Raw genomic sequence first — 115,343 nt, forward strand, 5'->3', positions numbered from 1 at the left:
GACGGGGACTCGGGCCTATCCGCTCCACCCCGCGGAGGCCGTCCACGGCGACCTCGGCCGGATCAGGACCGGCGACGTGGTGCTCGCCCTCTCGCAGAGCGGCGAGACGGAGGAAGTCACGCGCCTGATCCCGGCGATCCGTCAGCTCGGGGCCACCCTCATCTCCCTCACCGAGCGGGCCAGCAGCACGCTCGGCCGGGCGAGCGACCTCTGCGTCGCGCTCGGGCCGATCGAGGAGGCCTGCCCGCTGGGCCTGGCCCCGTCGGCGAGCACGACCGCGTTGATGGCCGTCGGCGATGCGCTCGCCCTGCTCGTGAGCCGCAAGCGCGACTTCCGGGCCGAGGACTTCGCCGTCTATCACCCCGGCGGAAGCCTCGGGCGCAAGCTGACCCGCGTCGAGGACGTGATGAGGACGGGCGAGCAGATCCGACGTGCGGGTCCCGATGAGACCATCCGCGAGGTCTTCGTGCGGCTCGCCGGGCCGAGGCGACGCTCGGGGGCGATCCTGGTCGAGGATCAGGAGCAGGCCTTGCTCGGCATCTTCACAGACAGCGACCTCGCCCGCCTCTTCGAGCGGAAGGGGGAGTCGGACCTCGACCGGCCGATCGGCGAGGTGATGAGCCAGGATCCGCGCCGGATCGTCGTGGGGGCCACGATCGCCGAGGCTGTGGAGACGCTCAAGTCGCGGAAGATCAGCGAGTTGCCGGTGGTCGATCGGGGCGGGCGCCTCGTCGGCTTGATCGACCTGACGGACCTGATCGGCCTCGTGCCGGCCGAATTCGAGGAGTGATCCCGAGATGGCCTCAAACCCCGACCTCGCCGCGCGCTGCTCGGCGGTCGAATTACTGTTGGTCGACGTGGACGGCGTCCTCACCGACGGCGTCATCGCGGTCGACGACCGGGGTGTGGAGACCAAGCATTTCCACGTGAGGGACGGGAGTGCATTCGACCTCTGGCACCAGGCGGGCAAAAGGTCGGCGATCCTCTCGGGGCGGAGGGCCTCGGCCGTGAACTACCGGGCCGCGGAGCTGGGAATTTTCCCGGTGATCCAGGGGAGCCCACAGAAGGCCGGCCCGTTCCGTACTCTAATTGCCGATCTCGGGCTCGAAGCTCATCAAGTCTGCTACGTGGGCGATGACCTTGCCGATTTGCCCGTGCTTAACGCCGTCGGGCTGGCCGCCTGCCCGGCCGATGCCGTCCCCGAAGTGCGCGAGGCCGCCCATCTCGTGGCCGGCGCCGTCGGGGGCCGAGGGGTAATCCGAGAGGTCGTCGAGACCTTATTGAAACACCAGGGTGTCTGGGAAAGCCTCATCTCCCGATATCGAACCCCGGCCTAGGTTGTGACGCCTCGGGCCGTGCGGATGGAATATTAAAGAACGGTCTTCTTCCCGAACAACGGATCATGCCCGTGTTCAAGAAAGCGCTTCAGATTGTGACGACTTTCGGCGTGCTGCTGGCGGCCTACGCCGGCTACGTCCAGGTCTTCGCGATCGTGGCCTCCATCCTAACGCCCGCGAAAGCCGCGAAGTCGGATAAGTTCGTCAAGAAGCCCTCTTCGAACGAACAGCAGGCGCTCGAATACGCCATCGACGCGTTCGGGCCTGGGCACTGGGCGGCCGACAACCAGCTCACCTATCGCTATTACAACCACGAGCGCGGCTACTGGATGTATGCGAAGGAATACGAGAAGAGCAAGGACGGCAAGCAGCTCATCTTCACCCCCTTCGCCCTGATCTGGAGCTCCCAGGACGGCCGGGGGATGAAGACCGTCACCAGCAACCGCGCGGTGGTGGACCTGAACCAGCCGATCGGCCTCTCCTCGAGTAAGCAGCAGGCGACGCCGCTCCAGGTCGTCCACGCCAAGATCGAGGGGGACGTCCGGATCCGGGACGACAAGGGGACCCCGGCGACGCTCGAAGACGACCTCGTCATCGGTCCCATGACCTACATCGAGTACGACGAGCCGACGCTCCAGGTGAAGAGCGAGTCGGAGGTCGTCCTCGAGGAGAAGAACATCAAGATCACGGGCTACGGGCTCGAGATCAAGCTCCGGCCCAAGGACGCGTCGGTCCCCGTCGGCGGCACCGCCGGGTTCAACGGCGCCGAGACGGCCATCCTCCACAAGAACCCGCACGTCGTCCTGAAGAACTCGGAATCGGGCGGTCTCCTGCCGACCAAGCCGAACTCGAAGGCCGACGCCACACCGGGCAAGGCCATGATCGACCTCCGGGCGGCCGGGCCGATGCGGGTCGAGCTACCCCAGCCCAGGCCGAAGCGCCCCAACTTCGTCGGGCCGCCGGCCCCGCCGCAGCCCACGATGGTCTACTTCACCAGGGACGTGGTGGTGCTCCAGGTCAAGCCCGGGCAGTCGCCCGACCAGCTGAACTCCGACAACCTCACGCTCACCCTGATGCAGGCGGGCGAAGCCGGCCCCAAGTCGGGCGAGGCCAAGGGGGACGATGGAGCCTCGGAAGAACTCGGCGGCGGCCTGGCGCTCCGCGTCGCCCAGGCGACCGGCCATGCCGTCTGGCTCCAGTCCAAGAGCCAGGGGTTCACGGCGCGCTGCAACGGCCTGATCCACAAGAAGCTCCTGCCGCAGGAGCCCGACAGCACCTACCTCTGGGCCGACCAGAACGGCAAGATCCGGATCGACAAGGTCGACCTCGTGAAGGACGGCCCGGAGAAGGGGAAGACCTCGTCCGTCACCACGATCAGGACGGTCGACGCCACCATCTTCGAGAACGGCACGGGGAGCGACAACGCGACGATCGTCGCCAGGGGCCCCGGCATCCTCGAGACGCGACCCCAGCGCGACAAGCCGGTCGAGCGCACGGCGATCTGGCAGGACTACCTCGTCCAGCAGACCGACGACACCCCCGGCAAGCCCGTCAGGAAGACCATCAAGCTCAAGGGCCAGCCCGAATTCATCGACGTCAAGCAGGCGACGCTCGACGCCAACGACGAGGTCCTCATCGTCCTCAGGCCGAAGCCCAAGCCGCTCGGCCCCGCGGAGCCCAAGGCCCCCGGCGAGCCCGAAGGCGAGGCCTTCCAGATCGAGAAGCTGACCGCGATCGGCGATGTCCATCTCAAGTCGCCGGGCAAGACCATGACGGCCCGCGACCGGCTCGACGCCGAGTTCGAATCCGATGCGCCGAGCAAGGTGACCTCGACCGGCGGCCCGGCCACCAAGGGCGCCCCGGCGAAGGCCAACGCGACGGCGACCGCCAAGGCCGCCGACCCGAACAAGCCCGCCGAGGAGGCCAAGCCGGGCAACGAGCCCGAACCGCCCCCGCAGGAACCCGAGCCCGAGATCGTCGTCCGTGCGAATCGCGTCTGGGCGTTGATCCATCAGAACAGCAAGCCCGGCCCCGGCGCCCCGAACCAGAAGCCGGCGCCCGGCAAGTCGGCGGTCGAGCAAGGATCGGCCGAGGTCAAGATGGTCCGGCTCCGGGGCAACGTCCTCTTCCACCAGGATCCCCCGGCGAATAAGCAGGTCGGCATCGACGTCCAGGGCGAGGCCCTCGACCTGACGAACCTCGGCAACAACAAGTCGAAGGTCAACGTCATCAACCGCGACCCGAACGCCAAGATGGCCGAGGCCGAGATCGCCCTCTTGCCGGCCGCGAGCGTCACCACTGACGAGATGAAGATCACCGGCCCCGTCATCGGGCTCGACCAGTCGACCGACCGGGCCTGGGTCATCGGCCGGGGCACGCTCACCCAGATGGCCGACCGCGGCCTCTTCAGCGAGAAGGGCCTCGACAACCAGCCCGATGCGAACCCGAAGGCCAAGGCCAAGCCCAACGCGAAGCCTGAGACCAGAACCAGCGCCAAGCCCGTGGCCGACGCCAAGGAGAACGGCAAGGCCAAGGCGGGCGAGAAGGACGCGAAGGTCGCCGAGTCCGGGAAGGTCAAGCAGCCGATGACCATCTCATGGGATGACGAGATGCGATTCTTCGGCAAGTCGACCAACTCCAGGGGCGAGCCGGTGGCCAAGGCGCAGTTCTTCAAGAAGGTCCGCGCCACGATGGAGGATGCCTTCCTCTCCTGCGACGACGTGATGGAAACGTACATGGATCGGGTCGTCGAGCTGGCCAGGCCCGCGAAACCGAAGTCGAACGAGCCGCAGGACGAGGCCGAACAGGAGCAGGAGAAGGCGAAGCAAGCCGATTCGAAGCCCCAGATCGCCGAGGTCCGCTGCTTCGAGAAGGTCCTCATCATCACCCGCAAGCTCCACCCCGAAGACCAGCGCTACGTCGTCCAGCAGCAGGTCATCGAGGGGGAGAAGGTCGCTTACGACAAGCTCTCGGGCAACTTCTACGTCAACAGCGCGGGCAAGGTCTACCTCTGGAACCGCGACGGCGAAGGGGACACCTCCGGCGGGATGTTCGGCGGCGGACGGGCGGGCGTCGCCCGCGTGCCGGTCACTCCGACGGCCAATCCCGGGACCGGCCCCGGCGCGGGCCGGCAGGGGGCCCGGCGGCAGACCCCGGTGATCGGTCACGCCACCAACCCGATCACCCCCGACACCGTCGGCGGGCAGGGCAAGCCCAAGGCGCAAGCCAACAAGGGCCTGAACCTCCCGCCGCTCAAGCTGACCCAGGTCTCCTTCAGCAAGGCCATGAAGGGGCGTTACCTGGCCGGCAAGGACACGGACAAGACCGAGATGCGCTGGGCCGACTTCTGGGGCGACGTCCAGGCCCTCAACGCGAAGGTCACAGACACCTCGCAGCCCTTGAAGTTCGACGAACTGCCCGCCGACGGCATGTTCCTGACCGCCCAGACGATGCGCGTGATCAGCGAGCCCTCCTCCAGCGGCGACGGGTCGTCGAGGAACTTCCTCCGCGCCTGGGAGGATGCCCAGGCCAGGACGAAGACCGAGTCGATCCAGGCCGACGTGATCACCTATGACTCGCTCAAGGAACTCTTCTACGCCTACGGGCTGGAGAACCACGAGGTCGTGATCACCCGGCAGGAGACCGTGGGGCAGCCGGTCTCGACGGGCAACGGCGAGGCCGTCGAGTTCAACCGCAAGACGGGCGAGTCGCAGATCATCGGGGCCCGCGAGTTCCAGTTCGTCGACGCCAAATCGGGCGTCCGCCCCGGCCCCGCGCCCGAATCCAGGATCACCCCTCCGAAGCCGGTCCGTGCCCCGCTGGTCCTGCCCGGCAACAGCACGATCGAACGCCGAGGCATGAACGGCCGGTAATCGCCGGGCTCGCCGACGGCCCGTCCCGGTCGTCGGCCTGCCGGTCGGTTCAAAGCAAAAATGGCCTGGGCTGCTCGCAGGAGCAGCCCAGGCCATTCGTGTTAGCTCAGCAGAACACCCGGGCCTTCGTCCGAGCGTCGTTGGGCTTCGATTCTCAGTAGACCTCGCCCGCGCGGAGGGTGTGGCCGCCCGAGCCGCCGGCCGCCTGGGCGTGCGGGGCGTAGCGGTTGTGCCAACCTTCGCTGGCGCGGATGCTGTGCAGATCCTCGCGCGAGAGGCCGTACTTGGCGAACCAGGGGGTGCCCTGGGCCTGGACCACGGCGTCGACATCGGCGACGCGCTTCAGGCCGGTCGTGGCGGCGAACTGGGTCTTGGCTTCCTCGCCTTCCTGGAGGAAGTATTCCTTCCAGAAGGCGCGGCCGCCGAGGACGCCGGAGCAGCCGCACTCCATCGCCATCTTGACCTGCTTCAGGTAGTCGGGATAGTCGACGCCGGCGGAGAGGAGCACCCAGGGGCGGACGCTCGCCTCGCTCAGGGCGTGCAGGTTGTCGACGAGCTGCTCGTCGGAGCCGTGCCCGAGCGTGCCGGGGAACTCGGCCTTGTAGACGTCGCAGTACCGGCTGAGCTGCCGGGCGCTCTCGATGGTCGTCTCGGCCTTGCGGTCGAGGAAGCTGGCGTCGGTCTTCTTCTCGCCGTTGTAGGGGAAGGCGACCGGCTCGAGCAGGAAGAGGATGTCGTTCTTGCGGCAGTCGTTCGCCACTTCCTCGATGAAGGCGAGCTGGTGCTCGGCCGAGATCGGCTCGCCAGGCTCGAACGGCGCGAGGAGCTTGACGGCGTCGGCGCCGAGGAGCTTGATCTTCTCGACGCTCCAGCCCGGCTCGTACTCGCCCATCGGGCCGCCGACCTTGTTCTTCGGGCTGCCCGACTTCTCGACGCGGATCAGCAATCCCTTGTGGGCGGGGACCGCCTCCGAGGCGATGGCCGACCAGGCGCCATAGTAGGCGTCGATCAGGACGCCCGACGAGGCGGGGGCCATCTGCCGCATCATGTCGAGCTTGGCCTCGACGATCTCCTCGTAGGTCGGCTCGCGATCCAGCCCTTTGCCCTTCAAGGCCTTGTTGGCCATCTCGATCATCGAGCTGTTCTGATCGAGCGCCAACATCGTCAGCGTCCCGTTCGCGTTGCTGATGCGTTGCAGCCCGCGGAGTTTGCCCGGGGTCAGCCCCTTGCTCAAGAGCACGGTCGCGCTCAAGTGTCGGCTCGTGGTCGTGGTGGCGGCAGCCATCGGAAGGGATGCTCCTATGCCTATGTCAAAAAGCGAAGAATCGATCCATCAGATCGAGGAATCAAACATACGACGTGCTGGGGGAAGGGCCCGAAGTCTTGTCGTCATTGGCCGATCGGTCGATCAACGGATGCGGAACGACCCGAAACCAAAGAGGCCCATTCTAACGTGCGCACCGGCGTTTGCAAGCGACCGCAGCCCCCTGCGACCCTCGCGACCGGCCTGCCGGCCACCGCCTCGCTTCGAGCCGGAAATCCCCCAGACACCTCATTTTGCCGCCTTAGCCGCGTCCTGATCCGTCTTGCCCTGGCCGCTCGCGTCGAGCCCGGCGTGGAGCAAAGCCTCCACCTCGGGGGACGACCAGTGCAAGGCACCGGTGGACTGGCCCAGTTGGTTCCCGCTCGCGTCGATCAGGATGCAGGAGGGAAGCGACTGCACGTCGTAATTGAGCTTGGCCAGGCCCGTCGGGTCGGTGTAGACCGGCAGCCCCGGCGCGACCTTGCCGGCGACCTCCTTGACAACGGCCGGGTCATCCTCGTCGGCGCAGACGGCGACGACCGAGAGCCCCTGATCCCAGCGTCGGGTCGCGAGCGTCTGGAGCTGGGGGAGCTCCTCCAGGCAAGGGGCGCAGCGGGTCCCCCAGAAGGCGAGGACCACGAACCGGCCCCGCAGCCGTTCGAGGGCCACGGTATCCCCCGCGTCCGCACCCTGGACAGAGAACGCCGGGGCGGCCCGGCCCGTGGGGCTCGGCACGAAACCCGCCTTCGAAAGCCAAGGGGTGAGGTCGACGGCCGGGCCCGCCGGGGCGGGGGTCGACGCCTTCGGGGCCAGCGTCAGGACGTGGTCGACCACCGATTCGATCTCGGCCTTCGAAAGCGATGCGGCGAGCGCGGGCATCATCGAGTTGGGCAGGCCCTCGGCCACCGTATTGCGGATCGACGCGCGCGAAGGGGGAATGCGCCAGGCGACGCCCTGGAGGTCGCGTGGCGGAGGCCGCAAGGTCGCCGAGTCAGGCCCGTCGCCGCGCCCCTCCGGCCCGTGACAGCGGGCGCAATGGACCTGGAAGATGAGCCGGCCGCGACTCAACGTCGGGGCCGGGGAGGGCGACTCGTGCGCATGGGACGACTCGACGGCCGTCTCGACCGGCTCGGCCGCCCCCCCTTGCCGGAGCCCGCGCAGGCCCCAGCCGATCGCCCCGAAGACGAGCAGCGACCCGAGGGCCATCGCCCCGAGCTTGATCGGGCTCGGGGCATCGGGCGTCGGCGTGGTTGCGGGCTTCGTCGGATTCGGTTCGACGTCCATCGGCATCAACGCCCCTTCGCCGGGTCGAGGAGGACCAGGACCACGCGCTTGCCCGAGGAATCCAGCTCATTCCAGGCCACCAGCACCATCCCTTCCTTGTTGATGGCGATGGCCGGGTTCAACTGGAAGCTCCCCTCCCTGGGTGCGACGGGCCAGGCCGAGTTGAAGCTATTCGACCCCTCGGCGAACATGATGGCCCGGCCGCTCCCGGTCCTGGCCGCACCATGCTGATGACCCTCGTGGCCCCCCTTGGCGGTGGGAGTGGAGGAAGCGGCGGGAGCAGCGTCGAGCGACTCGTCCCAGACGGCGTAGACCTTCCCGGGGCCCGCCTGCGCGAGCTTGGGATGACCCTGCGTCCTGCCCGTCTCATGCCCGAGGGGCAGGGGACGGAAGGCGAGGTCGCCGGCCGAGGCCTTCGCCGCGTAGACCTGGTTCTTGCCCGAGTGGGCGCTCATCCAGGCGGCGTAGACCTGGTCGCCGTCGAGGGTCAAAGAAGGGCCGTCGTGCGGGCAGCCGTCGAACGTCCAGCGGTCGGGCGAGAGCGGCGTCGGGGGCGCGAATTCGGAGCCCTTCGCGGCGCGGGCGACCCAGACATCGCGATGGCCGCCGTCGCTGTTGCGGAAGGCGACGAGGTCCGACCCGTCCGGCAGGCGCAGGGTGGCGAGGTCGCAGCAGGGGCAGATCCCCTTGCTCTCGGACCCCGCGAAAACGAGCCGATCGGCCTCGAACCCTTCGGAGGCCGCCGGCTTCGTCGTGAAGTAGGGCTGCTGCCCCTTCTTGGCACGGCCGTCGAGCCAGGCGGCCAGCAGGGTCCCGTCGGGCGCGGCGGAGAGGGTCGTGAAGCCGGGGCGGGAGGCTTCCTTGCCGTGGACCCTCGTCGGCTCGCCGAACGTCCTGCCGCCGTCGCTCGAGCGGGCGAGGAACTCGACCACCTCGGGGCCGCCGTTAATGGCCTCGACCCAGGCGAGATACATCTCATCGCCGACGGCCACGAGCCGGGGCAGGACGTGCGTGGAGAAGGCCATCGCCTTCCCCTTGCCCTGGGAGGTGAACTTGTAGATCGGCACGTCGCGGAGCGGGGTCGGCCCGTCGAACGTCTTGCCCCCGTCGCTCGAGCGGGCGAGCTGGATCGTGCGGGTGTTCTCCCCCTTCTGGATCGCCCAGGCGAGGAGCACCCGCCCCTTCGCATCGACGGCAACCGCGGGGGTCTCGCGATCGTTGGAGACGTCATCGGCCCCGAGCGCGAACTCGGTCCGGGGCGATTCCGGGGGCGTCGGCGGCACGTCACCGTGAACCACCGGCCTCTGCATCTTCTTGATCTGCGGCCCGGTCGGCGTCCCGAGCATCGTCGGCGAGGCGAACCCCAGGAAACCAATCGCCAGGCCCGACAGCCCCGCCACCGCCACGACCAGGATCGTCGTACGCGTCATCGACGTCCCTCCTCGAATGGGAAACGTGTGTATTCGTGCTGGAAAACCAGGAGTGATGACATCAGGGCGCGATCATCCCGCGTTCCTGACTTCGCCGGATCGGAAGGGGCCGCGTCCATCGTTCGTAATCGACGGACGGCACCCTCCGCTCCACGAGCCGAAGGCCACGATCGGGGCGCACGCAGAAGGGGGAGGCGGTAGGGGGGATGACCGAATCATCGCCGAAGGTCCCGGCGCGTTCGATCAGCGAGTCGGCAGGAGTTCGGGCGGGTCGTCGAGCCGAGGGGCGAGGATCCTGGGAGGAAGGACCATCGAGCCGACATGCAGCCGAGCTATCGGGGCGTCGAGCCGCAGCTTTGTCGGCATCGCGAGTAAGGCCGACTTCGCCGCCTGCCAACTCGGGCTCGGACCCGGCAATCCCTCACCGCCGCAAGGGATCGCGCCGATGCAAGGCCCGGATTCAAGGGTCGATGCCTCGTCCGTTGTTGTCGCAAAGCGTGCGGGAGCCGGCTTCGAGCAACAGCAAGCGGGCCCTCGGCAGGCCTCGCCGCACTTGCAATGATGGCTCGCGCCGGTGGCGGGCTTCGCGTCGAGATTCCAGGAAGCGTCGACCTCCGCCGAGGCCCTCGCGACGCCGTCGAGCCCGAGGAACGCGAGCGCGAACGCCAGCCCGACCGCCAGAATCGAGGGGCGGCAGCATCGGCCTCGGAGCTCGAGGGGAAGGCATTTCACGGGGTGGGCCATTCGGTCGGAGAGCCACGATCGGGGTCGTGGTACGGCAACAGCCTCGCGCTCGAAGATGATTGTGCGGGGGCGTCCCCCCCTTGTCAAGGAAGCGGTTCTGGGCAAGAAGGCGTCAGACGTCGGCCAGGCCGAAGAGGTGGCGGACGGCGTTCAGCAGAGGATGGGGGTGCTCGTGGGCGGGCTCGGAGGCCGCGGAGCGGAGGGTGGCGCGGGGTTGGTGGAGGAGTTGGTTCTGGAAACGGAGCATCGTGTGGGCGAAGGCCTCGCGCTGTTCCTGGGTCAGGTCGGGGTTGGCGGCGAAGAGGGCCTCGAGCTCTCGGCGACGCATCGTGTCGGCGTGGTCGCCGAGTTGGCGGAGCACGGCCCCGGCGTAGCGCTGGTGCCTCAGCGCGGCGCTGCACTCGGCGGTCGCGCGCTCGATGATGACCATGGCGGGGTCGATCCCCTTCTGCCGCTGCTTGCGATTCTCGTCGGCCTGGGCCCGGAGGTCGTCGACCGTGTAGAGGAGGACCTGCTCGAGGTCGCCGATCCTGGCGTCGAAGTCTCGCGGGATGGCGATGTCGAGGATCAGGGCGAGGCGGTTGCGCCTCGCCCGCTGGACCCGGACGTACTGGTCGTAGGTGACGATCGGCTCGACGGCGGCCGTCGTGCTTACGACCACATCCGCTTCCTTGAGCGCGAGGTAAAGCTCGTCGAACGGGACGACCTGGCCCCCCCACCTGGCCGCGGCGGTCTCGGCACGGTCGGCGCCTCGGTTGGTCACGAGGATCCGGCCGGGGTTGAGCCCCTTGAGGTGCTGGAGGGTGAGGTCCCCCATCTTCCCCGCGCCGATGACGAGGATCGTCTTGTCGGCGAAGGTGTCGAATACCCCCTTGGCCACGTCGACGGCCACGCTGGCGACCGAGAGCTTCCCCTGGTCCATCCCCGTCTCTTCGCGGACCTTCTTGCCGACGTGGATGGCGTGGTCGAAGACCTTGTGGAGGATCGGGCCGACGGCGTTCTGCTTCTTGGCGAGCCGGAAGGCGTCCTTCACCTGCCCGAGGATCTGCCCCTCGCCCAGGACGAGGCTCTCGAGGCTGGCGGCGACCCGGAAGAGGTGCGAGATCGCCGCGTCGTCGCGGTGGCTCCGGATGTGGCCGGAGAAGGTCTCGACGGCCAGGCCGTGGAAGGCGGAGAGGAACCGCAAGAGGTCGTCGGAGCCGGGCAGGCCGTGGGCGTCGCCCGAGGCGGCGTAGACCTCCACTCGATTGCAAGTCGAGAGGACCACGAACTCTGAGGCGGGGTAGGTCGCCTTGAGCGCCTCGAGGCCGCCGGCCCCTTTCGCGTCGTTGAAGGCGAGGGCCTCGCGCACCGCGGCCGGGGCCGAGCGGTGGTCGACGCCGATGGCGATCAGCTTCACGACGCCCTCCCGGCCGTCCGCGAAATGCCGTGCGCGGTGGGGAGCCGCAGGGCTTCGACCCCCACCCACGTGAAGACCAAGAATGCGAAGGCCACGATCGTCAGCACCATCACCCCCCGGCCTCGCATCGCCGGCCGGAACCTGGCGTGCAACAACACCGCGAAGACCAGCCACATCACCAGAGCGCTGAGGACCTTGGGGTCGGTCCAGTGGAGGGCCGTTCCCGACGGCTCGGGCTTGACCAGGCTGAGGATTATCCCGATGAAGAGACCAAACGTCAGGAGCGGGAAGGCGACCGTGATCGCTCCCCGGTTCAACTTCTCCGAATGTTCGAGGCTCGGCAGTGCGAACCCGAACCGAGGCGGGCGTTTATGCTTCAGGCGGTTGGATTGCGCCAGGTACATGAGCCCGGCGGCGAAGGCCACGCACGACGAGACGGCCCCGGCCAGCAGGAACAGGCCATGGACCATCCCCCAAAAGGTTACCACGTTCCCCCACGAACTCCAATCCGCTTGCCGGGAAGCCGAGCGGCCGGAGATGAGCAGGGCCAGGACCACCGGCAGGACGAACACCCCGATCGCGATCGGCTTGGGGGAGCGGATCATCAGGTAGAGGCCGATCAGGGCGAAGATCCAGGAGAGGACGATCAGCGACTCGAAGCTCGTCGTCACCGGGATCTTGCGCTGGACCCAGGCCAGATTCCCGAGATACACCGTCTGCACGATCCAGGCCAGGGCCGTCAGGGCCACGGTGAGGTACCAGTACCAGCGCGCCTGGCTGCGCACGACGTACCGGGCCAGCTCGCTCGCGAGAGCCAGGCCGTACGTCCCCCCGAAGCAGAGCACAGTCAACCGATCCATGTCGTCGAGGCTCCCAACGCCTCATCCCCCTTCGGTCCGGTCAAGGTCCCATGGCCGACCCTTCGCCCGTAGGCCTCCATTGTATGCCCAGCGCGCCTCGAATCCCAGAGCGACCCCGACTTCCTCCTCCCAGGCCCCAACCCCGCCAACGGGTTCCGGCCGAATCGGGCCGTTTCCTGGGGCATTGGGTCCGCGTTCCGACGCAATATCTCATCGCGGGCGACGAATCAGGAGTCGAGGTGATTCGCCCGCCGTCCCCCCCTGCGAGCCGACGCCTCGAGACCAGGGCTCCTCATTTGGAACAGGAGACGTCGACATGACGTGGGCCTCGAACGCATTCGCCGGGAAGCCATTCGTCGCCAAACTCCTCGCCGCAGGATTCGTCGCCCTGGGCCTGCTGGCCCCGGCGGCCGCGCAGTCGGATCGCCCGGTGGCCACCCAGGCGGATCAGGGGAGCCTGGCCTCGGCGCTCAAGGGGGTGACGACCTCGGTATCGTTCCGGCCCGTCCTGTTGCCGGTGACCCTGATCGTGGATCAGCACGGCAAGGCCACCTACGAGGTCTCCGGCTCGATCAGCACCCCCATCGGGGTCTTCAACCTCTCCGCGAGCCGCCCGGCGGCGATGGAGGCCTCCCCCAAGCCCGATAGCCCCATGCTCTCGCTCAAGCCGGATCCCAACTTCAACGAGCGGATGCGCGACAACTATTTCCGGCGCGAGCTCGGTCGACGCGTCATGGCCCTCGAGGAAGAGAACCGGCTACTGCGATCCCGGTTGAACGTCTACGAGCCGGACGCCGACAAGGTCTCGACGATCTTCTCGAAGCTCCCGGTACCGACGGCCAAATCTGCGACCGTCGCCCCGGCCTCCGATTGGTCCGAGTTGCTCAAAAAGCTGGATCGGGATACGTCACCGCCCAAATGACGGGCCTCAGTGCGGATCGTCGCGAGGGGCTTCCCAGAGCCTGATCGAGCCGTCGTGCCCCCCCGACACCAGGAGCCGGCCGTCGGGAGAGAAGGCCACGGCGTTGACCTGCGAGTCGTGGCCTCGCAGCGTGAGCCGTTCGTGGCCGGTCAGCGGATCCCAGAGCCGGACCGTGCCGTCCTTGCTCCCCGTGGCGAGAGATTGCCCATCGGGCGAGAAGGCCAGGGCGAGGACGAAGTCGTGATGCCCTCGCAAGATAGCGACCGAATGCTTGTCGGCCGGATTCCAGATCGTGGCGGTCCCATCCTCACTCCCCGTCGCCAGCCACTTGCTGTCGGGCGAGAAGGCAATCGAGGTGACCTTGTCGGAGGCCTGCCACGAGCGCAGGACACGTCCGTCGACCGGGCTTCGGATGAGGATATTTCCGTCGGCGCCCGCCGAGGCGAGGAGCTTGCCATCCGGGGAGAACGCCACCCCCTTCATCGTATCCGTGTGTTCCGTCAAAGTGGCGAGGCACTTCTTGGACGCCACGTCCCAGAGGCGCACCGTTTGATCCTTGCCCGCCGAGGCCAGGGTCTTGCCGTCGGGGGAGAAGACGACCGATCGGATGCGATCGCCGTGGCCTACAAAGGTCGCCCGGTAGGTCGCCCACTCCTCTCCTCGCGATACGTCCCAGAGCCTGATCTCATGCCCAAGGTCGGAGGAGACGAACGAACGACCGTCGGGGGAGAACGCCAGAGAACTCACGGTCGCCTTATGGCCCCAGAGTTGTCCGAGCCGCATGCCGGTCGCCAGGTCCCAGACGGCGATGGAGTTGTCATCCGACGCCGAGAGGAGTGTCTTGCCATCGGCAGAGAAGGCGAGGGCCCAGATCTCCCTTTCATGGCCGTCGAGCGAGTCGAGGAACGCGGGGGGTGACAGCTGCCAGGCCCGGACGCGGGGGTACGTCCCCAAGGTGAAGACGGTCTGGCCATCTCGACTGAATGCCGGCGTCTTGACCAGGCCTTCCATGCGAGAAATCGGCTTGCCCGTGGCCACGTCCCAGCGGCGGCAGCACCACTCCTCGCCCGAGAGGATCGAGCGCCCATCGGGCGAGAAAACCAGGTGGTACAGGATCCCGTCCTTCTCCGTCCTCGCGGACCACTTGCGGCGACTCGCCAGGTCGCGGATCGCGAGGAATCGCCGGTCCTCGCCGCTCGCGAGGTATTTCCCGTCCGGCGAGAAGACGAGTTCACCCACGGCACCCTCGTGATCCGCGAAGACCTGCCCCTCGCGATCGGCCTTCAGGTCCCAGACGATCACGCGGCGGTCCTCGAATCCGAGGGCGAGTCGCGTGCCATCATGGGAAAGGGCAAAACCCTGAACATTCTCATACTTGTGGTATAAGGCTTTCAGCTCATTGCCCGTGGCAACCTCCCGGATCGTGATCCTGCCCTCGCCGTCATAGGCGGCGAGGGTCCGGAGATCGCCCGAGCAGGCCACCTTACGGATGCCTTCCAAGGAGCTGGCGAGGGAGGGCCGGCCGAACCCCTTCGACAGATCCCAGAACCGTAGCGCAGACGGCTCCTGGTAGCCCGGGCTCTCCATCGCGAAGAGCGTCCGCCCCGAGTCCGAGAACTGGAGAGTCTCGTACAGGCCGACCGCCGGGAGCGTGACGAGTTCCTTGCCGGATGCAACATCCCAGAGCTTCACAAAGCCGGGCCTGTTCCAATCGTATCCGGCCGAGGCGAGCACGGATCCGTCGGGGCTGAACGCGAGCTGGGCCACCCTCAGCCCATGCTGCCCGCGTACCGGCCGCTCCTGCCCAGTGACGAAGTTTTGCAGGAGGATCTGTCCCTGCGTGTCCCCCGTGGCGATGATCGGAGCGACCGGCGACATCGCCAGGACACTCACGGGGGCGAAGTGGCCCGTGAGTATCTCCATCTCGCGATGGCAGACGCGATGGAGGTAGTACCACTCGAACCCGCGGAGGTCGACCCCGGCTTTCTCCGGCGGCTGATCCTCCAGCAGTTCCTGGGCCAGCTCGACGTGCTTCGAGTCCCAGGCGTTCTGGGCGAGCCGGATCTGCAGGTCGTAGTGCTGGAGCCGGGCGAGATGCTCGTTCCGCTCGTTCCGCTCGGCTCGCTCGAGCGCGGCCTGGAGTGCCTGGCCGTGGCGGCGTAGCCAGGCGTTCGACCAGGCGGTCTCCCCCATGACCCCCAGCACGACAAGGACGCTGAACCCGACGAGCAAGGCCTCGGAAGGCCGGCGCCTCGCCCATTTCAACGCCTGCTCCCAGCGGGGGATCGGCCTGGCGAGGATCGGCTCGCCATCGAGGAAGCGTCGCAGGTCCTCCGCCAGGTCGGCCGCCGACGCGTATCGCTTCTCCGGCGACCGTTCGAGGCACTTCAGGCAGATCGTGTCGAGGTCCCGCGGGACCCCGGCGCGAAGGGATGAGGGGGCTTTTGGGGGCTCGTCGAGCATGCGTCGCATCGCCTCGAGCGGCGACGTCCCCGAGAAGCGGGGCCCGCCCGCCAGCAGCTCGTGGAGGATCGCGCCCAGGGCATAGACGTCGATCGCCGGGCCGATCCGCTCGGAGCCCCCCTCGACGAGTTCGGGGGCCATGTAGCCGGGCGTGCCCAGGATCGTGCCCCTGGAGATCGACGACGTGGTGTTCTCGGTGATGACCTTGGCCAGGCCGAAGTCGGAGATCTTGGGGCTACCGTCCCGGGAGATCAGCACGTTCGCCGGCTTCAGGTCGCGATGGACGATCCCCTTGCGGTGGGCGTGGTGGATCGCCAGGGCCAGGGTCTCGACCAGGCCCGCGGCCCAGGCCGGGTCGGGGCGGTTCTCCCTCTGCCACTCGGCCAGGTTCATGCCCTCGACATATTCCAGGATCAGGCAGGGGAGGCCGTCGCGCTCCCCCACGTCGTGGATCTGGAGGATGTTGGGGTGCTGGAGCCGGGCGATCACTTCGGCCTCGGTCACGAACCGGCGCCTCTGGCTCGGCTCGGCATGGCTCCCGGCCAGGATCATCTTCAAGGCCACGACCCGCCCGAGGGAGACCTGCCTGGCCTTGTACACGACCCCCATCCCGCCCCGGCCAATCTCCTCGATCAGCTCGATCGGCGCCGGAGGAAGGGGCCCCAATCGGCCGGGCACGAAATCGGAGTCGAGTCCCGAGAGCGATTCGGAGTCGGGTGCCGGCCCGGGCTGATCCCGGATCAAGGCGTGGAACTCGAACAGCTTCCGGAGCCGGTCCCGGAGCGCCGGGAACCGGGCGTACCACTCCTCGGGGACGATCCGCTGCTTCAGCTCCTCGCGGGCCACGAGCTCGGAGTAGATGACCTCGACGACCGCGTCCTCATCCCCGGCGATCTCGGGGTGCTGCTCCAGGACCTTCTCGGCGCGGACCGCCTCCCCCTCGCCGATCCGGCGCATCAACTGGGCGCAGGCCTCGCGCAGGCGGCGTTCGTCGAGGGGAGGGGGGAAATCGGGGCTTGGCTCCACGGATGCGTCTCATTGAGGGCTCGGGGTCCGCGCGGCCGACGCGGGGCTGGGAGCGAGTTTACTCCACATAAGCAGTTTGGGAATATCTCAATCCAACGCGTCGGCAAATCTCAACATCCCAATCGGGCGTGAGGGCGGCCTCCCACAAGGCGGCCCTCTCGATCTCGCATCCGCGGCTGGCCGGCACGAAATCACGTCCTCCCGTCTCAACGCGGAGCGACCCGGCCGGCACCACCTCACATCAAATCATGCAAACAGCCAAGATACCACCCTTGCAGCTTCACTCGACATGAAGGAATAGCTTTCTCTGCTCGTATGGATTAACGTAACGTGACGTGGTCGGCATTATCCGAAACATGCCAGGCATGAGACTTTCCCCACTCGTATATCGGTGATTAAAGCGGCAATCCGGCAGGAGCACCTTCTCGACGAGGCCGAGCGATCGCGAACGCATCCGTCCCGCGTCCTTTGAGACGAAACGACCATGAACGACAAGATCCCCTCCGAAGAGTTCACGGATCTCATCGAACGGGCCCGAGACGGGGACGATCAGGCTCTGGCGGAACTTGCGAAACGCTACGAACCCGAGGTGCGCGTCGCGGCCAGGGTGCTGCTCGGGCCGCTCTTGAGGCCGCACGTCGATTCGATGGACCTGGTCCAGTCGATCCATCGCCACATACTGATCGGGCTCCGACGCGACAAGTTCGAGATCTCCACCCCCTCGCAGCTCCTGGCCCTGGTGCTCACCATGGTCAAGCGCAAGGCCGCCCAGCACGCCCGCCGGCTCGGCCGCCGGCAGCGGCTCGCGAACGAGGCCGTCCGGCTCCGCATCCGAGAAGCGACCGAACTCTCCGGGGACGATCCCGCTCGCGACGCCCAGTACAAAGACCTCTTGCGCCAGTACATGGTTCGCCTGGACGCGACCGACCGGCGAGTCGTCGAGCTCCGCCTCCAGGGCCACACCACGGCCGAGGCCGCCCGCGAGATGGGCCTCGATCCCGACGCCCTGCGCGTCCGGCTCAGCCGGCTCCGCAAGAAGCTCGGCGGCGTCGAGGCTTCCCTCGCCAGGTGGATCTGAGGCTCCACGAACGCCGAGAGTTCGAGTGTGCTTCGTCCTCGACACATTTTCGTCCCATAATTTAGGCTCAGCTCTGCCATCGAGGCAGATCCGAATCCGCCATACTCGTTTTTTTTTCGCGATCGCCTGTAACGGATTCGTGCCTTCGCGGTCATTCCTCGGTAGAAGCCGTCGGCAGCAGACGGGACTTCTCGGCGGCGAGCTTGCCCGTCGTCGATCCTCGCTGGCCATGGCGTGCCAGGGAGTCCGGAGTCTCGCCGGGCGGGACGCCCACGCGACCTCGGACCAAGAACCATTAAGGACCACCCCCGACCACACGTCTCTAGCGGAAGACGGACCCGCCCCGCTCTCGACGCCCCGGACTCGAGACCGCCCCCGGCATCGTCGAGCCCACGCGACGACGCCACCCGTATTTCATAATGTAAATAAATAAGCCATTTACCCAAGAAAACTCCGCCCTTAAGTAATGCGGACCTCTCCGGCGCGTGTGCTCCCCCTCGCTCGTGGGGGGCACACACGCTTTCATTCCGTCGCAGCCCCTCATTCCCGGATCTTCCCGCTCGGGAACGGTCGATCCCTCATCGTGCTCGCGCCCGGAAAGCCATTGGCGATGCCCGGTGGGCATGCGATCATCGAAAGCTCGACAGGCCAGGTTGGATGGGCTCCGCAAGGGATTCCGGCGCGAACGTCTGGCTCGTGAAATGGGTCAAACCTTCACGAACCCGAACCGCGTCCCGGGTGCGGGGTGAACACCCGACCCGATCGAGAGGGATGAAGATGCGCGACGACCTGTTGGGACTCTACGCCTACAACCGCTGGGCCGACCGACGCCTCATGGAGAAGGTGCGGCTGCTCTCGGCAGAGCAGTACGCCCAGGAACCGGCCCCCGGTTGGCCGTCCATCCGATCGACGCTCGTCCACCTGGCCGGGGCCACCGACATCTGGGCGAGGCGCCTCGCGGGAGAGGTCGTGACGAGCCGGCCCACCGAGGCCGAGGTGGCGAGCGTCTCCGACGTCGAGCAGCTCTTCGCGAAGGGGCACGACGCGTTCGACCGCCTGCTCGCCACGGTCACGCCCGAGGAACTCAACTCGGTCTGGTCCTATCGCAACTTCGCGGGCCAGGACTGCCGGACGCCCCTCTGGGCCGTCTACCGGCACGTCGCAAACCACGCGACCTACCACCGCGGCCAGGTTGCTTCAAAGCTGGGCCGCCTCGGCATCGAGCCGCCGATCACCGACCTCGTCTTCTGGGCGATGGAGCAGACGCCCCAGTAACGGGTTTGCTTCCGGCATAAATCAGAACGCCAGGGCCCCGCCGAAGAGCAGGATCATGCTGGGGGCGGCCTTGCTGACCCCCTCGTTGTAGCTGCCGTAGACGGCCAATCGCTTGTTGACCGCCCAGACGGCGCCGAAGCCGAGCTCGACGCCGTCGCCGTACCTGGGAAGCGTCGGGCCGTTGAAGTAGCCGTGGAAGAAGACGTCGAGCCCCTCGACGATCTCATGCTGCAAGGCCCAAGCCGCGGTCGCCTCGATCGAGCTGAAGTTGTTGTTGAGCGAGGGGTCGCCGACGAGCCCGACGTTCCACTCGAGGAGGAACCCGTAGGGCAAGGTGTGGTCGAAGAGCAGGGAGAGGGAGGGCTGGGTCCCCTGGTTCAGCCCCTTCGCACCGCTCGGGGTCAGGATGAAGACCTCGAGCCCGGCGGCCGGGATGTAGCGCTTGCGGTTCTCCCGCCAGAGGTTGACCTTGAGGTCCCAGGCCAGCGGGGCCATGCCGTTCGAGGAGCCGCGGCCGGTCTCGTACGTCGGACCGTTGCTGAAGAGTCGTAGCTCCACGCGGTCGGTGAGGCCGTAGCGCAGCAGGAACTCGGCGTTGTACGTCCTCGGGCTCCCTCGACTCGCTCCCGAGAGGAAGACCGGCGAGAATTCGACGTAGAAACGCCCCTGGCGGAGCGTGTAGGGGCTGTTCGGGAAGTTCGCCGTATCCGGCCCCGGCTTGCGGATGTCGGGCTGGGTCGGATCCCGGCGAGCCTCGGGGAAATAGGTGGAATCCTCCGTCTCGCCGTCCTCGTCATCCTCAGCTTCCTCGGCCGAGTCGTTGAGTAACTCGGGGAGCCTGGGCAACCCGAACCGGCCCCGACGCGAGGCGTCATTCGCCCCGGATTCGAGCGGCGAGAAGAGCGGCGACGGGCTCTCCCAGGGGAGCGGTGCCGGGGCGTCCTGCGGGGGAGCCGGCGCCGGGAGTGGCGGCAAGGGCTCCTGGGCCTCGATCGGTTGGAGCCGGGTGAAGACGGCCAAAGCGACCATGGCGAGGCGAGCCGCCATCATCCAGAGGCCGCGACGGGCGCAGACGGAGCGGTCGATCGTCGTCGATCTCATCCTGCGTCTCGAAGGGTCTCCCGGCCGGCGGCAAGAGCCGGCCTGTCTTGCCCGTCACCCCGAAGGCCAATGCGCAAAACATAATGTTTCGCCAGATCCGAGCAACCCACGAATCCATCAAGATCGAGTCGGCGACTCAAGAAGCCGATCGGTCCTCGGTCGGGCTGGGGCTGCCCGCGATGGCCCGATCCCGGGCCGAAGCCCGGAATCGTCGGGGGAGTGGGTCGCGACCCGGCCTCAGGGGCCGGACGGGCCGTTGTCGAGGGGCTCGAGGCTGACGTCGTCGATCCACATCTCGCCGATGTCCCCGCCGCTGATCTTGAATTCGAGGGCCAGGGTCGTGGCCTCCGCCTCGGTCCGGAAGATCTTCTCGACGGCCACCCAGCGGCCGACGGTGGTCAGCGGCTGTTCGCGGGCCCCCTCGGTCAGGACCTTCCAGGCCGTCGGCGTGTCCTTGTACTGGGAGATCCGGGCCCGGCATTCTCCCTCGGTGCCCGAGGCGATCAGGTACCAGTACCGCAGGCGCATCCTGGTGCCGTAGCGGATCGGCCGCTCGGGGTAGCGGTAATACTGGTTCCCCGGGACGTGCGACTCGAGGTGCAGGCTATCCGGTGCCGAGACGAATTGTCGGGTATCGCGCCGGTCATCCGGCGGCGAAGGCCAGGCGAATTTCGGCAGGGCCCGATACTGCTCGACGTCGAGCGGCATCATATCCTTCACCACCGCGTCGCCGAGTGTCAGCTCGACGGCCCGACGCCCCAGGAGCGGGTCGTAGTCGCCATAGAGGAAATGCTGGTGCCAGAAGTGGAGCCGGACCCGCAACGTCCCGCCCGGCGGGAGGTTCAGAGTCGGCAGCTTCTCGACCTCGACCGGGCGGACGACCGCCTTGGCGATGGGGTCGGGCGGGTTCCTGGACTCGTCGCCATTCCAGACCTGGAGCACCACGCGCTCCTTGCAGCGGGCGCACTCGTCGACCGAGGGGATCACCTCGGTCGTGGCCGACAGGCCCGTCGCCCCCGAGACGACGATGGTCGAATACCGGGGCACGGCATGGCTCGCGACGCGCGAGTTGGACACCCAGCCCTCGATCTTGGCCTGGATCTGCTGGGGGCTCACCACCAAGGGATCCTTCCCCTTGTGGCGGAGCCGGTAGTCGACATGCCAACCCCCTTGATCCTGCGAGATCGAGCGGTCGATCAGCGTGAACGGATTCGACGCCGGCGTCGGGGTTGTCGCGATCGACGGGGCCGGGGTCGATGAAGGAGGCAGAACCGAGGCCGGGGCCGGCGACGGCGCCGCGGCCAGAGTCGGCTCTCCTGCATGGACGTCGCCTGGCAGGACGCACCAGGCCGAGGCCAGGGCCGCCGCGATTCGGAACGCACGGATCAAGCCAGGAAAGAATGAGCGATTGGCAGGCATGAAGATCGTCCTTCCTTGGGTCGAGGCATGCCTGCCTCCCGGCGGCCTGAGATGCCACCGGCCGGCGACCCGGGGCCGATCATCGGCCCACGAGCCCGCAGCCGCTTCGCGGCGAGACGATGCCGGGCGGGCATGCAGACACCCCGGCATCCCGTTCGGTTCGATCCACAGCACGGACGACCGATATCAGCCCAGTCGGATTGAGTCGGAATAACCCAAAGGAACGCCTCCCCGGACGGATGATGGGAGTCGGGATCGCCGAGACCACGCGAGGCCCTTCGAACCACCCGCAGGATGGACCGAGGATCGCGTCGGGGTTTCGACAAGGCTCAAGGCGAGAGAGGGGTCTACAGAATCCCATTCCCTGGATCGATTTCCGTCGCCCGACGGTTCCCCCATGCGTTCCATGGCGTGGGGGCGGGGCGGCCGAATTGACAGGCTCGATCACAAAGGCGGGATCACGGACGAGTCGGCTTGCTCAAGGTCGGACTGGGATTTCATCGGCGAGAAACGAGTCATTCGATCAATGAATCAGTCAGTGTCATCGACGTCGAGGTCACTGGCGTTCGATGCGCCTTCGGGGCAGTTCTGCAGGAAACGGGGCATGAAGCGTTCGATGAACACGGAGACGGCGATCTGGGTCGTAGCGTTGTCCATGCCCCAGATGCTCACGCGCGGCTCTTCGAGGTCGGGGTCCATCTGGATGTAGTAGCGTCCGTCGACGGCGAGCGTGACGGGGAGGTCTTCCAGCCAGCGGTGGGCCAGGGCATTCACCCCGGGACCGCCGATCGAGATGGTCGGCACGCTCTGGAGCGGCTCGTCGTGGATCCAGCGAAAGTCGGCGACCACGTGGATCCGGAACGATTCCGCGTTGGACGCGTCGTCTCCTTCGGAGGGGGACGGCTTCTCGATCCGTTGCTTGAGGTAATACGCCAATGGGCGGTCGACGTCTTCGGCCCGGAGTGTGCTCCCCGTGACGATCAAGAGACGCTTGGCCGGTGCTTCATCATCGGCCATGCTCGGGCCTTTCTCGGAATCTTCGTGGGCGGATGCGGACAAGAGAGGGCTTCGCGTGAGTCTACATGCTCTCTTCGCCTCCCATTATAAAGAAAGGGTAAAGTCGCCCACAACCCGGGCGGACGGAGGAGTCGCCCCAGGACGCCCCCACCGCAGGACTTAAGGCTTGGGGTTTTCCGTGGCGCGCCAGAGGGCGACACGCCGAAGGGCCAGCTCGGCGGCCTGCATCTCGTCGTTGCCCTCGGCCTCGAAGTGCTGGGCCACAGCGCGACGCCCGGCCACCGGGATGATGCAATGGAACCGGACCTTGCCCGTCGGCTCGCCATCGAAGCCGTAACGCGAGACACCGAGGTCGGCCATCTTGCGGCGGATCTGGGCCCATCCCTGCGTTGCCGAGGCCGTCGAGACTCCAGCACCTGCCGCCATCGGGGCCTCGGCCTTGTCGGCGACGTCGGACCTTGACGGTGACGCCGGCTTCGCCTTGGGGTCGACCCGCGAGGGAGACGGGGCCGATGCGCCCGTCGGAGGGGTGGTGCTGGGCTCGTCGTCGGTCGGGATCGGCATCGGCTTGAGGGGCGCCGGCTCCTCGGAGGCCGGGGGCTCGTCGGAGGTATCGAGGGGCAGGGGACGGTCGCTCCCCGCGGAGGCCTTGACCAGCCGGACACCGGAGTCACGCAACGACTTCGACTCGACGGGCTCGTCGGAGAAGCCGACGGGCTTGGACTCGTCGGGCGTCGTGCTCGCGGAGAGCGGAGCAGGAGGGGCCTTGGGGTCGGGGGCGGCCGGGGGTGCCTTCGGCTCGGGCGGTTTCGAGGACAGGTCGTCCGGCTTCGAGGCCGACGAGGAGGCGGCCGGCTTCTTGGCGCCATTGTCGGCGAAGAGCGGGGGCACCGGCGCGGCGGGGATCGTCTCGGGGGGCTTGGGCCTGTCTCGCTTGGCCTCATCGTCGACCTCGAGCGTCTCCTCCCCATCCTCTCCGGGGTGGAGGCGACTCAGGATCATCGTCTGGGCCCAGCGCAGGCCGGGGCCGTTCATCACGGCTCCGCCGCCGAAAGACGCCGCCACGAGCACGACTGCGAAGAAGACTTTGCGCAACGGTGCGGCCTCCCTGCCGGCAATCCAGATCGCCTGATTTCGATGGTGTCGCTCCGACGATCCTTCAGTCGGCAGCCGAATCTCGTGAAGGTTCCGCTCTTCGCGGCGAATACCCTCGGGGCAAAACGCAAGCATTTGACTCGAGCCATCCGAAAGACGCAAGGCCAAGTGCTCGACGACGGACGTCGGACCGGCCCCGCCCGCGACCTCGAGGAAGTCGCGCGGCAGGATCGACTCGCGAAGGAACGGGTTCCCTCGCCAACCCCGATTATGATAGGCTGAAATCCATGCTGGAGGCCATGTTCGGAGCCATCTGGACCGTCGTGACGCTGCCGATCCGCCTGGTCGTCTGGGTCGTCGAGACCCTGGGCCGGCTGAGCGGCCTGGTCTTCGGCTTTGTATTGATGGTGGTCGGCGTCGCGCTCTGGGCGGGCCCGCTGTTCATGCTCGGCATCCCGCTGTTCGTCGTCGGCCTGCTGCTGATGCTCCGCTGCCTGGGCTGATCCCGGATCCTCGGCAGTCGGATCCGCCACCACCTCGCGTCGGCGCCGGCGAGCGAGTGCGATGCAACCCTCGATCTACCTCGACCATAACGCGACGACCGCGCTCGACCCCGAAGTGCTCGAGGCGATGCGCCCGCACTGGCTCGCCGCGGGCAACCCCGAGAGCCGCCACGCCGCGGGGCGGGCCTCGAGGCGGGCCTGGGAAGGGGCCAAGGAGTCGGTGGCGAGAATCCTCGGCGCCGACCCCTCCGAGGTCATCTTCACCTCGGGCGGGACCGAGGCGAACAACCTGGCGATCTTCGGGCTGGCCGGCGCCGAGCACGATCCCGGCCACGTCGTCTCCAGCCCGCTCGAGCACCCCGCGATCGCCGAGCCGATCGCCAGGCTCGAGGCGGCCGGCTTCGCCGTCGATCGGCCCGAGGTCGACGCCGAGGGGGTCGCCGACGCCGGCCGCATGGCATCCACCTTCCGCGAGTCGACCCGCCTGGCGACCCTGATGCTCGCCAACAACGAGACCGGGGCCCTCCAGCCGGTCGCGAGGCTGGCCGAGCTCGCCAACGCCCGCGGCCTCCCCGTGCATACCGACGCCGTGCAGGCGGTCGGCCGGATCCCGGTCGACTTCCGCGAGCTCGGCGTGGCCACGCTCGCGGCGAGCGCCCACAAGTTCCACGGCCCCGTCGGCGTGGGACTGCTCCTGGTCCGCAACGGGGTCCGGCTCGGCTCGAGGCTCTTCGGCGGCGGCCAGCAGCAGGGGCGGCGGCCAGGGACCGTCGCGGTCCCCCTCGCCGTCGGCCTGGCGAAGGCCCTCGAACTCTGGCAAGGAGAGGCCGAGTCGCGTCGGACCCGCTGGGTCTCGCTCCGCGACCGCCTCGAATCGGCCCTGATCGCCGCCCTCGGCCCCGAGGGGGTCATCCGCAATGGACCGAAGCATGACGAGGCCCGGCTGCCGCAGACCCTCAACCTCGGCTTTCCGAACCTCGACGGCGACGGCCTCCTGATCCAGTTCGACCTCGCCGGGATCGCCGCCTCGCTCGGCTCGGCCTGCGCCAGCGGGTCGACCCGGCCTTCCCCCACGCTCGTCGCCATGCGCGTCCCCGACGACCGCCTCCGCTCGTCCGTCCGGTTCAGCCTCGGGGCCGCAACCACGGCCGAGGAGATCGAATCGGCGATCCCCCGGATCCTCGCCGTCGTCGAGCGGATCAGGCTCGCGGCCGAGGCCGAGACCGCCATCTGATTCTCCTCACACATCACAACCTCTATCGTCCCATCACATCATAATTCCATTCAAACATCCCATCCCGCGTGGTTTTCCCGGATTTTCGCGCGAATCCGACGTTCTCTCGCGATAGAATCGTGCTGGCGTGAAGACGCGTACGCCCGACCCCGGCTCTCATCCCAAAGGCCGCGGAGGAGGGCGTCCGGAGCCTCATCTCGGCCCGATCGACATCAAGGAACGTGAAACCATGAGTGAACCGACGACCTCCGGCCCCGAGTCCGAGCCGCCCCGTCCCGCGCGTCCCCGGCGCCTGCAACTCAGCATGAAAGACCTGATCGTCCTGGTCGTCTGCTGCGGCGCCCTGGTGTGGGCCTGGCGGTACTTCCGCGACCATCGGCCGGAGAACGTCGAGTTCGTGTCGCTCAAGTCGGGCGACGTCCAGGAGCGTCAGGTCGCCGCCAGGGCCCTGATCTACAAGCCCCAGGCCGAGAACGAGCGGGTCATCAACGCCCTGATCGAGGCCCTCGCCGACGAGGCTCCCGAGGTCCGCACCGAGGCGGCCGTCTCCCTCGGGATCTACGTCCCCCAGGCGATCAAGGCCGGCAAGGCGAGCGGCCAGGCCGCGTCGAGGGCGCTGGCCGACGCCCTCTCCGACAAGTCGCCCGCGACCCGAGAGGCGGCGGTCCGATCCCTCGCGGCGATCGCGGCCGCAGGCCCCCCTTCGTCGGCCCCTTCGGCGATTTATGGGGTGCTCGCCAAGGACGACTCCCCCGAGGTCCGGTCGTCGGCCGCCTGGGCGCTCGCCTCCTTCAAGGAATCTCCCGATGCGACGGCCAAGGCTCTCCTCGAAGCCATGAGACGCGATCAGGCCAGGGTCCGCACTGAGGCCACCAAGTCACTCAACGCTTTGACGCCCACCCCCGAGCTACTCCAGCCGCTGACCGACGCCCTCGGCGACAAGGAACGCGAGGTCCAGTCCAGCGCCGCCATGAACCTCGGGAAGCTCGGGGCCAAGGGGATCCCCGCGGTCCCTGCCCTCATCGCGGTCCTGGACCAACCCCCGCCACCACCGAAGCCGCGCACTATGAGCTTCACGCCGGACTGGGATCCGGCCTGCTACGCCGCCATCGCTCTCGCCCGGATCACGCCCAAAACGCCCGCCGCCGTTGAGGCCATCGAGGCCCTGGCGAAGATGCTGGATTCCGAATCCCCCGCCCGGCGCGACAGCGCCGCCGCGGTCCTGGCCGAGTTCGGCCCGGCCGCGGCGACGGTGATCCCTACCCTTCTCACGCTGGGGCGGAAGGCCCAGGAGCCGGTGCCCGACGCCGAGAAGACCCGCGTCGGCAATGCGATCTGGCTCCTCGGCCAGATCGCGCCCGGTACCCCGGCCGAGGCGGAGGTCATCGCGACCTTGACGCAGGCCCTGCCGAAGCAGGTTGCCGCGGACGACATCGCGTTGAGCCACAGGCTGATCTATGCCCTCGGGCGCTTCGGGCCCGCCGCGAAGGACGCGCTCCCGGCCCTGCGGGCGATCGGCGAGAAGAGCCCGCGAGTGCTCACGGCCAGGGCCGCCGAGTCGATCTACATGATCGAGCACGACGGCAAGGCCTCGCCGAAGCCCCCGAACGACCTCCACCTTGTCAGCGGCCCCGATCCCGTCCCGATGTCCAATGCGGCCCGCGCAGGTCGTCGATGAGGTCTTCAGTCTTCGACATCATTCAGTCTACAGGTTCCCGCGCAGGTCCTCGATAACGTCACCCGCCTTCGGCATCATGTCGAAGAGGTCGTCGGCGACCCGGTTGACCTCGACCTTCTCCACGCGAATATTCTCCACCAGCACCGGCTTGCCCTTGAGATCGGTGGGGGCATCGTCGGCGAATCGTTGATGCGTCACGAGCGTCGGGAGCCAGAGGCCCGCGTCGACCTCGCGCAGCCCCGAGTTCTCCCAGCGTTCCATGACCTGCCCGTCGCGGGCGAGCTCGCGCTTGCGGACCGCGAGGCCGTGGTCGCTGTCGAGCCAGACCCGGTCCGACAGGTCACCCTGGAAGATGGCCGGCTTGAACAGGGTGTTGAGGCTCCCCTTGAGGATGACGCAGGTGGAGCCGTCGATCACCTCGGTGCGCGGCTCCGCCTCGTAGCCGGCATCGCGGACCCGCTTCGCCAGTTGGAAGATCGCCTGCGCCTCGCTCACATTCTTCTCTCCCGGGCCCGGGTCGTACACGTGGAGGCCGACCGCCGAGAGGTAGGGGGAGGCCTGGAACCAGTTCGACCTCGCGGTGATCGGCCAGACCTGATACTCGTCGACCTTGTCCGACCGGGGCCGACGCATCCAGAGGCTCCGGCCGTTGAACGAGCGGGTCACGTCGCGTTCGATCGAGTCCAGGACCTTCGGGTCGCGCTTCGGTGTCCTGATACCTCGGGCTTCCTGCCGCTTCATCTCCCCGATCGCCCGATCATATTCCTTCTTCAAAGACGCCTGCCGCTCCTGAATATAGGCCGGGGCCTTGGGATCGGCCGCCTGCGGGGGGACCAGGCCGAAGCGGTCGGTGGGGGCGATCCACTCGACGACCTCCGGCTGGAGGATCCGCCGATAACGCTTGCGCCCCTTGAAGGCCTCGCGGTCCTCCTCCTTGGGCAGGAGAATCTGGTTGCTGAACGAGGGGATCGAGCGGATTTGCTCGTAGGTCAGGTCGGTCTTCGTCTCGAGGTGCGAGACGACCTCGAGGCTCTGGATCCGCCGCACCTGCTTGTCGAGTTGATCCTTGATCTGGCGCGACTCGTCCGACTCGGCGTGCGAGATCGTGAGCCAGGCCGACAGGCCGATACCCAGGGCACACACGAGGTACCTCCGAGCCCGCCAACTGCCGAGACTTCCGCCCCAACGTCGCATCATCGTTCGGCTCCTTTCGGGTTGGACTGGTCGGGTTCAATAGCACCGGCCTGACCTTCGGAATAGACCTGGCGGCCCAGGTCGGGATCGTTGATCTCGAGCGTGACGTCGCGGGGGGGCCGGAAGGCGAGCAGGGCATCCGGGACCGTCGACGCCTCCGGATAGTCGAGCCTTTCCTCGATCACGAGCCCGCTCCCGAGGTCGCGATGCTCGCGGATCGGCAGGTGCGTCTCCCGGTCGAACCAGACGGTCGTGGTCTGCGCCAGCGAGCTTTCGCCGTCGGGGCCCGGCCAGTGCAGGATCATCCTTCGCGTCGGCCGGCCGTCGACCTCGTCCGGTTCGACCTGGATCTCGGCGTGATGTTTCTCGGCCCAGCTCATGAGGGACGCGCTCTCGAGGACGAGGCCATCCAGGTCGGGATCTGGCGGCCTTTGCGTCAGCGCCAGCGACCAGGCGGCGATGAGCCGGCCGGGTACGTCCCACTGGAACTTCCAGCGCGAGTTCGCCACGGTGACGCCGATCAGGCGATCGTCCACGCGGATCTCCTGCCGATAGCCTCGCCCCCTGACGAACCAGATCTCGACGGTGCGGACCTTGCCGTCGGCCCCAAGGCGACGCTCCGACCGATGCGAGGCCGGCACCCTGGTCCAGGCCGCCCTGGCATCACTCAGCAGTTGAGCGGCATCCACGGGCCGAGGTCGCATCAACAGCCCGAAACCCAGCAGGACGACCGCGGCTGTGGCGAGCATCGCGACCCTTAATGGCCATCGGGAGGATCGCGCCGGGCTTGCTGGCTCCGGCTCGGGGATCGTCGCCAGGCAGCGGGCCAGCAGGTCATCGGGAGCCAGGGCGTCGGCCAGCGATCGGAGGCGGACCTCCAGGCCGGAAGGCTCCCGAGGTTCTTCGTCTCCGGCTTCAATGTCGCGCATGGCGACCCTCCTCGGGTTGGCTTCGCCCCGGATCCCAGTCGGCGAGGGCCTGGTGCAGCCTCCGCCTGGCGGCGAAGTATCGCCAGCGGGCGGCCCCCTCCGAGATCCCTTGAATCGTGCCGATTTCCTCGTAGGAGAACTCGTTCCAGAACCGCAGGGAGAACGCCTCCCGGAGGTCCGCCGACAAACCCCCGACGGCCCGTTCGACCGCCTCGACAAATTCGCGGTCCTGGGCCAGCCGCTCGGGCGAGCATTCGCGAGGCTCGGGGAGTTCCTCCGGCAGGACCTCCGCGACCTTGCGATCGCGGATCTGCTTGCGCCAGAGGTTCCTCCCGACGGCGAAGAGCCATGTCCGGCTCGACACGTTCGCCTGACCCGGACCGCTCGACCGCCAGAAGGCGGCGAAGGTCTCCTGCGTCAGGTCCGCCGCCCGGTCGGGCGTGCCCGAGAGCCGCAGGAACCAGCGATAAAGCTCGGCGTACGAGCTCCGGACGAATGCCTCCCGCGAGGCCCGGTCTTCAACAGATCGCCAGGATTCATCGCCGGACGCGGCACCCGGATTCACTGGCCGTCCTGCTCCTCTCGGAATGGGTTCGCCAGGGTAGTACCGGGAGGCCTCGATTTGTTGGCGCCCGGATCCCAAGAAGACGAAGATTCCCATTCGGGAGCAACGGTCGGCCAGTCGCATCGATCCAAGCCGGCCGGAAATCCTCGCCCTTCTCGTCCGGCGCCGCGGAGGGATCAAATGAAATCGGGGGCCACGGCGTCTATCACACGGCCGAATTGATCGCCGAGGATTTTCGAGCTTGCTCCCCCGAACACGGAGGCGGACGACCCATGCGCTTCGCAGTCCATGGCATGCTGGCGACGACCCTGCTGGTGCTGAGCGGCCCCGCCGCCTTCGGCGAATCGCCGCGTCGAGAGGCCGGTCAACGCGTCGTGCTCGCCGAGCTGTTCACCTCGCAGGGGTGCGATATGTGCCCGCAAGCCGAGCGCGTGCTGGGAAGTCTGGCCGAACGTCATGACAGGGTCGTCCCCATCGCCTTCCACGTCGATTACTTCAACGACCCCTGGAAAGACGTCTTCTCGGATGAGCTCTACAGCCAGCGTCAGATGGCGTACAACGAGATCTAAACCAAGCCCAAGAACCCCGAGTATGGGCTCTATTACACCCCCATGCTCATGATCGACGGCACGCAGTCGATCAACGGTCGGGACCCGGCGGGGGCCGAGGCCGCCATCAAGCAGGCCCTGACCAGGAAGCCGGCCGTGGGGATCGACGTGGCCCTCGACCTCAAGAAAGGCGGGCGTTCGGGCACCGCCGACATCACGGTGACCAGCCGGTCGAAGGTCGCCGAGAAGTCGCCCCTCCTCGTCTGCGCGGTGCTCCGGTAAGACGGCGTGGTCACCGACGTCACTTCGGGCGAGAACGCGGGCAAGTCGCTCGTCGCCCGCTACCCGGCGCGACAGACGAAGTACCGCTTCTTCGAGCTCGACGGCAAGGGCCCCGCCTCGCACCACTTCGACTTCGAGGCCGAGCCCGCCTGGAAGCAGGCCAATCTCAGGCTCGCCGTCTTCGTCCAGGACAAGCGCACGGGGGCCATCCACCAGGCGATCGACCTCCCCTGGAAGGCGAGCCCTGCCGCGAAACCTCGCCCGACTTCGGCCGGAGCCGAGGAGAAATCGAACGCCCGTTGACCTGGCACGTTCACTCCAGGCCGGACCCCTCTTCGCCTCGCAGGATGAGGTCGAGGGCCTCGCGCGACCGCAGGAGGGCCGGCTCTGTGTTGGGGCAGGGGGAGAGGTCGCGGAGTTCCAGCGGATCCCGCCCCACGTCGAAGAATTGCTCCGAGCCGTCGACCAGGCGATGGTAGACCCCTTCGGCCTCGCTGATCGACTTGGAGCCGATCCGGGCGAGGTGGCCGTGCGTCGCCTTGATGAGGCCCGACTCCTCCACCTCAGACAGGACGGCCTCGCTGGGCTGATGGCGAGAATCGCCGGGCTCCTTCCAGCATCCGGCCAGGGAGGAGCCCGGGAAATTGCCGGAAGCATCAAGGCCGGCGAGGTCGGCCAGGGTCATGGGCAGGTCGCGGAGGCTCACGGGGTCGGCATGCACCGTCCCCGCCGAGGCGGCCGACCTCGGGTCGACGACGAGGAGCGGGACGCGGATCTCCCCCTGATAAAGGCTCACGCCGTGGCCGAAAAGTCCGTGCTCGCCGAAGTGCTCGCCGTGGTCGGAGGTCACGACGACGACCGTGTCCCGGCTCAGGTCGCGACGATCGAGCTCGTCGAAGAGTTGGCCGAGGTGGTCGTCGAGGTAGGCGATGCAGTCGTCGTAGGAGTCGAGTGCCAGGGTCACCTGCCGCTCGGTGAGGTTCCCCTTCTCGACGTGGATCCAGTCGCGGAGCAAGTCCGTCTCGGCCCGGGTCGTCGGCTTCAGCCCGAAGTGGTGGTCGACCCCTTCGGGGAGCAAGTAGGGGTCATGGGCGTCGAAATAGTTGAGGAAGGCGAAGAACGGCCGGCCCCGGTTCGCGTCGACCCAGCGCAGGGCGTCCTCGTTGATCCGGGGGGCATCCTTGCGCTGAAAGCCCCGGGAGAGGAGCAGGCTCGGCTCGAGCCCGGCGATCCGGCGATACTCGGTGCGCACCAACGCCGCCGCCTTGACGCAGAGCCAGCCGAGCCCCGACGAGCCGAGCGTCGAGACGACCGACACCTCGTAATCCTCGTAGTGTGCGAAACCCCGGGAGAGCCCGCTCTCCCGGCTGCAATTGAAGTGGTTCGCCACGAACCCTCCGGTGGCGTATCCGCGCGAGGCGAGGAACTCCGCGAGCGTCGGGATCCCTGATTCGAGCGGCTTGCCCCGGAGGGTCGCCGTCTCATGCGGCCATCGCCCCGTGAACATGCTCGCATGGGCAGGGAGCGTCCAGGGGGCCGTCGTGGTCGCGCGGTCGAACTTGACCCCGCGGGCGGCCAGGCGGGTCAGGTTGGGCGTCGTGCCTCGCGAGTAGCCGTAGGTGCTCAGGTGGTCGGCCCGCACCGTGTCCATCACGACGAGGAGGATATTGGGGGCGTCTTTGGGGGAGTTGGGCAGCGAGCCGATCGCCCGAAATTCGGACCAGGCCTCCGTCCCCAGGCCCCAGGCGACGAGGCCGACCCAGGTCGCGGCGAGCCAGGGGAAGGTCCGTCGGACGACGGTTCGGAGCCGCCTCGAGACCCCCTCCGGCCTGACCCAGGGCATCCCCCTCGCGGCCACGCCCCCCGCGAAGAGCAGGCTCGCGGGAGCGTTCAGGCCCCGGATCGTCAGCAGGATCGTGAGCGAAGACAGGAACAGGAGGCCGTAATTCCTCGCCGTCGCGGCGAGCCGACGATGCACGCGGGCGAGCCCGGCGATAACGAGACTGAACGCGGCGAAGATCATCAGGCTCGAGCCGGGGATCATCCAGGGGAAGTGGCGGCTCATCCCGTAACGGACGTGGCCGCCGGCGCCGATGTTGTTCCTCGCCGCGAAGATCGCCAATTCGATGAAGCCCGTCGCCAGGGCACACCAGAGCACGAGCACAATCGTGCTGATTCGTCGATCGCCGCGGGCTTCCGCCGGCGATGGGTCCGATTCCAGCAAGGGCACCTGTTCCGATTCGGCGACGATCATCAATGGCCCCGTCGGTCTGGTCGGGCGAAGATTTCGCGGGCGCGCAAGCGCATATTCGAGAGGTAGAACGCTCCTCTCCCATGCGCACACGCGAAGGCCTCGCGAGCGGATCGCGGCCCAATCACCGAGAGTCCCGGCATGCGAGGGAAGGGACGGCAGGCCGGGGGACTCGTAATCCGGAACTTATCTGTGCAAATTCTAGGATCGAGGCAAGGGGCGGAGCGATCGCGGTATGGCTCGAGGCGTGCTCACAATGCGCGCGGAGGTATCATCGGGCCTCGACCCTCGCGATCGAGGGCCGCGACGATCCGCGCTCGCCCCGGGGCAGTCAAGCCGGAGGCAAGTTGCGGGCGTCCGCGCCCGAGCCGGCAGGTGCGGCCGGCGCGAACCTGGACCGGATCATGCCCTTCAGGACGCGAAGGGCCGATTTCCCGAACATCATGACGACTCCGGCCGCGGCGGCCGCCGTCGATGCCAGGGGTAGGGTCGTTTCGGGGGCGAAGTAAGCGAAGAGCATGATTCTCGTTCTCTTGCCGGGCACGATGGGGGGTTAAGTCCGCCTGAGGGGCAGATGCCGACGCCTACCTCTGGCCTCGGCGAGCCCTGGAACTCGATCGCGCGGGCGGAAACCTGTCGGTTTATCGCGACGAATCGCCGAAACGTGCACGCGCACCGGCCCGGCGTCGGGGCCGACGACAATCGTGCTCACGAACCCCATCACGGGAATGCGGCACGCGTCAAAGGACGCGCGAGGCATTCAATCGTCTCGCCTCATTCGAGCGAATCAATCAACTGAGCATGCGTGGAACATCGCCGTTCGTCCCATATCCAACAGGCTCGGACCCACTCACCCTGGTGGAGCTCGCTCGCGATCACAAATGAAATCAAAAGCGTCCGTGGAAAGGAGTTCTTTAGGAGTCGGCGTTATCCCCTCCGATCCTGTCCCACCTTTTCGAGAAAATGACTCAGGATTCACGGGCCATCGCGAGCCTCTCAGCGGTCCTGGCATGCCCTGATTCCGGGAGAGGCCTGCCGGGAAGAGATGCACACAGCTTCGCGCATTCCTGGGCGCCGCCATGTGAACGCACTTCGTTTTATTCCAATCATGCATTCTTGTTCTCGTGAACATTGCGAATCCTGAAGGCCCCTCCCGGCGCGTCCAGGCATCCGGCAGGATCGAGAGGGATCGCCGTCGGGTCGACCCGCACCTCCATGAACGTATGCAAGGACCCGTTCGGCGCCCGGGGGGGAAGTTCGGCAAGCATCGCCGATCGGTCGCGTGGGGCGACTCGCCGGCTCGTGTCTTGAGGCGAAGCACCGGGGGCCCTACAATGGTGGGGCTATCGCGACCGTGGAATGAGCGGCTCTGTGAGGGAGGTGTGCCTTGAGCGCGTGGAACGACCCCGAACTGAGCGCCTGTCGCGACCGATTGGTCGAAACCTTGCGGGGTTACGGGCGGGTGGCCGTCGCCTACTCCGGTGGCGTGGACAGCACCGTCGTCGCCAAGGCGGCGCAGATCGCCCTGGGCGACGCAACCGTCGCGGTGACCGCCGTCTCCGACAGCCTGGCCGCCGGCGAGCTCGAGGAAGCCGAGGAACTCGCCCGCCGGATCGGGATCCGGCATCGGGTGATCCGCACCGAGGAGTTCGCGGATCCGAACTACCTGCGAAACGGCACCGACCGCTGCTACTTCTGCAAGAGCGAGCTCTACGGGCGGCTCTCGGGCCTCCTGGGAGAACTCGGGGTCGACGCGATCGCCTCGGGCGCCAACACCGACGACGCGGGGGACCACCGCCCCGGCATGAAGGCCGCCGGCGAGAACGGCGTGCGGCACCCGCTCCAGGAGTGCGGCCTGGGCAAGGCCGAGGTCCGCGCCCTGGCCAAGGCCTGGGACCTGCCCACGTGGGACAAGCCGGCGACCCCCTGCCTTTCGAGCCGGGTGGCCTACGGCGAATCCGTGACGCCGGAACGCGTCAAGATGATCGACCAGGCCGAGCAGTGGCTGCGGGCCCAGGGGATGCGCATCGTCCGCGTCCGCTACCACAAGGGGGACATGGCCCGGATCGAGGTGCCCCTGGAGGAACTCCCCAGGCTCGCCACCGTCGAGATGCGCGAGCGCCTGATCCCGGCCTTCCGCGAGTTCGGCTTCAAGTTCGTGACCCTCGACCTCGAAGGGTTCCGATCCGGGAGCCTGAACACGCTCGTCCCGCTCGACAAGCTCGTGCGCCCGGCCGCGCTCAACGTCGTCCAGGCCTGAGGCCTCACCGCGTCCCGGATCGGGTCGTCGATTCCCCCTTTTTTTTGGCGTTTCGAGAGTGGAAGGGTAGCCTCGTGCCTCGAGTGACCTGCCGCTGCGGCCATACCCTGAGCGTCCCGGCCGACGGCCCCGAGCGGGTCGTCTGCCCGAAGTGCGACGCGCGCATCAAGGTCCGTCGGAGCACGCCAGTGGCTCAGTCCCCCGACCCGGATTCGTTCATCCGGTTCTCGTGCCCCTGCGGGCGCAGGCTCAAGGTCAGGGCGACGGGGAACCCCCAGGCGGGCAAGTGCCCCGACTGCGGGCGGGTCGTCCCCGTCCCCACCTCAACGTCCAGCTCACTCCTGGCGACCTCTCATCCCGAGGCCAACACCGACGAGTTCAACGAGGCCGACCTCAAGATCCTCGACGAGTGGGCCCAGCGCCACGCCGGTAAGGGTGCGCCTGCCGCCCCGGCACCGGCCGCGACCGCCGCGGTCCGCGAGGAGGCCGGCCTGCGCCTCTGCCCGCGCTGCCGGAGGCCCGTCCACATGGGGGCCGTCGTCTGCCGGGAATGCGGGACCCACGTCCCGAAACGCTAACTCACGAGGCCGGTGGCGGGGCGGGGCAGAAGAGCGCCGCGACGGCCCCGGCCGGATCCTCGATGACGCAGTAACGGCCCGCGCCGCCGGAGTCCCTGGGGCCCAGCAGGATCTTGCCACCGAGCTCCTGACAGAGGCGCGCGCTCGCGTCGAGGTCCTCGACCGTGATATAGACGAGCCAGGCCGGGGGCAGGCTGGCGTTCGTCCCGCGTGCGTGGCAGATCCCGGAGACGGGGGCCTCGCCTTCGTCGCCCGTCGCGGGGTGCATGCAGAAGTCGCTGTAACCCCCCATGTCGATCTCGGACGCGGTCCAGCCGACCACGGCCTTGTAGAAGTCGCGGACCTCCTCGGCATTCGGCACGGTGAGGTCGATCCAGCCGATCGTCCCGGGCTTGGGCGCCTGACTCATCCGGAATCCTCCTTGGGCGATCTCTATGACCTGAAGAGAGGTTGCCTTCATGGCGGGGGAGGCCGCCGGGGGGCCGAAGCAGAGTATCGCGGCTTGGGCCCGCCCCATGCCGAACTCGAACCGAGATCGGCATGGAGCCGGGCGAGGTCCTGTCCGCTCAGGCCGAGAGGAGCTTGGCGAACTTGGCCTGGGCCCCTTCCCAGACGTCGGTCTGGCGGGGTTCGAAGACGGTCACGGGGAACGACCGGGCGACGATCTCGCGGGCGTCGGCGAGGGTGCCGATCCGGCCTCGGCCCATCGCCTGGAGCAGGACGTTGCCGGCCGCGGTCGCCTCGACCGGCCCGGCGAGGACCATCCGGCCGCAGGCGTCCGCCGTGAACTGGCAGAGCAGGGTGTTGCGGGCCCCGCCGCCGACGACGTGGATCGTCTTGATCGGGCCGCCGATGATCTTCTCGAGTCGCTCGATCGTCCAGCGATACTTGAGCGCCAGGCTCTCGAGGGCGCAGCGGACGAACTCCCCCTCGTCCTGCGGGACCGGCTGGCCGGTCTTCTTGCAGAAAGCCGCAATCCGGGTGGGCATGTCGCCCGGGGCGAGGAACGACGTGTCGTCGGGGTCGACCAAGGCCGTGAAGGGTTTGGCCGCCTCCGCCTTGCTGAGCAGCTCGTCGTACGAGAACTCGCGCCCGGCGCGGGCCCAGGTCCGGCGGCACTCCTGGACGAGCCAGAGGCCCATGATGTTCTTGAGCAGGCGGGTCGTGCCGACGACGCCCCCCTCGTTCGTGAAGTTCCCTTCGAGCGTCTCGGCGGTGATGATCGGCTTGGGGACCTCCACGCCGAGCAGCGACCACGTCCCGGAGCTGAGGTAGCACCAGTCGGGAGGGCCGATCACGTCGATGACCCCGGCGGGTCGGACCACCGGGACCGCCGCCACGGCGCTCGCCGTGTCGTGCGTCGCGGGGGCGAGCACGGTCAGGGTCTTGGAGATCCCGAGTTCCTCGGCCAGGGCCTTGCGGATCGGGCCGATCTCCGTGCCCGGGTCGATCAGCTCGGGCAGGATGTGACGCGGGAGGTCGAGGTCATTGCAGAGCGCATCCGACCAGGTGCCGGACCTCGGGTCGAGCAACTGAGTGGTCGACGCATCCGTCCGCTCGCCGGCCCGCCGCCCGGTGAGGAGCCAGGCGAAGAGGTCGGGGATCATCAGCATGGTCTCGGCGCTCTCGAGGAGCGGCGAGTTCGCCATCTTGAGCGCCAGGAGCTGATAGATCGTGTTGAACTGGAGGAACTGGAGCCCGGTGATCTCGTAGATCCGCTCGCGAGAGACGCGCCGGAAGGCGGCCTCGAGCATCCCCTCGGTCCGGGCGTCGCGGTAGTTGACCGGGTTGCCGAGCAGGGTGTCGCCGCGGCCGATCAGGCCGAAGTCGACCCCCCAGGTGTCCACGCCGACGCCGTCGAGGTCGGGGTAGGAGGCGGCCGCCTTGCGGAGCGCCGTCTTGGCCTCGTCGAAGAGCCGGGGGAGGTCCCAGTAGAGAGTGTCGAGCATCCGAATCGGGCCGTTGGGGAAGCGGTGGATCTCCTCCAGGGCGAGCCGCTCGCCGTCAAACTTGCCCAGGAGTCCGCGGCCGCTCTCGGCGCCGTAGTCCAACGCTAGGTAATCGCTCGTCTTTGCCATGGCGCAACACGATCTCTCGAACCCAATGATCCGGCCCGACCCTCACCGGGAACCCAAGCGCACAACCACCCGAGCCGGAGGATCACGATAGTTTCAAACGGGCAAGAAGTTCTGCGGCATTCGAAGGAAGTAGGTAGTCGGCTCTCGAGCGGCAGGCCGCGCGCCCCCGACCTCTCGCGGGTCAGCCCCGGCAACGCCACGCGATCCGGATCGACGATTCTCCCATCCGCACTTCCGGGCGCCCCATCATATACCCCAGCCAACCATCTCACAATGAGCCACGGCCGGCCCGGCGCGGGAACGTGCGGATCTCCGTGGCGGGGGCTACTGGATCTCGCCCCGATGCGCCGGTCTCCTCCCCGATTGCATGATCAAGGTGGATACGTTTTGATAATATTGACCGCCGACTCCAACCCCTCCGGGAGCCGCTCGATGACGCCTCGACCCTGGATCAAGCCCGCCTTCTTCGTGCTGGTCGCCGCTCAGGCGCTCTTTGTGATCCTGGAACGCACGGGCGTGGGCCTGCCCATCCCGGCTCGGATCCTGGCGGGCGTCCGGGTCGCCATGGCCGTCCTGATCCTCATCATCCTGGCCTACTGGACCATCCAGGAGCGACGATCGCACCGAGGGACCGACATCGAAGGTTCGAGTTGAATGGCCTATGGGGTAGGCCTTGGCTCGCGCTTTTCTTAGGGCGTTCGGTCCAACGTCGTTGTCGAACCTGGGTCAGGGTGGATGCGAAGCGAGGCGGGTCAGCCGACTCGGGAGGGGAAACGGATGCGCTTCTCGGCATACATCGAGGCGTCGGCCTTGCGCAGGAGGTGCGTCGCGTCGTCGACGTCCTCGGGGAACATGGCGACCCCGCAGCTCACAGAGAGCATGACGCGGTTGCCGTCCAGGTTGGCCTCGGCGTTGACGACCTCCCGGATGCGCCTGACGAGCCTCGCCACCTCGTCACGCGAGTTCACGTTCTCCAGCAGGAGGGCGAATTCGTCACCGGCGAGCCGGGCCAGGCAATCGGTGCGACGCACGACCCCGGAGATGCGGTCGGCGACGACCCTCAGGGCCTCGTCTCCCGCCTCGTGGCCGAATCGGTCGTTGATCCCCTTGAAGCCGTTGAGATCCATGTAGACGAGGGCCAGGCGTTGCCTCCGCAGGGACGCTCGCAGCATCGCCCGGGAGTAACACTGCTCGAAATGGCGTCGATTCGACAGGTTCGTCAGGTGATCGACCATGACGAGCGACTCGATCTCGCGTCGCAGCCTCAGGTTGATCGAGACGAAAATGCCGAGGACCGCGAGGGCCGTCGAGAGGCTGATCCCCAGGGCCACGAAGATCTCCACGGGGTTCGTCGGGTTAGCCTCGGCCCCCATGTCGGTCATCAGCGCAAATCCCGTGCGGAATGACAGTAACAGGGCATCCACCCCCACGGCCAGCGCCGTCCCCCAGTAGGCCGGGCGGTCACCCGGCGGGACGTCCCCGGCCATCGCCACCGCCCCCCGGAACATGATCACGGCCAGCCACCACGAGACCGAGGCGATGCGACACGCCGTATCTTCCAACACGAACAGGGAATAGGCGCAACCCGAGAGGGACGCCAATGTCCCGATCGTGAGGAACGGCCCCGACATGGGCGGCCGTCCCCGGAAGACCCGCAGGCCCTGGCAGATGGCCAGGACGCCGAAGAGGAATGCGGCATGAGTCAGGAAAATGACCCAGTCCTCCGGGAAGTACTCCCGGATGACGATCGAGAGGAACGCCATCGCCAGCAGGAGGATTCCCGCCCCGCACTGCCCGATGCCGGGGATGTTCCGGTTGGCAAAGGAAATCGCCAGGGTGACGAGGCCCACCATCGCCAGATAACACGAAAATACGACAAATATCTCCTGCATGTGTATATTTGAAAGCATCACCGTATTCCCTATTATCGGCCTTGATTAATGGAGCTTAGGTTCTCAATCATAGGACAACTTTTACCCGCCGGGAAGTAAAATAGGAAGTCTGGGAAAATCTCCGCGAATCCCCGGTGAGGGAATCCCCCACGCCGGCATTCCTGTATAAGACAGCGGAAGTCCGCCTCACAGCGGAAAGCCTGCGGGATCGCGTGCTTTCTCGACCGGGCTCAAGCATTCCGCATCGGGGATGGGCAGGGCCGGACGGTGCCTGTCGTCATCGCGGCCCGGCGGGTCGCGGAGACGGGCTCAGGCGACGCGTGCGGTCATGCCTCGCCAGTAGGCGAGCATGTCTTCGAGGGTCTGGGCGATCGAGAATCGGGGTTCCCAGCCGGTCGAGGCGCGGAGCTTGGACGAGTCGGCGATGAGCAGCGGCTGGTCGACGGGGCGGACGAGCGCCTGATCGATGAAGACGTCGACCGGGGTGTGAGTCAGGGAGGTGAGGGTCGCCAGGGCGTCGGCGATCTTGGTCCCCTGGCCGGTGCCGATGTTGTAGATCTCGCCCGGCTGCCCCTTCTCGGCCAGGATCAGGTAGGCGCGTACGACGTCGCGGACGTCGGTGAAGTCGCGGACGACCTCGAGGTTCCCGACCTCGACGCGGGCCTTGCGCCCGGCCTCCACCTCGGCGACCTGCCTCGCCAGGGCGCTCAGCACGTACATGGACGCCTGGCGAGGGCCGGCGTGGTTGAACGGGCGGGCCATGACCACGTCGGTGCCGTGCGAGAGGTAGTGCTGGACGCCGAGCAGGTCGGCCGCCCCCTTGCTCGCGGAGTAGGCGTTGTTCGGGCGCAAGGGGCAGGCCTCGGAGACGGGCAGGTGCTCGGGGGCCGGGTTGCCGTAGCAGACGCCCGAGCCGACCAGCACGATCCGAGGCTTGAGGCCCGAGGCCTTCACGGCCTCGAGCAGGGTGAACGTCCCGCCCAGGTTGAGGTCCCAGGTGCCCCGGGGGTCGGCGACGCTCCTCTGCGGGTTCGACTGCGCGGCGAGGTGGTAGACGACCTCGGGCTTCGTGCGGGCGAGCAGGGCGGCCAGTTCATCCGTGCCCGCGGTCGCGAGGTCGATGCGCTCGAGCGGGACCATCGACGAGAGCCCGGCCAGTTCCTCGGGCCAGCGCCCCGAGGCGGAGAGCCCCACGACCTCGTCCCCCGCCTCGATCAGGTGCTCGGCCAGGTGCCCGCCGACAAACCCCGTGATTCCGGTCGCTAAGACACGCATCGACGAGCCTCGAATCCCTGAGTATTTCGCGCGGACGCCGCCCCATCCGGACGCCCGACGATCCTTCGCCGCCGTGGGAGAGGCATCACCTTAGCCGCGACAGGGAGAGTCTGCAACCGCCGTTGTCGCCGGGGACGACGACGAACGGCCGCTCAGACGCGGTAGAGCCGCCCCTGGTGCAGGGGCTCGATCTGGCTCGATTCGAGGTCGAAGTCGTCGGAGTAGTGGATCAGGCGCATCTTGTCGCGGACCGACGAGGGGAGGGCGATCAGCTTCTCGTACGGCGTGTGGACGGGGGACTCGGCGTGCATCGTGACCTCATGCACGATCAGGTCGGCCTCGGCGAGCCAGTCGATGAGGTCGGGGTCGAAGGCCGTGTCGGCGCTGAAGGCGAGGGTCCGGCCGCCGGCCTTGATGCGGAAGGCGGTCGTCGGGACCGGGTGGATCGTGGGGCGGCACTCGATCGCGAACTTCCCCGAGGTCACGGCGCTCGTCTCCGAAAGCGCCTGGAGGTCGAAGAAGTCGGAGAGTTCGAACGTCAAGGGGGGCTTCGACCGGTCGATGAGCATCTCCCCCATCCCGGCGGAGAGGAGCCCCGACCAGAGCTTGGCCGAGACTGTCGGATGCATCAGGAGCTGGGCCCGACGCTTGAGGATGAAATAGCTGTAAAAGCCGTAATCCTCGAGCCCCGAGCAATGGTCGGCGTGCAGGTGGCTGACGGCCAGGGCGCTGATGCGGTCGAGGTCGAGCGGGATGCCGGCCGCCTCAGAGCCCTCGATCAGCATCTTGCGGATCGGGTGGGGGCACTCCAATAGGAGCCATTCCCCGTCCACGCCGACGACCATCGAGGCGGTGTAGCGCCGCCCGGCAAAGGCTTCCCCGACCCCCAGCGGAATCAAAGAGACTTCACTCATCGTGGATCTCGTGGATCAAGGCCGGGGACTTCTCACCCGGTATGCGGAGGCCGGCCGAAGGGTGCCCCACCCCTCGGCCTCGAGGGTCGATCGCCCACCACCATCATACCGCGCCCCGGTCTCGCCGAACGAGAGTTGTCGGAGCTTCGAATTCCGTCGCGGTCCGACCCGAGTCGCTCAGGAACTTTGCCCGGCCGGGTGACGCTCAGGGGCGAAGGTGAGCCCCCCCTGGGGGAAGACGCGGATCCTCGGCTCCGGCACGTCGGCGAGGGCCTTGCGGGCGGCCTTCCAGAGGGCTCCCTGGTCGGAGAAGAGTTGGATCGGCCCCAGGTGCGAGCCCAGGCGCTCGGCGAGCGGCGGGGCGTAGACGAGCACCGTGCGGTCGACCACAAGTTCCCTGGCCCAGCCCAGGAGGAAGGCGTGCGGGCTGCCGATCGTGGAGAGCAGGCGGCTGGCCATCGCGACGCCCCGGCGGATCGTCCAGCCGCCGGCATTGCCCGAGGCGGAGATCGTGCGGAGCCAGGGCATCGGCACCGAGCGGTCCATCTCCTCGGGGTCGGTCCAGAAGTAGCCGACGAGGACCCCGCCCGGCCTCGTGGCGGCTCGATGCTGCAACAGGACCTTGAAGCTCTGCATCGGGTCGCCCGGCCAGGGGTGGTTGCCCGCGACGATCAGGTCGGCCGGCGGGGCGTCGGGGGCCTGGAACCGCCGCCTCGCCTCGGCGGACAGCTCGTCCTGCACCGGGTCGGGATGCCCGGCCAGGACCCGGAGGATCTGCCCGGGGGCGCCGAGGAGGTGGCTGATGGAGACGCAGGGGCCGAGCATGCCCGCCGCCGCCCGGATCGCGCGTCGCATCGGGTTCCCGGACGCCTCGCCGCCGAGGAGCCGCCCGGCCTCCTGCGGGTTCAAGCCCTGGCGGTGCAGGGCCCCCAGGGTCGAACGATGGCTCGTCCCCGGGAAGATCAGCTTGTAGCCGCCGCCGAAGCCGGCCTGCAAGTGCGGCAGGACCGAGCCGATCAGGATGCGGAGGTCGGCCTCGGCGACCGGGCGGAAGACCCGCACCGGGACCCCTTGCGGCGTCTCGCCCAGGGAGACGTAAGAAGACAGGTCGTCCACCGGCGGGCTGAAGCAGCGATACGTGTCCACCACGGCGTCGCCGACCCGGCCCCGCATCGAGGCGTCGTCGACCGCGTGGTGCCGCCCGACCCCCGCGCTGATGGTCACGTCCTCGGTGCGGACTCCCGCCTCGTGGAGCCGGCGGAGCAGGTGGGGCAGGGCCTCGCGGACGGGGGTCCAGCGCGACGGGTCGTCGACAACGATCGCCACGCGCGACCCGGCCTTCACCTGAGCCTCGACGGGCGGGCAGCCGAGGGGAGCGTCGAGGGCCGCCGCCAGGCTCGACGGGTAATCGTCCAGGGTCCCCGACAGGTCGGGCCAGGCGACCTCCACCTTGGTCCAGTCGGAGGGCAGGGCGAGTTCCAGGCTCCCCCCCACGCCCCAGGGGAAGTTCACGGGGGTATCCTTACCGGCCGGGGGAATGCTCATCGAAGATCCCATGAAAACGGACACATATTCAGGAGCGCCGCCGTCCACCGAGGGCGAGGCCCCGGGATTCACGATCGGGACGAGGTCCGCCCCACGCTAATAGAAAGCCCCGCGATCGGCTAGCCGAGTGGCGGCGAGGCCCTAGTCGTCGAAGGCCCAACCCCTTCCTCGGTCCGGCGATTCGACCGGGACGATTTTGCCGATCATGCCGCCAAAACGGATCATTCCCCGGGTCCTGCCGGAAAGAATAGCGATATGGCGGTCGATGCTAAGTACAGAAACCCCCGAATACCTCGCCCCCGACCGGCGGGAGCTGCCGGGCTCACGAGGCGCCTCGTCCTTCAATGGGAGGGAAGCCGCGGCCTCGGACGATGGTATTTGGGGATCTGAGACCAGGCTCGAGGCCGTCCGCCCCTCCCGGCGATGCGATGGCCCGCCCCTCATTTTTCGCTCGGTGATTTCTCATGGATCGACTTCGACCGCGACGGAGCGTGGTGTTTCGGCCCCAGGCGGAGGCCGTCGAGGGGCGTTTATTGCTGAGCACGGTCCCGCAGGTGAACCCGGCGAACGCCCAGAAGCCCTTCCTGCGCCCGTTCAGCGTCTCGCTGAAGTCCCCCAACACGCCGATCTCCCCCTTCCAGGCGTCGTCGAAGCTCGTGACGTTCGTCGACCCGTCGGCCAAGCTCGTCAAGGCGGGGCACGTGCTGGCTGGGTACAAGAACTACCTCGGGCCGTATGCGTTGCTCGACGCCTCCACCGGGATGATCAAGATCGGCAGCGGATCCAACATCCAGGCCAACGCCAACATCCTCAGCAACCCGACGGGCCGTCGAGGGCCGACGACGAGCGTTTTGATCGGCTCCAACGTATCGATCGGCTTCGGGGCGACGGTCTCGGGGCCGAGCACCATCGGGGCCTTCCCGAACACGAGCAAGCCGACCATCATCGGGCCGAACGCCGTCATCGACGGCGCCACGGTCCAGCCCGGCGCGGTCGTCTCGGCGCTCGCGAAGGTCGAGCCCGGCGTGACGGTCCCGACCGGCGTCCGCGTCCTGCCGGGCGTCGATGTGACGAGCAACGCCGAGGCTTCCGACCCCGCGCTGGGGAAGGTCGTGACGCTGACGGCGGGCGAGTTGACCAAGGCCTCGCAGACGATCTCGATCCACCAGTCGCTGGCCCAGGGATACGCGACGCTCTACCAGGGGAACTCGGCGACGGGCAACTTCGGCGCGGGGGGGATCACGTCGACGCCACTGGCCTCGGGCGTCTTCCAGGGCAACCTGACGACGATCACGGGGGCGGGGCCGGAGCCCGGCTCCGCGACCGTCTCGTTCGAGCCGTCCTCCGGCTCCCCCACGTTCGCCGCGCCGATGGGGCAGCAGGCTCAAAGCCTGCTCTACAACTTCCCGGCGCGCGTCACCGGGCAGGTGAATTTCTACGACAAGGCGAGCGACGTGGCGGCCAACCTCGGCATCCACGACGCGATCCTGGGGGATCAGGGGCAGCCGATCAACATCGGCCCGATCACCAGGATCGGCAACGGGGTGACGATCACCTCGCCGCTCGGCAGCACGACCGGCCCGATCACCTCGGGCACGAGCTCGCCGATCTCGATCGGCCAGGGCCTGATCGCCGGCGACCATGCCGTGATCCTCGGCGCCCAGGGGGTGAAGGTCGTCATCGAGGACAACGTCACGATCGGCTCGTCGGCCGTCGTCGAGGGCTCCTCGATCGGGGCCAACTCGACGATCGGCGCCAGGGCCTACGTCCTGAACTCGAACCTGCCGGCGGGCTCGAGCGTGCGGGACGGGGCGATCGTCATCAACAACAAGCAGGTCGGCACCGTCGCATCCTGAGCCGGACGCGTGACGATCACTTGATCTCGTACCAGTCGCCCGGCTCCAGCACCACCGGCTCGGCCTTGGTCGCGCCGCGGACCTTGTCGGCCCAGGATTTCGCGTCCTGGACGATGGGCCCGAACGTATTGTAATGGATGGGCATGACGGCCTTCGGCCCGATCAGCTTCACCGCGCGGACGGCGTCGTCGGGTCCCATCGTGTAATAGTCGCCGATCGGGAGCAGGGCGAGGTCGACCCCTTCCTCGCCGATCAGGGCCATGTCACTGAAGAGGGCGGTATCGGCCGCGTCGTAGACGGTGGTGCCGTCATCGAACTTGATGAGGAATCCGCAGGGGTTGCCGCCGTAGGTCCCGTCGGGGAGGACCGAGCCGTGGAAGGCGAGCGTGAGCTTGACCCGGCCGATCCCTTCGAAGTGGAGTCCGCCGCCGTGCTGCATCCCGTGGACCTTCTCCAGGCCCTGCGCGGGGGCCTTGAGCCACTCGCCGATCTCGTAGTTCGTCACGACCGTCGCGCCCGTCCGCTTGGCGATGGCCACGGTGTCGCCCACGTGGTCGCCGTGCCCGTGCGAGAGCAGGATCAGGTCGGCCGGCACCTCCTCGGCCTGCGCCGCGGCCTTCGGGTTCCCCGTCAGGAATGGGTCCACCAGCACGTGCTTGCCCTGAGTCTCGAACAGGAGGCACGAGTGCCCCAGCCAACGAACGCGTGTCGACATCGCGAGTGCTCCGTTGGGCCGGTCTTCCGCGCGGGCGGTTTGCGATCCTGATCGTTGAAGCCGCGCAGCTCCCGGCCCTTCCACCTCGAATCAACCACAAGAGACCCGAAGGTGGCAACCCCCGTGCCCGGTCAGGCCGTTCGGCCCGGATCCTCTTCGAACACGACGCCCTCCCGAGCGTAATAATAGTTAAAGAGAGGACGTGTCGGTTCCCCGCTCGATTTCGCGAAGACTCAACTGGCGAGGACGATTGCCAATGAGTATCGATTCCAACATCCCGGCGAATGACATCGCCCCATTCCAGGCCGGCGACGCCCCCGCGTCGGTCCCCCCGCTCGGTGGCAAGACCGTGGGAGACGGGGGCTGGCGACGCGTCGGCCTGGCCCACCGCTTCTCGCTCTGGCTCTCGCTGTTCGTGGGGGGCGTCTACCCGGCGGGGAAGGGCCGCTTCGACTCATCGAAGAAGGTCTGAGGCCGGGTCGAACCCGCGAGCCTCGCGACGAAATGCGACGCTCGACCGGCATCAGTCGGGGAGTCTCGACTCAACTCGGACATCTGTCAGCGTTGACGAGTGTTCAGGAAAAAGCTATCGTCGCCTCGCGTCGGATCCTCGTCATAATCCATGAAGGCTCCTCCGGGGAGACGTCGATGAGCGTCGAGTCCAACGAACCCGTCCCCGAGGCGGCCGAGGCCGAATCCGGGCCCAGCCGCGAGGCGCTCGAGGCGAGGATCGCCGAGCTCGAGAAGCAGCTCGCCGAGTCCAGGCAGGTCGACGCCCCGTTCACGATCAAGGCGCTCCGGATGGTCGTCAAGGGGTGGGGGCAGGGGTGGCAGCTCCGCCCGTCGCCGGCGCGTCGGTACTGGATGGACCAGGGGCCGTATGCCTACCAGTGCCTCCCCCTGGTCGTCGCGAACCAGTGGGGCTGGCAGATCCTCTGCCCGACCGACCTCCGCGCCACCTGGGACGGCTCCCCCGATCCCGGCGGGGTCCGCGTCGAGGTCGACCCCCAGTACGCGACCGTCATCAAGAGCCAGTTCGGCTCGGGGCTCGTGACCTTCTCCCCGCCGTGGTTGTTCCGCACGTCCCCCGGCTGGAACATCATGATCAAGGGGCCCGGGAACCGCTTCAAGCCCAACTGCGTGGCGCTCGAAGGGGTCATCGAGACGTGGTGGCTCAATTATACGTTCACGCTCAACTGGCGGATCGTCGAGCCGGGGACGGTCGAGTTCGCCAAGGGGGAGAGCCTCGGCCAGCTCGTGCCGGTGCCCCATGCCACCTTCGAGAACGCGTCGGCCATCGAGGCACCGCTGAGCGAGGAGCCCGAGATCGCGGCCGAGCTCCTGAAATGGCAGGAGGAGCGGAACCGTCGCGCCAAGGATCCGGTGACGACCCATCACCTCTACCGCAAGGCGGAAGGGATCGACGACCACCTCGTCAAGGTCGGCGTCCCCGGCTTCGTCCAGTCGTGGGTGCCAAAGCCGCAAGAACCGGAGTGAGCCGAGGCCAGGCACCACGGAGGGGCACCACGAATGAGCCCGCATCCCGAGCCCGAGAGTCAGGCCGAGCGTTGCCGCCGGCTTGAAGAGCGCGTTGCCGAGCTCGAGCGTCGGCTCGAGGTCGCCGAGAGCCGACCACCGACCCTGAGCCTGCGGGCCCTGCGGATCTCGAACGAGCCCTGGACGCTCGGCTGGGGGCTCCGACCCTCACCGCCGAGGCGGTACTGGATGGACCAGGCGCCCCAGTCGTACCAGTGCCTGCCGCTGGTCATGGCCAATCAGTGGGGCTGGCAGGTCCTCTGCCCGACCGACCTCGTCGTAACCTGGGACGGCTCGCCCGATCGCCGAGGGCTCCGGGTCGAGGTCGATCTTCGCTATGCGCCCGTGATCCAGAGCCAGTTCGGCTCGGGCATCGTCACTTTCGCCACGCCCTGGCTCTTCCGCACGTCCCCCGGCTGGAACCTGTATCTGAAGGGCCCAGGGAACCGCTGGAAGGCCAACTGCGCCCCGCTCGAAGGGGTGATCGAGACCTGGTGGCTCAACTACCCGTTCACCCTGAACTGGAAGATCGTCGAGCCGGGGACGGTCGAGTTCACCGGGGGGGAGAGCCTCGGCCAGCTCGTCCCCGTCCCCCACGCCACCTTCGACGAGGCGACCGCCGCCGAAGGGCCGGTCGACGCCGATCAAAAAACGGCGCAAGAACTCCTGCGCTGGCAGGCCGAGCGGAGCAAGCGGGTCGGGGACTCGTCGAAGCTCCAGCACCACCTCTACCGCAAGGCCGAGGGGATCGACGAGCACCTCGCCAGGCTCGCCGTCCCTCCGTTCGCCCCCGACTGGCCCGATCTCGACGACAAAGACTCGAAGATCATCCCCCCTGGGGCATGAACCGCTCGAGGTCCTCGCTCTTGGCGACGACGGTGATCCCCTCTTCCGTCACGGTCAGCCCACGGGCGAGGTCCGCCGCGCGGTTCCAGCCGATCTCGAATCCGGGCGGGATCTTCACGTCCTTGTCGATGATCGCGCGTCGGATCCTGGCGTGGCGGCCGACCTCGACGTGGTCGAAGAGGATCGAGTCCTCGACCAACGCATAGCTGTTGATCCTCACGCCGGGGGAGAGGATGCTCCGATAGACCTGGCCCCCCGAGACGATGGCCCCCTGGCAGACGATCGAATTCAAGGCGGCACCGCGGCGGTCGGGGTCGGTGTGGACGAACTTGGGCGGGGGCATGGGCGGCTGATACGTGTGGATCGGCCACTCGCGATCGTAGAGGTTCAGGATCGGGTCGATCTGGATCAGGTCCATGCTCGTCTGGTAGTAGGCGTCGAGCGTGCCGACGTCTCGCCAGTAGGCGGCCTGCTTGCGGTTCTCGTCGCGGAACGGGTAGGCGAAGACCCTCGAGTTCGCCAGCATGGACGGGATGATGTCCTTGCCGAAGTCGTGCGCGCTCGCCTCCTTCCTCGCCGCGTCCTGGAAGAGCCGCTCGTACATCACGTCGGTGGCGAAGACGTAGATCCCCATCGACGCCAGGCTCAGCTCGGGGTTGTCCGGCATCGACGGCGGGTCCTTGGGCTTCTCGAGGAAGCTGAGGACCCGGCCCTCCGCGTCGACGTCCATGACGCCGAACTCGGCCGCCTGGGCGCGGGGGACGGGGAGGCAGGCGATGGTCAAGTCCGCGCGGCGATCGCGGTGAAACTTGATCATGTCCGCATAATTCATCTTGTAGATGTGGTCGCCGGCCAGGATCAGGGTGTCGCGGGGCGCGGCCTTCTCGATCGTGTAGACGTTCTGGTAGATGGCGTCGGCCGTCCCCTGGTACCAGGACTCGGCGATCCGCTGCTGCGGCGGGATGACTTCGACGTACTCGTCGAGCTCTCTGGAGAGGAACTTCCACCCCTGGTCGATGTGCCGGTTCAGGCTCACCGCCTTGTACTGCGTCAGGACGAGGATCTTGCGCAGGTCGGAGTTCAGGCAGTTCGAAAGGGTGAAGTCGATGATCCGGTAGATCCCGCCGAACGGGACGGCCGGCTTGGCCCGATCGCGCGTGAGCGGTTCCAGGCGTGATCCCCGCCCCCCCGCCAGGACGATCGCCAATACGTCACGAAGCACCAGGTCGCCTCCGCTATGGAGAGTATCTACTGGACTTTTGATCCCGGTCGGCCCCTCCCCCTATTGTGCATCCGCGGGCGGGTCAAGCCAACCCGTTTCACCCCTGGATTCGAGAACGGCGAGGGCGGAGGGGCCCGCTATTCGTCCTGAGACGACTGGAGCGGGCCGAAGGGTCGCGCCGGCCACCGCGATTCAACGAATGGCGCCAGGGTTCGCGATTCGGACCCGGATGCGGCCAGGACGAAGGAAATCGGCGAGAGGGCTCGTGACCCTTCGATTCTCACGGGCATTTTGATAGATTCGACGCGCACCGAAAGTCACAAGACCACGTCGTCGGCCGGCGCCAGGCGAGCAGTCCGCGCGGGCCGCAGGATGAGCCGACACCTTCGCTTTGGGGAGTTGCCAGTGAGTTTCCGCCCGTTCCTTCCCGCCCCGGTCGCCCCCTGGCTCCATGCCGCCGCGATCTTCATGGTCGGGTCCGCCCCGTGGACCATGACTCACGCCCAGGACCGGCTCAAGGAAATGCAGGCCGCCAACATCGCCAACGCCAAGGAGAAGGCGGAACGGCCCTACCACTTCGGATCGCAGGGGGCCGGCAACGTCTTCTCGAACCACACGAGCCACTCGAACCGGCTGATCCCCTTCTACACGTTCGGTAAGAAGGTGAGCATCGACGCCGTCACCGGGGCGAACAGCCGCTATCGCGACTCGGCCAAGCTCCAGGCCCTCTACGGCTTCAGCCCCGAGAACACCCTGAACCCCGACGCCGAATACGCCGACCAGAGCGACCTCTACCAGGTCCAGCGCGACGCCGTCGCCCGAGGGGTCAAGCATCTGTTCATCGTCTGGTTCGACGGGATGGACTGGGTGACGACCCAGGCGGCCGCCGTGGCGAAGTCGGGCAAGGTCTACACCGAGGGCAAAGGGGAGGGCCTCAACTTCCAGGCGGATCCGACCGGCGGCACGGCCAAGTTCGGCTTCTACGTGACCAGCCCCACCCACGACAAGAACACGACCAACGTCGACGAGCAGACCGTCCAGATCCCCCCCGACAGCCTCACGGGGGGCTACGACGTCCGGATCGCCGGGCCGAACCCGTGGACCCTCGGGCCGCTCGGGCCCAAGGCCCCGGGCTACTTCAAGGGGCAGGGGGCCAGCAACTCCGACCGCAAGGGGGTGGAGGACGTCGGGGCGATCCTGCACGCCTACACTGACTCGTCCACGAGCGCCGCGGAGTTCGCCAGCGGGGTCAAGGCCTATAACAGCGGCGTCAATGTCGGGGACGACGGGCGCTTCATCCCGACCCTCTTCCACCAGCTCCAGGCCGACGGCTGGAAGCTCGGCACCGCGACGAGCGTGCCGTTCGACCACGCGTCGCCTTCCGCCATGTACGCGCACAACGTCGACCGCGACGACTACCAGGACCTCGCCCGCGACATGCTCGGGCTGTCGAGCATCTGCCAGCAGACGCACAAGGACAAGATCCACCCGGGCCTCGACGTCGTCCTCGGCACGGGCTTCGGCCAGGAGATGAACGCGAAGTCGACCCTGGCCCAGGGCAAGGATGCGGTCTCGGGCAATATCTACATCGCCGACGCCGATAAGGCGGCCATCGACGTCAAGAACGGCGGCAAGTACGTCGTCGCGCAGACGACGCCCGGGGTCGAGGGGGGCAAGGCCCTCATCGCGGCCGCCGAGACCGCGAAGGCCAACGGCAAGCGCCTCTTCGGCCTCTACGGCTCGGCGAAGCTCGGCCACCTGCCGTATCGGACCGCCGACGGCAAGTTCGACCCCGCCCCCGACGGCAACGGCAGGGCCGAGGTCTACACAGCGGCCGAGGTCGCCGAGCAGCCCACCCTCGCCGACATGACCAAGGCCGCCCTGACCGTGCTCACCGCCGACCCCAAGAAGCCTTTCGCCCTGTTCGTCGAGTCCGGAGACGTCGACTACGCTCTGCACTCCAACAACCTGGACAACGCCGTGGGCGCCGTCTACAGCGGCGAGGCCGCCATCCAGGTCATCGTCGACTGGGTCGAGAAGAACAGCAACTGGGACGAGTCGGCCATGATCGTCACCGCCGACCACGGCCACTACCTCGTCATCGACGACCTCAAGGCCATCGCCGGCGCCGCCCGCTGAGCCCTTGGCCTCGGCCCATAGCACACCGCCCGAATGAATCCGGTCCCGCATCTCACGACACGTCGTCGAGGTGCGGGACCTTTCCATTGACCGGCCTCTCACACCGCCTTATCCCGCGGGTGTTCGCCCCTACGCGGAGGTCTCGTCCTCGCTCGGCCACATTTTCCGAGATTTCGGCAAATGGAACGTCCCCGGTCCGTGCAGTATTGAAGGTGAATGCGGTTCGTCCCGGAGGAGCAGGGGAGGCAGGATCATGGTTCGCGGCGGGAACGGAGAGGTCCTGAGAGACATGGACCGCCTCTTCGGCGAGGGTTCCCTCGGGGGCGTCTCGCCGGGCCGGCTCCTCGAGCGGTTCGCGACGGGGCGTGATCCGGGGGCGTTTGCCGCCCTGGTCGAGCGCTTCGGGCCGATGGTGCTGGGGCTCTGCCGGCGGATGCTCGACGACCCGCATGACGTCGAGGATGCCTTCCAGGCCACCTTCCTCCTCCTGGTCAGGAAGGCGAGCTCTATTCGAGACGGCGAGCAACTCGGCCCCTGGCTCCACGGCGTCGCCCGCCGGGTCGCGCTCCGGGCGAGGGCCCAGTCTCATCGCCGACGGCTCCGCGAGCACTCGGATATCGAGGCACTCGCCCTGATGGAATCACCGGCCGGGGATCCCGATCAGATCGCCTTGCGCTGGGTCCTCGACGAGGAGATCGGCCGGCTCCCGGAGAAGTACCGGTTCCCGATCGTCCTCTGCTACCTCGAAGGCCTGACGCATGAGGAGGCCGCGCATCGCCTGCGCTGTCCCGTCGGCACGGTCCACACCCGCATGGCCTGGGCGAGAGCCCGCTTGCGCCATCGTCTCGACCGCCGGGGCCTGGCCCTCGCGACGAGCCCCCTCGGCCTGGCCCTCGCCCCCGAGGTCGTCCCCGCAGCCCTGGTCGAATCGACCAGGGCCCTTGTATCAACAGGAACGCTCACTCAAGCGGCCGGGAAGGTCTCGGCCGGAGCCATCGCGTTGGCGGAAGGAGTCAGACTGACCATGTTCTCGAACACGCTCAAAGGCCTCGCGGCGATCGTCGTCACCGCCTCCCTCGCCGTCGGCGGGGCCGGTGCCCTCGCCCAGCATGAGGGTCAAGTCCCGGAGACGAAGCAGGGCAAGGCCGCGGAGAAGCCGGCCAGCAACCCCGACGTCCCGCTCGGCCTGATCCGCGAACGTACGAGAAGCCTGGAGGTCCGGCAGGCCGAGTTGGAGAGGGAATTGTCGCGGGTGAAGGCCATCTTGAAGCAGTTGAACCAGGACGCCGCCGCGCCTGCCCAGGCTCCACCTCCGAGCGAAGTGGCGGAGAACAAGGCACCTACCCCAGGCGAAAGCGACGCTAAAGCCGTTCAGTCCAAACCGGCCGATCGAATTACGGCCATCCCGAAAGAGTACTTCACGCTAATCAGTCCGTCAGATAAGAATCAATTTTTAATCTGGATAAATAGCTCACAAGCCCCTGCAAATTTACATAAAAAATGGTTCCGCTATACGGCTCCACAAGGACTTAAGGCGACCCCGTCCAGTTCCACGGTTCTCGTTGCACCTTCGCTAGAAGGGGCGGAGATACGGGAGGTGGCCGTTTTCTGCTTGCCCAAAGCCGAATGGATTTCGCAGGCCCTAGATCCTCCCGCGAAATCAAGTGCGACTCCACGCATTTCTGGATTCAATGCCGAATACATCATCGACAACAAAATTTATTCGTATCATGGTTTGAACGAGAAGAAACCCTGGAGTGTGCTGGAACTGGAGAAGGGATGTACTCCTCGGGCGATCACAACACTCTGGGGTGACGGCTACGAAGACTCGAAAAACCAGTATTACTACAATAAAGAATCCGGAGAATGGCAGGCCCTGTCCTGGGATCTCATCGAATCCAAGGCCAAGGCATCCGAGAGAGAGCGTGAGGCTTCATCCAATCCAAAAGCACCCGAATCATCCATCAAACGTTGAATGGCAACTTGCTGACCTAGGCCTTCCCCAGCACGAACGGCACTGCCGGCTCGGGGACGATACCAAGCGAGAGCCCTATCACAGCCCGCCCCACCGATCGGAGAAACTTGGCCTGGAAATCGAGGGGGGATCGCGTAGAATCGAACCTACGACAAAAGTCGTGACCAACAACCAAGGCCGGGGCGATCATGCCCCGGCCGATCGAGTCTCGCGGCCGCCTGGAATCGACGCATGTTCGACAATCCCATCTTCCGCCATGAGCTGCGTCGCGTGGCCCGAGGGCGAGCCCACTACATCATCCGTGTCGCGCTGGGGCTGATGCTCCTGCTGATCGCCTGGAACGTCCAGGCCCTCTGGATAAGCGGGCGTTGGACCAACACGCGGGGGCTCTCGCTGCATCAGTTGCGGCGCTTGCCCGGCGTCGTGTTTATGCAGCTCATCTGGGCCCAGGGGGTCCTGCTCGCCGCGGTGCTGCCGGCGTGGGTGGCCGGGGCGATCGCCGAGGAGGATCGGCGGGGGAACATGCTCGAGGTCCTGACCACCCCGATCTCGAGTCGATCCATCATCCTCGGCAAGCTCGGCGCAAGGCTGGTCCGGGTCCTGATCGTCATCGGCTCCGGCCTCCCGATGGTCCTGCCGATGACGCTGCTCGGCCTGCTGGACCTGGCGGTGGTCGTCCGGGCTTACCTGCTGCTCGTGGTGCTGGCCGGGTTCGTGACGTCCCTCGCCCTGCTGATCTCGACGCTCGTCGCCCGCCCTCGCGAGGCGACCTTGCTGACATACCTCTTGATGGGGGCCTGGCTCCTCCTGCCAAAGTGGCTGGAGCCCACGCTGCTGGGGCTGCCGAAGGCCCTGTCCTGGCTGACGAAGCTCGACGAGGCCCTGCTGCTGAGCAACCCCGCATCCGCTGGCTGGGGGCTCTTCCTGGTCGTCGTCAGCCAACTCTACGACAGCCCGGCGAACGTCTCGTGGGCCTGGGCGGGCCTGGCGAAGAGCTTCCCAACAGTCATCGCGATCCTGTCCATCGCGACGGCTCTGTTTGTCGCCCTGAGCGTGGCCTGCCTGCGGCCGATCCGCCTGGGCTTGGGCAGGCGAGGCCGCGTGAAGCCCCTCGATGAGGGACGATCCCCCGCGCACGCACGCCGGCCGATCGAGGATGACCCGATGCGCTGGAAGGAACGCTATGCGTCCTCGCGTTACTCGAAGCCGGTCGCCTGGGTGACCTGCATCCTTCTCGGCATCGTGATGGCGGCGAGCCTGCTGAACCCAGCCCTCGAGGCGTTGACGGAGCAGTGGTCGAGCCTCCGGGAAGTCCACGCGGTGGTGTCGGAATGGAGGCGAGAGCAGCTCAACGAGATGTTGCGGAGCATGACCGCCTTGCTCTACCTCGTCGGCCTGGTCGGGGTCATGACCTCGGCCGCGTCGAGGATCTCAGGCGAGCGCGAGCGGGGGACCTGGGTGAGCCTCGGGACGACCCCTCTGACCGGCCTCGAGATCGCGAGGGCCAAGGTCTTCGGCACCGTCCGCGAGATGCGGGGGCTGGCCCTCTTCCTCGTGCCGCTCTGGCTCCTGGGTCTGGTCGCGGGGGCAATCCACCCGCTCGGGATCGTGGCGGCGACGCTGGGGCTGGTCGTCTTCTTCTGGTATGCGTCGGCGGTCGGCGTCCTCTGCTCGATGGCGACCCGGAGCACCGAGCGGGCCATGCTCTCGACGTTCCTGATCCTCAGCTTCACGAACCTCTTCGGCCTCTTCTTCGTGCCGCTCGAGTTGATCGGCCGGCTCGCCGGCTCGAGCACGGCAATCTACGTGGCCGGGGTCACCCCGTTCGTGGAGTGGTTCTCCCTCGCCTCCCCGCTCGATATCAGGGTGGCCATGTCGGGCATCCCCTGGGAGAAGCGCATGCAACTGCCGTTCGAACTCTGGAGCATCAACATTTACATCGACAAGGGCCTTGTCCAGACCTTCCTCGCGAGCCTCGCCCTGCACGCCCTCGGCGCCTTCGCCGCGACGAGGCTCGCGGCCCTCGTCTACGACGCCGGCCGCGGCGAGCCCCTCTCGATCCGGGGCTTCATCGAGACCCTCGGCCCCTCCCGACGGCTCCGCCAGAAGCGGGCCGAGGCCCCCGCGCTGCCAAGGGCCGCCGCCGAGTCGGCCTAGCTCATATGCCCCTCGGGTAAGGATAACTATCGCCTCCCGAAAGGGTTGGGGCGTCCGCGGCGTCGCGGCAACCCAATGGCGTCCGAACCATCGAGGCTTCCTTGTGTTCTGGGGACGGGTAAGCACCCTCGGAACGCAAGGTGACCTCGAGATTACGGCTAACTGCGGGGCATTGGGGCTAACGTCAATTGATGGCGATCAGCGGTCAACCCGGATCAGCCGAGTTGGACTTCATCGGATTCTTCCGAATCAGCGAATCGCGGCAGAGGGTCGCGGCACTTAATCATGGCGATTGTCGAGAGTCTGTTATCCTGACGAAGGACTCCCGCTATGAAGAATGCACGGTCGAGCCTCGTCCTGGGCGACCAGCTCTCTCTTCTGTACAACCTCGGTGCGGCCGGGACCTTGACCGATGGCCAGCTCCTGGACCGATTTCTGGCTCGGAGCGATCCGGCAGCCTCCGAGGCCGCCTTCGCCGTCTTGGTCGAACGACACGGGGCGATGGTCCTGAGCATCTGTCAACAGCTCCTGGGCAATTCGCACGATGCCCACGATGCCTTCCAGGCCACCTTTCTGGTCCTGGTGAACAAGGCCGGCTCGATCCGGAACCGGGAATCGGTGGGGGGCTGGTTATTCCGGATCGCACGCCGGGTCGCCGCGCGAGCCCAGGTCGAAGCCGCACGGCGCCGCCGCCATCTCCAGGCGCTGTTCGAGAACAAGCCGGCCTCGGGCGACAACGTCGAGATCATGCCGACCATCGTCAACGGGGTCGACTACAAACCCCTGATCGACGAGGTCAACCGGCTTCCGGAGTTGCTTCGCTCGCCGGTCGTGCTGCACTACTTCGAGGGGCTCAGTACCGAGGCCACCGCAATACGACTCGGATGCTCGCGCGGCACCATCCTCTCGCGCCTCTCACGGGCCCGAAGACGGATCAAGGAACGATTGGAGCATCGTGGAGTCTCATTCGCGGCACTCATCCCCACAGGGAATGCATGGAACCGATGGATCCCGCCCACGCCGGCGCCGGCCGGTTTGGCAGAGAGGACCGTCCGGGCCGCCGGCTCGCTGGGCCTGGGCAATGCAGCGATCGAGAGTACCGTTCCCGCCGCAGTCGCCACACTGTCGCGGGGGATCGCCCGATCGCTGGTTCTCTCCGAGCTCCGTGTTGGAGCCAGCATCTTCCTCCTGGCGGTTGTGGGCGTGTCGATCGGATTGGCGGCGACGCTCACCCCCGACGAGCCCCGGCGTGCTGCCTCGGGGCCGAACGGGGCGAGTCTCCCTCCCGAGGCGGTCAAGAAGGACGAGCCGCCATTGGCTCGAGAGGAAGTCAAAAGCCATCCTGTCATCTTCCGCGGTCGAGTCGTCGACCCAGACGGCAAGCCCGTTGCCGGCGCGGAGATCTTGCTCGGCCTCGCGATCGTACGAGATGAACAGGGAGGTACTCGCCGTGTGGCGGCCAGCGGGCCGGACGGCCGCTTCGAGGTTGCGGTCCCCCGCATGGCTCTGGACCGTTCCGAACACACTGGCGGGGATCCCCCGGTTCTCGCGGCCCTCATCCCGGGCTTCGGGCCCGATTGGATAAAGCTTACCTCGAAGGGCGCCCGGGATGAACTCAACATCCGGCTGCGCCGCGACGACGTACCGATCGAGGGCCGCATCATCGACCTCGAAGGCCGCCCGGTGGCGGAAGTCGACGTGAACGTCCTCCACATCTGGCACGATCCGCCCGACTTCTTGAAGAGGGCCCGAGAAAACGGCGAAGTGAGCCAAGGGCTCTGGAACGAAGCTCAGAACGGCCTATTCCTGGAGAAACCGAATCCGAATCTCCACGCACGGACCGATCGGGATGGCCGATTTCGCCTGACGGGGGTCGGTCGCGACCGCAGGATCACCCTGAGCATTCATGGGGGGGCGATCGAACGGTCCATCGCGACGATCTTCACCACCCGTGACCCCGCTTATATTCCCCTCCCACTGCCTGTCGATGAGTCGGACAACTCGCGCAATAAGCTTCTGGGGCCGCGCTTCGATCTCACCGTCCCCCCCGGCCGGGTGATCGGCGGGGTGATCCGCGACGCCGAAACCGGACGACCGGTCCCCGGCGCGAGGATACGATCCTGGGAATCCGATTTGGGATCCGATTCACCCCTCAGCGATGCCCAGGGCCGGTTCCGCCTGACCGGCCTATCCATGAACAAGGAGCACCGCATCGAGGTCGTCGTCGATGGGCAAAGCTATATCAAGGTTGTCAAGGTGATCGGCAATCCCACGGGCCCGGAGCCGATCGTCGTCGACATCAACCTCAGGCGGGGGCTCGTCCTCGAAGGGAAGGTCACGAATCGGGAGACCGGGCGACCGGTCAGGGCGGTCGTTCAGTATTACCCGTTCCGGGACAATCCGCATCTCAAGGAGTACCCGGATGCCTCGTTCTTCGACAATTCCCTCTTTGATGAAGCCAAGTTCCGGGCCGACGATAATGGCCATTTCCGCGCGTTAGTGCTCCCTGGCAGGGGAATCCTCGGCGTGCGGGCCCCGGACCTGACCTATCTCCCCGCAGAGCCGCTCGCGCCACACGTGGCCACCAACGTGCTGTGGACATCCAATTTTGCAGACAACATGAGATCTTTTGAAGCCCTGATCCCGATCGACCGAGGTGATGGAGTGAAGTCGGTCGTCGCCGATATCAAACTGGCACCGGGAATCCCGCAGCGCGTCCAGGTGGTCGGGCCGGCCGGGCAGCCGATCGCGGGTACTCGTGCATACAGCGTCCAGAGCCGCACCGGGGCCGGCGAAACCGTACCGGGCGAGGAGTTCACCTTCGTCCACCGCAATCCGGGAAAGGCGGAGAGGGTCGTCGTCTTACAGCAAGACCAGGGCCTCGGCGCCTTCGTCGACATCCAGGGAAATGAACCATCCCCAATACGGGTCCAGCTCCAACCGACGGGAAAGATTATCGGGCGGCTCGTGGACGAGGATGGTCAGTTTCGGCCGAACATTCCCCTGAGCGCCGTTTATGAGTTCAAGACGCGAGGCGATAGAACCCACATGGGGATCCTTCCCGGGGAGGGGTTGATGACCGGTCCCGACGGCCGATTCCGGATCACGGGTCTGGTCCCGAGGATTCCCTTCCTCGTCGAAGTTCACAAGAAGAATGCGCCTCTGGACGATGCGGAAGGCTATCTGAAAGGAGAAGCGTCCGTCGGACCCGGCGAAATCCAGGACTGGGGCGACGTCCGGGCCAAACATGATTAGCGCGTGCCCGAAGCCCTCGAATCGATATGCCTGCGGAACCAGAACTCGAGCATGAGCAGGGTCCAGAGCCGATAGGCGTGGTCGCGCTTGCCCTGGACGTGCTCGTCGATCAGGGTCGTGACGGCCTCGGGGCGGAAGAGGCCCCGGCCTACGGCGACGGGGTCGAGCAGGACGTTGCGGACCTCGTCCTTGAGCACGCCCCGGAACCAGCGATCGAGCGGCACGCCGAACCCCATCTTGGCCCGCTGCTGGATCGGGGGCGGGAGGAACTCGCGGAAGGCCTGCTTCAGCACGAGCTTCGAGCGCCCCCCTCGGATCTTCAGCTTGTGCGAGACGGGCATGGCCATGGCGAGCTCGACGACCCGGTGGTCGAGGAACGGGCCACGGCACTCGAGGCTGTGCGCCATGCTCGCCATATCGACCTTCGTCAGGAGGTCGCAAGGGAGATAAGTGAGGAGGTCGGCGACCATCGCACGCGTCACCTGATCGCGCTTGCTCGCGGCGCCCAGGGCGCGGTCGAGGAACGAGGTCGGATCGGCGTTGGCCGGATCCGCCTCGCCGGCCCTCGCCAGGCCATCGATCCAGTCGTCGGTGTAGATCGACGTCCGGCCCGGCTCGTCGAACTGGCAGACCCAGCGCAGGTAGCGGGCCTCGAGGGGATCCCCCAGGGCTTCGAGCCAGCGGCGGACCTTGCGCATCCGGGTCTTGGCGCGGGCCGAGGCGGGCAGGGCCCGGGCCAGCGGGCCGCTCAGGACGCCGCGAGGCCCGGCCGGGATGCGATCCATCAGCCCGGCCAGGGCCAGGGCCCGATAGCGGTCGTAGCCGGCGAAGAGCTCATCGCCGGCGTCGCCGCTCAGGGCGACCGTCACCTCCCGGCGGGTCTCGCGCGAGACGTACCAGGTCGGCAGGGCCGAGCTGTCGGCGAAGGGCTCGTCGAACTGCCAGGCGAGGGCGGGCAGGGTCTCCCAGACCTCCGGGGTGACGACGAAGGCGTGGTGCTCGGTCCCGAGGTGCTTGGCGGCCATCTCGGCGTAGCGGGTCTCGTCGAACGCGGGGTCGTCGAAGCCGATCGAGAACGTCTTCACCGGCCGGGTCGACGCCTCCTGCATCAGGCCGACGATGATCGTCGAGTCGACCCCGCCGGAGAGGAAGGCGCCCAGCGGGACGTCGGAGACCATCTGCTCGCGGACGGCCTCGCGGAGCGTCCCGCGCAGCTCCTCGACGTCCTCCTCGAACGGCCGATCTCGCTCGAGCGACCAGTCGGGGGACCAGTATTGCTCGAGGGAGAGCTTCCCCTCGTGCCAGATGGCGTAGTGGGCGGGGGGGACCTTGTACGTCCCCTCGAGGATCGTGTCGGGGTGGGGGACGTAGCCGTAGGTCAGGTAGCGATCGAGGGCACGGGGCGAAATTTTGCCGGGGACGTCGTGCTCGGGCAGGGCGAGGAGCGACTTCAACTCGCTCGCGAAGACGATCCGGGTCCCGTCGTGCCGGTAGAGCAGGGGCTTCTGCCCCATCCGGTCGCGCCCGAGGATCAGCCTGCGCCTGGGGGCGTCCCAGATCGCCAGGGCGAACATCCCCCGGAGGTGCGCGAACATCGCCGGCCCCTCGTCCTCATAGAGGTGGACGAGGACCTCGGTATCCCCCTGAGAGCGGAGGTTGTGCCCCCTGGCCTCGAGCCGACGCCGGAGCGCGGGGAAGTTGTAGATCTCGCCATTGAAGACGGTCCAGATCGAGCCGTCCTCGTTGCTCAGGGGCTGATGGCCGCCGGCGACGTCGACGATGGAGAGCCTGCGAAACCCGAGCGCGACGTGCTCGTCGCGGTGAACGCCCGAGTCGTCGGGCCCCCGATGCACGATCCGGTCCATCATCGCCGCGAGTTGTTCGTCCGACAGCGGCCGGCCGGAATTGGTCCAAGCCGCCCCAGTGATCCCGCACATGGACTCAACCCTCCGGGTGCCCGACGACGTCGTCGCGAAATGCAAAGGGGCCGCAGGACCCGCCGTCTCGGCCCCTCGCGGGGCCCTGTCAAAGCTCGACCTTAAATAGGTTCGGCTGCGAGATATTGAGGCCCCCACGCCTCGACCTCCGACCGGGCGGCGCATCGCCTGAGTCGGGCGATCGGCGATGCGCCCGGGACCCGATCTCGACGCGGAGCCTCATCCTCGAACGGTTCGGGATCGTGCCGGCTTCTGACGCCTGGCGATCGTCGGATCTCCGTACCATTGTGGGACTTCTCGCGAGGCATTCCTAGCCCTGCGTGGGCGAAAGGGCCATGAATAACGGGCCGATCCACGAGGATGCCGCGAGGTCACCGAAGCTCATCGGCGAGTGCACTCAAGAGCCGCTGCCGCTTTTTCTTCAATCGACAGAATCGTATTCTATGTTAGGTTTAGTAGAGGCGAAGTCGCCCCGTTATCTCAAGGAGCGCCGTCATGTTGCGGAACAGGATGGCGTCATTCCTGCTCGTCCCAGCCATCGTCGCCTGGGGAGGGGCCGTGGCCATCGGGCTGGGAATGGTTCACGCTTACGACTTGAGCCCGGGAGTCATCGGGCCCGCACCCGCCAGATGGCCGGCCGAGAGCGGACTCAGGCATGATACATCACGCATGAATCTGATCATGTTCGCCCATCCTCGATGTCCTTGCACTCGGGCCAGCCTCGCCGCCCTGTCCGAGTTGATGGATCATTGCCGCTCCTCCGTCTCGGCCGAGGTCCTCTTCTACGAGCCCTCGGAGGTGCACTGGGGCGAGGCCGAGCTCTGGCGAAAGGCCAGGGCGATCCCTGGCGTCAAGGTCCGGGGCGATCGGGACGGGGCCGAGGCCGAGCGATTCGGGGCGATGACCTCCGGGACCGTCCTCCTCTTCGACCCTACTGGCAAGCAACTTTTCATGGGTGGGATCACCGGGGGACGCGGGCAGTCGGGCCCCAATGCCGGGCTCGCGTCGGCCATCGCCCTCGCCTCCGAGGATCCGTCGCAGAAGTGCCCGAAGGCCCATCCCGTCTTCGGCTGCCCGATTCAGGACGTCCCGATCGCGAATGCGACCGAGGAGGAAGAGAAGAAAGGAGGGGGACGTGGGCTTTGATCCGAACATAGAGCCGACCGACACGATGATCACCGAGCATGCGGACGTGATCTTCCGCGAAGACCTGGATCGGATCGCCCGCCGCACGGATCACCTCTTCGCCGGCCTGCTCGCCTTCCAGTGGCTCGCCGCGATCATCATCGCCTTCACGATCTCGCCGAAGGCCTGGGCGGGCACCGCGAGCTGGATCCACATCCACGTCTGGGCGGCGCTCGGCCTCGGGGGCCTGATCGTGAGCCTGCCCCTCGTCCTGTCCTTCCTGCGCCCTGGGAAGGGCTCGACCCGGCACGTCATCGCGGCGGCGCAGATGCTGATGGGGGCGCTCCTGATCCACCTCACGGGGGGGCGGATCGAGACCCACTTCCACATCTTCGGCTCGCTGGCGTTCCTCGCCTTTTACCGGGACTGGCGCGTCCTGGTCACGGCGACGGTGGTCGTGGTCGCCGACCACGTCCTGCGGGGGATCTACTGGCCCCGGTCGATCTACGGCGTCTCGGTCGTCGAGCCCTGGCGCTGGTTCGAGCACTCCGGCTGGGTCCTCTTCGAAGACCTCTTCCTCGCCCAGTTCTGCCTCGAGAGCATCCGCGAGATCCGCCAGGCGGCGACCCGCCAGGCCGAGATCGAGGCGGCCCGCACCCGCATCGAGATCGCCGGCCGCGCCCGGGCCATCGAGCTCGAGGCGATGGTCGCCGAGAGGACCGGAGAGCTCGTCCAGGCCAAGGAGGCCGCCGAGGCCGCCAGCCGGGCCAAGAGCGAATTCCTCGCCAACGTCAGCCACGAGATCCGGACCCCGATGAACGGCATCATCGGCATGACCGAGCTGCTCCTCGACACCCAGCTCTCCGTCGAGCAGCGCGAATATCTCGAGCTCGTCGGCTCGTCGGCCGACGCCCTCCTGACGGTCATCAACGACATCCTCGACTTCTCGAAGATCGAGGCGGGCAAGCTGCACCTGGACCTCGCCCCGGTCGACCTCCGCGAGAGCCTCGGCGACGCCATGCGCACCCTCGGCTACCGGGCGCACCAGAAGAACCTGGAGCTGGCCTTCGACATCGCCCCCGACGTGCCCGACACCCTGGTCGGCGACGGCGGGCGGCTCCGCCAGATCCTCGTCAATCTCGTCGGCAACGCGATCAAGTTCACCGAGCGCGGCGAGGTCGTAGCGACGGTCGAGCTCGCCTGGCGCGAGGGGAATGAGGTGGTCCTGCGGTTCGCGGTCTCGGACACCGGCATCGGCATCCCGGCCGACCGCCAGGCGGCGATCTTCGCCCCGTTCGAACAGGCCGACGGGTCGATGACCCGCAAGTACGGCGGCACCGGGCTCGGCCTGGCGATCTCCTGCTGCCTCGTCGAGATGATGGGCGGGAAGATGGCGCTGGAGAGCCGCGTGGGCGAGGGGAGCACCTTCTCGTTCACGGCCAGATTCGAGATCGCCGCCGAGCGGTCGAGCCGCCCCCTGCCGACGGTCGACCTCCACCACATCCCCGTCCTGATCGTGGACGACAATGCCACGAACCGCCGGATCCTCCGCGACCTCATGACCCAGGAAGGCCTGCGCCCCACCGCGGTCGAGGACGGCAAGTCGGCCCTCTTCAAGCTGAAGCGGGCCACCGCCATCAACGACCCGTTCCGGCTGGCGATCTTCGACGCCATGATGCCCGAGATGGACGGCATCACCCTGGTCAATCGGGTCCGGGAGGACAACAACATCCCGTCGATCCCGATCATCATGCTCTCGTCGGCCGGCCAGCATGCGGACGCCGCCCGTTGCCGGGAGCTCGGGGTCACGTATCTGACGAAGCCGGTCAAGCACTCCGACCTGATGAAGACGATCGTCAACGTCCTCTCCAAGGCGACCCAGGCCGAGCAGGAATCGGCGGCGAACAACGCGGCCCAGCAGCCCGCCTCGCCGCAGCACCTGCGGGTGCTCGTCGCCGAGGACAACGCGGTCAACCAGACCCTGGCCATTCGCCTGCTGACCAAGCAAGGGCACGAGGCCACCGTCGTCGGCGACGGCCGCGAGGCGCTGGAACTGCTCGAGGTGCAGCCGTTCGACATCGTCCTCATGGACCTGCAAATGCCCGTGCTCGACGGCCTGGAGGCCACCGGGATACTCCGCGAGCGCGAGCGGGCCACCGGCGGGCACCTCCCGGTCATCGCCATGACGGCCCACGCCATGCGGGGCGACCGCGAGCGCTGCATCGAGGCCGGCTGCGACGACTACGTCTCCAAGCCGATGCGGGCCAGGGACCTCGCCGAGGCCATCGAGCGCTGCCTCGCCCGGTTCGGCAAGGCCCGGTCGAACGCCAACGGCAATGTGCCGGCCCAGGCCGCCGCGCCCACGCCCCCCGTGCCGGCGGCCTCGACGTCCGTGATCGACATCAAGACCGCCCTCGCGGGGGTCGATGGCGACGAGGACCTGCTCCGAGAGCTCGCCCAGATCTTCCTCGAGGACAGCCCGAGGATGCTCGAGACGATCTACGAGGCCGTCAGCCTCGGCGACCCGTTCCGGCTCCAACGCGCGGCGCACGCCTTCAAGGGTTCGGTCGCCAACTTCGCGGCGGGGGCCATCGTGACCGTCGCCCTCGACCTCGAGAAGATGGGGCGCGACGGCCAGCTCGCCGACGTGGCCCCCCTCATCGACAGGCTCCGCGCCATGACCGACACCCTACGCAACGAGCTCAACGCCTTCCTGACGACCGACCCATATTCCTCGACCCTCTCGTCAACCTAGTCGGGGGATTCTAAAATCGGTTAGATCCCATCTCGAAGAAATAAGCGGACGCCCCCTTATGTAAGCCCAAAACATGAAAATCCTGATCGCGGAAGACGAGCGGGTCTCGGCCCTGAGGATACGCAGGTCGCTGGAGAAGCTGGGGTATGAAGTCACGGTCGTCGACAATGGTGCCGACGCCTGGAAGCTCATCCGGGCCGGGGGCGTGGAGCTCCTGATCTCCGACTGGATGATGCCCGAGATCGATGGTTTGGAGCTCTGCCGCCTGGCCCGTGCCCAGGCGGATGCGCTCTACACCTACATCATCCTGTTGACCTCCCGGAGCGCCAGCGAGGACCGGGTGGCCGGGCTCGAGGCCGGGGCGGACGACTTCCTGACCAAGCCCCCCGACACCGGCGAGCTCATCTCCCGGCTCAACGTCGCGCGCCGCATCCTGACCATGCAGGAGCAGTTGCGGGCCCACTCCGCCCAGCTCTCCGAGCTCCAGCTCGCCCTGGCCAGGCAGAACGCCTTGCTGGAACGCCAGAACGCCCTGCTGTTCGAGCGGGCCTCGCTCGACGGCCTCACGGGCCTGAGCAACCGCAGGCACTTCGAGGCCGAGCTCGCGAAGCTCATGAGTCCCACGGGCCAGTTCGACCAGACCTTCTCCCTGATCTTCCTCGACATCGACAACTTCCGGTCCTACAACGAGCGCCTCGGCCACCTCGCCGGCGACGATGCGCTCCGGTCCCTGGCGGACCTGCTCCGCAGCCAGCTCCGGGCCGACGACGTGGTCGCCCGCTATGCCGGCGAGCGCTTCGCCATGATCCTGCCGAGGACCGGCGAGGCGGAAGCCCGCGAGATCGCCGAGCGCGTCCGCCTCGAGGCCGCGAGGCAGGGGGGCTCGAACCCGATCACGCTGAGCCTGGGCGTCGCCACGGCCGCCTTGCCGTTCCCCGAGCCCCCGATCTTCGTTCAGGCCGCCGACCGCGCCCTGGCCCATTCGAAAGCCCAGGGTCGAGACCGCGTCACCCACTTCAGCGAGATCGCCTCGGCCCTCCCCGTCACGCAAGGCTGATCGATCGACGATGGATCCCGGCGGGCCGACCCCCTAGACTCGTGGGTCGATCTGCCGCCAACGTTGATCGCCTCGACGCCAAAAGGGGGCCGAAGATGCCCGCGTTCCTCAGGTTCTCTCGGATCGCGCCGATCCTGCTGCTCCTCGGCCTCTCCACGCCCGTCGAGGGCAACGACCCCGACCCCATCTGGTCGAGGACCTTGCCCGGAGGGGCCACCATCGAGGTCGTCGGCATCTCGTTCCACCCGTCGACTCCGAAGTCCTGGTGGAAGCCGGACGGCTCGCCGTTACCCGGAGCCGTTTGCGACCCTTCGGGCACGAAGATCAACGCCGATGATCCGGCCGACGCCCTGCGGCACCGGGTCATCGTCGTCCGCGTGACCGGGCTCCCCAAGGGGGCCGAGTATTCCTGGAGCGTCCGCGAGTCCAATAGCGGCTCGCGAGGCCCCGCGCGGCGGAACGGCGTCCCAATCCCGGACCTGCACGAGTCGGTCTCGGGCTTCCCCGACGACCTGCCGACCTGCACGATCGGGTTCGAGGTCGCCGACGGCCCCTGGCAGACCGTCGAGAGTTCGCAAGGCAACTCGGCGCACAGCCGGGCGGACGGCCCCAGCACCATCTTCGGGGCCGCGATCGCGACCAAGGCGGGGACGACCATCTCGGTCGCCCATAATCTCCAGGAGCTGCCCGTCCGGATCGTCGCGGTCGACGACGATGGGGTCGAGCACGAGGCGAGCGGTAGCTCCGGCGGCGGAATCAGCACGATGTCCCTGATCTCGGCCGAGTTCAAACTCAGCCCCGACAAGATCCGCGAATTCCGCCTCCAGAGCCGCCCCTTGAAGAAGGCCGAGATCCCCAACGTCCCCCTCATGCCCATGCCCGGGCCTTGATCCGCACGAGCGGGCGTCAGGCTCGCGGTCGCTCCCCTCGCAGGACCGTGATGCCGGCGGCGATGTAGGGAGTGAGGAGTTCGTCGGGCGTATCCCACTCCGTCACGAGATGAGTCAATTCGCCCGTCGTGGCCACCGAGTAATGGGCGAGGGTGCCGAGTTTCTCGGCGGAGGCCAGGGCGACGACCTCGGCCGCGCCGGCGATCATGGCGCGTTTGACCGGGGCCTCCTCCATGCCGGGGACGGTCACGCCGAACTCGGGGTGCAGGCAGCAGACCCCGAGGAAGCAGATGTCGGCGCGGATGTGCCGGAGGGACTCGACGGCCTCGGCCCCGACGACGGCCAGCGTCTCCTTGTTCAGCTTCCCGCCGACGATCGCCACCTCGACGTTCGGATGCTCGGCGAGGACCGACGCGACCGAAGGGCTCGCCGTGATCACCGTGGCCCGCAAACCCGGGGGCAAATGCCGTGCGACCTGAACCGCCGTCGTCCCGCTGTCCAGGATCACGACCTGCCCGTCTTTGATGAGGCGGGCCGCCGCACCCGCGATCGCCTCCTTGGCCGCGGGCGCCACCCGCTCACGCGCCGCGAACCCGATCGGGGTCTGCGAACGAGGCAGGGCCCCGCCGTGGACCCGGTGGAGCATCCCTTCCTCATCCAGCTCGCGGAGATCGCGCCGGACCGTGTCGAGCGAGACGCCCAGCTCCCTGCTCAGATCCGACGCCAGCACCTTGCCATCTCGACGTAAGAATTCGAGGATAACCAGCCGCCGCTCACTCGTGAGCATTCCGGATTCCGCCCGAGTTTGCGGCTTTTCCATTGATGTTACCCGTTTCTGCGCCTATTATCGTGTTGTTGCAGGGAATTGCTGCATTGTACCCGATTCTCTTCTGGAAGCCATGATGAGAAGGATTCGGCTGGTCGTAATCGACCTCGATGGGACCTTGCTCGGCCCCGATCATCGGATTCCGCCGGTCAACGCCCGAGCGATCGCGGCGTGCCGGGCGGCCGGGGTCCAGGTGATGCTGGCGAGCGGGCGGATGATCACCTCGGTTCGCCCCTATTGCATGGAACTGGGCCTCGAGGGGCCGCAGATCACGCTCAACGGCGGGGCGATCGTCGACGTGCCCGACGGCGAGGTCGAGGCGCTCGCGAGGCTGCCCGAGGACGTCGTCCGCTCGATCGCCGAGGGCCTGAAGGCTCGCGGCATCCCGTTCGTCATCATGGGCCAGCGCACCATCTACGCGCTGCCGGGGACGGCCGAGTCGGCGATCCTCGAAGGCTACGGCGAGCCCGAGGCGGTCGTGGTGACGGACCTGGGCCGCGAGCAGGTGCCCGACCCGGTCAAGCTCCTGGCCTTCGCAGCCGACCCGACCTGGGACGACGAGCTGACGGCCCTCTCCGAAGGGGTGGCCGAGACGGTCCGGACGGGCGGCGGATTCCTCGAATTCATGGTGCCTGGAATCAGCAAGGGGACCGCCCTCGAGGAAATCCTGAGGCGCCACGACATCCCCCGGGATTCGGTCCTCGCGATCGGCGACTATTACAACGACCTGAGCATGTTCGAGGTGGCCGGCATCAGCGTCGCGATGGGGGACGCCCCCTCGCCGATCCGGGAGGCGGCCGACTTCGTCACGGCCTCCTGCATCGAGGGGGGCCTGGCCCAGGCCCTGCACCGGCACGTCCTCGAGACCAACCACGACCTCCCCACCGAGGTGTTGCGATGACCGGATCGGGCGGTTTCGAAGTCCGGCTGCAGCGTGCGGCCGTCGGCACCTTCTTCTTCGCCCTCGGGGGAGCGGTCGGTAGCTGGGTCTCTCGGATCCCCGAGGTGCAATCCGCCCTCAAGATCGGGGAGGGGACGCTGGGCGTCGCCCTCCTGATGTCGGCCGTCGGCGGCCTGATCGCCATGCCGCTGGCCGGGGCGCTCGCCCCTCGCGTCGGGACGCGGAACCTTGCGACGCTCGCCTCGCTGATGATGTGCGTCATGCTCCCGATGATCGCGGTCGCGCCCAAAGCCTGGGTCCTCATGATCATCCTGGGCGTCTATGGCGCGTCGACGGGCGTCATGGGCGTGACCATCAATGCCCTCGCGGTGCATGTCGAAGGGCTCGTAGGCCGGCCGATCCTGTCGTCCTTCCACGCCCTCTTCAGCCTCGGCTGCCTCGTCGGTGCGGGCATCGCGTCGCGCCTGGTCGAACTCGGGATCAGCCCCCTGACGTCGCTGGGAGGCGCGGGGGTCGTGCTGGGCATGAGCATCCTCATCGCCCTCGTGAAGTTGCCGACGGCCTCGGCCGGTTCCAAGACCAAGGGGTTGAAACGGCCGCCGCTCGGCCTCGTGATCCTGGGAGCGCTGGCGTTCCTCGCATTCGTCGGCGAGGGGTCGATGGCCGACTGGAGCGCCCTCTACCTGCAGAAGTCGCTGGCCGCGACCCCCTCCGTCGCGGCGCTCGGCTTCGCGGCCTACTCGCTGGGCATGACCACCGTCCGATTCATGGGGGACCGCCTGACCCGGATCCTCGGCGACGAGGCGGTGATCCGCGGCGGTGCAGGCCTCGCGGCCGTCGGCCTGGCCTGTGCCCTGATCCTCCGGCATCCGACGGCCGCCATCGTCGGGTTCTCGCTGGTCGGCGCGGGGCTCGCCAACGTCGTCCCCATCCTCTTCCGCGCGGCCTCGCGCGTGCAGGGCATCGCGCCGGTGGTCGGCATCGCGACGGCCTCGACGGTCGGCTACTTCGGCTTCCTGACCGGCCCCCCGGTCATCGGCATGGTGGCAGAGGGGTCGTCGCTCACGATCGCCCTGGGCATCGTGACCATCGCCATCGCCTGCGTGGCCGCCGCCGGCGGTGTCGTCCGTAACGAGAAGCCCCCTCGCGGGATCGATCCCGATTTCGATCCGTCCGTCATCGACCCCGCCCCTCGCGAGGCGAACGTCCCCGCCGCCAGCGAAGTGTCATAAGAGGCGGCTCGGAGAGGTTGAACAAACGACGGCCGGGTGATGATTCGATCATCGCCCGGCCGTTCGTCTTATTGCAGTACAGCCAGAGTCCATCAGAGCATCGAGACTACAAGACCGATTGCGGGCTCACTGGGCGTTCATGGTCCAGTAAGGTCCGGGACCAAAGGCGATACCAAAGCGGCTGGCGGAAGGGTTGAGCATGTTCGCGCGGTGCCCCGGGGATTCCATCCAGGCGGAGGCGACGCTGTTGGCGTCCGGGGTGTTCCAGGCGCAGTTCTGGAGGCAGTTCGGGTTCACGTGATGGCCCAGGCCGCGGTTGGCCTGCTCGGCGTTGTTCTGGGCCGCCCAGCCCGCGAGGTCGGGCTCATAGGAGAGGGGGGCGAGGCCGGCCGAGGCGCGGTATGAGTTCAGGATCGCCGCGAAGCCGTAGGGATCGGCGGGGGCCTCGGGGGGCCGCTTCGAGTCGGGGTCGACCCGCCAGAGGCCGGCGTGCGGGCCTTCCTTGATCTGGTAGCCGTAGCCCCAGACCCCTTGCTTCTCGAGCCAAACCCACTGCTTTTCCGGTCCCTCGTTCTGGTCGGCAAAGGTCGAAGAAGCCAACAACGTCGTGGCGGCCAGGGCAAACATCGCCGTGAGGATCCATGTCGTGCTGCGCATGAGTATTTCCCCTTATCTCGCCCTCGCGGGGAGAGCGTTGGTCGAGTGGAAAAACCCGGCAACCTGGCAGGGCGCTCGCTCACGTCCTTGTCAAACTCGGCGCAGACGGCGATCGTCGCCCGGATAAACCTGGGCTCGCCGCACCCCTTCCGTGGACCTGGGGAGGCGCTGGGAGGACTCTCGGATTAATGCATCACGAAGATCGAGGGACCATGAGGCTCGGCCCCTCCTCAAACTCGCATCGGCTGGGTCGCCGACGGGCCACTCTTAATGCAAAGAGCGGGCCAAAGTCACTGCACGGGTCAGAAAGGCCAAATTCACCCTATTACCCTTCGGATTACAACAATCTTGCCAATTACAACCCAACAACTACACCCGGCAAGCTCAACGCAGACGATATTTTTTACAAAGCAACGATGCAATTTCGGGACTCGTTGGTAATACCACCAAGACTCGGCTTGACGCATGGCACACCACCCGAGTGATGGTTCGGCTCGACCGCCTCCAGGGGCGCAGCTTCGATAGATCGACACCCTCGCATTTCTCGAGGTTCATCCAACATTCATTCAAGTTCGAGCCGGTTGCCGCAACATCGAAATGGCACCGAATGCCAAAGGATGAAGCCGGCCGAGCGGCACCGCCGAGCCATCTCGACGGCCACGCCAGGCCGGCCTCTCGCTGCATCAAGCGGTCCTATCTTCACGACTCCTCGTCGAGGGAGATGACCATTTGAGTTACTTGCGGTCCAGCTCCCGCGGCTTCGGGGCGCCGGGCATCTGGTTCGTCTGGTCGAAGAAGGTGTCGCGGTCGCGGATGATCGCCTGGGGCAGGAGGTAGTCGGTCTCGGTCCGGACGGCCGTGTTCTTGCGGATGGCGGTGCCGATGGCCATGACCTCGACCAGGCCGCTGCCCAGCTCGTAGATGTAGACCTTGATGCCGATCACGCCGTCGGCCTTGATCTCTTCGGCCTCGGCCTTGATATGGGCGAGGCAGTTCTCCCGGGCGTCGTAGACGAGCCGCGTGACCTCGTCGATCTCGCCCCTGGCGAACGACTGGAAGAAGGCCGAAAGCCCGCCGAAGAAGCCGAGGGCATAGACCGACGTGCCGAGGAGCAGGCGCAGGGGCGAGTAGCCCATCTGCGTGAGGTTCCAGAGCTCCTCGCCGTTCAGCTCCGAGGTCACCGGGCGCTTGGACTGGCCGAGCGCGGGGTTGTACGAGCCGGTGCCGACCATGAGCATCTCGCGGACGCCCGGGCCGAACGGGAGGATCTTCGTATTGATGTCCACCACGGCGTTGCAGCCGCGCTCGGCCGCCTCGGTCTCGATCCGCTCGAGCGCGAGATGGCGCGTCTTGTTATACATATCCGAAAATTCTTTGATCTCGCCGCGCCTGGCGATCATCTTCAGGCCGCCGGCCAGGCCCCGGCCGAGGCCCAGGGCATAGGCCACGTTGCCGATGACGAAGTGCCTCGGCGCATACCCGGCGTCGGCCTGGCAGAAGAGGTCCTGGCCGGTGCAGGCCGTCGAGAAGAACTCTTTCGACTGGCTGTTCCCGTGGATGGCCGAGCCGACCGCGAGGAACTCCATCAGGTTCCCGACGGGCTTGATCTCGGAGGCGACCCCGGTCAGCCCCTGGGCGCCCAGCTCCTTCGCCTCAGTCTCGAGCCGGCCGATGGCCGCGTGGCGGCCGTCGGAGATGAGCTGCGTGACGCTGGCGATCTCGCCCCCCGCCAGGGTCTTGAGCCCGCTGGTGATGCCGCGGACCAGGCCCAGCGAATGCACGCTGTTGCCGACGACGATATTCCCAGGAGCCCAACCCTTCTGCGCCAGGCAATAGATCTCATTGCCCGACAATCCGCTCATGAGCATCGGAAATGCCCCTTCTCGAGAGAACCGACGTGTTTCCGGCCGGGTTCACTCATCAGTCCCCGGCATGACAAGAAGTGATTCGCGGCAAGCGGCCGGTTCTTGCGAAGGTTGTCCCGCCGTCTCCCGCCCGGAGCCTTGCACATGCGGGTCGAGCCCCGACATCTCCGAATACCTTCAGGCGTGCGAGGCGACCTCGGCCGAGGCGAGCAGGGGGGGCATCGGGCAGCCCAGCGAATCCGAGATGGCTCGGAGCATCTCCCCCTCCTTGACGCTCACGCGGCCGTCCGCGCCGATGCACGAGGCGCAGCCCTCGAGGACCTGCTTCTTGAGCGTAGGGGACGCGGCCGCGAGCTGCCCCAGCGCGACGTCGATCTCCGGGATCCCGATCGGCGCCTCGAACTGCGGCGACGGGGTCGCGTCTCGCCAGCCGAGGGCCTGCGCCCCGACCTCGAACCCGCGAGCGACGCCCTCCGGCGTGTCATGCCCCACGCGAGCCAGGGCCGAGAGGATCACCGAGACGGGGCCGACCAGCGACGGGGCCGTCGTGAACCTCACGGCGGGGGGCTTCGCCTTGGTGACCAGCGAGACGACGTGCTGGTAGAGCAGGCGCTGGAGGGCGTACTCGAACAGCGTAGTCTCCTGATCGGCCTGGATCAGGACGTCGACGCTGCGTAGGAAGTCGTGGAGCTGCGCGGGGGTCATGCGACGGAGCGCCGGGGCGGCCAGTTCCACGAGGGGAAGCCTCGCCTCGGGGGCGAGCCGCGAGACCTCGGGCAGGATCATCCGCGTCTCTCGCACCGAAGCCGGCAGGACGTGCTGCTCGAGCCAGCCGAGCTGCGAGCCCCGGACCGACTCGTCCGCGTCGAGCAGCAGGGCAAAGACGACGGCCTGGGCACTCAGGGGGTCGCGGACGGCCTCGGTGAGCGGGCCGGAGAGCGACTCCAGGAGCCCGGCCGCGTAGGCGAGCTGCGCCGGGGCGATCGTGCCGATCTTCGTGATCGCCTCGACGGGGTTGAAGGCGTCGACCCTGGAGACGGCCTTCTTCGAGGGTGGCCTGGGCGACTCGGCCTCCGACTCGATCGGGGTGAGCTGGACGGCCGAGAAGTCGCCGTCGAACGATGGGTCGATCCGCCGGATCCGTTCCACCAGGGGAGGATGCGTGGCGAGCATGCCGAGGAAATGGCCGAAGCCCTCGCCCGAGCTGCCGAAGAAGAGGTGGCTCGCCTCCTCGGCGTGCGGATTCTCGATCTTCGAGCCCTCCGACAGGGCGCCGATCTTCTTGAGGGCGCCGGCGATGCCGTCGGGATTGCGGGTGAACTGCACGGCCGAGGCGTCCGCGAGGAATTCGCGCTGGCGGGAGACGGCGGCCTTGATCAGGTTGCCGAAGAAGACCCCCGAATACCCGATGATGTAGAGGGCCAGCCCGATGAAGGGGAGGACGTTCTTCCCCTCCTTGCGGTCGTCGTTCCGGCTGCTCCCGTCGGTGCTCCTCAGGATGAGCCAGCCCGTCAGGCCGATGAGCAGGATCCCGAAGAGCACCCCCATCAGGCGGATGTTGAGCCGCATGTCGCCGTTGAGGATGTGGCTGAACTCGTGGGCGACGACCCCCTGGAGCTCGTCGCGAGAGAGGTGCCGCACGCAGCCCGAGGTCACGGCGATCACCGCGTCGCCGGGCGCGTGCCCGGCGGCGAAGGCGTTGATGCCTTGCTCCTCCTCGAGCAGGTACACCGGGGGTACCGGCACGCCCGAGGCGATGGCCATCTCCTCCACCACGTTCAGGATCTTGCGCTCGTCGGGCCCATTGGCCTCGGCCGGGTTGAGGAGGCGCCCGCCGAGCAGCTCGGCGACGGTGTGCCCGCCCCCCGAGAGGGCGGCGATCTTGTACAGGCTCCCGCCACCGACCAGGCCCGAGACCCCGACCGCCACCAGGCCGAAGAGCGCCGGGTCCCAGAGGTGGTTCAGGCCCGGGGCCGACCCGTGCTTCCCTTGCGTGGATGACCACGTCAGGATCGCGGCCAGTGCCACATACACCGACACGATGATCACGACGACCGCCAGGATGAAGTAAAAGACCAGCACGCCGGTCTTCTTCCGGGCGACATCTTGGTTCTGGAAGAAGTCCATGGAGGATCGGCCCCGCTTCGTCGCGATCGGTTGGTTTCCGTTCCGCCGTTCAGAACGAGACCCGGGGGGCCTCGCGTTCCTTGGGCGACTCGATCTCGAAGAGCTGCGCCGGGAAGAAGCCACCGATCCCCGCGATCAGGGAGGCCGGGAAGACCTCGCGCTGGGTGTTGTACGACATCACGGCGTCATTGAACGCCTGGCGGGCGAAGGCGATCTTGTTCTCGGTCGAGGTCAGCTCCTCCTGGAGAGCCAGCATGTTCTGGTTCGCCTTCAGGTCGGGGTAGCTCTCGGTCAGGGCGAAGAGCCGGCCCAGGACGCCGGAGACCTGCCCCTCGGCCTCGCCGAGCTTCCGCATGGCATTCGGGTCGCCGGGGCTCGCCGCGGCGGCCTGCTGGGCGGAGACGGCCTTGTTCCTGGCCTCGATCACGGCCTCGAGCGTCGCCCGCTCGTGGTTCATGTACCCCTTGGCGACCTCGATCAGGTTCGGGATCAGGTCGTATCGCCGCTTGAGCTGGACGTCGATCTGGCTGAACGCGTTCTTGTATCGGTTCCGGAGCGTCACCAGCGAGTTGTTGACGGAGACCCCGTACAGGATCAGGAGCACGAGCCCGATACCGGCACCGATCAGGACCCCGGCGAGAGTGGATAGCGCAAGCAAGGCCGACATCGCGAGCTCCTGAAGATCTCCGCCAGGCCCGCGCGTAGGAGGAGCGACGGGGAGGGCGGAGCAACCTGGTTTCGAGGCATCGACGGCCTTCGACCGATCGAGTCGACAAGCCCGGAGGGAGCCGGGCCCCCGCCGAGAGACCGCCCCATCATGGCCGGCGCGTCTGCCACCGGCAAGACACCGCCCCTCGGCGATCGCCGAAGGCCTCCCGGCCCGCAGGAGTCTTCGCCGGACCGGGGGCCACATTAGCAAGGCAACATGGATTCCCGCGAAATTCTCCCCACGGCCGACTCAATCCTTCACGAAGAGGAGTTGCTGAATCTTGCCGTCGGGCGTGCGGTAGAGCAGCCCCTTGAGCGTCACGCCCTTGAAGACGAAGCGCAGCGCGGCGACTTCCATCCCGCCGCGCTCGCGGACGGCGTCGACCTCGACCTCGTCGGGCTGACCGAGCGGCTTGAGCCGGGCGGCGGCCGACTTCACATGCTCGTCCGTCATGTACAGAGAGAATTCCTCGCCGAGCTTGTCGCGATCGAGCTTGCCGGCCTGCATGGCGTGGAGGAACTCGAGGCCCGCCTCGCGAGGGGAGGGGCCGGCGACCTTCGGGACCTCGGGCTCGGCCTCGTCCTTGATCAGGAGCCCGACGATCGCCTGGGAGATCGGCCCGAGGTCGGCGGCCTCGCTGTTGGTCAAAAGGACGACGGCCGACTTCGTCCTGGGGATGAGGGTGTTCGAGGCCCGGAAACCGCTGATGGCCCCGCCGTGGGTCAGGATCGTTTCGCCGTCACGCCTGGCGATCTGGAGCCCGCAACCGTAGTCGCGGACGCGGCCATCCGCCAACTTCACGCCCGTCGTCATGATGCGGAACGTCTCCGGCTTGAGCACCTTCCCATCCATCAGGCCGAGGTCCCAGCGGGCGAGGTCGGGGGCTGAGGCGAAGAGGCCGCCCGCAGTGTAGAGCCAGCCGTGGGCCTCCGGCTTGGCCGGGACGAGCGGGCCCGTCGCGATCGAGAGGTAGCCGCGCGTCCCCCCCTTGAGCGGCTCGGTCGGCTCGAAGACCGAGTGCGTCATGCCCAGCGGGGAGAGGAGCCTCGCCTTGAAGAACTCGCCGAAGGGCTGCCCGGTGACCTTCTCCACGACCCGGCCGAGGATCGTGTAGCCGGTATTGCTGTAAGACCAGCGATGGCCGGGCTCGAAGTCGAGCTTGCCCCCGGCGTACTCGGCGATGAGCGCGTCGGGCTCGATGGGCTTGGCCATCCGCCTGTCGACGAAGTCGAGCGGGTAGAAGTCGGGGTAGCCCGAGGTGTGGGCCATCAACTGGTGGAGGGTGATCTCCCCCGCCTTGGTGAGGTCGGGGAAGTATTTGGACACCTTATCATCGATGGAGAGCTTGCCTTCCTCGGCGAGGAGCAGGACGCAGGCGCAGACGAGTTGCTTGGTCACCGAACCGGCCGCGAACGTGGTCTCGGCCTCGACGGGGGCCGCCCCCTCGTCGAGCGAGCACTTGCCATACCCCTTCGCGAGGACGATCTTGCCGTCGCGCGCGATCGCCAGGCCGAGCCCCGGGATCTTCTCCTCACCCACCACGGCCGAGACGTAGGCGTCGATCGACTTCACATCGAAGGTCTTCGGCGGCGCGGGAGTCTCCGCGAAGCCGACTCGGGCGGCGACCAGGAGCACCAGGAGGGGCAGGGCAAGCGGGCGTGACCTCATCGCAGTCTCCAAAGTCTGTCTGTCGCGCGGGGCGAGAGTTGCCCTTCGCAGATCGAGCGGACCGGGTTCGAGGCGGCGGATTGGTCGCGTGCGTCGTGCTCCTCCGCCCGGCCTCTCCCGTCCGCAAAGGCGCGGGAGACTCGAATGGTCCGCGGTTCCCGGCCCGAGGTCAAGGATACGGATGCAAAAGACGCCCGCCGCCTTATGCAAAGGCGCCGGGCGTCCGGGATCAAAGCATCGTCTTATGAGCGGGTTGGCCTTCGGCTCAGCGATTGACCGCCTGCATGGCCATGGGATGGTAGCGGTCGCCGGCGGTCGCGCCGAAGGGGAGGATGGCGTCGATCTGCCCGAGTTCCTCGGGGGTGAGCGTCACGTCGAGGGCGCCGAGGTTCTCGTCGAGGTACTTGGCGCGCTTCGTCCCCGGGATCGGGATGATGTCGTCCCCCTGGGCGAGGACCCAGGCCAGGGCGAGTTGGCTCGGGGTGCAGCCCTTGGTCTTGGCGAGATCCTCGATCTTCTTCACCAGCTCGAGGTTCTTCTGGAAGTTGTCCCCCTGGAACCTCGGGGCGTTGCGGCGGTAGTCGTCGGGCGCGAGGTCGTCGAGGCTGCGGAACTGGCCGGTCAGGAAGCCCCGGCCAAGCGGGCTGTACGCCACGAAGGCGATGTTCAGCTCGCGGACCGTCGCCAGTAGCTCGGCCTCGGGGTCACGGCTCCAGAGCGAGTACTCGGTCTGGAGCGCCGCGATCGGGTGGACCTTCGCCGCGCGTCGGATCGTCTCCGGCGCGGCCTCGGAGAGGCCGAGGTAGCGGACCTTCCCCGCCTGAACGAGTTCCGCCATCGCGCCGACGGTCTCCTCGATCGGCGTGTTGGGGTCGACCCGGTGCTGATAGTAGAGGTCGATGTGGTCGATGCCGAGCCGCTTCAGGCTGGCATCGCAGCATTCTTTCACATAAGCCGCGTCGCCGCGAACGCCAAGAAACTCGCCGTTGGGCCCGCGCACGTTGGCGAACTTCGTCGCGAGCACCACGCGGTCGCGGCGGTCACTAATCGCCTTGCCGACGAGGACCTCGTTGCGGCCGCTGCCGTACATGTCGGCGGTGTCGAGGAAGTCGCCGCCGGCGTCGAGGAACCGGTGGATGACCCGGATCGACTCGGCGTCGTCGAACGACTTCGGGTCGTAGAACTCGCTCATCCCCATGCAGCCGAGGCCGATCGCCGACACGCCCAGGCCACTACTTCCCAGAATGCGCTTCTGCATCGTCGTTGATCCCCTGTTGTCGCTCGCTCTCGCCCGGGAAATGGCCACAGCCATGGCGGTTGACCCGCGAAATGGACCCGATGGACCGTTCCGGTATAACGAGCACATCATAGCGCCACCGGTGCCCGAGGCAAGGGGGCCGCTCGCTCCTGGAATCCCTCGGTTCGACGAGGAGTTTCGAGGTCTCTCGGGATCGGCCCACGGCAAGCCTGGCGCGTATCTACCGCGTCAGGCCATCCCCCATGAAACGGCCTCGGGCACGCTAAAGCCTGGCTATCACGGAGTTAGGACAACCGCATCGGATTGCGAGAGCGAGGCAGGGCTCACAGATTCCAGTCCCAAAAAATAAAACCAACCGGGGGCAGGGGACCCTGCACTTACTAAGATAGAACGACGCAACGCAAAGCCGGCCACGGGCGTCGCGAAGGGTCCTACTCATTGCCTCGTGCAGTGTATCGGTCTGCATCATATCGACTCTCGAACGCTCGTGGCCGGGTCGTTGCGGGATCCAAAGGGGAACAATGCGATGGCACACTCGATGTGGGTAGGGATCGCCGAGGGGAAGGCCGTCCGCAAGGCGGCCGTCGCCGCGATGGAAGACCTGCCCGACACGACCCTGCTCGATCGCTTCTTCGCCCAGGACGACGGCGCCGCGTTCGGGGCCTTGGTGCGTCGGCATGGGCCCAAAGTCCGGGGCGTCTGCCGCCGCTGGCTCGGCGACGGGCAGGACGCCGACGATGCTTTCCAGGCGACATTCATGGTCCTCGTCCGTCGCGCCGGGGAGGCGAGGCGGCTCGATGATCTCGGGAGTTGGCTCTGCGGCGTCGCCCGTCGCGTGGCCGCTCGTTCCAAGATCCAGTCGGAGCGGAGACGCACCAGGGAGACTGCTGCCGTGGATGTCCGCAACCTCGCCGGGCCGGCCAAGCCGGAATTCGACGACGCTCCGCCGCTCCTCCGAGCCGAGGTCGATCGACTGCCCGAGCGGTTCCGGCGCCCGATCCAGCTGTGCTACTGGGAGGGACTCACCAGCGAGCAGGCCGCGGAACGCCTCGGCTGTCCGACCGGGACCCTCAAGTGGCGCCTGACGCGGGGGAGGGAGATCCTCAAATCCCGCCTCTCCCGGCTGGGCATCGCGATGGCGGCCTTCTTCCTCTTCTGGCGCCCCTCGACGGGCCAGGCGGCCTCCGCGGCAGTGCAGGCCGGCGGCGGGGCGGTGGAGGAACTCGTCGGCCCGGGGCCCGATCCGGACGCGCTGCCGACCGAGTTGGTGCAGGAGACCGTGAGCCTGGCGACCATCGCACGCGACAAGCTCCTCTACTTCATGTGGGACGACGCCAACCCGCTCGTGGCGGGCGCCCGCCGCCCTCGACGGTTCTGGGTCTATGTGCTCGCGCCATTGGCCGCGGCCGTCGCGTTCGGCCTCCTGTTCGCCCTGCCGGGTTGGATCATGATCGGCCAGCCCACGTTCCGGCTGTCGCAGGCGATCAACACCATCTACCGGGTCGTTTCGACGACCCAGGACTCGCTATTTCCCCCCGAATCCTCGGCGTCCTGCCACTGAGCGAATGCGATCTGACAGGCGGTCGGGTTGACCGTCACCGTTGAAGTCCTGGCGAGAGAGGGAGACTGCTATGGACCCATTGCAACAATCCACCGTCCTCCGCGCGGTGATCCGGAGCCACGTCGACAAGCAGGCCGATTGGATCTCCCTGTCGGCCCGCCCCTCGGCGGCGCAAACCCTGGCCTACGCCATCGCGGGATGGCCCTCGCGACCGGACGATGCGGGCCCTCGCCCGGCAACGGGCCTGCCGTCCTGACCGCAGAGAGACTCGGATAGTTCGATCCGTAAGAAATTCTCACATCTTCGCACAATCTTGATTCGATAATTCGCAGCAGCGTGGTCCTGACCGAGGGCGAGCCGATCCTGCCGCCCAGGGCCCGGGGATATCCCCGAACGTTGATGCACAACCCGCTTGCACGTTCCCCCCTCGAGCGCCCGCCTGGGACGAGGATTCCGAGGGAGGCCCGTGCGTTCTTCCGGCGAAACGCTCGCCATGCCCCTTTCACAAAGGGCGAACGAGCGGCCTGGCGCCCGGGGCGGCCCCCCCACGCCCTTCGTGGATCCTGGCGATTTCACTTCGATTCGACACTCGTGATCCAGAAAGGGAAACGATGAAGACCCGAAACACGCGACCCTCGCTCACCTTCGAAACCCTGGAAGGCAAGGCCCTGCTCAGCCAAATGGCCTACACTCCCAGCATGGGCTCCGGGGCTGCGATCGAGCTCCGGGCGAGGGCCGACGACCACGGCAATCACGGGGGAGGGGACGACCACGGCCAGTTATCTAGGCCTGGCGAGCATGGCCACGTCTTCGGCGTCAGCGGGTTCGTCTTCAAGGCGCCCAAGTTCTATGAATTCTACACGGGTCCGAAGAACGCCGACCTCAACGTGGTCGCGGCGTCGGCCCAGCTCGTCCCGAATCGATCGCTGACGCTGATGGGCGTGATGGCCGGCCGGATCGTCAAGAATCCGACCACGACCGACCAGCAGTCGTTCTACGTCTTCGGGATCGACCGCCACAGCCCGAGCGCGGTCACGCCGTTCTTCCAGCGCCCGGGCATCACGTTCGATGCGGTCGTCGTCGTCTCGGTCCAGACGACGGGCACCACGGCCTCGGTGACCGATTTCACGACCGGGAAGTCGACGCCGCTCGACCCGTCGGCCGTCCACATCTCCGGCAGGCAGGTGTCGGTCACGGTCGACCCGTCGCTCCTCCCGACCCCGGCCGGCGGCGTGGACCTCGCCCACTCGAGCTTCAACCTCTGGCCGCGTAACAGCCTCAGCAACGCGGTCCAGCCGAACCACGGCAGCACCGTCGCCAGCTTCGCCCCCGAGAATGCCGTCGCCCGGATCGGCGTCGTCGGGCGGTTCCACTTCGGATTCTGAGCGGTCGAATCCGTCAAGAAGAAGGGCCTCCGCCCGATCCCGAAAGGGACCGAGCGGAGGCCTTTTTGTATCGACTCGAAAGATGTACCGCCCGAATCACATGAGCCATGCTGGATCGCAGGCCGATCAGATCTCGACCAGCCGCTCGCGGGAGTCGCCGAACTCGGGGAGGCTGACGCCGTACTTGTCCATCAAGGAGAGGTAGAGGCTGCACATCTTGCGGTTCGGCTTGGCGCGGTAGTCGAGCACGCGGCCGGTCTCGAGCTTGCCGCCGCCTCGGCCGAGGATGACGACGGGGAGCTGCGTGGCGTCGTGGCCGCCGCTCATCATGCTCGAGCAGAACATCATGATGGTGTTGTCGAGCGCGGTGCGTTCCCCTTCCTGGATCGCGTCGAGCCGGCCGGCGATATAGGCGACCTGCTCGGCGAAGAAGCGGTTCACCTTGAGCCAGTCGGCGCCGTCGGTGTGCGAGAGCAGGTGGTGGATCATGTAGTCGACGTTGAGGTTCGGGAACCGCAGCGACGAGTGATCATTATTCAACTTGAGCGTGCAGAACCGGGTCGTGTCGGTCTGGAAGGCGAGCACGAGGATGTCGCTCATCAGCCGCATGTGCTCGGCGATGTCGTGCGGCACGCCATCGGGGGGGCGGGAGATGTTGGGCTTGTCGAGGGTCGGCCGCCACCCCTGGAGGTGATGATCCTTGCCGGCACGTTCGAGACGCAGCTCGACCTCGCGGACGGAGTTCAAATACTCGTCGAGCTTCACCTGGTCATTGCGGCTGATCTTGCCCCGGATCGAGTTGGCCTCGGTGAGCACGGCGTCGAGGACGCTCTTGTCGTGCGCCTGGTCGTCGTCCTTGAAGAGGCGGTCGAACGCCAGCGCCGGGTAGAGCTCGAGCGGCGTCGGGGTGGTCGGCGAGCTCCACGAGATGTGGGAGCTATACAGCATCGAGTAGTTCTTGTGGACGGCGGCCATCGCCGGCTCGCAGGCGAGGACGAGGCTGGGGACCTTGGTCTGGTTCCCGATCTTCTGGGCGAGGACCTGGTCGATGCTCGTGCCCGAGCGGATCGCCCCGCCGGAGAGCAAGGGGGCCCCCGAGAGGATGTTGCCGGTCTGCGAGCTGTGGATGTTCCCCTTCAGGGCCTCTTCGTTGTAGAGGCCCTGGATGAAGAGGAGCTTCTCCTTGTGCTTCGACATGGGCTCGAGCACCTTGCCCAGCTCCATGTCCTTGCCCGTCCCCTTGGCCCACCACTCCTTGCTGTGGTAGCCGTTGCCGGAGAAGAGGCAGGCGAACCGCAAGGGGGCCTGGCCATCGGCCGCGGCCTTGGTGGGCTCGTTGCCCCAGACCGGGATGGATTCGAGCCAGGGGAGCGCCATCGACACGCCCAGCCCTCGGAGCATCATCCGACGGCTCAGCGCCGGCGACGGGAGTCGCGATCCTTGAGATAACATGCGAGTCTCTCCTTTGCCGATTTGCCGAAATCAGGGTTGGGCGATGGTCTGTTCGAGCGGCGAGGAAATCCCCCGGCGCTCCCGGAATTGTGGGCTCTGGATCACGGCGAGGATCGCCGCCTGGACGCGGCCATCCTTCGAGGCCAGGTCTTCCCGCATTCGGTCCAGCAGCGGCTGGTCGGATAGCTCGACCCCACGCCCCAGGGCGTAGCCGAGCAGCTTGCGGCTGAACTGGCGGAGGAACTCGTCGCGTCGCTTCGCCAGGATGTAGTCGCGGAGCCCGGCGATGTCGGTGAACTTCGAGCCGTCCTTCGCCTGGGCGCTCGTGTCGATGACCCGGCCGGCGAGGTCGGTCGTGCGGCGGCGTCCGATCGCGTCGAAGCTCTCGAGCGCGAAGCCGAAGGGGTCGATCCGCTCGTGGCACTTGGAGCAGGACTCCAGCTCGCGATGCTTCTCGGTGATCTGCCGCATGGTCAGGCCGTTGGTGTCCAGCTCGCTCTCGGGCAGGAGCGGCACGTTCTTGGGGGGCTTGGGGAGCTTCTCGCCCAGGAGCATCTCCGCCAGCCAGTTCCCCCGGAGGATCGGGCTGGTGCGCGAGGCCCCCGCCTGCTTCGAGAGCAACGAGGCCATCCCCAGGATCCCGCCTCGGCCGAAGGCTTTTACACCGTCGACCCGCCGCCAGTTCGATCCGGTCACGCCGGGGATGCCGTAGAATTTGGCCAGGGGCTCGTTGACGAAGGTGTAATCGGCGTCGAGCACGTTGATCACCGGCTCGTCGGCCTGGAAGAGGTCGACGAGGAACCGGACCGACTCCTCGTACATCGCGGCCCGCAATGCGGCGAACTCGGGGAAGACCTGCTCGCTCTTCTCGTTGTGCAGGTCGAAGCCCCGGATGTCGAGCCACTGGCAGCCGAACTCGGTGGCGAGGGCCCGCACCCGGTCATCCTTGAGCATCCGCTTCATCTGGGCGGCGAGGACCTCGGGCTCGTGCAGCTTCCCCTGATCGGCCAGGCGACGCAGTTCGTTGTCGGGCATCGAGGACCAGAGGAAGTAGCTGAGCCGGTTGGCCAGCTCCCAGTCGGAGACCGGCTTGGCCTCGGCGCTATCCGCCGATTGCTCCACCCGGTAGAGGAATGAGGGGGCCATCAGGACCCTGGCCAGGACGAGGCGGAACGAGGTCTCGTGGTCGAGCTTCTGCTGCCGGAGCTTGCCATAGAGCTCGCGAAGCTCCGCCTTCTCCTGGGAGGTCAGGGGGCGGCGATAAGCCCTATCGGCGAACGCCACGAGGGCGTCGAGGTGGGCGGGCTCGGTGGCGACCAGGCGCTTCTGGAAGGCCTCGGCGCGCTGGGCGATCGGCTTGCGGAGCGGCTCGAAGATCCGGACGTCGCCGTCCTGGGTGACGTACTCCATGAACTGGCCGTACGCCTCCTGGACCCGCAAGGCGTCCTGGCTGATGTACCGCAGCTCGTCCCACATCCGGTCAAGCTGCTTGTGCTCCTCGTCGGTGAGCATGAGCCGTGAGAGCCCCTCGTCCTCGCGATGGAAGAGGACGAGCGTCACGACCTCGTCGACCGGGACGATCTGCATATAGCAGACCGCGGCCGGGAAGGCGTTGCGGAAGGCGTCGAGCGACTTCTCGATCCTGGCTCGGGCGGCACTCCCGTTGTGGGCGAGGATCGGCAGGCCGGGGACGAGGCTCCCCGCCGCGGCGGGCGTCGTCACCACCTGGGCCTGGACGCTCCCCTCGCGCCCCGCCTGGCCGTCCAGCCTGGCCGAGACCACGAACTCGCGCCCCGAGGCGAGGTCGGCCGGGAGCCGGATCTCGAGCACCGAAGGGGCGCTCGTGACGAGCCCCGACTCCTGCGGCAGCTTCGCGAAGGCCTCGCGAGGCAGCCCGTACGAGACGGCGACGTCGGCGGGTGCGGCCGGGGCTTCGGCCTTGCGGGCCTCGGCGGCCAGAGAGGCGAAGTCGAGCGTCCCCAGGAGCGGGCCGCTCAGCGACGTGAGTTGGCGATAGAGAATGCTGTCGGGATGATCCTTAGGCCCGGTCGGCCCCTGAGTCAGGAGTTGTTGCAGGTGCTCGGCGATCTGGTCGCGCTCGGGCTTCGAGGCGGAGTCGCGCCAGCGGTCGAGGAGCGAGCCCCGGGGGATGCTCCAGAGGCTCGAGCCGTCGTCGCCCGTCGACTTCTCCTCGTAGAAGTGCCAGACGTCGGGATTGCCGTGGGAGTCGGCCAGCGGGTTGCTCTTGAGGATGTCGTTGGTGAGGTCGCGCGAGAGGGTCCAGACCCGGTTCTTGCCGGCCGCCTCGCTCACGTTCAGCTCGACGGCGGTCAGGTCGCACGAGTGGTCGTTGTTGCGCGCACCGATCACCAGGGCGACGAGGTCTCCCGGCTCCACGACGAGGTCGTCGATCGGCTCGATCTTGGCGGTCTTGCCCATGTCGAGCTCGCCCGCCGCGAGGCGTCGGCGTTCCCGGCCCCGGCGGTGCTCGAGATACCAGGCCACGCCGTTGCCGCAGTCGCCGTGGGCGTGGGCCACCTGGGCCTCGACCTTGACGAGTCCCTTGATCGGGCTCCGCCAGCCGGCCGCCACGTTCTGGGTCGGGGCCGGATGCACGACGACGCCGCGGGGCTTCAGAGTGCCCGGGATCTTCACTTCCTGATCCGAGCCGTTGGCGAGCAGACTGGGCAGGTTCGGCAGGCCCCAGCCTCTGACGAAGTTGTAGCCGCCGGTGCTCGGGACTCGATCGCGGAAGAGGCCGGGGATCTCGAGCGGCCCCTGGCCGGCGATCCCGAGGTAGGCCAACCAGGCCTGGAGCATGCTCGGGTCGATGCCGTGCTTGCTGGCGAGCGCAAGGAGGTCCAGCGTGGTCGTCAGCTCTCGGGCCTCATTCGCGGCGGCGAGGTATTTGGCCGTCTCGGCGAAGCTCTTGCGCTTAGCCGCAATCCCTCTCAAGCCGTCCTGCACGTCGCGGAGGAACACGGGGGGACGGCCTGGGGCCTCGAGCCGAGGCTGGTCCCAGGCGACGACATCCCCCTCGGAGCCGTCGCCGGCGTCGTGCGTGACGAGCCGGACGACCACGTCGCCGCCCGAGGCGTCAGGGCTCGGCGTCCCCAGCTTCACGCGGAAGGCCTGGGCCTCGGCCAGCGGGTTGACCGGCTCCATCCACGACTTGAAGTGGGCGACGCTGTTGAACTTCGTCAGGGTCGTCTGCCACTGGCGGATCTCGCCGGCGATCGCGGGGATGTCGGCCGCCTGCGCGGCCCGCCAGCGAACCCGGATCGCGTCGATGAGGGGCAGGGGATCTTTGCCGTTGAGGAGGTCCCAGACGATTTGCAGGTACTTGGGGCTCAGGTCATGCTCGGCCGCGAAGGCCGCGAGCGGCTTGCGGCCTTCGGCGGGGAGGCCGCGATAGTCGAGGGTGGCCTTGAGGTAAACCTCGATCGGGATCCGGCCGCCGGACTCGGCCTGGAAATCGAGCCCCTGGAGCTGGACGCGGCGGGCGCCGTTGGCGTCGGTGTATCGGGAGTAGAGCCGGCGGATCGACGTGACGATCTCATCGGTCCAGTCGCGCCGGGTCGCCTTCTCGGAGAAGCGGATGCCGTCGGGGAGCAGGACCGCGTGCGCGGCGATGTTCTTGGAGGCGGCGACGAACTTGTCGAGCATGGCTGGGGACATCACCAGGGCTTCGCCCACGTTCGTGAAGCCCTCGCCGGCCGCGCCATCGACCGGGAACTCCTTGGCCGGGTCGAGGTCGACGCCGGTCAGGTCGCGGAGCGTGTTGTCGTATTCGACGTTGCCAAGCCTGCGGAGGATGACCGGGCCGGGGTCGCCGGCGTGGGCGCGGGCCTCGGCGTCGAGGAAGTCCTTGACCCAGCCCTTGAGCTCCTTGCGCTGGACTTCGGAGAGCTGGGGGCTCTTCTTCGGCGGCATCTCGCCGTTGTCGAGCATCTCGACGACCTTCTCCCAGACGCGCGGGGCGGTCCGGATCTGGTCGAGGGCCTGGAACCGCTCGAGGTCGAGGTCGCCTTCCTCGAGCTCGGTCGAGTGGCACTTCAGGCAGTATTGTTTCAGGAGGGGGCGGACCTTGCCGTCGAAGTCCTTCGTGAGCGTGGCGAGCGCCTTTGCGTCGTCGCCGGGCCCGACCGCGAAGGCGGCGGGGCTTGCGACGCACGTCAAGCCGAAGACGAGCCACCAGGTGTTTCGCACGCTCATGCATCTGTCCTCAAAGGTTCGCGATGGCTCTCGATATGCCGGCGCAACTCCTCGCCGGCCCGGCCGACCTCGCCGAGTCGCAGATCGTCGATGATCTGCTGGTGCGAATCGACGCCCGTTTTCCATCTCGCCGCCGCGACGTTCTCGCGAAACCGCTGGAAGAAGACGGCGATCAGGTCGCCGAAGGCCAATACGGGCGAGAGCCCGCTCGCCTCGATCAGGCCGCGGTGGAAGGCGATGTCCAGCTCCACCCAGCGGCCCAGGCTGCGGGCGCGCCGCAAACCTTCATTGATGGTATTCAGGTTCGCATAGATCGACGGGTCGTCCTTCATCCGTCGCGCGACGTGGGTCAGGACGCCGCTCTCGATCAGGATCCGGGTGTCGATCAGCACGTCGGATGAGACGTCGTGGAGCGCGGGGTGAAAACCGAGGTATTCGGTCACGCGGTCCATGTTGACGTGGCCGACGGTCAGGCCACGCCCGGGCCTGGCCTCGACGATCCCGAGGAATTCCAGGGCCTTGGTGGCCTCGCGGAGGCTCAGCCGGCTGACGCCGAACCTCGTCGCGAGCTCGGTCTCGGTCGGCAGGCGGTCGCCCGACTTGAGGTTCTCGTCGACGATGAACGACTTGATCTGCGTCGCCACAACGTCCCGGATCTTGTCGCGTTTGATCGTTCTGACCATGGCCCATTCATTCGGAAAGGCAGGGCCCGAATCGGCCGGCTTGGCCGGGGTGCCCCGCGGATTCCCACGTTTCTCGAGAAGACCGTTGCGATCGTCTCGCGGCCTCCTTAGATTATCAGACAATCCCATCCCGTCAACAGCCGCAGCCGGTCGTGTCGCAGTCGATCTACGTTCGAACGGTAGGTCGCTCGGGGGGCGAATCCATGAAAGTCGCGGTCACCGATGCCTCATTCCCGGCGCTCGACGTCGAGCGTCGGATCCTGGAAGAAGCCGGCGTGGACGTCGTCGGCGGCCAGTGCAAGACTCCCGAAACCCTGATCCCGCTCGTGGCCGACGCCGACGCGGTGATCGTCCAATTCGCGCCGATCACCGCCGAGGTCATCGGTTCCATGAGCCGGGCCCGGGCGATCGTGCGTTACGGGATCGGCTACGACAACGTGGACCTGGAGGCCGCCAAGGCCCGCGGGATCCCGGTCTGCAACGTGCCGGATTACTGCATCGACGAGGTCGCCGACCACACGTTGGCCTTCATCCTGGCCACGACGCGGCAGGTGGTCCCCAATACGATCAAGGTCCGCGGCGGGCAGTGGGGGATCGCCACGCCGCTCGACCAGATGCGGGCCCTCAAGCATCTGAACGTGGGCGTCGTGGGGTTCGGCAGGATCGGCCGCGAGGTCGTCGCAAGGCTGCTGCCGTTCCGGGGCAGGGTGCTCGTGCATGACCCGGTCGTCCCCGCGTCGGAGATCGAGAAGGCGGGGGCCTTGCCGGTCGACCTGGATCGGCTCCTCGAAGAATCCGACGTGGTCACGCTCCATTGCCCGTCGACCCCGAAGACGCGCGGGATGATTGGGGCCGAGGCCCTGGCTCGCATGAAGCCCGGCGTCATCCTGATCAACGTCGCGCGGGGCGACCTCGTGGATCCGACGGCACTGACCGAGGCCCTGCAGAGCGGGCACGTCTCCGCCGCGGCCCTCGACGTCTTCGCCCCCGAGCCGATCCCGGCCGACCACCCGATCCTCAAGATGGACAATGTCATCCTGGCCTCGCACATCGCCTCGGCAAGCGTCCCGGCGGTCCGCAAGCTCCGAGAGACCGCGGCAAACCTGGCCCTCGCCGCGGTCCGGGGCGAGCCCCTCAGCAACATCGTCAATGGCGTCGTGCCTCGGTCCTGAGAACGCGAGGCATCGAACCCGCGACCATTCCAGAATCTCATGGAAGCGATCACATGAAACTCCTCCGATACACAGACGCCTCCGGTCGGATCCAGGCCGGGCGACGCCACGACGATGGCCGGATCACCCGCGTGGAAGGGGACATCCTCGACTCTCCCCGGGACACGGGTGAGGCCGCCGAGGTGGTCAAGCTCCTCGCCCCCATCGAGCCGCGCGACATCATCTGCATCGGCCTGAACTACCGCAAGCATGCCGCCGAGGGGAACCAGGCGATCCCCGACCAGCCCATCGTGTTCATGAAGAACGTAGGCACACTCCAGAATCCGGACGATCCGATCGTCCTGCCCCGCAAGCTTCGGAGCGACGCGGTCGACTACGAGTGCGAGCTCGCCGTGGTGATTGGCAAGCCTTGCTACAACGCGTCGAAGGCCGACGCCCTCTCGTACGTCCTCGGCTACACCTGCGCCAACGACGTCAGCGCCCGCGACTGGCAGATGAAGTGGGGCGGCGGTCAGTGGTGCCGGGGCAAGACCTTCGCCACGTTCTGCCCGCTCGGCCCCTGGATCGTCACGGCCGACGAGATCCTCGACCCGAACGCCCTGGGGATCAAGACGACCCTCAACGGGGAAATCATGCAGGATTGGAACACCAACGACATGATCTTTGATGTGCCGACGCTGATCGAATTCCTCAGCGGCAGCACCTTGCTCATCCCAGGCACCGTGATCCTCACCGGCACCCCGCACGGCGTCGGCGGGGCGAGGAAGCCCCCGGTCTACCTCCAGCCGGGCGACACGGTCTCCATCGAGATCGAGAAGATCGGGACCCTGACGAACCCGGTGGTCGAAGAGTCGGCCTCGTCGTGATCGGAGATGACAGGCACAGGCCTCCGGGCGACTCCGAAGGTGGACACCCCATGACCGAAGAATCGTCCCGCGTCCGGAACGAGATCCCCCCCTGGGACGTGGCCGACCTGCCGAAGCCCCACCCCCTCGAGTGGCGGCACTGGACCCGCTACGTCGGGCCCGGGATCGTGATGATGGGGATCCAGATCGGCGGCGGCGAGTGGCTGCTCGGCCCCGAGGTCACGGCCAAGTACGGCGGCGGCCTGATGTGGATCGCCACCATCGCCATCGTCCTGCAGGTCTTCTACAACCTCGAGTGCGGCCGATACGCCCTCTACTGCGGCGAGCCGATCTTCACCGGCTTCCTCCGCACGAGGCCAGGGCCTCGGTTCTGGATGGGGATCATCCTCTTCCTCAACCTCAGCTCGTTGATACCAGGCCTGTCGACGCATGGCGCGGCCTTACTCGCCTCGCTCTACCTCGACCGGCCCCCAGGCGCGGGCGACAGATGGCTCGTCACGATACTCGCCTATGCGATGTTATTGGCCGTTGCGCTCCCGATCCTCGTAGGGGGCAAGGTCTACAACATGCTCCAGGCGATCATGACGGTGAAAGTGACCGTCGTGCTCGGGTTCTGCCTGACGCTCGGGATCTGCTACGTCAGCCCGGAGAACTGGTGGAAGATCTTCAGCGGGTTCGTGAAGTTCGGCACCGTGCCCACGGTGGTCGACGGCCACGACACGACGGTCAACGTCTTCCTCCACGTCTTCAACGAGGGGACCTGGCCCCTGGTCGCCCTCAGCAACATCGCCGTCATCGGGGCGTTCGCCGGCTACGCGGGCGGGGGAGGGCTCTCGAACTCGGCCTACGGCAACTTCGTCAGGGACAAGGGCTGGGGCATGGGGAGCGTCGTCGGCGCCATCCCGAGCGCGATCGGCGGGCGGCACATCACCCTGAGCCACGTCGGCAAGGTCTTCAAGATCAACGCCGAGAACCTCGCGAAGTGGAAGGGCTGGTGGCGCTACATCCTCGTGGATCAGGTCTATGTCTGGGCCCCCGGCTGCTTCATGGGGATGGCCTTGCCGGGCCTGCTCTCGCTCCAGTTCGCACCGTATTCGTTGTTGCAGGGGAACAAGCTGGAATGGGCCCAGGCGCTCATCACGGCCGACGGCATCCGGCATGCCCCGCAGTTCGCGATGGGGGTCGCCAAGGTCCTCTGGATCACGACGGTCTTCGTGGGCTTGCTGGTGATGCTCCCGAGCCAGATGTCGATCGTCGACGACTTCAGCAGGCGCTGGACCGACATCCTCTGGTCGGGGAGCCGGCGGGTCCGGGGCACCTTGCGGGGGAACGCTGTCAAGCGTATCTATTACTCGATCCTCGCCTTCTACGTGCTCTGGAACCTCGTGTGCGCCTATCTCTTCAGCACGTACGGCACGCCGAAGTTGATGACGCTGGTGATTGCGAACCTGAATAACGTGTCGATCGGCGTCACCTCCTTCCACCTGCTCTGGATCAACTGCAAACTGTTGCCCGAGGAGTTGCGGCCTCGCTGGTATCACAGGGCCGGCGTCATCGGCTGCGGCGTCTTCTACCTCGGGCTCGCCTTGCTGGTCTTCGTCACCAAGCAACTGCCCATGTTCCGAGAAATGCTGGGAGGCTGAATTTGGGGGCCGATCAACCATCGACGGATATCCTCGCGACCGCCGACAGGCCGACGCTCCTGGCGCTCTACCGCCGGATGCAGACGATCCGGCGCTGCGAGGAGCACCTGGCGCGCTCGCATCAGCGAGGCCTGATCCACGGCGCCTGCCACACGTACGTCGGCGAGGAGGCGATCGCCACCGGCGTCTGCGCCCACCTCGGGGCCGACGACGTGGTCTTCAGCACGCACCGGGGGCACGGCCACGCGCTGGCCAAGGGGGTCACGCCCCGGGAGCTCGTCGCCGAACTCTTCGGCCGTGAGACGGGCTGCTCGCGAGGCAGGGGGGGGAGCATGCACCTCTTCGCCCCCGAGGTCGGCATGATGGGGACGAGCGGGATCGTCGGCCCCTGCATCCTCCAGGCGGCGGGCGCCGGGTATAGCTTCAAGCTGATGGAGGCCGAGAACGTGGCCGTCGCCTTCTTCGGCGACGGGGCCACCAATAACGGGGCCTTCCACGAGGGGCTGAACATGGCCTCGATCTGGAAGCTCCCCGTCCTGTTCGTCTGCGAGAACAACGGCTTCGCCACCGAGGTCCCGTTCACCTACGCGAGCGGCAGTCCGAGCGTCGCCGCCAGGGCCGCGGGGTACGGCCTCCACGGGGTCGAGGTCGACGGCAACGACATCCTCGCCGTCTACGAGGCCGCCGCCGAGGCCGTCGCCAGGGCCAAGCAGGGGGAAGGCCCGACCTTGATCGAGTGCAAGACGTATCGGACCCGCCCCCACGCCGAAGGGATGGGCGACTTCACGTACAGGACCCGCGAGGACGTCGAGCTCTGGAAGACCCGCTGCCCGATCGCCCGGCATCGCCGATACCTGCTGGAGCAGGGGATCGCCGACGAGGACGAGCTCCACGCGATCGACGAGGAGGTCGAGGCCGCGGCCCTCGACGCGATCGAGTTCGCCGAGCAGAGCGCCTGGCCGAGCCCCTCATCGGCGGCGAACCACATCTACGCGGCTTCAACCGAGACGACGCCGGATCGCCCCGTCCTCGACACCTTGCCCGCCGACTGTCGCCGCGAGACGACCTTTATGAAGGCGACCCTCGAGGCCCTCACCGAGGCGATGGAGTCGAACCCCCGGATCTTCGTCATGGGGGAAGGGATCGGCGTACGCGGGGGCAACTTCGCGACGACGACCGGCCTCTTCCAGCGTTTCGGGCCTGTGCGGCTCTGCGACACCCCCATCAGCGAGCGAGGCTTCGTGGGGATGGCCGCCGGAGCCGCCATGACCTCGACCCGGCCGCTGATCGACTTCATGTTCGCCGACTTCGTCCTCGACGCCGTCGGCGAGATCCTGAACCAGATCGCCAAGGTCCAATACATGAGCAGCGGCCGGCTCACCATGCCGGTACTCCTGCGAGGCTGCATCGGCATCGGCAACTCGGCGGCGACGCACCACTCGGGCAGCTATTACACGATGTACGGGCACTTCCCCGGCCTCCGCGTCGTCGTCCCGTCGAGCCCGTTCGACGCCAAGGGGCTCCTCTCCCACGCCTTGAAGTGCAACGACCCCGTCCTCTTCCTCGAGCATCGCGGCGTCCTCTCGGTCAAGGGGGCGGTCCCCGAGGAGCCTTATGAGATCGAGTTCGGCCGCGCGGCGGTCGTGAGGGAAGGGACCGACGTCACCGTCGTGGCCCTCGCCCTGATGGTCCACCATGCGAAGAAGGCCTGCGACGTCCTCGCGGCGGAGGGGATCTCTGTCGAGTTGATCGACCCGAGGACCATCGCCCCGCTGGACATGGCCACGATCCTCGGCTCCTTGCGGAAGACCGGGCGCTTGCTCGTCGTCGACGAGACCTTCGCCCCCTTCGGCCTGGGTGCGGAGATCGCCGCGCAGGCCGCGGACGCCGGGTTCGACGACCTCGACGCCCCGATCCGACGCCTCAACGGCCTGCATACCCCGACCCCGTACAGCCCCCCCCTGGAAGCGGTCGTCGTCCCCAATCCGGAGACGATTGCCCAGGCGGTCCGCGACCTGATCGCCGAGTGAAGGACTCACCCCGCCATGGCCATCGCAATCACGATCCCGCGCCTGGGTTGGAGCATGGAAGAAGGGGTCTTCGTCGGCTGGCTCAAACGCGAAGGCGAGCCGGTCCGCGTGGGCGACCCCATCTTCAGCCTCGAAGGGGAGAAGGCTACCCAGGACGTCGAATCCGTCGACGAGGGGACCCTGCGCATCCCCCCCGACGCCCCCTCGCCAGGCCAGACCGTCCTCGTCGGCACGATCATCGGCTACCTGCTCCAGGCCGATGAATCCGAGTTGCCCGCGACGACGCCCGCCGGCCCCGGAGAGGTTCGCCAGTCGGCCCCCGTGGAGGCTGCACCCGCACGGGTCGAGGCCGCGGGCCAGCGTTCGGCTAAGCCACGAAGTTCACCCCTGGCGCGTCGGATCGCCCGCGAGCACGGCATCGACTGGACCCAGCTCGTCGGCAGCGGCAGCTCGGGCCGGATCCGGCGGGACGATGTCCTAGAGGCAGTCCGCAACGGCCAGGCCGCATCGCGACCCGCGCCGGCGACGACGGCCGTCGGCCACGAGAACGGCAACGGCGCACCGAGCCGGTCGTTCTCCGTGGACGCGACCCGGAACACGATCGCGGGACGGATGGTCGAGAGCCTGCGAACGACGGCCCCCGTGACCCTGACGACGACCGTCGACGCCACCAACCTCGTCGGCCTCCGCCGCCAGTTCAAGGCCGCCTGGCCGGCCGGCGACGAGATCCCGAGCTATAACGACTTCCTCATCAAGCTCTGCGCTTTGGCCCTCCGCGACCACCCTCGCCTCAATGCCCGCTGGCGCCCTGGCGACGCCCAGATTGTTGTTGCCGATGAGGCCCACATCGGGTTCGCGGTCGACACCGAAGGCGGGCTCCTCGTCCCCGTGATCAAAGGTCCGGCCGACCTCGGGATCCGGGCGATCGCCTCGCGTTCGCGAGAGCTCGTCGCGCAGGCCCGAAGGGGCAAGCTCCGCCCGGTGGATATGCAGGGGGGGACGTTCACCATCACGAACCTCGGCGCCTTCGGCATCGAGACCTTCACGCCGATCATCAACATCCCCGAGTGCGCGATCCTGGGCGTCGGAAAGATCGAGTGTCGCCCGGTGATGGACGGCGAGAAGGTGGTGGGTCGCGAGCAGATGTTCCTGAGCCTGACCTTCGACCACCGCATCGTCGACGGCGCCCCCGCCGCGCGTTTCCTGCAGCATCTCGGCCGGCTCATCGAAAACCCCGGCCCCTGGCTGATGTCTTGAGAGTGAGGAGTTCCCCCATTGCGCTGTGATCTATCCGGCAAGGTCAGTCTCGTCACCGGCGCCGCCCGAGGGATCGGCCAGGAGATCGCCGATCAGCTCGCCGCCAACGGCAGCACCGTGGTCTACACCGACGTCGACGAGGCCGGCGTCCGCGAGGCCGCGGAGCGTACTCCGGGCGCGCACTGGCGTACGTTGAACGTCACGAACACGGAGCAGGTGGAGTCGGTCATCGGCTCCGTCGCCTCCGAGTTCGGCCGGCTCGACATCCTCGTCAACAACGCAGGCGTGAACACCCTCCATGATCGCGTGACGATCGACAAGTTCCCCCGCTCGGAGTGGGACCGCCTGCTCGCCGTCGACCTCACCGGCCTCTACGACGTCAGCCGCTTCGCCGCCCGCGTCATGGTCGAGCAGCGATCGGGACGCATCATCAACATCGCATCCATCGTCGGCCTCGTCCCGCTCCGGCTCCAGTGTGCGTTCGTCGCCGCCAAGGCCGGGGTCGTCAACCTGACCAAGGCGATGGCCCTGGAGCTCGGCCCTCAGGGGATCCTCGTCAACGGCATCGCCCCCGGCTCGACCCTCACCGACGGCACCCGCAAGCTCTTCTACGAAGAGGGGGGCGTCTTCCGCGACTCCGTCAAGCAGATGCTCGCCCACGTCCCCCTAGGGCGCCCGGCCGAGACCCGCGAGATCGCCATCGCCGCCGTCTTCCTCGCCGACCCCGACAACTCCTACATGAACGGCCACATCCTCACCGTCGACGGCGGCTGGACCGCCGGCTACGCCCGCGAGTTCTGACGAGCAGGTAAGGGCCCCGCAATCACCCTTTAGTGGGATCGCGGGGCCCGAGCGGTTCCTTGCGGTCGACGATCGGCGGGCAGACCGCGGCCATCTCGCGGTTCAGGGCGATGTACGACTGCCAGGCCTCCGGCACCTCCTCCTCATAGAAGATCGCGTCGACGGGGCATTCGACCCGGCACGCGTCGCAATCGATGCAGTCATCCGGGTCGATGTACAACATCTGCTCCCCCTCGCGGAAGCAATCCGTAGGGCAGACAACCACGCAATCTGTGTACTTGCAGCCGCTGCAAGGCTCGGTCACCACATAAGCCATAGCTCGGGCTCCTGTCTGGGTTCCGCTCGCCTCGCCAGGTGCGAGTGCGTCCGCGGATCCCCCCAGGGCATGCCCTTTCCGGCGCCCGAGCGGCCAAACTTCCACCGATTTTCGTTACGATGGATCCGTCGACGCATACTTGATGCGTCTTCCCCCCACTCGATCGAGGAGGCCCAATCCGATGACGACGGACGCGACTCCCGGCGCGGGGACATCCCTCATCCTGCTCGAGCGCTATCGCGACGGCGACGACCAGGCCGCCGAGGCCCTCTTCGCCCGCTACTTCGAACGCCTGACCGCCCTGGCTCGCAGCCGCCTTGCCCCTCGCCTGGCGAGGAGGACCGACCCCGAGGACATCGTCCTCTCGGTCTATCGCAGCTTCTTCGTCGAGGCCCGGCAGGGTCGCTACACCTTGAGCCGCGGCGGCGACCTCTGGAGGCTGCTCGCCTCGATCACCCGGCACAAGCTCCTCCGCCAGGTCCGACACCAGACGGCGGAACGTCGCTCGGTCGACCTGGAACGGCCACTGGCCTCCGACGATCTCCTCGCCCACGAGGCCGGCCCCACCGCCGAGGAAGCGATCATCCTGGCCGACGAGCTGGAACAGATCTTCTCGCACGCCTCGGAGTTCGAAAGGCGCGTGCTCGAGCTGCGTCTCCAGGGGCTCCTGATCTCCGAGATCGCCGAGGACACGGGACGCTCCGAACGCTCGGTCCGCCGCGCCCTCGCCCAGATCCGCGAGGCCCTTTCCGCCCGGCTCGACGATGCCTGACGCGAACTTCGAGTCGCAAATCCTGCGCTTCGAGCAGGCCTGGGGCCGGCACGATCCTCCTTTCATCGGGGATTATCTTCTCAACTCAAACGTTGATTCATCCACTGGAGGGATCAAGCTCCTCATCGAACTCATCAGCATCGACCTGGAGTTCCGCTGGCGCAGGCTCGCCGGGCGAGATCGCTTCGTACTGGAAGATTACGCAGCGGCCTTCCCCGAACTCGGCCCGCTCGAAAACCTTCCACTCGAACTCCTCGGTGAAGAGTACCGGGTGCGTCGGCAATGGGGAGATCGTCCATCGCACAAGTCGTTCCTCGCCAGGTTCCGATTGAGGCATGAATTCATATTTGAACGTCTCCGAAACATCGACGCGGAGATCGAGGAAGAGGCGAAGTCTACTCGCTCACGCCCTTCGCTCGAGGTGGGTGGGACATTCACCCAAGGTTCTGACTCACATCTTACCGACCTACTCTCCCATCAGGACTTCCTGCTCAGACGCCTGATCGGTGCCGGCGCGATGGGGAAGGTGTACGAGGCCTGGCAGCGCAGCACGAGCCGCAAGGTCGCGGTGAAGTTCCTCCGCAAGACGCTGCTCCGCCACCCGCGGGTCGTGCAAAGGTTCCGAGACGAGGCGGACACGATCGCGAGGCTGCAACACCCTCGCATCGTAAGCACCCAGGGGCTCGGCCGGACGGGGGGCGGCTCGTACTTCATCGTCATGGACCTCGTCGAGGGCCCCAACCTGGACGAGACCCTCCGACGCGGCCCTGTGGATCTCGGCGACGCCGTCCGCTGGATTCTGGATGCCGCCGAGGCGCTCGCCCATGCCCATGAGCGCGGGATCATCCACTGCGACCTCAAGCCGGCGAACCTCCTTCGCGACGAGCATGACCGCATCCGCGTCACCGACTTCGGCCTCGCGCGATCCCTCGCCGAGTCGACCCGCTCGATTGCCGAGGTCGAAGGCACCGCCCCGTTCATGGCCCCCGAGCAGGCCTCGCGTCACTGGGGGCCGATCGACGAACGCACCGACGTCTACGGCCTCGGAGCCGTCCTCTTCACGCTCGCAACGGGGCGACCTCCCTACGTCGGGCGTCGGCTCCCGGATATCCTCGCCCAGGTCGCCTCCGCCGCGCCCGTGCCATCGTTGACGGGGTTTCGCCCCCACCTCCCCGAAGGCCTCGGTAACTTCTGCCGTAAATGCCTGGCCAAGCGTCCCGAGGAACGGTTCGCATCCATCCTGGAGGCGAGATCGGCATTGCTGAAGCACTATCACTAAAACATGATCACGGTCTCACTTAGCAGGCTCGGCCGGTTTATCGACGCGGGGGTCGTAGACGGTCGGGATCATACCGTCGTCGAGGTCGCCAGTGCCGTCGTCGGGGAGGTGTTTGAGGTAGGGACCGACGAGGGCGGTCTCCGAGGGGGCGGGGGTGCCGTGGTCGCGGCGGTAGAGTTCCTCGGCGAGGATCAGGACGAGGGCGCGTTGGTCGCGCCGCTCCTGGGCCGAGACGGAAGGCCAGGGCCACTGGCAGAGGATCTGCTTGGCGTCGAGGGCCCCGACGAGCCGCTCGGCGAGTTCGCTGGGGGTCAGGGTGACCTTGGCCGAGGTCGGGCTGCCGCCGGGGGGGTAGAGGAAGACGGTCGACTTCTGCTCGAAGCTCGAGAATGTCGCCCGGACGGCCGCCTTCTGATTCGCCTTGGTGGACTGCTCGACGCGGCCGACCCAGTTGGCGAACGCCATGCGTAAAACCCGACGGCTCCGCTCGGGCTCGTTCCGGAGGAAGCGGCTCGTCTTGTAGAGGGTCTGCGAGAGGTTGGGGGGCAGGGATTCGCCGAAGATCCGGAACTTGATGTCCTCGCCGTCGCCGTGATTGAGCAAAGTGTCCGACTTGGTCAACTCGCGCATGGCGAAGAGGTAGTCGAGCTTCAAGGAGAAGACATCCCACTCGGGCCTGGGCTCGCAGCCGACCACGTCGGCGAGGGCCGCCTTGAGCGTCGCCATCTCGGTTTTGGGGTCGGCGGCCCAGTGTTCCAGTCGCTTCCGCATCCGGCTGCAGTTGTGACCGATGATAACCCGCTCCATCATCAGCCCACATCGGATCAAATGGACGCGGAGCCTGAGGATCGAGCGATACAGGTCCCAGGCCCCGGCCATGTCCCCTTGCTTCTCAAGCCGGGAACCCTCGAGTTCCGCCAGCAAGATCAGGCGGCCGTAGTCCATGCGCTCATAGTTGAAGAGGGACTCCTTGTCCGACGGATGCGCCACGCCGCCAATCAGGTCGGTCCCCTGGCGGAACCATTCCAGCGCCGGGCGGTTCGACTCGACCCATTCTCGAAGCTTGGGATCGACCTTCTCCCAGTCGAGATCCGGGCCCGAACGAAGCATCGCCATCGAGACGCTGGGGAACGGCTTCATCTCGGCCGCCGCCTGCCGGTAGAAGGCGAACGCGTTGTGGTCGTCGGGGATCTTGACCCCGGCCACATCCGCGAGGTCAAACGGGTCGCCGATGTCGGGCAGCCCGATCAGCCCGCAGGCCCTCCAGGCCAACGCCCCCGCCGCGACCACGATCAGGCCGAGCACCAAAGCCAGGAGGATTCTCAACGCCTGCCGGCCCCGCTTCCACGCGTAGCGGCGCAGTCGCGTCCAGGTATCGGGCGGGGCCACATGCAGGCTCGAACTCGCCTCGTTCTCGGTCGCCATTGAGGACTCGCGCTCTCGGTGGAAGTGACGGGGCCCGAACCAACGACATCTGTCTTATTTTGCAAAATTCCCGGCCGGAGCTCAAGGGAGAGATTGGGCGGCCCGACTTCTTGGGCTCTGCATCGAACCCTCTGGCAAGAGATGATAGCGATGGATGGCGCCTCTCGGAATCAAATATCACCATGATTTCCGCAATCCGAGATCATCGCATGCAGCCATGCCATGCTTCGAAAGGGGAAGGGCCGGCGACATCGCGCGATGCCGGCGGCCCTCGTTGCGAGACTTCAGAATCCGCTCGTCACGGCTTCTTCTGCGTGGCGAGGATGAAATCCAAGACCGGCTTCGGATCCCTCGGCGCGGATGGATAATGCCCCTGGCCCTCGGTGATGACGACGAGGATCTGGCCACCGAGCCCCTTGTACCGCGACTCGACGACGCGTGTCTGGCTCTCGAGCCAGGGGTCAAGGCTGCCGCAGGCGTGGAGTAGGGGGACGCCCGCCCTGGCGAGTGCGGCGAGGCCCTCGAACGGCGAGGTCTTCGACATCAGGCTGCGGAGCGCCGGGTTCTCGCCGTAGAGACACGAGACCTTCTCCGGGTTCTCGGCCGCCCAGGCATAGGCCTCGCCGGCCGACGTGCCGATGCCTTCGAGCACGGGCTTTCTGGAAAACCCATGCTCGACCATCAACTTGTACACGTCGTCCCATTCCTGATGCAGCGGCCCCGACTGGGCGAGCAAGGGGGCCACGACGATATGGAAGCCGTGGGCGAGCAGGGCCTGGTCGACGGCGGCATCGCGCCTGAGGTTGTCGGCGCGGAAGACCCAGGGCTTCCCGGGCGCGACCTCCCTGGGGACGATCACCGACATCCGGGTCAGGCCCCAGGGGCTCTTCGCGCCGTCGTCATAGCGCTCGTAGCTCTCGACGACCCCGGGGCCCCTGCAGGTGGCGTAGGTCTTCTCGGGTTCGAACTCGCGATACGAACTGTCGTTCTTATAATAATACGACCGGACGAAGGAGTCGCCCGCGAAGCCGGGGAGTTCCCGCTTCTTGGGCTGGGTATGCGCGACGATCCAGTCGGCGATGATCTTGGGGTCGCGGAGGCTATGCGGGTGGTGGGCGACGCCGTCCTTGATGACGACGGTGATCTCGCCGCCGAGCTCGTGATAGCGGGCCTCGATGGGGAGCGTGTGCTTCTCGAGGAGGAAGTCGAGGCTCCCGCAGATATTCAGGAGCGCGACGTCATTCTTCGCCAGGGCGTCGAGCCGGGCGAAGTCGCCGGGGCGGATCGCGGGGTTATCGGCATAGATGCAGGAGACCTTATCCGGGTTCGCCGCCGACCACTCGTAGGCGTTGACGCCCCCCTTGCTCATGCCCACGAAGGCGGGCTTCTTCGAGAGCCCGTGCTTCTCGGTCAGGTAGGAGTACCAGGCATCCCAGGCCTTGCCCGGGTCGGGCGTGATGAACACAACGTGATATCCTCGCCTGAGCAACTCCACCTCGCCCTGGGGCTCGTGGTTCCAGTAGCACCCTTGCCAGGACCAGGGATTGCCGGGGGCGGGGGTCTTGGGGACGACCACGATGCAGCGCCGCTGACCCGGAGCGGGCCCCTTCACGCCGTGGCCCTCGTCGGCGTCGCGACGGAACGGCTTGATCTCCAGGCTCGACTCGTCCATCACGTAGTCGTAGCGGTCGAAGCCGTCGTGCCAGTGGGTCTTCTCGCCATCGAACGGCACGTAGGCGTCGGCCGCTTGTGCGGGGCTCGCGCCAGCGAAGGCCGCGGCGAAGAGGATCGCAGGGAGCCACCATCGAAGACGCTTCATGCTCATCGGAGTCACTCGGGATGACAGGGAGTTGGGATGAGTTCGACGATGGGGGGAATACCGGCAATGGGATCAGGGCTGATGGCTCATGATGAAGTCGACGATCGCCTGAGGATTGGCCAGGCTGTGGGGGTGATGGTCGACCCCTTCCTTGCGGATCACCTCGATGGTCCCGCCCAGTCGCTTGTAGCGCTGCTCGATGACGTCGGTGTTGTCGCGGACGGGGACGACGCGATCCGCCTGGCCGACGACGTGGATGATCGGGATCTTCGCCTTCGCGAGGGGCTCCAGGTTGTCGACGGGGTTACCCCGGAATGCGAAGGCCTCGGCCTCGTCCTTGAAGCCGTAGAGTCGCATCAGGAGTTCCCAATCCCTCTGAGTCGAGGTCTTCCGCCCCGAGCCCCCCGGCCAGGACTTGAAGTCACAGACGGGGGCATCGCCGTAGAGCACGGCGACCGTCTCGGGGTGGAGCGCCGCCCAGTGATAGCAATACAGGCCGCCCCGGCTCATGCCGATCAATGTGATCTTGCCGTCCAGCCCGAGCCCCTGGAACTTGCGATGGGCCTTCTCCCAGATCGCCATCGCGGGGGGACCGCCGAACATATCCTGGGCCTGCACATAGACCACATGGAACCCCCGCTGCAAGAGCGCGAGGTCCGTCTGCGGCTCGTGGCCGAAGAACTCGCCGCGCCAGGCGTAGGGATGATCGGCCCGGGTCACATAAGGCCTGACGACGATGGCTTGCCTGCCGTCCTCGATGGGAAATGAGAGCTGGCGATACCCGTAGAACGAGGTGGCCTTGGAAGCCTCGCCCTGGGCCGCGAGTTTCGCTTCGATGTCGAATCCCCGATCCGCCTTGAACCCGATCGTCTCGCCAACGATCCTGGCGACGAGCGCGGCCCCCTCGGCGTTGGGATGGATGTGGTCCCTGAACCAGGCCCCTCTACCCAGGAATGGGGCATGCAGGTCGATCAGCTCGGCCCCGGTCTCGAAGGCCACTTGGCGGAGCGACGGTATGAGTTGCTTGACGATCACCTCGTCATTGATGCCCCAATTCGTCTCGAAGGCGGGCAATGGGAGGCAGAGCAGGACCCGAGGCTTCGAGGGGAGCGCCCGGAAGGCCTCGATCGCCGCGCGAGTGTCGGCGGCGAACTCGTCGCGGAACTTCCAGTTCTCCGGCTTGGTGTCATTTCCACCGAGGTCGATCACGACGATGTCGGGTTGGAAGGCCAGGGCATCGCGGTAGGCCTGCTGCTCCCAGTAGGGGTTGTCTCCCTTCCTGAGCATCGTGGTGCCGCTCACCCCGAAGTTCCGCACCTCGTACCCGTCGCCGAGGATCTTCCCCAACTGCGTCGGGTAGCAGTTCCGCTCGCGATCCTGGATGCCGTGGCCGAAGGTGTTGCTGGCGCCGATGCAGGCCACGCGTGTCTTTCCAGGCTTCGACGGCTCCTGCCCGATCGCGACGCCAAGGCCTCCGACGAGCAGGAGGGCGAACACCGAACCTCGCAAAACGGTGGAGTGCATAGGAGAAGACTCGCTCGAGGCCCTGGAACCAGGACGACCATCAATCCGTGTGCTTCAACGTCGATGCAATGCTAGGCGACGGGGAAGGACTCTCACGCAAGAGACACGCATCAAGAGGTCGTCCCGGCTGGCGGACCGACCTCGAGGAAACAGCCACTGCCGTTGAAGGCGCTCAGAGCACCTTCACGCGTCGCCCACTCGGGGAGTTGGGGAAGCGGAGGAGGAACGTCTTGGTCTCGGCGTCCCACGAAGTCGCTTCGGCGGGCAAAGCCTGGCCGTCGACGGTCGCCCCCTTCGGGGCTCCCGGCATCGCGATCCGGACGGCGGCCTCGATGTTCTCGGGCCCCTCGGCGTGGAACTCGAAACCGCCGTCGTCGGCCTTCTTCGCCCCGAGGACCTTGCAGGCCGAGGCGACGACGGCGGGGTCGGTGACCGGGAACTTGTCGAGGTCAAACAGCAGGCGACGGCTGCCAGGCGCCAGCTCGACCGACTTGACGATCGGCAGGCCGGCGTCGAACAGATCCACGAACTTGCCGGTCAAGGTCAACGGAGCCCCCTGGAGCGACTCGTCCAGCCCCGAGGCCACGACGTAGGGGCCGCGGTGCACAACGAGGTGATTCGTCTCCTGGTACGCGAGGCCGATCGCCTCGCAGGCCTGCCGGGTCAAGGAGCGGATGTGGTCGGCCCCCTTCTCCTGATAGGTCAAGGCGGCGGGACTGGCCTTGTCGTAGATCAGGACCCCCTTGCCGACCTTGTGGACCCCGGCGGCATCCTTGGGCACGCCGAGTTGCTCGAAGAGGTGGATCCGAGGGGCGGCATAAGACATCCCCTTGGTGCTGTCGTTCCACCACGAGCGGACGCCGTTGTAGGGGTCGGAGTCGTCGCCCAGGAAGACGAGCACGCCCCCTTGCTTGACCCACTCGGCCAGGGCCGTGTGGACCTCGGGCGTCATCGGCTTCATCCCCTCATACGTCATCAGGAGGACCTTGTGCGGGGCGAGGGCGCCGCCGATCGTGACGTTCTCGAGTTGCACCGGCTCGGCCGGGATGCCTCGCTTGACGAGGGGAAGGGCGAGTCCATAAAACGAGCCGAGATGTTCATCCGACGGCTTCGGGTCGCCCCTGTGGAACATCATGGTGTCGGAGACGACCACGCCGAGGCCCTGGGTCCCGCACTGCCACTTGATGTCGCGCTGCTCCATGTCGTTGAGGGCCGTGATGACGGTCATCAACTCGGTGGCATAAGCAGGCGGGATGGGGACCTTGACGACCTTCTCGAGGAACTTGCGCTTGGAACGGTCGACGGTCGGGTATCGGCCGCGGAAGATCCGCTCGGGCCAGGGCATGACCTCGTAGCGCCAGACCTGCGGCCAGAGGAGCGAGGCGGTGAGGGTGCTCTCCCAGTTCGTCTTGTAGTCATCCCACGAGTGGTCGGGGTTGTCCTCGATCGGGTCGTTCAGGAACCAGACGGTGCCGCCGTTCGCCTGGACGACGTTCATCATCGCGCCGTACTCGAGGAAGGCGGTCTCGAAGGTGCGCTCGCGGACCTTCCCCTCGTAAGCGTTCGGCGTGCGCGCCGTGCCCGTCCAGACCTGGGCGATGAAGCCGTCGGCCCCGACCTTGATGAGGCTCGACTCGGGGCTCACGATCTTCCATTGGGCATAGTTGATCAGGCTATGCGTGGGCACGTAACATTTGACGTGTCGGCCGGTGCGGTCGTTCTCGGCCTTCACGAAGTCAAATACTTGTTTCAATGCGCGCTGATAGAGGTAATACTTGAGCAGGGATGAACGATACTCGGCGTCGACCGAGGTATGGGGCGCGATCCAGTCCTCATTGTAATAAGCCTTCCACTCTCGCTTGAACCCGGGGGAATAACCGCCGCGGACCCAGAACTCGGGCTCTTCCAGGTGGATGGCGTCAGCGCCGGCGTCCATCGCCCGCTTGACCCCCTGGCAGAGGAACTTGCCGTAGTTCTCGCCGGGCGACATATAGTAGACGTCGCCGCCGTGCGAGATCACCTTGCCCCGGCGGTCCATCTGCGCCTCGTCGACGTGGTTGATCCCGTCGAACCGGCCATACAGATAATCCTGGTATTGGCCCCAGGAGACGCCGGTCATCAGGTGCGTGATGTACCCCTGCGCCTTCCACTGGGCGATCCGCTCGGGGAGGCTGGCGTCGATGCCATAGCAGACGGCGACGTCGGAGCGGAGCTGGATCTTGGGATCCCATTGCGAGTGCGTCTGGAAGCAAGTGCGCTCGCGGATCTGACCTAGATCGCCCGGCCGTTTCGGGACCTCTTCGGCGCGAACTTGGCCGTGGCCCAGGGCCGCGGCCAGGATCAAGGCGGACAGGCCAACGCGTCTTCGATCGCAACTCATGTCGGCACCTCTTCGGATGTCCCGCCGGGCCGGGCGTGCCCCCGCGAGACGAGGGGGTCGGGCCCACCACGACATCAAGGAATATCCAAACGTCCAAGCTCGCCCGGCATTGATGATGGGCCAAGCGTATCACGACGCGGCGACCACCAGCAAGCGGCCAGGATAGGCCACGCCCCGATTGCCGGGGACGGTTCGAGCCTTCGGCATGCATTGCCCGGTCGGACCGATCCGCATCGCGACCCGGACACGTTTGTGGATATGATTTTCGAGAGTGTAGCCAAGCCCCGCGACGGATGCCATGATGGATGTTGCGACCGGCCTCCGGGGCGAGGCCCTCGATCCCATCTCCGGCCGCCCTCTCCCGAGCGAACCAGCAAGGAGCCCGTCAATGACCTCCGACCCCCGGCGCAATCGCCCGCGAATCCTGCCTTGCGTGACGATGGTCCTGATGACGCTCGCCGGGTTCGGCTCACCTGCCGTGGCGCAGGATCCCCCGCCGAAGGATCAGACCCAGGAGCCGCCCAGCGACCAGTTTGCGGCCAAGCGTCGGGACGCGATGCGGCTCTCGGCCGAGCACCGAGACCTCGAGGCTTTGCCGCTCTTCGAGGAGTTGGCCAGGGAGAAGGCCGACGACCGGGTCGTCCAGGAAGGCCTCGCGAAAGGCCTGATCATCAAGGCGGCGACGGTCCCGAGCGACGAGGCCCCGGCCCTCTTGCGGCGAGCCCGCTCGATCCTGCTCGAGCTCAAGAAGACCGGGAAACTCAGCAACCTCGCCCAGATCTACGTCGACGCGATCCCGCCCGACGGTGCGCCCCCGAAGTTCTCTGACCGGGGCGACGTCCAGGCGGCGATGCAGGCAGGGGAGGCCGCGTTCGCCCGCCACGACTTCGTGGCCGCGCGACGCTCTTATCAGCAGGTGCTGAAGCTCGACCCCCGCTCCCATGAAGCGGCCCTGTTCATCGGCGACTCTTACTTCGTGGAGAACAAGTTGGACGAGGCCCGCACCTGGTTCACCCGGGCGGCGATCATGGCCCCGAATTCCTCCACGCCCCACCGCTACCTCGGCGATGCGCTCAGCAAGGCCGGGGAGGACGACCTGGCCAGGCTCAGCTACCTCGACGGCATCCTCGCCGAGCCATACAACCGGCGCCCCTGGATGTCGCTCAGCCAGTGGTTATCGTCCAAGCGCATCCCGGCGAGTCGCCTGGAGGTCGTGCCCGCCGATCTCGAAGCGAAGGGCAAGGCCCCGGCCGAGACTCCCAAGCCCGACGCCGATGACGGTCGATCGCACTGGCACCTCTACGCCGAGACCCTCGACGCCTGGGCCAATGATCGCTTCAAGGCCGTCATGCCGGAGGAGAAGGCCTACCGCCACTCCCTCGCCGAGGAGGTCGACGCCCTCCGGGCCGTGGCGAAAGCGGTCGATGCCGACATCCAGGCGGGCCGGATCAAGGAGCCGCACCCCGGCTTCGTCAACCTGATCAAGCTCGACCGTGAAGGCCTCCTCGAGCCCCACATCCTCTACTTCCGCGCCAACGCCGGGATCGCCCAGGATTACGCCCCCTACCGCGAAAAGCACCGCGGCGAGTTGCGTCGCTACCTCACCCAGTACGTCGCCGTCCTCCCCGAGGCCAAGCCCGAGTGATCGGGCAGGCCCGGTTCAGGCGGGGAACCTGCTCAGGCGGCTTCCGGTTCAAGGACGACGGCCGCCTCGACCATCTCGCGGAGCTTGCGTCGCTCGATGACGAGGGTGATGACCGTCGAGATCACGGCGCAGGCGGCCATGCCGAAGGCCATGGGGCGCGAGGTGCCGTCGCGGAAGAGGCCGACGAGGGCGCCGGTGATGGCTCCGATCGCGAACTGCAACATGCCCAGCAGAGCCGAGGCGGCACCGGCCTGGTGCGGGAAGGGGGCCATCACGGCGGCGGTGGCGTTCGGGAGGATCAGGCCGACGGTGGCGAGACAGATGAAGATATCGGCGAGGAAGAGGGGGAGGCCGCCGAGGTCGGTCCAGGCCAGGACCGGCAGGAGCAGGGCCGAGGCGATGTTGACAGTCGCGGCCCAGCGCAGGATGTCGTGGGTGTCATACTTGCGGGTCAGCCAGCGATTCACCTGGGCCGCGCCGATCAGGCCGATGGCGTTGCCGGCGAAGATCACGCTGAAGAGCCCCTGCGACAGCCCGTAGTGCTGGAGCAGGAGCGTCGGAGCCGAGGCCACGTAGGCGAAGATCTGGCCCAGGGCGAGGATCGCGGGGGCTGCGTAGCCCACGAACTTGCGGTCGACGAGCATCGACAGGTAGCGACCCGCGATCAGGCCGATCGAGTCGCGGCTCCGACGCGAAGGGGGGTGGGTCTCCGGCAGGTCGACCGCCACGGCGATCCCGCAGATGCACGCGAAGGTGCCCAGGGCCCAGAAGATCGCCCCCCAGCTCCCGACCTGCAAGAGCAGGCTCCCCATCCCGGGCGCGAGGATCGGGGCGATGCCGATGACGAGCATCAGCATCGAATAGATCCGCGAAGAATCCGCCTCCTCGAACGAGTCTCGCACGACTGCCCGGGCGATCACCATGCCGGTGGCCCCGGCCAGGCCCATGACGAACCGGGCGAGGATCAGGGTCTCGATCGAGCGGGTGAACGCGCAGAGCACGCACGAGACCGCGAACGCCGCCGAGCCATACAGCAGGGGGATGCGCCGCCCCACGCGATCCGAGATCGGCCCGCAGATGAGTTGCCCCACAGCCAGGCCGGCGAGGAAGAGCGAGAGGGTCAGTTGCATCGCCCCCTTCGGGGCGTTCAGGTCGGTCTCGATCTGGGGGAAGGCGGGCAGGTACATGTCGATGCCGAGCGGCCCGAAGGCATCGAGCAGCCCGAGCAGGATGATGAAGCGGAGGCCGGCGCGGGGCGTACCGGGAGCCTGATCGCCATCGATGGCGGCAGATGCCGAAGATTCAACGGAAGCCATAAATTGGTCTCAAAGGCTCGGGATGCGGTCGGGTTATGAGAGGGATTTCGTCGAGTCGCGGCGTGTTGAAAGGAGATCCAACGATCGGGAACGGGAGGGAAACGAACTCCGTGTTCGTTCATCGAAGTGTTGACGTCGCCAATTATAGGAACCGCCACCGCCGAGGCAACTCCACACCAGGCCGGGGCACGGGCCACTCGACAAAACGTGAACTTGTGAAAGAAGAACGGGCAATTCGCCCGCCTCGAACCCGCCGTGATGTGATTTGAAGGCAGGGGAGGGATCACACAAACCCGAACATTTCGCCACGGACCAGGCTATGTTGGTTCGGTGATCGTCGACCGGAAGGGATCTTCAAGAAGCACCGCATTTCTTCAAGAATTCACAAATCCACGTCGTAGTCGCAGAGATTGAAAACATGGTGTTATTTTGCATCTGCCACTTGAATCAAAGTCTCCAGCATTCATGCACAATCAATCGCACATGGCGATTGATCGAGCCAGGCCCCATGTGAAGTGTCTCGGGCGGAGCAAGGGCGAGGTCAGGGCAGGGGGATATCCTTGAAATCGAAGGGGATCTGCGTGGAGACTCGGTCGAGGCCGTAATAGCGAAACTCCGCGGGCAGCTTCGATGTGATCTGCTCGGGGTCGAAGTTGTAGGAGAACTCCAACTCGCCAGGAGCACCGCCGCCGCCGGAAGACGCGGAGGAGTGGCTCGGGGCACCCTTCGCGTCCACCATCTTGATCTGGTAAGTCCTCAGGACCGCCAACCTTGCGTCACGCCGGTTCGGATCGGTCTCGCTGATGAGGCGGCAGGAGACCGCGAACTTGACGATGCCCCCCTCGATCCGATCCGTCAGGACGCGGAACTCGGCCCCGCCGCCGCGGAATGTCTTCCCCTCCGAACTCCCGAGCGGGATGGCGATGGCGGGCTTCTCCTGGAGTTGGCCGATCTCCACGGGGATCAGGCCGCGGAGCCGCTTGATCGTCTTGCTCCCCGCGGTCTGGCCGGTCCTCCGCAGGGGGATCCGGACCATCGGAGCGAGGCCGCCGTCGATGGAGGCGAAGGCCTGGACCGCCTGCCTCGGGTTCTCGTCCCGGTGGGCGTAGAGGGACCTCCCCATCTCGTCGACGGCATCCACGGTCCGGATCGGCCCGTCGCGGCGACAGACCAGGCCGGGTTCCGCCGCGAGTTCGATTTCCGCGAAGAACGAGCCACCGTCGAGGGGATCCAACCTCATTGGATCGGCCTCGCCCGGGTCGCCGTTCTGGTTGGCACTCCGGCCAAACTTTCGGCTCGCGATCTTGTCCTGGCGCCGCTCGTAGACGCCCCGGAGGCCGACGCGGAACGGCCCGGAGTACGAGGCGGGGCCCGGCGGGGCTCCATCGCCCTCGAAGTTGAGCCCCAAATTCGCGGCGCCCGTATCGCCGAACTCGACGAGGCGGTACTGGATGCCGGCCCTCCTGGCGATGCGGTCGATCGCCTCCCAGAACGGGACCGGCTCGGGTGCCTCCAGGGTCACCATCCGATAGCGCCAGCGCAGGCCGGCTTCCTGATCCTCGGGCATGCCGCCGACGAAATCCATCCCTACCATGGCCTTCGTGGCCGTGTTGCGGAACGCATGGATCTTCTTGCCGCTCCGCTTCGCGGTGACGCGCACCAGTTCGAAGGCCGTGCGATCCTTGAAGTCGAGGACGACCTTCGTGGGCTCGTTGAGCCGTACGTTCGGATCCGGCTGAGGATCCGCCAGACCGAGCCCCAGCAGCGCGACCGCCGCGATGGCGGTGAATGCCCAACGGCCGCCCAGCATGCCTGTGCCCCCACCCTTGAGGAACGGAGATGTCGTGTCCGGGTCATCCTTGCAGGGATCCGACTCTAACAGAGACGATCCCGCATCGTCGAGCCGGAAACGAGAGACTTCTATTCACATGACTTTCTCGAAGGTGCGTCCCGCTGCGTTGCCAGGGTCATCATCGCCCATCGGTGGACCAGTGGACGGCATCCTTCGGGACGTTGATGAAGTGGATTACTCCGTAGCCCTTGGCGACCTCGATGAGGTCGGGGTTCGTGCTATCCCTGGGGGCGCTGCTGATCTCGACCGTCGTCCCGTCATGCCGTTCAATTTTGAGGGTGTCCTTCCAGGTCACGTCCATGTCGACCGCCTTGCCCTCGGTATGCCTTGAATTCAGGGCGGGGCGGACCTGGAGGTTCTTCATCCCGTAAGCGTTGACCATCTCCAGGGCCTTTTGCTTCGAAGTGGCCGCGTCGCCATGCCACCACCGGATATCCACGCCCTCCCTGGCCGGAACCTCGCGCGGGTCGAAGTCCTGCCGGGCGATCCTCCAGCACCAGTGCATCAGATACGCCCGCTCGGGAGGCCGGAGCGTGCTATTGATCCGCGTCGTCGCACCCGCCTCCTTGAGCGCGGCCTGGAACAACTGGAACTTGGGCCGAAACTCGTCGTTCAGATCCTCCATCTTCCGGCTGCCGGGGAATTGCTTGACCCACTCGGGGCCGCTCAACTTCGGCTCGGCCGCCTTCGCCCAGACGACGGAGAGGCAGGCCAACCCAAGGACCATCAACGCACAACTCACCCTGGCTCTCAACACGGCGGAAACCCCTCCGGGTTCGGAATCAAACGCACACCCAACGTCTCATGAGGATAGCAAGAGGCTTTGGCTATTGCACGTCTCGGGATCGATCCCCTCGGCATCCTTGATTTCCGGGAGGATCGGCCCGAAGATCGGCCCGACGTTACGGACCAACGGCGAGATGAGATCGAAAGGCCCGCCGCGGACCTTCAAAAGCCAAGGAACATCAGCATGCAACCCACTTCAGCACACCTCCTCCTCACGGCGACGGCCTTCCTGCTTGCGGGCTCGCGGGCCTCGGCGCAAGAGCCGATCCCCTACGGCGACCCGATCAGGCTCGAGGCGGCCCTGAAGATCGTGGCGGCGGCCGAGGCCGAGGCCAAGAAGCACAACTGGCCCGTGGCCATCGCGATCGTGGACAACTCGGGGTTCCTGGTCGCCTTCCATCGGCTGGATAACACGCAGCTCGGGAGCATCGAGGTGGCTATGGAGAAGGCCAAGACCTCGGTCCTCTTCCGCAGGCCGACCAAGGTCTTCGAGGACACGCTGGCCCAGGGAGGCGCGGGGCTCCGGGTGCTCAGGACGGGGGCCATGCCCGTCGAAGGGGGCCTGCCGATCCTCAAGGACGGCAAGATCATCGGGGCGATCGGCGTCTCGGGCGTCAAACCCAACCAGGACGGCGAGGTCGCCCAGGGGGCCTTGAAGGCCGTGGAAACCCCCAAGCCCGCGACGCCCTGAGCCGCCATCGAGGCGATTATCGCCCTCGTGCCATGATGCGGAGGGCGATGTCTTCCTCGAAGTCGGGCGAGTTAAGCTGGATCAGCCCCGAGCCCTCTTTGACTTCCAGGTCCACGACCTTGACGACCTCGCCGGAACGCGTGTCGAGCCATTCGGCGTGATAAGCGCCGGCGGGGAGATCCACCTCCAGCGAGACCCGCTTGCCACCACTGAGATAGACGGCGTATTGCTTCCCCGCCTCGGCCAGGACGCGGGGCGTCACCTTGTCGGGAACTCCGCCTCGGATCAAGGTAATGTCGGGGGCCATGCGGAGGAGATCGAAGCCGTCGAGGAAGCGTTTGAGGATGCCGAGTTGCTTGCGCAAGCGAGGCCCACCCCCGCCGGGCGTGGGGTCGCTCACCTCGGCCGTCCCGTCCGCGTGGGTCGTGCTGAACGAGTAGTCGAGGTTATTGTAGATCGCCCCGCCGGCCAGCATGAACTCCCAGCCCTCGACGCGGTAGACGAGGTCGCCGGTCTTGCGAAAGCCGGTCTCGTCGTCGCCAAGAGGTCGTTTCAGTTCGTAGTTCATCGCCACGGTGTCGGGCGGGGTCGCGTAGTGGAAGTTGAAGATCGAGACGGCCGGGTTCGGCGACTCGATCTTCGCCTTGTCATTGGCGATGTTTTGCGCGATCAGGTGTTTCTTCAAGGACACTTTCTCGGCGTCGATGATCGTGGCGATGATCCTGTCCTGCCACTCCCGCGTCACGCCGCCGAAGTAGGGCTCGTTGCAGACCTCGTAATAGAGGTTGTTCACGTCCTTCAACTCGGCGACGACCTTGCGGACGAACGCCTCGTGCCGGGCGACCAGTTCCGGATGCTTGAGCGTGAACACCTCATTCCCAGGGACCGCGCCAACGCCATTCACGTTGTGCTTGGCGTTCATCGGGTCGATGTCCCAGAGCACATCTTCGTAGAAGGGGCAGAAGAAGACATATTCCACGACGATCCCGCGTTCCTCCGCAGCGCGGAGGAATTGCTTGAGGCGATCGAAGTAGGCCGGATTGAAGCGGTCGAGGTCGTACTTGTCCTCCCCCACCTTGATCCAGGGGGGCAGGTAACGCCCGGGCGCGGGGGCGAGGTTGTTCTCCTTGATGTTGAACGAGCCGGGGACCTCGCGATAGGTCCCGGAGAATAGGCGGGTCATGTTCAGGCCGCTCGCCTTCAACGCATCGAGATACGGGATGAAGTCGAAGTCGAGGTTCAGGACCGAGCCGTAATGCTCGCCCGAGGTGACGAGCACCGTCGTCCGCCCCTGATAGCGGAGATAGTGCGGATTCTCGGGATGCAGCTCGATCGGCCCGTCGGCCAGGGCCGACAACGACGCCAGGGAGAGCAGGAGCGTCAGCATGCGGTCTGCCCCTCGACCCGCGCCGGCCCTGTCGTCGAGGGAAGGATGGATCCGATCCCATCGACGGCCGTACGCGTTGTCATATTTCCGAAGAGATTGACGTGTGATAGGGGCCTCGGCCCATCCGTCGGCCAATCGCTCGAAGCCCGGCGACCCCTCCCGATGCGCCAAGTCTCGCACGGAACCCGGCGGCGGGCAAGCGTCGCGCCCCCCGCGCCGTCATCTCAGAGGAAGAGGCCGCCAGAAGCTTCGAGGCGCTGGGCGTTGAGCCAACGACCGGCCTCGGAGCAGAGGAAGGCGACGACCCCGCCGATGTCCTCCGGCACGCCGACGCGGCCCAGCGCCGTCTGGCTCGCGAGGAAGTCCTTGACCCCCGCCTGGCTGAAGGAGTTCTTCGTGAAGTCGGTCTCGATCGGGCCGGGCGCCACGATGTTCACGTTGATCTGGCGAGGGCCCAACTCCTTGGCCAGATACTTCGTCAGGACCTCAATGGCCCCCTTCATCGACGCATACGCCGCGTATCCGGGGGTCGTGAACCGCGCCAGGCCGGTCGAGAGGTTCACGATCCGGCCGCCGTCGGCGATGACGGGCAAGAGAGCCTGCGTGAGGAAATAGACGCCCCGGAAGTGGACGTTCATGAGGCTGTCGAAGTCGTCTTCCGTCGTCGCCTCGAACTTCGACGGGCGGTTGATCCCCGCGTTGTTGACGAGGAAGTCGAACGTCTCACGCCCCCAATGCTCGCGGAGCAGGGCCTGCAACTCGTCGCGGAACTTATGACGCTGATCGCTCTGGGCGACATCGAGTTGCACCAGGGCCGCCTTCCGGCCCAGGGCCTCGATCTCGGCGACCACCGCCGCCCCTTCGCCCTTCTTCTCGCGGTACGTCAGGATCAGGTCCGACCCCGCCGCGGCGAGACTCAGGGCGATCTCGCGCCCGAGGCCCCGGCTCCCCCCCGTCACCAGGGCGATCTTCCCCGTCGACCCCACCGCCTGGTTCTGAGCACTCATCGTCAGTCTCCCCTGATTGATCCGCCAGAAATCCGGTTCCGCGACTCGAATTTGATTTCCTTTACGTCGCGTAATATTATAGAACCGAGAAACCAAGTCAATAGTTTTACGATACGTAAAGCAAATTATCCTCGAAGGGGGTCGGCATGGCGAAGGAGTCGAAGCAGGAGGCGAAGTCGCGGGGCAGGCCGAGGAGCGAGTCGGCCGCGGCGCACGAGGGGATCATGGACGCCGTGTACGCGATCCTCCAGGAGAAGTCGGTGCGCGACCTGACGATGGAGGAGGTGGCCCGCCGCGCCGGGGTGGGAAAGCCGACGCTCTACAAGTGGTGGCCATCGAAGGCCGCGCTCGTGATGGATATGTTCGAGCAGCGGGTCGTCGGCCGGCTCGCGGTCTCTGACACCGGGACCGCCGAGCAGGCGATCCGCACCCAGGTCCGCGAGTTGATCCGGCTCTTCAACGGATTCTTCGGCAAGGTCGCCGCCGAGATCATCGCCGAGGGGCAGAGCGACCCGACGATCCTCGCCGAATACTGCCAACGCTATATGTTCAAGCGCAGGGCCTTCTCGGCCGGGGTCCTCGAGCACGCGAGGGTCAGGGGCGAGTTGAAGCGGCCGATCGACCCCGAGCTCTTCATCGACATGATCTACGGCCCGATCTACTTCCGGCTCCTCGTGCGCCACCTGCCCCTGGACGAGGCCTTCGGCGACGCACTGGTCGATAACCTGCTGGCCTATGCCAAGGGATGAGGATTACCGGGCGAGCCACTCGTGGAGCTTTCCCACACCTTCGCGAATCTCCACTTTAGGCTCCCAGCCGAGGTCGCGGTGGATGGAGGCGAGCGACATCTTGCGGGCGTTCATCGCGTATTTATCCGGGTCGGGTCCGTCCTGCACGACCGTCCCGGGGACGAGTTCCTGGATAATGCACGCGATCTCGCGGAAGGTCGGGAAGCCGGGGCCGGTGACGTTGTAGGCGAGCGTATCGACCTCGCGAATCCGGTCCTTGGGGATCTGAAGCGCCGTCTTCACGACCTCGCAGAGGTCTGTGATGTAGATCCAGGGCAGGGGGACGTCGCACCCCTGGTCGAGCACGATCGGCTCGCCGGCCAGGGCCGTCTTGAGCAACTGCGTGATCCCGCAATAGGCCGTCCGCCCCGCGCCATAGACGATGGAGACCCGCAGCGAGAGGAGGTCGACCTTGTCCTGATGGGCATAGGCGCGGACCATCGCCTCGCACGAGACCTTGGAGCTGCCATACGGCTCGCTCGCCAGCAGGGGGAGCCGCTCCACGACCGGCGTGATGCGCGAGGCCTCCTCGGCGGCCTGGCCGTAGACGGAGCTCGACGAGAGGAAAACGACCCGCCCCTTGAGCCCCGTGGTCCTCGCGGCCTCGAACAGGTTCAATGTCCCCAGGACGTTAACCTCGAAGACGCGAGCCGGCTGATTGTTGCAGATATGAGGCCCTGATACGCCCCCCGCATGTACCACGTTGTTGATGCCGTGCCTGGCGAAGATGTCGTCAACGAGGGCCTTGTCCGTCACGTCGCCGACGATCACCGGCCAGGGCCTCGGGGCCGACGCGGCGACGACATCCAGGCCCACCACTTGCGAGCCCTCCGAGTGCAGGAGCTGGGCCACCCTCGCCCCTAAGAAACCTTCGACCCCCGTGATCAACGTCGCCATGCGCGGGCCTCCCCATCAAGCCATCTGCATTTTCAACCAAGAAAAGCGTCGACCTCGCCCGCCGCCTGCTCGCCGGCGAAGAGGCCGCCTTCGAGGTATCCGTTCCAGTCCTTGGCGAGGTCGGAGGCGGCCCACCAGACCCGGCCGAACCGGGGCATCGACTCGCCGCCGAGGGCCTGCCCGAGCTCGCACCAGAAGCCGGGGGTCAGGTGGCAGCCGTAACCGCCGCGCGTGAACTCTTCCGACGTCCAGTCCATCTCGATGTAGTCGATGGGGTCGAGGGCCTCCGGGCCCAGGATCTTGGCCCAGGTCTCCAGAACGCTCGACCGCCGATC

General features: G+C 67.0%; 90 protein-coding genes (2 of these 90 cut by a window edge). 43 read left to right on the top strand and 47 right to left on the bottom strand.

All coding sequences use genetic code 11. From position 1 onward, the window contains the following. The 3 genes from ACOYYX_RS37625 to ACOYYX_RS37635 form a co-directional block, all read left to right on the top strand. Positions 1-790: the 3' portion of a KpsF/GutQ family sugar-phosphate isomerase gene (locus ACOYYX_RS37625; protein ID WP_422927779.1), read on the top strand. 233 nt of this gene lie to the left of the window's left edge; the window shows 790 of its 1,023 coding nt (coding positions 234-1,023); the start codon falls outside the window, past its left edge; the stop codon is at positions 788-790. A gap of 7 nt (positions 791-797) precedes the next feature. Continuing rightward, positions 798-1,337: a KdsC family phosphatase gene (locus ACOYYX_RS37630; protein WP_422927780.1), complete on the top strand. Its 540-nt coding sequence runs from the start codon at positions 798-800 to the stop codon at positions 1,335-1,337. Positions 1,338-1,402: 65 nt separating this feature from the next. Then, the gene (locus ACOYYX_RS37635; RefSeq protein ID WP_422927781.1) at positions 1,403-5,209 is read left to right on the top strand and encodes a hypothetical protein; all 3,807 of its coding nucleotides are present in this window, start codon (positions 1,403-1,405) and stop codon (positions 5,207-5,209) included. Between the two features lie 154 nt (positions 5,210-5,363). Here ACOYYX_RS37635 and ACOYYX_RS37640 read toward each other — a convergent pair whose 3' ends face one another. The 6 genes from ACOYYX_RS37640 to ACOYYX_RS37665 form a co-directional block, all read right to left on the bottom strand. Beyond that, on the bottom strand, positions 5,364-6,494 hold the full coding sequence (locus tag ACOYYX_RS37640) for a tagatose 1,6-diphosphate aldolase (protein WP_422927782.1): 1,131 nt from the start codon (positions 6,492-6,494) through the stop codon (positions 5,364-5,366). 267 nt (positions 6,495-6,761) lie between these two features. Then, a complete protein-coding gene (locus ACOYYX_RS37645; RefSeq protein ID WP_422927783.1) occupies positions 6,762-7,796 on the bottom strand; it encodes a redoxin family protein in 1,035 nt (344 codons plus the stop codon). 5 nt (positions 7,797-7,801) lie between these two features. Then, on the bottom strand, positions 7,802-9,226 hold the full coding sequence (locus ACOYYX_RS37650) for an exo-alpha-sialidase (RefSeq protein ID WP_422927784.1): 1,425 nt from the start codon (positions 9,224-9,226) through the stop codon (positions 7,802-7,804). Between the two features lie 243 nt (positions 9,227-9,469). After that, entirely contained in the window at positions 9,470-9,958 is a 489-nt protein-coding gene (locus ACOYYX_RS37655) for a hypothetical protein (protein WP_422927785.1), read from the bottom strand. Positions 9,959-10,082: 124 nt separating this feature from the next. Continuing rightward, positions 10,083-11,369, bottom strand: coding sequence for a glutamyl-tRNA reductase (gene hemA, locus ACOYYX_RS37660; protein ID WP_422927786.1), 1,287 nt, complete (start codon positions 11,367-11,369; stop codon positions 10,083-10,085). Further along, on the bottom strand, positions 11,366-12,229 hold the full coding sequence (locus ACOYYX_RS37665) for a cytochrome C assembly family protein (protein WP_422927787.1): 864 nt from the start codon (positions 12,227-12,229) through the stop codon (positions 11,366-11,368). Before ACOYYX_RS37665 ends, hemA begins: the two co-directional genes overlap by 4 nt. Before the next feature lie 316 nt (positions 12,230-12,545). Between ACOYYX_RS37665 and ACOYYX_RS37670 the strand changes: the two genes are divergently transcribed. Next, positions 12,546-13,151 (top strand): hypothetical protein, encoded by a 606-nt coding sequence (locus ACOYYX_RS37670; protein ID WP_422927788.1) that lies wholly within the window; start codon positions 12,546-12,548, stop codon positions 13,149-13,151. 6 nt (positions 13,152-13,157) lie between these two features. Here ACOYYX_RS37670 and ACOYYX_RS37675 read toward each other — a convergent pair whose 3' ends face one another. Then, positions 13,158-16,640: a protein kinase domain-containing protein gene (locus ACOYYX_RS37675; protein WP_422927789.1), complete on the bottom strand. Its 3,483-nt coding sequence runs from the start codon at positions 16,638-16,640 to the stop codon at positions 13,158-13,160. A gap of 484 nt (positions 16,641-17,124) precedes the next feature. Here ACOYYX_RS37675 and ACOYYX_RS37680 point away from each other — a divergent pair, with 484 nt between their 5' ends. Continuing rightward, the gene (locus ACOYYX_RS37680) at positions 17,125-17,718 is read left to right on the top strand and encodes an RNA polymerase sigma factor (protein WP_422927790.1); all 594 of its coding nucleotides are present in this window, start codon (positions 17,125-17,127) and stop codon (positions 17,716-17,718) included. Between the two features lie 771 nt (positions 17,719-18,489). Next, positions 18,490-18,993, top strand: coding sequence for a DinB family protein (locus tag ACOYYX_RS37685; RefSeq protein ID WP_422927791.1), 504 nt, complete (start codon positions 18,490-18,492; stop codon positions 18,991-18,993). A 21-nt stretch (positions 18,994-19,014) separates the two neighbouring features. On the opposite strand, the gene ACOYYX_RS37690 is transcribed toward ACOYYX_RS37685, so the two are convergent. From ACOYYX_RS37690 to ACOYYX_RS37705, 4 genes are all read right to left on the bottom strand, one after another. Then, on the bottom strand, positions 19,015-20,094 hold the full coding sequence (locus ACOYYX_RS37690) for a transporter (RefSeq protein WP_422927792.1): 1,080 nt from the start codon (positions 20,092-20,094) through the stop codon (positions 19,015-19,017). 237 nt (positions 20,095-20,331) lie between these two features. Next, positions 20,332-21,513 carry a hypothetical protein gene (locus ACOYYX_RS37695; protein ID WP_422927793.1) on the bottom strand — a complete coding sequence of 394 codons (1,182 nt, stop codon included), beginning with the start codon at positions 21,511-21,513 and terminating at the stop codon, positions 20,332-20,334. 531 nt (positions 21,514-22,044) lie between these two features. Then, positions 22,045-22,530 carry a hypothetical protein gene (locus ACOYYX_RS37700; RefSeq protein ID WP_422927794.1) on the bottom strand — a complete coding sequence of 162 codons (486 nt, stop codon included), beginning with the start codon at positions 22,528-22,530 and terminating at the stop codon, positions 22,045-22,047. Positions 22,531-22,689: 159 nt separating this feature from the next. Next, the gene (locus ACOYYX_RS37705; protein WP_422927795.1) at positions 22,690-23,625 is read right to left on the bottom strand and encodes a hypothetical protein; all 936 of its coding nucleotides are present in this window, start codon (positions 23,623-23,625) and stop codon (positions 22,690-22,692) included. A 287-nt stretch (positions 23,626-23,912) separates the two neighbouring features. On the opposite strand from ACOYYX_RS37705, the gene ACOYYX_RS37710 reads away from it, so the two are divergent. The 3 genes from ACOYYX_RS37710 (at position 23,913) to ACOYYX_RS37720 (ending at position 27,040) form a co-directional block, all read left to right on the top strand. Then, entirely contained in the window at positions 23,913-24,128 is a 216-nt protein-coding gene (locus tag ACOYYX_RS37710; protein ID WP_422927796.1) for a hypothetical protein, read from the top strand. Between the two features lie 61 nt (positions 24,129-24,189). Further along, positions 24,190-25,362: a cysteine desulfurase family protein gene (locus tag ACOYYX_RS37715; RefSeq protein ID WP_422927797.1), complete on the top strand. Its 1,173-nt coding sequence runs from the start codon at positions 24,190-24,192 to the stop codon at positions 25,360-25,362. A gap of 229 nt (positions 25,363-25,591) precedes the next feature. Then, on the top strand, positions 25,592-27,040 hold the full coding sequence (locus tag ACOYYX_RS37720) for a HEAT repeat domain-containing protein (RefSeq protein WP_422927798.1): 1,449 nt from the start codon (positions 25,592-25,594) through the stop codon (positions 27,038-27,040). Between the two features lie 27 nt (positions 27,041-27,067). Here the strand turns inward: ACOYYX_RS37720 and ACOYYX_RS37725 are convergent, their stop codons facing one another. From ACOYYX_RS37725 to ACOYYX_RS37735, 3 genes are read right to left on the bottom strand one after another with little or no spacing between them, the layout of a single operon-like run. Beyond that, positions 27,068-28,237, bottom strand: a complete 1,170-nt coding sequence (locus tag ACOYYX_RS37725) for a hypothetical protein (RefSeq protein ID WP_422927799.1) — start codon at positions 28,235-28,237, stop codon at positions 27,068-27,070. After that, positions 28,234-29,163 carry a hypothetical protein gene (locus ACOYYX_RS37730; RefSeq protein WP_422927800.1) on the bottom strand — a complete coding sequence of 310 codons (930 nt, stop codon included), beginning with the start codon at positions 29,161-29,163 and terminating at the stop codon, positions 28,234-28,236. Before ACOYYX_RS37730 ends, ACOYYX_RS37725 begins: the two co-directional genes overlap by 4 nt. Further along, positions 29,150-29,728, bottom strand: coding sequence for an RNA polymerase sigma factor (locus tag ACOYYX_RS37735; protein ID WP_422927801.1), 579 nt, complete (start codon positions 29,726-29,728; stop codon positions 29,150-29,152). The genes ACOYYX_RS37730 and ACOYYX_RS37735 overlap by 14 nt, the downstream gene beginning before the upstream one ends. 272 nt (positions 29,729-30,000) lie before the next feature. On the opposite strand from ACOYYX_RS37735, the gene ACOYYX_RS37740 reads away from it, so the two are divergent. From ACOYYX_RS37740 to ACOYYX_RS37750, 3 genes are read left to right on the top strand one after another with little or no spacing between them, the layout of a single operon-like run. Next, positions 30,001-30,297 (top strand): DUF1223 domain-containing protein, encoded by a 297-nt coding sequence (locus ACOYYX_RS37740; protein WP_422927802.1) that lies wholly within the window; start codon positions 30,001-30,003, stop codon positions 30,295-30,297. Positions 30,298-30,339: 42 nt separating this feature from the next. Next, a complete protein-coding gene (locus ACOYYX_RS37745) occupies positions 30,340-30,558 on the top strand; it encodes a hypothetical protein (protein WP_422927803.1) in 219 nt (72 codons plus the stop codon). A 6-nt stretch (positions 30,559-30,564) separates the two neighbouring features. After that, positions 30,565-30,861: a hypothetical protein gene (locus tag ACOYYX_RS37750; RefSeq protein ID WP_422927804.1), complete on the top strand. Its 297-nt coding sequence runs from the start codon at positions 30,565-30,567 to the stop codon at positions 30,859-30,861. Between the two features lie 10 nt (positions 30,862-30,871). On the opposite strand, the gene ACOYYX_RS37755 is transcribed toward ACOYYX_RS37750, so the two are convergent. After that, positions 30,872-32,812 carry a sulfatase gene (locus ACOYYX_RS37755; protein WP_422927805.1) on the bottom strand — a complete coding sequence of 647 codons (1,941 nt, stop codon included), beginning with the start codon at positions 32,810-32,812 and terminating at the stop codon, positions 30,872-30,874. A gap of 328 nt (positions 32,813-33,140) precedes the next feature. Next, complete coding sequence (locus ACOYYX_RS37760; RefSeq protein ID WP_422927806.1) at positions 33,141-33,329, bottom strand: hypothetical protein; 189 nt, start codon at positions 33,327-33,329, stop codon at positions 33,141-33,143. A gap of 867 nt (positions 33,330-34,196) precedes the next feature. Between ACOYYX_RS37760 and larE the strand changes: the two genes are divergently transcribed. Continuing rightward, positions 34,197-35,069 (top strand): ATP-dependent sacrificial sulfur transferase LarE, encoded by an 873-nt coding sequence (larE, locus tag ACOYYX_RS37765; RefSeq protein ID WP_422927807.1) that lies wholly within the window; start codon positions 34,197-34,199, stop codon positions 35,067-35,069. 74 nt (positions 35,070-35,143) lie between these two features. Then, positions 35,144-35,647 (top strand): hypothetical protein, encoded by a 504-nt coding sequence (locus tag ACOYYX_RS37770; protein ID WP_422927808.1) that lies wholly within the window; start codon positions 35,144-35,146, stop codon positions 35,645-35,647. A gap of 1 nt (position 35,648) precedes the next feature. On the opposite strand, the gene ACOYYX_RS37775 is transcribed toward ACOYYX_RS37770, so the two are convergent. Together ACOYYX_RS37775 and ACOYYX_RS37780 are read right to left on the bottom strand one after the other, a co-directional pair. Further along, positions 35,649-36,056, bottom strand: coding sequence for a VOC family protein (locus ACOYYX_RS37775; RefSeq protein ID WP_422927809.1), 408 nt, complete (start codon positions 36,054-36,056; stop codon positions 35,649-35,651). A gap of 157 nt (positions 36,057-36,213) precedes the next feature. Further along, positions 36,214-37,725 (bottom strand): rhamnulokinase, encoded by a 1,512-nt coding sequence (locus tag ACOYYX_RS37780; protein WP_422927810.1) that lies wholly within the window; start codon positions 37,723-37,725, stop codon positions 36,214-36,216. A 432-nt stretch (positions 37,726-38,157) separates the two neighbouring features. On the opposite strand from ACOYYX_RS37780, the gene ACOYYX_RS37785 reads away from it, so the two are divergent. Then, positions 38,158-38,379: a hypothetical protein gene (locus ACOYYX_RS37785; RefSeq protein ID WP_422927811.1), complete on the top strand. Its 222-nt coding sequence runs from the start codon at positions 38,158-38,160 to the stop codon at positions 38,377-38,379. A 98-nt stretch (positions 38,380-38,477) separates the two neighbouring features. Here the strand turns inward: ACOYYX_RS37785 and ACOYYX_RS37790 are convergent, their stop codons facing one another. The 4 genes from ACOYYX_RS37790 to ACOYYX_RS37805 form a co-directional block, all read right to left on the bottom strand. Next, positions 38,478-39,635 carry a diguanylate cyclase domain-containing protein gene (locus ACOYYX_RS37790; RefSeq protein WP_422927812.1) on the bottom strand — a complete coding sequence of 386 codons (1,158 nt, stop codon included), beginning with the start codon at positions 39,633-39,635 and terminating at the stop codon, positions 38,478-38,480. 291 nt (positions 39,636-39,926) lie between these two features. Beyond that, positions 39,927-40,892: a GDP-mannose 4,6-dehydratase gene (locus ACOYYX_RS37795; RefSeq protein ID WP_422927813.1), complete on the bottom strand. Its 966-nt coding sequence runs from the start codon at positions 40,890-40,892 to the stop codon at positions 39,927-39,929. A gap of 152 nt (positions 40,893-41,044) precedes the next feature. Next, complete coding sequence (locus ACOYYX_RS37800; RefSeq protein WP_422927814.1) at positions 41,045-41,806, bottom strand: MBL fold metallo-hydrolase; 762 nt, start codon at positions 41,804-41,806, stop codon at positions 41,045-41,047. Between the two features lie 177 nt (positions 41,807-41,983). Beyond that, the gene (locus ACOYYX_RS37805) at positions 41,984-43,351 is read right to left on the bottom strand and encodes a lactate racemase domain-containing protein (protein WP_422927815.1); all 1,368 of its coding nucleotides are present in this window, start codon (positions 43,349-43,351) and stop codon (positions 41,984-41,986) included. Between the two features lie 464 nt (positions 43,352-43,815). Between ACOYYX_RS37805 and ACOYYX_RS37810 the strand changes: the two genes are divergently transcribed. Further along, positions 43,816-45,207, top strand: a complete 1,392-nt coding sequence (locus ACOYYX_RS37810) for a DapH/DapD/GlmU-related protein (RefSeq protein ID WP_422927816.1) — start codon at positions 43,816-43,818, stop codon at positions 45,205-45,207. Positions 45,208-45,223: 16 nt separating this feature from the next. Here ACOYYX_RS37810 and ACOYYX_RS37815 read toward each other — a convergent pair whose 3' ends face one another. Then, positions 45,224-45,922 (bottom strand): metal-dependent hydrolase, encoded by a 699-nt coding sequence (locus ACOYYX_RS37815; RefSeq protein ID WP_422927817.1) that lies wholly within the window; start codon positions 45,920-45,922, stop codon positions 45,224-45,226. Positions 45,923-46,178: 256 nt separating this feature from the next. Between ACOYYX_RS37815 and ACOYYX_RS37820 the strand changes: the two genes are divergently transcribed. The 3 genes from ACOYYX_RS37820 to ACOYYX_RS37830 all read left to right on the top strand — a co-directional run bounded on the left by ACOYYX_RS37820 (position 46,179) and on the right by ACOYYX_RS37830 (position 48,304). Continuing rightward, positions 46,179-46,394, top strand: a complete 216-nt coding sequence (locus ACOYYX_RS37820) for a hypothetical protein (protein WP_422927818.1) — start codon at positions 46,179-46,181, stop codon at positions 46,392-46,394. Positions 46,395-46,570: 176 nt separating this feature from the next. Continuing rightward, positions 46,571-47,419: a DUF6065 family protein gene (locus ACOYYX_RS37825; RefSeq protein WP_422927819.1), complete on the top strand. Its 849-nt coding sequence runs from the start codon at positions 46,571-46,573 to the stop codon at positions 47,417-47,419. Between the two features lie 33 nt (positions 47,420-47,452). Next, the gene (locus tag ACOYYX_RS37830) at positions 47,453-48,304 is read left to right on the top strand and encodes a DUF6065 family protein (RefSeq protein WP_422927820.1); all 852 of its coding nucleotides are present in this window, start codon (positions 47,453-47,455) and stop codon (positions 48,302-48,304) included. Here ACOYYX_RS37830 and glgC read toward each other — a convergent pair. Further along, positions 48,285-49,526 (bottom strand): glucose-1-phosphate adenylyltransferase, encoded by a 1,242-nt coding sequence (gene glgC, locus ACOYYX_RS37835; protein WP_422927821.1) that lies wholly within the window; start codon positions 49,524-49,526, stop codon positions 48,285-48,287. The genes ACOYYX_RS37830 and glgC overlap by 20 nt on opposite strands. 405 nt (positions 49,527-49,931) lie before the next feature. Between glgC and ACOYYX_RS37840 the strand changes: the two genes are divergently transcribed. The 4 genes from ACOYYX_RS37840 (at position 49,932) to ACOYYX_RS37855 (ending at position 59,052) form a co-directional block, all read left to right on the top strand. Then, on the top strand, positions 49,932-51,665 hold the full coding sequence (locus tag ACOYYX_RS37840; protein WP_422927822.1) for an alkaline phosphatase: 1,734 nt from the start codon (positions 49,932-49,934) through the stop codon (positions 51,663-51,665). 253 nt (positions 51,666-51,918) lie between these two features. Next, positions 51,919-53,640, top strand: coding sequence for an RNA polymerase sigma factor (locus ACOYYX_RS37845; protein WP_422927823.1), 1,722 nt, complete (start codon positions 51,919-51,921; stop codon positions 53,638-53,640). Between the two features lie 231 nt (positions 53,641-53,871). Then, complete coding sequence (locus ACOYYX_RS37850; RefSeq protein WP_422927824.1) at positions 53,872-55,797, top strand: ABC transporter permease subunit; 1,926 nt, start codon at positions 53,872-53,874, stop codon at positions 55,795-55,797. 330 nt (positions 55,798-56,127) lie between these two features. Next, complete coding sequence (locus tag ACOYYX_RS37855) at positions 56,128-59,052, top strand: sigma-70 family RNA polymerase sigma factor (RefSeq protein ID WP_422927825.1); 2,925 nt, start codon at positions 56,128-56,130, stop codon at positions 59,050-59,052. On the opposite strand, the gene asnB is transcribed toward ACOYYX_RS37855, so the two are convergent. Continuing rightward, entirely contained in the window at positions 59,049-60,989 is a 1,941-nt protein-coding gene (gene asnB, locus ACOYYX_RS37860) for an asparagine synthase (glutamine-hydrolyzing) (RefSeq protein WP_422927826.1), read from the bottom strand. The two genes, ACOYYX_RS37855 and asnB, sit on opposite strands and share 4 nt — an antisense overlap. Positions 60,990-61,484: 495 nt before the next feature. Between asnB and ACOYYX_RS37865 the strand changes: the two genes are divergently transcribed. The 4 genes from ACOYYX_RS37865 (at position 61,485) to ACOYYX_RS37880 (ending at position 66,816) form a co-directional block, all read left to right on the top strand. After that, positions 61,485-62,135, top strand: a complete 651-nt coding sequence (locus ACOYYX_RS37865) for a hypothetical protein (protein WP_422927827.1) — start codon at positions 61,485-61,487, stop codon at positions 62,133-62,135. After that, positions 62,125-64,869 carry a response regulator gene (locus tag ACOYYX_RS37870; protein WP_422927828.1) on the top strand — a complete coding sequence of 915 codons (2,745 nt, stop codon included), beginning with the start codon at positions 62,125-62,127 and terminating at the stop codon, positions 64,867-64,869. Before ACOYYX_RS37865 ends, ACOYYX_RS37870 begins: the two co-directional genes overlap by 11 nt. A 73-nt stretch (positions 64,870-64,942) precedes the next feature. Continuing rightward, positions 64,943-65,926 carry a diguanylate cyclase gene (locus ACOYYX_RS37875; RefSeq protein WP_422927829.1) on the top strand — a complete coding sequence of 328 codons (984 nt, stop codon included), beginning with the start codon at positions 64,943-64,945 and terminating at the stop codon, positions 65,924-65,926. Positions 65,927-66,021: 95 nt separating this feature from the next. Next, on the top strand, positions 66,022-66,816 hold the full coding sequence (locus ACOYYX_RS37880; RefSeq protein WP_422927830.1) for a hypothetical protein: 795 nt from the start codon (positions 66,022-66,024) through the stop codon (positions 66,814-66,816). 16 nt (positions 66,817-66,832) lie between these two features. On the opposite strand, the gene ACOYYX_RS37885 is transcribed toward ACOYYX_RS37880, so the two are convergent. After that, positions 66,833-67,603: a DeoR/GlpR family DNA-binding transcription regulator gene (locus tag ACOYYX_RS37885; RefSeq protein WP_422927831.1), complete on the bottom strand. Its 771-nt coding sequence runs from the start codon at positions 67,601-67,603 to the stop codon at positions 66,833-66,835. Positions 67,604-67,718: 115 nt separating this feature from the next. Between ACOYYX_RS37885 and ACOYYX_RS37890 the strand changes: the two genes are divergently transcribed. Beyond that, on the top strand, positions 67,719-68,543 hold the full coding sequence (locus tag ACOYYX_RS37890) for a Cof-type HAD-IIB family hydrolase (RefSeq protein WP_422927832.1): 825 nt from the start codon (positions 67,719-67,721) through the stop codon (positions 68,541-68,543). Further along, complete coding sequence (locus tag ACOYYX_RS37895) at positions 68,540-69,775, top strand: MFS transporter (protein ID WP_422927833.1); 1,236 nt, start codon at positions 68,540-68,542, stop codon at positions 69,773-69,775. Before ACOYYX_RS37890 ends, ACOYYX_RS37895 begins: the two co-directional genes overlap by 4 nt. Positions 69,776-69,901: 126 nt before the next feature. Here the strand turns inward: ACOYYX_RS37895 and ACOYYX_RS37900 are convergent, their stop codons facing one another. The 6 genes from ACOYYX_RS37900 to ACOYYX_RS37925 form a co-directional block, all read right to left on the bottom strand. Continuing rightward, the gene (locus ACOYYX_RS37900) at positions 69,902-70,432 is read right to left on the bottom strand and encodes a CAP domain-containing protein (RefSeq protein ID WP_422927834.1); all 531 of its coding nucleotides are present in this window, start codon (positions 70,430-70,432) and stop codon (positions 69,902-69,904) included. A 734-nt stretch (positions 70,433-71,166) separates the two neighbouring features. Next, complete coding sequence (locus ACOYYX_RS37905) at positions 71,167-72,300, bottom strand: heavy metal-binding domain-containing protein (RefSeq protein ID WP_422927835.1); 1,134 nt, start codon at positions 72,298-72,300, stop codon at positions 71,167-71,169. Positions 72,301-72,474: 174 nt separating this feature from the next. Next, on the bottom strand, positions 72,475-74,424 hold the full coding sequence (locus ACOYYX_RS37910) for a M48 family metallopeptidase (protein WP_422927836.1): 1,950 nt from the start codon (positions 74,422-74,424) through the stop codon (positions 72,475-72,477). Positions 74,425-74,473: 49 nt separating this feature from the next. Then, positions 74,474-75,091 (bottom strand): LemA family protein, encoded by a 618-nt coding sequence (locus tag ACOYYX_RS37915; protein ID WP_422927837.1) that lies wholly within the window; start codon positions 75,089-75,091, stop codon positions 74,474-74,476. 291 nt (positions 75,092-75,382) lie between these two features. Next, complete coding sequence (locus ACOYYX_RS37920) at positions 75,383-76,801, bottom strand: serine hydrolase domain-containing protein (protein ID WP_422927838.1); 1,419 nt, start codon at positions 76,799-76,801, stop codon at positions 75,383-75,385. A gap of 265 nt (positions 76,802-77,066) precedes the next feature. Further along, positions 77,067-78,059: an aldo/keto reductase gene (locus ACOYYX_RS37925; protein WP_422927839.1), complete on the bottom strand. Its 993-nt coding sequence runs from the start codon at positions 78,057-78,059 to the stop codon at positions 77,067-77,069. A gap of 526 nt (positions 78,060-78,585) precedes the next feature. Between ACOYYX_RS37925 and ACOYYX_RS37930 the strand changes: the two genes are divergently transcribed. The 3 genes from ACOYYX_RS37930 to ACOYYX_RS37940 all read left to right on the top strand — a co-directional run bounded on the left by ACOYYX_RS37930 (position 78,586) and on the right by ACOYYX_RS37940 (position 81,005). Beyond that, complete coding sequence (locus ACOYYX_RS37930; RefSeq protein WP_422927840.1) at positions 78,586-79,620, top strand: RNA polymerase sigma factor; 1,035 nt, start codon at positions 78,586-78,588, stop codon at positions 79,618-79,620. 70 nt (positions 79,621-79,690) lie between these two features. Then, positions 79,691-79,876, top strand: a complete 186-nt coding sequence (locus tag ACOYYX_RS37935; protein WP_422927841.1) for a hypothetical protein — start codon at positions 79,691-79,693, stop codon at positions 79,874-79,876. A 355-nt stretch (positions 79,877-80,231) separates the two neighbouring features. Further along, positions 80,232-81,005, top strand: coding sequence for a hypothetical protein (locus tag ACOYYX_RS37940; RefSeq protein ID WP_422927842.1), 774 nt, complete (start codon positions 80,232-80,234; stop codon positions 81,003-81,005). A gap of 126 nt (positions 81,006-81,131) precedes the next feature. Here ACOYYX_RS37940 and ACOYYX_RS37945 read toward each other — a convergent pair whose 3' ends face one another. The 3 genes from ACOYYX_RS37945 to ACOYYX_RS37955 are packed head-to-tail and all read right to left on the bottom strand — an operon-like array spanning position 81,132 to position 87,355. After that, a complete protein-coding gene (locus ACOYYX_RS37945) occupies positions 81,132-82,457 on the bottom strand; it encodes a DUF1552 domain-containing protein (RefSeq protein ID WP_422927843.1) in 1,326 nt (441 codons plus the stop codon). A gap of 30 nt (positions 82,458-82,487) precedes the next feature. Next, positions 82,488-86,672, bottom strand: a complete 4,185-nt coding sequence (locus ACOYYX_RS37950) for a DUF1592 domain-containing protein (RefSeq protein ID WP_422927844.1) — start codon at positions 86,670-86,672, stop codon at positions 82,488-82,490. Next, on the bottom strand, positions 86,669-87,355 hold the full coding sequence (locus ACOYYX_RS37955; protein WP_422927845.1) for a FadR/GntR family transcriptional regulator: 687 nt from the start codon (positions 87,353-87,355) through the stop codon (positions 86,669-86,671). The genes ACOYYX_RS37950 and ACOYYX_RS37955 overlap by 4 nt, the downstream gene beginning before the upstream one ends. 203 nt (positions 87,356-87,558) lie before the next feature. Between ACOYYX_RS37955 and ACOYYX_RS37960 the strand changes: the two genes are divergently transcribed. The 6 genes from ACOYYX_RS37960 to ACOYYX_RS37985 are packed head-to-tail and all read left to right on the top strand — an operon-like array spanning position 87,559 to position 95,124. After that, a complete protein-coding gene (locus ACOYYX_RS37960) occupies positions 87,559-88,527 on the top strand; it encodes a C-terminal binding protein (RefSeq protein ID WP_422927846.1) in 969 nt (322 codons plus the stop codon). Positions 88,528-88,580: 53 nt separating this feature from the next. After that, positions 88,581-89,393 carry a fumarylacetoacetate hydrolase family protein gene (locus ACOYYX_RS37965; RefSeq protein ID WP_422927847.1) on the top strand — a complete coding sequence of 271 codons (813 nt, stop codon included), beginning with the start codon at positions 88,581-88,583 and terminating at the stop codon, positions 89,391-89,393. Between the two features lie 50 nt (positions 89,394-89,443). After that, the gene (locus tag ACOYYX_RS37970; RefSeq protein WP_422927848.1) at positions 89,444-91,036 is read left to right on the top strand and encodes an Nramp family divalent metal transporter; all 1,593 of its coding nucleotides are present in this window, start codon (positions 89,444-89,446) and stop codon (positions 91,034-91,036) included. A 2-nt stretch (positions 91,037-91,038) separates the two neighbouring features. Continuing rightward, positions 91,039-93,066: an alpha-ketoacid dehydrogenase subunit alpha/beta gene (locus ACOYYX_RS37975; RefSeq protein WP_422927849.1), complete on the top strand. Its 2,028-nt coding sequence runs from the start codon at positions 91,039-91,041 to the stop codon at positions 93,064-93,066. Positions 93,067-93,081: 15 nt separating this feature from the next. Beyond that, positions 93,082-94,323, top strand: coding sequence for a dihydrolipoamide acetyltransferase family protein (locus ACOYYX_RS37980; protein WP_422927850.1), 1,242 nt, complete (start codon positions 93,082-93,084; stop codon positions 94,321-94,323). An 18-nt stretch (positions 94,324-94,341) separates the two neighbouring features. Further along, complete coding sequence (locus ACOYYX_RS37985) at positions 94,342-95,124, top strand: SDR family NAD(P)-dependent oxidoreductase (protein ID WP_422927851.1); 783 nt, start codon at positions 94,342-94,344, stop codon at positions 95,122-95,124. 22 nt (positions 95,125-95,146) lie between these two features. On the opposite strand, the gene ACOYYX_RS37990 is transcribed toward ACOYYX_RS37985, so the two are convergent. Next, entirely contained in the window at positions 95,147-95,440 is a 294-nt protein-coding gene (locus tag ACOYYX_RS37990; RefSeq protein ID WP_422927852.1) for a 4Fe-4S binding protein, read from the bottom strand. A gap of 181 nt (positions 95,441-95,621) precedes the next feature. Here ACOYYX_RS37990 and ACOYYX_RS37995 point away from each other — a divergent pair, with 181 nt between their 5' ends. Together ACOYYX_RS37995 and ACOYYX_RS38000 are read left to right on the top strand one after the other, a co-directional pair. Next, positions 95,622-96,212, top strand: a complete 591-nt coding sequence (locus ACOYYX_RS37995; protein WP_422927853.1) for an ECF-type sigma factor — start codon at positions 95,622-95,624, stop codon at positions 96,210-96,212. Next, positions 96,205-97,491 (top strand): serine/threonine-protein kinase, encoded by a 1,287-nt coding sequence (locus ACOYYX_RS38000; protein WP_422927854.1) that lies wholly within the window; start codon positions 96,205-96,207, stop codon positions 97,489-97,491. The genes ACOYYX_RS37995 and ACOYYX_RS38000 overlap by 8 nt, the downstream gene beginning before the upstream one ends. 15 nt (positions 97,492-97,506) lie before the next feature. On the opposite strand, the gene ACOYYX_RS38005 is transcribed toward ACOYYX_RS38000, so the two are convergent. From ACOYYX_RS38005 to ACOYYX_RS38020, 4 genes are all read right to left on the bottom strand, one after another. Further along, positions 97,507-98,916, bottom strand: coding sequence for a hypothetical protein (locus ACOYYX_RS38005; protein WP_422927855.1), 1,410 nt, complete (start codon positions 98,914-98,916; stop codon positions 97,507-97,509). 298 nt (positions 98,917-99,214) lie between these two features. Then, positions 99,215-100,741 (bottom strand): alpha/beta fold hydrolase, encoded by a 1,527-nt coding sequence (locus ACOYYX_RS38010; protein ID WP_422927856.1) that lies wholly within the window; start codon positions 100,739-100,741, stop codon positions 99,215-99,217. A gap of 66 nt (positions 100,742-100,807) precedes the next feature. Then, positions 100,808-102,259 carry a GDSL-type esterase/lipase family protein gene (locus ACOYYX_RS38015; RefSeq protein ID WP_422927857.1) on the bottom strand — a complete coding sequence of 484 codons (1,452 nt, stop codon included), beginning with the start codon at positions 102,257-102,259 and terminating at the stop codon, positions 100,808-100,810. A gap of 172 nt (positions 102,260-102,431) precedes the next feature. Further along, the gene (locus tag ACOYYX_RS38020; protein ID WP_422927858.1) at positions 102,432-104,639 is read right to left on the bottom strand and encodes a hypothetical protein; all 2,208 of its coding nucleotides are present in this window, start codon (positions 104,637-104,639) and stop codon (positions 102,432-102,434) included. A gap of 388 nt (positions 104,640-105,027) precedes the next feature. Here ACOYYX_RS38020 and ACOYYX_RS38025 point away from each other — a divergent pair, with 388 nt between their 5' ends. After that, a complete protein-coding gene (locus ACOYYX_RS38025; RefSeq protein ID WP_422927859.1) occupies positions 105,028-106,284 on the top strand; it encodes a tetratricopeptide repeat protein in 1,257 nt (418 codons plus the stop codon). 32 nt (positions 106,285-106,316) lie between these two features. Here the strand turns inward: ACOYYX_RS38025 and ACOYYX_RS38030 are convergent, their stop codons facing one another. The 3 genes from ACOYYX_RS38030 to ACOYYX_RS38040 form a co-directional block, all read right to left on the bottom strand. Next, positions 106,317-107,600, bottom strand: a complete 1,284-nt coding sequence (locus ACOYYX_RS38030) for a multidrug effflux MFS transporter (protein WP_422927860.1) — start codon at positions 107,598-107,600, stop codon at positions 106,317-106,319. A gap of 541 nt (positions 107,601-108,141) precedes the next feature. Then, positions 108,142-109,410: a hypothetical protein gene (locus tag ACOYYX_RS38035; RefSeq protein ID WP_422927861.1), complete on the bottom strand. Its 1,269-nt coding sequence runs from the start codon at positions 109,408-109,410 to the stop codon at positions 108,142-108,144. Positions 109,411-109,570: 160 nt separating this feature from the next. Continuing rightward, positions 109,571-110,179 carry a peptidoglycan-binding domain-containing protein gene (locus tag ACOYYX_RS38040; RefSeq protein ID WP_422927862.1) on the bottom strand — a complete coding sequence of 203 codons (609 nt, stop codon included), beginning with the start codon at positions 110,177-110,179 and terminating at the stop codon, positions 109,571-109,573. 243 nt (positions 110,180-110,422) lie between these two features. Here ACOYYX_RS38040 and ACOYYX_RS38045 point away from each other — a divergent pair, with 243 nt between their 5' ends. Then, positions 110,423-110,929: a GlcG/HbpS family heme-binding protein gene (locus ACOYYX_RS38045; protein WP_422927863.1), complete on the top strand. Its 507-nt coding sequence runs from the start codon at positions 110,423-110,425 to the stop codon at positions 110,927-110,929. Positions 110,930-110,945: 16 nt separating this feature from the next. Here the strand turns inward: ACOYYX_RS38045 and ACOYYX_RS38050 are convergent, their stop codons facing one another. Together ACOYYX_RS38050 and ACOYYX_RS38055 are read right to left on the bottom strand one after the other, a co-directional pair. Further along, complete coding sequence (locus ACOYYX_RS38050; protein ID WP_422927864.1) at positions 110,946-112,316, bottom strand: hypothetical protein; 1,371 nt, start codon at positions 112,314-112,316, stop codon at positions 110,946-110,948. Between the two features lie 224 nt (positions 112,317-112,540). Next, positions 112,541-113,323, bottom strand: a complete 783-nt coding sequence (locus tag ACOYYX_RS38055; RefSeq protein WP_422927865.1) for an SDR family NAD(P)-dependent oxidoreductase — start codon at positions 113,321-113,323, stop codon at positions 112,541-112,543. Positions 113,324-113,469: 146 nt separating this feature from the next. On the opposite strand from ACOYYX_RS38055, the gene ACOYYX_RS38060 reads away from it, so the two are divergent. Then, on the top strand, positions 113,470-114,072 hold the full coding sequence (locus ACOYYX_RS38060; protein WP_422927866.1) for a TetR/AcrR family transcriptional regulator: 603 nt from the start codon (positions 113,470-113,472) through the stop codon (positions 114,070-114,072). A gap of 3 nt (positions 114,073-114,075) precedes the next feature. Here ACOYYX_RS38060 and ACOYYX_RS38065 read toward each other — a convergent pair whose 3' ends face one another. Beyond that, positions 114,076-115,008, bottom strand: a complete 933-nt coding sequence (locus tag ACOYYX_RS38065) for an NAD-dependent epimerase/dehydratase family protein (RefSeq protein ID WP_422927867.1) — start codon at positions 115,006-115,008, stop codon at positions 114,076-114,078. Between the two features lie 32 nt (positions 115,009-115,040). Then, a protein-coding gene (locus ACOYYX_RS38070; protein ID WP_422927868.1) for a flavin monoamine oxidase family protein crosses the window boundary here: on the bottom strand, positions 115,041-115,343 show its final stretch. The gene runs 1,077 nt beyond the window's last position; the window shows 303 of its 1,380 coding nt (coding positions 1,078-1,380); its start codon lies off the right edge, out of view — the gene reads right to left on this strand; the stop codon is at positions 115,041-115,043.

The organism is Singulisphaera chitinilytica, from assembly GCF_049331405.1.
Lineage (GTDB): Bacteria > Planctomycetota > Planctomycetia > Isosphaerales > Isosphaeraceae > PoT.

Coding starts and splice junctions, on each gene's coding strand:
- ACOYYX_RS37915 (WP_422927837.1), bottom strand. CDS start 75,091: ATGTCGGCCTTGCTTGCGCTATCCACTCTCGCCGGGGTCCTGATCGGT.
- ACOYYX_RS37760 (WP_422927806.1), bottom strand. CDS start 33,329: ATGCTCTTCGCTTACTTCGCCCCCGAAACGACCCTACCCCTGGCATCG.
- ACOYYX_RS37880 (WP_422927830.1), top strand. CDS start 66,022: ATGCCCGCGTTCCTCAGGTTCTCTCGGATCGCGCCGATCCTGCTGCTC.
- ACOYYX_RS37720 (WP_422927798.1), top strand. CDS start 25,592: ATGAGTGAACCGACGACCTCCGGCCCCGAGTCCGAGCCGCCCCGTCCC.
- ACOYYX_RS37990 (WP_422927852.1), bottom strand. CDS start 95,440: ATGGCTTATGTGGTGACCGAGCCTTGCAGCGGCTGCAAGTACACAGAT.
- ACOYYX_RS37925 (WP_422927839.1), bottom strand. CDS start 78,059: ATGCAGAAGCGCATTCTGGGAAGTAGTGGCCTGGGCGTGTCGGCGATC.
- ACOYYX_RS37955 (WP_422927845.1), bottom strand. CDS start 87,355: ATGGTCAGAACGATCAAACGCGACAAGATCCGGGACGTTGTGGCGACG.
- ACOYYX_RS37785 (WP_422927811.1), top strand. CDS start 38,158: ATGACGCCTCGACCCTGGATCAAGCCCGCCTTCTTCGTGCTGGTCGCC.
- ACOYYX_RS38035 (WP_422927861.1), bottom strand. CDS start 109,410: ATGCTGGGCGGCCGTTGGGCATTCACCGCCATCGCGGCGGTCGCGCTG.
- ACOYYX_RS37670 (WP_422927788.1), top strand. CDS start 12,546: ATGACGTGGGCCTCGAACGCATTCGCCGGGAAGCCATTCGTCGCCAAA.
- ACOYYX_RS37970 (WP_422927848.1), top strand. CDS start 89,444: ATGACCGAAGAATCGTCCCGCGTCCGGAACGAGATCCCCCCCTGGGAC.
- ACOYYX_RS37640 (WP_422927782.1), bottom strand. CDS start 6,494: ATGGCTGCCGCCACCACGACCACGAGCCGACACTTGAGCGCGACCGTG.
- ACOYYX_RS37755 (WP_422927805.1), bottom strand. CDS start 32,812: ATGATCGTCGCCGAATCGGAACAGGTGCCCTTGCTGGAATCGGACCCA.
- ACOYYX_RS37900 (WP_422927834.1), bottom strand. CDS start 70,432: ATGCGCAGCACGACATGGATCCTCACGGCGATGTTTGCCCTGGCCGCC.
- ACOYYX_RS38010 (WP_422927856.1), bottom strand. CDS start 100,741: ATGAGCATGAAGCGTCTTCGATGGTGGCTCCCTGCGATCCTCTTCGCC.
- ACOYYX_RS38040 (WP_422927862.1), bottom strand. CDS start 110,179: ATGGTCCTTGGGTTGGCCTGCCTCTCCGTCGTCTGGGCGAAGGCGGCC.
- ACOYYX_RS38030 (WP_422927860.1), bottom strand. CDS start 107,600: ATGGCTTCCGTTGAATCTTCGGCATCTGCCGCCATCGATGGCGATCAG.
- ACOYYX_RS37920 (WP_422927838.1), bottom strand. CDS start 76,801: ATGAGGTCACGCCCGCTTGCCCTGCCCCTCCTGGTGCTCCTGGTCGCC.
- ACOYYX_RS37930 (WP_422927840.1), top strand. CDS start 78,586: ATGGCACACTCGATGTGGGTAGGGATCGCCGAGGGGAAGGCCGTCCGC.
- ACOYYX_RS37690 (WP_422927792.1), bottom strand. CDS start 20,094: ATGAGATCGACGACGATCGACCGCTCCGTCTGCGCCCGTCGCGGCCTC.
- ACOYYX_RS37715 (WP_422927797.1), top strand. CDS start 24,190: ATGCAACCCTCGATCTACCTCGACCATAACGCGACGACCGCGCTCGAC.
- ACOYYX_RS38025 (WP_422927859.1), top strand. CDS start 105,028: ATGACCTCCGACCCCCGGCGCAATCGCCCGCGAATCCTGCCTTGCGTG.
- ACOYYX_RS37950 (WP_422927844.1), bottom strand. CDS start 86,672: ATGAGCGTGCGAAACACCTGGTGGCTCGTCTTCGGCTTGACGTGCGTC.
- ACOYYX_RS38050 (WP_422927864.1), bottom strand. CDS start 112,316: ATGCTGACGCTCCTGCTCTCCCTGGCGTCGTTGTCGGCCCTGGCCGAC.
- ACOYYX_RS37845 (WP_422927823.1), top strand. CDS start 51,919: ATGGTTCGCGGCGGGAACGGAGAGGTCCTGAGAGACATGGACCGCCTC.
- ACOYYX_RS38015 (WP_422927857.1), bottom strand. CDS start 102,259: ATGCACTCCACCGTTTTGCGAGGTTCGGTGTTCGCCCTCCTGCTCGTC.
- ACOYYX_RS37790 (WP_422927812.1), bottom strand. CDS start 39,635: ATGCTTTCAAATATACACATGCAGGAGATATTTGTCGTATTTTCGTGT.
- ACOYYX_RS38060 (WP_422927866.1), top strand. CDS start 113,470: ATGGCGAAGGAGTCGAAGCAGGAGGCGAAGTCGCGGGGCAGGCCGAGG.
- ACOYYX_RS37635 (WP_422927781.1), top strand. CDS start 1,403: ATGCCCGTGTTCAAGAAAGCGCTTCAGATTGTGACGACTTTCGGCGTG.
- ACOYYX_RS37800 (WP_422927814.1), bottom strand. CDS start 41,806: ATGAGTGAAGTCTCTTTGATTCCGCTGGGGGTCGGGGAAGCCTTTGCC.
- ACOYYX_RS37805 (WP_422927815.1), bottom strand. CDS start 43,351: ATGAGCATTCCCCCGGCCGGTAAGGATACCCCCGTGAACTTCCCCTGG.
- ACOYYX_RS37875 (WP_422927829.1), top strand. CDS start 64,943: ATGAAAATCCTGATCGCGGAAGACGAGCGGGTCTCGGCCCTGAGGATA.
- ACOYYX_RS37650 (WP_422927784.1), bottom strand. CDS start 9,226: ATGACGCGTACGACGATCCTGGTCGTGGCGGTGGCGGGGCTGTCGGGC.
- ACOYYX_RS37830 (WP_422927820.1), top strand. CDS start 47,453: ATGAGCCCGCATCCCGAGCCCGAGAGTCAGGCCGAGCGTTGCCGCCGG.
- ACOYYX_RS38065 (WP_422927867.1), bottom strand. CDS start 115,008: ATGGCGACGTTGATCACGGGGGTCGAAGGTTTCTTAGGGGCGAGGGTG.
- ACOYYX_RS37780 (WP_422927810.1), bottom strand. CDS start 37,725: ATGGCAAAGACGAGCGATTACCTAGCGTTGGACTACGGCGCCGAGAGC.
- ACOYYX_RS37745 (WP_422927803.1), top strand. CDS start 30,340: ATGCTCATGATCGACGGCACGCAGTCGATCAACGGTCGGGACCCGGCG.
- ACOYYX_RS37910 (WP_422927836.1), bottom strand. CDS start 74,424: ATGGACTTCTTCCAGAACCAAGATGTCGCCCGGAAGAAGACCGGCGTG.
- ACOYYX_RS37895 (WP_422927833.1), top strand. CDS start 68,540: ATGACCGGATCGGGCGGTTTCGAAGTCCGGCTGCAGCGTGCGGCCGTC.
- ACOYYX_RS37740 (WP_422927802.1), top strand. CDS start 30,001: ATGCGCTTCGCAGTCCATGGCATGCTGGCGACGACCCTGCTGGTGCTG.
- ACOYYX_RS37960 (WP_422927846.1), top strand. CDS start 87,559: ATGAAAGTCGCGGTCACCGATGCCTCATTCCCGGCGCTCGACGTCGAG.
- ACOYYX_RS37935 (WP_422927841.1), top strand. CDS start 79,691: ATGGACCCATTGCAACAATCCACCGTCCTCCGCGCGGTGATCCGGAGC.
- ACOYYX_RS37630 (WP_422927780.1), top strand. CDS start 798: ATGGCCTCAAACCCCGACCTCGCCGCGCGCTGCTCGGCGGTCGAATTA.
- ACOYYX_RS37980 (WP_422927850.1), top strand. CDS start 93,082: ATGGCCATCGCAATCACGATCCCGCGCCTGGGTTGGAGCATGGAAGAA.
- ACOYYX_RS38000 (WP_422927854.1), top strand. CDS start 96,205: ATGCCTGACGCGAACTTCGAGTCGCAAATCCTGCGCTTCGAGCAGGCC.
- ACOYYX_RS38055 (WP_422927865.1), bottom strand. CDS start 113,323: ATGAGTGCTCAGAACCAGGCGGTGGGGTCGACGGGGAAGATCGCCCTG.
- ACOYYX_RS37850 (WP_422927824.1), top strand. CDS start 53,872: ATGTTCGACAATCCCATCTTCCGCCATGAGCTGCGTCGCGTGGCCCGA.
- ACOYYX_RS38005 (WP_422927855.1), bottom strand. CDS start 98,916: ATGGCGACCGAGAACGAGGCGAGTTCGAGCCTGCATGTGGCCCCGCCC.
- ACOYYX_RS37685 (WP_422927791.1), top strand. CDS start 18,490: ATGAAGATGCGCGACGACCTGTTGGGACTCTACGCCTACAACCGCTGG.
- ACOYYX_RS37680 (WP_422927790.1), top strand. CDS start 17,125: ATGAACGACAAGATCCCCTCCGAAGAGTTCACGGATCTCATCGAACGG.
- ACOYYX_RS37820 (WP_422927818.1), top strand. CDS start 46,179: ATGAGTATCGATTCCAACATCCCGGCGAATGACATCGCCCCATTCCAG.
- ACOYYX_RS37865 (WP_422927827.1), top strand. CDS start 61,485: ATGTTGCGGAACAGGATGGCGTCATTCCTGCTCGTCCCAGCCATCGTC.
- asnB (WP_422927826.1), bottom strand. CDS start 60,989: ATGTGCGGGATCACTGGGGCGGCTTGGACCAATTCCGGCCGGCCGCTG.
- ACOYYX_RS37710 (WP_422927796.1), top strand. CDS start 23,913: ATGCTGGAGGCCATGTTCGGAGCCATCTGGACCGTCGTGACGCTGCCG.
- ACOYYX_RS37725 (WP_422927799.1), bottom strand. CDS start 28,237: ATGATGCGACGTTGGGGCGGAAGTCTCGGCAGTTGGCGGGCTCGGAGG.
- ACOYYX_RS37775 (WP_422927809.1), bottom strand. CDS start 36,056: ATGAGTCAGGCGCCCAAGCCCGGGACGATCGGCTGGATCGACCTCACC.
- ACOYYX_RS37965 (WP_422927847.1), top strand. CDS start 88,581: ATGAAACTCCTCCGATACACAGACGCCTCCGGTCGGATCCAGGCCGGG.
- ACOYYX_RS37905 (WP_422927835.1), bottom strand. CDS start 72,300: ATGCTCATGAGCGGATTGTCGGGCAATGAGATCTATTGCCTGGCGCAG.
- ACOYYX_RS37700 (WP_422927794.1), bottom strand. CDS start 22,530: ATGGCCGATGATGAAGCACCGGCCAAGCGTCTCTTGATCGTCACGGGG.
- ACOYYX_RS37665 (WP_422927787.1), bottom strand. CDS start 12,229: ATGGATCGGTTGACTGTGCTCTGCTTCGGGGGGACGTACGGCCTGGCT.
- ACOYYX_RS38045 (WP_422927863.1), top strand. CDS start 110,423: ATGCAACCCACTTCAGCACACCTCCTCCTCACGGCGACGGCCTTCCTG.
- ACOYYX_RS37810 (WP_422927816.1), top strand. CDS start 43,816: ATGGATCGACTTCGACCGCGACGGAGCGTGGTGTTTCGGCCCCAGGCG.
- ACOYYX_RS37890 (WP_422927832.1), top strand. CDS start 67,719: ATGAGAAGGATTCGGCTGGTCGTAATCGACCTCGATGGGACCTTGCTC.
- ACOYYX_RS37885 (WP_422927831.1), bottom strand. CDS start 67,603: ATGCTCACGAGTGAGCGGCGGCTGGTTATCCTCGAATTCTTACGTCGA.
- ACOYYX_RS37940 (WP_422927842.1), top strand. CDS start 80,232: ATGAAGACCCGAAACACGCGACCCTCGCTCACCTTCGAAACCCTGGAA.
- ACOYYX_RS37945 (WP_422927843.1), bottom strand. CDS start 82,457: ATGTTATCTCAAGGATCGCGACTCCCGTCGCCGGCGCTGAGCCGTCGG.
- ACOYYX_RS37730 (WP_422927800.1), bottom strand. CDS start 29,163: ATGCGCGACATTGAAGCCGGAGACGAAGAACCTCGGGAGCCTTCCGGC.
- ACOYYX_RS37695 (WP_422927793.1), bottom strand. CDS start 21,513: ATGCCTGCCAATCGCTCATTCTTTCCTGGCTTGATCCGTGCGTTCCGA.
- ACOYYX_RS37645 (WP_422927783.1), bottom strand. CDS start 7,796: ATGGACGTCGAACCGAATCCGACGAAGCCCGCAACCACGCCGACGCCC.
- ACOYYX_RS37795 (WP_422927813.1), bottom strand. CDS start 40,892: ATGCGTGTCTTAGCGACCGGAATCACGGGGTTTGTCGGCGGGCACCTG.
- ACOYYX_RS37995 (WP_422927853.1), top strand. CDS start 95,622: ATGACGACGGACGCGACTCCCGGCGCGGGGACATCCCTCATCCTGCTC.
- ACOYYX_RS37815 (WP_422927817.1), bottom strand. CDS start 45,922: ATGTCGACACGCGTTCGTTGGCTGGGGCACTCGTGCCTCCTGTTCGAG.
- ACOYYX_RS38020 (WP_422927858.1), bottom strand. CDS start 104,639: ATGAGTTGCGATCGAAGACGCGTTGGCCTGTCCGCCTTGATCCTGGCC.
- ACOYYX_RS37855 (WP_422927825.1), top strand. CDS start 56,128: ATGAAGAATGCACGGTCGAGCCTCGTCCTGGGCGACCAGCTCTCTCTT.
- ACOYYX_RS37825 (WP_422927819.1), top strand. CDS start 46,571: ATGAGCGTCGAGTCCAACGAACCCGTCCCCGAGGCGGCCGAGGCCGAA.